Consider the following 112458-nt stretch of genomic DNA (forward strand, 5'->3'; position numbering starts at 1 on the left):
GTCGTCGTGCGTACCGCCGAACCCCTCGCGCTCGACGCGTACGCCGACTCCCGCCGCACCGGGTCCTTCCTCCTGATCGACCCCGCCGACGGCACTACCCTCGCGGCAGGCATGGCAGGCGAATCCTTCGCGTCGAAGGCCGAGACCACCATCCAGGCGGACGAGGAAGGGTGGGACTTCTAGCCCATGCTTCCCGACATCTACTCCACCTTCGCGAAGGAGGGCGGCCGCGTAGGCAGCGGCGTCCTCGGCAGCGGCCAGGGAGGGGTGGCGCGATGTGCGCGATGACGTACGCGCACCGCATGCGCGCCCCCCGTGAGCTGTACCTGCCCCTGCTCCACAGACGAAGACGTGCGTCATGAGATGACCACGTCACGAGAGGAAGTCCTCCCGTGCCTGCCATCCGCACCACCCGGACCACCCTGCGCCGCAGCGTCGTTGCCGCGGCCGCCCTGCCGCTGCTGATCGGCGCGCTCGCCGCCTGCGGCTACGGCTCGCAGGCACAGAAGACAGAGGGCACGAAGGCCAACGCCGCGGCCGACGGCAAGAAGTTGTCCGCCTCCGAGGTCCGTGTCGGGTACTTCCCGAATCTGACGCACGCCACCGCTCTGGTCGGCCTCCAGGAAGGCCTGATCGAGAAGGAACTGGGCGCCACCAAGATCAAGCCGCAGTCCTTCAACGCCGGCCCGTCCGAGATCGAGGCCCTCAACGGCGGCTCTCTCGACATCGGTTTCATCGGCCCCTCCCCGTCGATCAACGCCTACGTCAAGTCCAAGGGCTCCAACCTGCGGATCATCTCCGGTTCCGCCTCCGGCGGCGTGAAGCTGGTCGTCAACCCGGACAAGATCAAGACCCTGGACGACCTCAAGGGCAAGAAGATCGCCACCCCGCAGAAGGGGAACACGCAGGACGTCGCGTTCCTCAACTGGATCTCCCAGAAGGGCTGGTCGGTCGACGCGGAGTCCGGCAAGGGCGACGTCTCCGTCGTCCGTACGGACAACAAGGTCACCCCCGACGCCTTCAAGCAGGGCTCGATCGACGGCGCCTGGGTGCCCGAGCCCACGGCCTCCAAACTCGTCTCCGACGGCGGCTCCGTCCTCCTCGACGAGACCACCCTGTGGCCCGACAAGAAGTTCGTGATCACGAACGTCATCGTGTCGCAGAAGTTCCTCAAGGATCACCCGGACGTCGTCGAGGCCGTCCTCACCGGCACGGTGAAGACCAACGAGTGGATCAACGCCAACCCGGAGAAGGCGAAGGCCTCCGCCAACGCCAAACTGGCGGCCGACAGCGGCAAGCCCCTCGACGCGAAGATCATCGACCCTGCGTGGCCCAGCATCGCGGTCACCGACGACCCGCTGGCCTCGACACTGAAGACCCAGTCCGAGTGGGCGGTCAAGGCCAAGCTCATCGAACAGCCCGACCTGGCCGGGATCTACGACCTGACGCTGCTGAACAAGGTCCTGAAGGCCGCCGGCAAGCCCGAGGTCTCCGACGCCGGTCTCGGCGCCAAGTAACCACGAAATCCAGCATCCCCAGGAGGTGACGACCATGGCCACCACGCTCGCCAAGGCTGCCGAAGGCATCGCAGCGCAGCAGACACACGCCGCGCGCATCGAGCACGTCTCGAAGTCCTTCTCCGGCCCGGCCGGATCACAGCTCGTCCTGGACGACATCAGCCTCGATGTCGCTCCCGGAGAGTTCGTCACCATCCTGGGGGCCTCGGGATGCGGCAAGTCCACCCTGCTGAACCTGGTCGCGGGCCTGGACAAGCCCTCCACGGGATCCATCCAGACCCCCGGCGGCCGTCCGGCGCTCATGTTCCAGGAACACGCCCTCTTCCCGTGGCTGACCGCGGGCAAGAACATCGAACTCGCCCTGCGCCTGCGCGGGGTGGCCAAGACCGACCGCAAGCCCGAGGCCGAACGGCTGCTCGAGCTGGTCCGGCTCACCGGCGCCTACGGCAAGCGCGTGCACGAACTGTCGGGCGGTATGCGCCAGCGCGTGGCCCTGGCCCGGGCACTCGCCCAGGACAGCCAACTACTGCTGATGGACGAGCCGTTCGCCGCCCTCGACGCCATCACCCGAGACGTCCTGCACGGCGAACTCACCCGCGTCTGGGAGGCCTCGAACAACAGCGGTTCCACCGCGGGCTCGCTGTCCGTCCTGTTCGTCACGCACAACGTGCGCGAGGCCGTGCGCCTGGCCCAGCGCGTGGTCCTGCTCTCCTCCCGGCCCGGCCGGGTCGCGAAGCAATGGACCGTGGACATCCCCCAGCCGCGCCGCATCGAGGACGCGGACGTCGCGGAGCTGTCCCTTGAGATCACTGAACACCTGCGTGGGGAGATCCGCCGCCATGGCCAGCACTGACACCGCCCCCAAGACCACGGCCACCGGCAAGCAGGACGACCTGGCGGGCCTGGAAGCCGGCCTGGACGCCCTGGACGCGGTCCAGACCCACCGCACCCCGGTCCGCGAGATCCTCCTCAAGAAGGTCCTCCCGCCGTTCCTGGCCATCGGCCTCGTGCTCCTGGTCTGGCAGATCCTCGTCTCGGCGAAGGTCACCGAGGAGACCAAGCTCCCCGCCCCCTCCGCGGTGTGGGACAGCCTGGCCGGCATGTGGCTGGGGGGCACGCTCCTGGACGTCGTCTGGACCAGCGTCTCGCGCGGACTGCTCGGCTTCCTGCTGGCCCTGGCCATCGGCACCCCGCTCGGCCTGCTCGTCGCCCGGGTGAAGTTCGTCCGCGCCGCGATCGGCCCGATCCTCCAGGGCCTGCAGTCCCTGCCCTCGGTCGCCTGGGTCCCCCCGGCAGTCCTCTGGTTCGGCCTCAACGACGCCATGATGTACACGGTCATCCTGCTGGGCGCGGTCCCCTCCATCGCCAACGGCCTCGTCTCCGGCATCGACCAGATCCCGCCCCTCTACCTGCGGGCCGGCCGCACCCTGGGCGCCACCGGCCTCAGCGGGGCCCGCCACGTCGTCATGCCGGCCGCACTGCCCGGCTACCTCGCCGGCCTCAAGCAGGGCTGGGCCTTCTCCTGGCGCTCCCTGATGGCCGCCGAGATCATCGCCAGCTCCCCCGACCTCGGCCTGGGCCTGGGCCAGCTCCTGGAGAACGGCCGCAACAACATCGACCTCCCCGGCGTGTTCCTCGCGATCATCCTGATCCTCGTCGTCGGCATCGCCATCGACCTGCTCATCTTCAGCCCGGTCGAACGCTGGGTACTGCGCAGCCGCGGCCTGCTGGTCAGGTGATTCCCGTGTCCCCCGCACCGGCACTTGTGGTCATCGCCCACGGCAGCCGCGACCCGCGGCACGCGGCGACCGTGCACGCCCTCACCCGGCGGGCCCGGACGCTGCGGCCGGGGCTGCGGGTGGAGACGGCGTTCCTGGACTTCAACACCCCGTCCGTGGGACAGGTCCTGTCCTCGCTGTACCTCTCGGGCGTACGGGACGTCGTGGCCCTCCCGCTCCTGCTGACGCGGGCGTTCCACGCGAAGTCCGACATCCCGGCGGCGCTGGCCGAGTCGACGGCCCGGCTGCCGGGGCTGTCGGTCCGGGTGGCCGATGTCCTCGGCCCGTCCCCGCTCCTCGTCTCGGCCCTCGAACGCCGGCTGGCCGAGGCCGGACTCACCCCGGCGGACCGCGCCACCACCGCGGTGGTGCTCGCGTCCGCCGGATCCACAGACCCGGAGGCGATCGCAGCGATCGCTGAAACCGCGCGGGAGTGGCGGCACACCGGTTGGTGCGCCGTGCGGCCTGCGTTCGCCTCCGCTGCTCTTCCCCGTACGGAGGATGCCGTACGGGCCCTGCGCGCCGAGGGCTTCGCCCGGGTGGCGGTGGCGCCCTACGTCATCGCCCCGGGGCGCCTTCCGGACCGCATCGCGGCGGGCGCCGAAGCCGCGGGCGCGGACGTGATCGCCCCGGTCCTGGGCGCCGCCCCGGAACTCGCCCGCCTGCTGCTGCGCCGCTACGAGGCCGCCGCCGCTGCTCCCGCGAGGCTTCCGGCCCTGACGGCCTGACCCGCCAGGGCCAGATGCGGCTCCGTGTCCCGGGGCTCCGCCCCGGACCCTCCCCCAGACTCCGTCCGGGGGGACCCCCACGCCTCAAACGCCGGCGAGGCTGAAATTGCCCTGCGGGCAACCCAGCCCCAGCCAGGCGGACGGCATCAGCCGAATCCAGCCCCGCCGGCGATGGCACGGGGCGCGGGGCGGAGCCCGGATGGGGAGCCCCGCCGGCGATTGAGGCGCAGGTCCGGGCAGCGCCCAAGTAGCCCCGCGCAGCGGCTGCGCCGGGCTACACGCGGGCCGCGGCCTCGTCCGCCAGGACCGTCAGGTCCGTGATGGACATCGCGCCCGGAGGAAGGGCCTCGCGGGCGAAGATGTTCGCCGCGTGCCGCAGGACGTCGTTCACCGGCGTCGGAACTCCGTGCAGGCGGCCCAGCAGAGAGATCTCCCCGTTGAGATAGTCGGCCTCCACAGAGCCCGTCCCCCGCGCCAGGCTCTGCCACGACGACCCGCCCCGAACCTCCGGCGGCTGGTTCACCTTGCCGTCGCGCGCCTCCGCCTGCTCGGCCTCCGAGGCGTACGCGATTCCCGCCGCCGCGAAGGCGGCCTTCGCCTCGGCGACGGCCCGCCCCAGCAGCGCCGCCTTCGCGGCGTCCGGCTCGGGCCCCGTCGTGGCCTGGATCGCGTTGCCCAGGTTCCCCAGCAGCTTCGCGTACTTCCACCGCATCACGTCCTCGACCACCGGCGCCTCGAAGCCGGCCTTCCCGAGGTCCGCCGCGACCGCGCGGGACACGGCGTCCGTGCCGCCCGCCGCAAGGCCCACGTGCAGGATGCCGGTCAGCGGCGCGCACAGCGCGGAGACCACGCCCGGCTCCAGGAAGGTGGAGGGCAGCCATACGCACACCCCGTACACCCGCGCGAAGCGCCGTAGCGCCAGCCGTTCGCTCTCCACACCGTTCTGCGCGCACAGCACCGGCAGCCGCTGCGCCGCCGTCCCGCCGCCCGCGACCTCCGCGTCGCCCCACGCATCCAGCGCGGCGATCGCGTCCTGCGTCTTCACGGCCAGCAACAGCACGTCGTCCGGCCGCAGTTCGCCCAGTTCGGCCGGCCCGGTGACCACGGAGGGCCGGTGCACCCGGGTCCCGTCGGCCGTCGTGAGCCGCAGTCCGTCCGCCCGAAGGGCCTCCGCATGCGCGCCGCGCGCGACGAGGACGACCTCGCCGCCCGCCTCCGCGAGCCGTCCGCCGATGGTGGCGCCTACCGCGCCCGCGCCGATGATGATGTAACGCATGCCCCGAGCGTGGCACATCCGGTGTCCCGCGTTACGGTCGGGGCATGGTGAACGAGGTATTCGCTCTCGGTGGGGACCTGCCCGTGCGGCGGCTCGGTTTCGGTACGGGCGGCCTGGTCGGCCCCGGTTACTGGGGCCCGCGCGGCGGGCGCGCCGAGGCCCGTGAGCTGCTGCGCACGGCGGTGGAACGCGGGATCACCCTCATCGACACCGCCGACAACTACGGCCCCGACCTGGCCGAGGAGCTGATCGCCGACGCCCTGCACCCGTACGGGGAGCTGCTCGTCGTCGCCACCAAGGGCGGGGTCGTGCGCACCGGCCCGGACCAGTGGCACGTGGCGGGTCGCCCCGAGCAGTTGCGGGCGATGTGCGAGGCGAGTCTGCGGCGGCTGCGCGTGGAGCGCATCGACCTGTACCAGCTGCACCGCTTCGATCCGGCGGTGCCGATGGCGGAACAGCTGGGCGCGCTGGCCCAGTTGCGCGAGGAGGGCAAGATCCGGCACATCGGGCTGGACACGGTCACCGCCGAGCAGCTGCGCGCGGCCCTGGAGTCGGTCCCGGTCGCCTCGGTCCAGAACGCGTACAACCTGCTGGACCGAGGCGCGGCCGAGGTGCTCGCGCTGTGCGAGGCGCGCGGGATCGCCTTCCTGCCGTACTACCCCCTGGGCAGCGGCTCCCTGACCAGGGAGAGCGCGGCCGCCGTCAGCGCGGTGGCGTCGGCGCACGGCGCGAGCCCGGGTCAGGTGGCGCTGGCGTGGCTGCTGCACCGCTCGCCCGTACTGTGCCCCACTCCGGGCACGGGTTCGCCCGTCCACCTGGCGGAGAACCTGGACGCGGTGACGGTCCGGCTCACCGCGCGGGAGCTGGAGTTGCTGGACGCGCTGGCCGTCTGACGGCTAAGGCGTCGGGCACACCTGCCAGGCGAGGTGGTAGAGGGTACTGACGCTGGCGTCCGTGGAGTCCATGGCCATGAAGCTGGTGGACGTCTGCGGGTTGGAGGTGCCCGCATTCACGCGCAGTTCGGTATTGATGTTGAAATTGCGTTTTTCTCCGCACGGCGCCCAGACCAGATCGGCGTATTCCGTCTTGTCCGTCGATTGCCAGTTGTCGTTGAACGGCCCGTTGAACTGATGGGTCCGCTGGGAAGTCTGGGGCATTCCCTGGAAGTAGTAGTTCGCCCGTTCCTGACCCCAGGCGCCGGGCTGCAGGAATGCGAATCCGCGGTAGTCCGCCTGGACGATGGCGTAGGTGAAACCCGAAGGTACGTGAACGCGGAGATTGAGCTGGCAGTTCTTGCGGAATGCCGTGGGCGGGGCGCCGGGGCCGACCTGCGCGAGGTATTCACTGTAGGTGACCGTGAAGGCGGTGTTGTCCGGTGCGACGGCCACTTCGGCGGTGCCTTCCGGACAACCGGATCCGTTGACCGTGGCGAGCTCGATCACGATCTTGTCCGGCGGCGCCGTGATCAGCGGGCCGTGACCGGCGGCACCGGCCGGCGTCGCCGTGGCGATCAGCGCGGCGGCCGCGCCGATGGTGAGCAGGGTACGAGACAGGGAATGAGACATCGTTGTCACTCCTGGCCATGAGTCGGGTTCCTGCACTCACTCGGTGTCGGGCTGCCGGTGTCAGACCGCGGCGCATTCCTTCCAAGCGAAGTGGTAGACCGTGCTGACGCTGCCGTCCGTCGAGTCCATGCTCATGAAGCTCAAGGCCTGCGGGTTCGACGTCCCCGCGTAGACCCGCAGTTCGGTGTTGACGTTGAGGTTGCGCTCCTCGCCGCACGGTGCCCAGACCAGGTCGGCGTACTCCGTCTGATCGCTCGCCTGCCAGTTGTCCGTGTACGGGCCGTTGAACTGGTGGGTCGTGCGGCCCGTCTGCGCGGAGCCCTGGAAGTAGTAGTTCGCGCGCTCCTGGCCGTAGGCCCCGCGCTGGAGGTGTGCGAAGCCGCGGTAGTCGGCGCGGGCGATGGCGTAGGTGAAGCCCTGGGGCACGTGGATCCGGAGGGCGAGCTGGCAGTTCTTGCGGAACTCGGTACCGCCCGTGTCGGCTCCCGCCTGGGCGAGGTAGTTGCTGTACGTGACGGTGAAGGCGGTGTTGTCGGAGGCTGCGGCCACGTCCGCGGTCCCCTGCGGACACCCCGAGCCGTTGACTCCGACCACGTCGACCGTGATTCTCCCGGGCGGGTACGTGGCATCGGATACGGCATCGGCCTGCGCGGGTGCGGCCACGGCCGATAACACCGCCACCGCCGCACCGACGGTGAGTCTGCGGAGCAGCATCTTCTTTTCTCCATTCGTGCGGACCGGCCCTGAATTGGGCACGCACATGTCACCACGAACAGATGGGACGGGGAAGGGCGCGATACGGCCAACGGCCCCTGGCCGCATTCTCTGGCCGGTTCCGCGCAGGGCCCCGCTCCCCTCCCCGCTCCCCTCCCGCCCCCCTCATCAGCCCGGTCCTCCGCCACGGGCGGCCACCGCCGGTCCGCCCGCAGCGCGGGTGAATGACCAGAACCACCCGCGCGCGCCCGCTCAATCCCGGGTCAGCTCCACGAGCTTGGCGACGGTGTTCCAATTGCGGCTGGTGGCGTCGATGCCCTTGAGGACGGAGGGCTTGAGCAGGGCCGGGGCCAGTTCGGAGCGGCCCAGGCCCTTCGGGGCGTAGAGGTAGATGACGCGGTCGCCGATGCGGTACTCCTCCGGGAGGTACGCCGCCCCGTCGATCGCGGCGAACCGTTCCGGGCCGGGCTGCGCGGAGAGGAAGGTGGCGTGCAGCTGCTTGCCCTCCAGCTCGGCGGCCGGGAAGGGGCAGGCCCCGGCCACTGCGCGCAGGTACGCGCCGTCCATCACCAGGCACGCGACCGGGAAGCCGAAGTGGGCCTCGATGGCCGCCGCCAGCTCCCGGGCGAGCGCCGTCGGGTCCTTCTTCGTGCTGCTGAAGACGGCGTTTCCGCTCTGAAGGTACGTCTGCACGTCTCCGTGACCGAGCCCCTCCAGCACGGAGCGCAGCTCCGCCATCGGAACCTTCTTGCTCCCGCCGACATTGATGCCGCGCAGCAGCGCCGCGTATTTCTTCGCCATGGGCCAACCCTAGAGGCTGTCCCGTATTCCCCGGCGGGCGCACGTGGTCCTTCCGCCGGGACCGAGCCGGAACCGGGTGCACCGCGCCGGCGTCTCTGCCGCCGCAAGTGGAGAGCACCGTCGGCACCGACCACCTGGGGGAGCATCCGCGATGACCTGGAGAGCCTGGAGAACCTGGAGAGCACTGATCGCGAGTCTGGCCGTACTCGTCGGCGTGACCGCCGCCGGAGCGTCGCCCGCCCATGCCGGCCTGGACGGGCCGGTGGCGGCCTACGTGGACCAGCACTGCGGTACGGACACCATCGGGAGCGGTACGGCGGCCATCGCCGTACCCGTGGACCGGATCACCCTGAACCTGGAGGCCGTCGGACACGACCCCGCCAACTCCGAGATCACCGCTGTCTACACCATCCCCGGCACCAGCAAGTACGGCACTCTCTTCGGCCGGTTCGACCCGGTCAGGGGAAACGTCGCCTTCAACTACACGGTGGACCGCCCGCCCGCGGACTCGACGCTGAGCCTCAGCTACGAGGTCGTCTGGACCGACGGCACCTCCTACAGCAACACGCTGACGCACACCCTGCTCCACTGCACGCGGGACAATACGAGCGGGGCCGAGCAGTGGTACCCCCACGCCTACGCCACTGTCTTCCAGCAGTGCACCAGCATCAATCTCCGCATCGGCGGACGGCCAGTCTGGGTGCGCGCGGAGGACGTGACCGTGCACCTCTCGCACTACCCCTTCGACGCGCCCCGCTTCGCGGGGCAGCCGGTCTGGGCCGACTACTGGATCCCCGGCCGGAAGGGCTACACCTCGGGAGCGTCCGGCGCCGCCGACTCCAGCGGTGATGCCTGGCTGACGTTCCGGCTGATCGCCCCGCCCACCGGCGCCGAACTCGACATCCTGTCGAGCGTCAGGGACACCTCCACCCGCACCTTCCCCGTGCACAAGTGGGTCACGATCGCCTGCTGACCGGAGGTGACCGGGCGAAGTCACCGGGTCGGGCCTTCCGTGGTGCAGGCAAGGCGCCCCCTACGGCAGTTCGGCCTCGATGAGGTCGGCGGCCTGGCGCGTGCCGCCCTCGCCGGCCATCTGCGCGCGGACGGCTTCGGCCCGCGCGGCGACCTCGGGGTCCTTCACGAGGGCGAGCACCGCCTCCCGCAGGGTCGCGGCGTCCGCCTGGTCCATCGGGACGTGCCGGGCCACGCCGAGCGCGGCCAGCATGTCGGCGTTGCCGAACTGGTCGACGGCCTGCGGGACGGCGACCATCGGGGTGGCGGTGGCGAGACCCTCCTGGCTGCCGCCGGCGCCCGCGTGGGTGATGAAGGCGTCGGCCTGGCGCAGGATGTCGAGCTGGGGAACCCAGCGGTGGACCTCGACGTTGGCGGGGATCGGACCGAGCTCGGCCTCGTCGGTGAACTTGCCGATCTGCAGGACCACGTGCCAGTCGGGCAGGTCCCCGAAGGCGTCCATGCAGGCGCGGTAGAAGGCGGGCTGCTTGGTGAAGGCGGAGCCGAGCGAGACCAGCAGCACCTTCTTGTCCCCGGCCGACTCCGGGCGCTGCCAGCGCCCCTGGGTCGCCGCGCGGTCGCCGTGGCAGGCGCCGACGAAGGTGTACACGGACTCGTCGACGCGGTCGGCGTTCGGCTGGAGCGCCCGGGGGATCAGGACGAGGCTGCGGCGCGGGCGGCCCTGGAAGCGGTCGACATCACCGCCGAGGCCGTTCTCGGTCAGCCAGGCGGCGAACCTGGCGTAGTACGCCTGTCCGCGCTCCGACGCCTTCAGCTCGGCGATCATCGGCCCGGCGACCTCCTCCTCGTACCCCTCCCAGGCGACCAGGTTCGGCGAGAGGGAGACGGCGGGGACTCCCCAGCGGTGGGCGAGTACGGGTGCCGGGTAAGCGGTGATGTCGTGGATGACGAGGTCCGGTTCGTCGCCCTCGAAGGCGGCCGCGAGCTGTGGGAGCGCCTGTACGGCGTCGTTCAGGAAGGGCTCCAGGTTGTCGATGAGCTCGGTGCCCCACGCCTCGGGGTCGTCGTCGGTGGGGAGGGTGGAGGTCCAGATGACCGGCGTGGCACCGGCCTCCGCGATCTTCTCGGCGAAGGCGGCGGGGATGGCGTAGCTGACGCGGTGGCCCCGGGCGACGAGTTCCCGGATCACTTCGATGCTCGGGTTCACGTGCCCGTGGGCGGCGATGGAGAACATGGCGATGTGTGCGGGCTTGGCTGAGGTCATGCCTCAACACTAACGAGACGATACGTCTCGTGCAATGTGAATTCATCTCTGGTACCTCGCGAGCACCCGGTTCCCGTCCTCCACCAGGCGTTTCTCCAGCTCCGCCAGATCGATGGCCCCGCTGTAGAACTCCTGGAGCGCCGACGTCGCGACCTTGTCCTTCCACTCGGGATAGCCGCGCACCGACTGGGCGGGCGCGGGACGCAGCCCGCCCGCCAGAGCCGCGCCGACGGCCCAGCCGAGCTCCGGGGTGCACAGGGCGGGGTCGGCCAGTGCCTGCGTGCCGGTCGGCAGCATCCAGTCGCCACGGGCGAGGCGGACCATGTTGGCCGGGCTCAGCAGGAAGTCGACGAAGGCCGCCGCCTCCTTCTTGTGCGGGCTGTCCCGCGCGATGGACAGGGTCTGCGGGCTCACCCCCTGCATCGGCCCGCCGAGGCCGTCCGCCCCCGCCGGCGGCGGCAGCACCTGCCAGGCGAAGCCTGGCGGCGCCTGCCGCGCGATCTGCTGGCGGTACGAGAACCCCAGCGGCACCATCGCGTACCGGCCGCCGAAGAAACCGGGCAGGGTGTCGGACCCGCCCATGCCGAGGGTGGCCCGGGAGGCGCTGTGGTCGGTCCCGGTCTGGGCCCGGATGGTGGCGGGAACCACGGCGTCGCCCTCGGACCAGCGGAGGACTGCCTTCCCCGCGTCGTCGCGGTGGAAGAGCCGGCCCCCCGCGGACAGGCCGAGGTTGAGGGTGGCGGAGACCGGGTCCTTGAGCGGCCAGGCCACGCCGTACCGTCCCTCGCCGGTGAGCTGCCGGGCGGTCGTACGGAACTCCTCCCAGCTCCAGGGGGCTTCGGGGGTGGGGATGCGGACCCCCGAGGCGCGCAGCAGCTCCGTGTTGGCCATCAGGACCCTGGGTTCCTGGAGGAAGGGGACTCCGTACACGCCGCCCTCGCCACCGAACGTCACGGACTCCCAGGAGGCGGCCGGGACATCGGTCTTGAGCCGGTCGGAGAGCAGGGGACGCAGGTCTGCGAGGTAGCCGCCGTAGGCGAAATCGGCGAGGTCGTCGGAGGCGTCGTGGATGACGTCGGGAGCCTCGCCGCCCTCGAAGGAGGTCAGCAGCTGGTCGTGGACGCTGCTCCAGCTGCCCTGGACGTACTGGACCTGGACCTCGGGGTGGGCGGCGTTCCACTCCGCGACCAGGGCCTTGTTGGCGTCGACGGACTCCTTCTGCCAGGCGAGCGACTGGAAGCGCAGCCGCACCACCCCGTCGGCCACTTCCCCTGGCGCGGCGCATCCGCCGAGAAGCCCGGCCACCAGGGCGAGCACCCCGGCCACGGCCCGCCACCTGCGGATCCTCATCAGCTCTTCACCGCCCCGGCCAGCATGCCGCCGGTGATCCGCTTCTGGATGACCGAGAAGACCACCAGGGAGGGCAGGGTCGCGAGGAAGGCCGCGGCGGCGAGCGGGCCGAGGTCGGCGGCGCCCTCGGCGCCCAGGAAGTGGGTCAGGACGACCGGCAAGGTCTGCTTCTCCGGGGTCTTGAGGAGGACGAGGGCGAAGAAGAACTCGTTCCAGGCGGTGATGAAGGCAAAGAGCGCGGTGGCCACGATCCCCGGCGCCAGCAGGGGCGCGACCACCGACACGAGGGTGCGCAGCCGCCCGGCCCCGTCCATCGCCGCCGCCTCCTCCAGTTCCGGCGGGACGGCCCGGACGTACCCGACCAGCATCCACAGCGCGAACGGCAGCGACCAGACGACGTAGACGAGGATCAGGCCCGGCACGGAGTTGACCAGGTGCAGGTTCTTCAGCACCAGGAACAGCGGAATGATCACCAGTACGAAGGGGAACGCCTGGCTGACCACGACCCAGCCGGTGGCGGCGGTGGCCAGCCGCCCGCGCCGGCGGGCGAGGACGAAGGCCGTGGGAGTGGCGAGAACGACCGCGATCACGGCGGCGCACACCGCTGCGGTCAGGCTGTTCAGCGCCGCGTGCAGCAGGGGCTGCTCGGCGAAGGCCTGGCGGAAGTTGCCGAGGGTCGGGTCCGCGGGGATCCAGGTGGGGTGCAGACTGCCGAGCTCGCGCGCGGGCTTGAAGGCGGTGGAGACCAGCCAAAGGAACGGGAGGGCGAGGAAGACCAGGTAGGCGGCGAGCGCCGCGTACTGGGCGGCGCGTGAGGCCCGGGAGGCCCCGGAGGCCCCGGAGGCCCCGGAGGCCCCGGAGGCCGGGACGACCCGTGCGGCCCGTACCCCGCGGCGCGGCGCCATCAGGAGTCCTCTCCCCTGAGCCGCCCGGCCAGGTACACGGCGAGCAGGAGCGAGATCACCGCGACCATCACACAGCCCATGGCCGCGGCGTACCCGAACTGGCCGTAGCGGAAGGCCTCTTCGTACGCGAAGAGCATGGGCAGCCGGGTGCGGCCGCCGGGCCCGCCGTTGGTCAGTACGTAGACCAGGGCGAAGGAGTTGAAGTTCCATATGAAGTTCAGCGCGGAGACGGACAGCGCCACCGGCCGGATCGCCGGCCAGGTCACCGTCAGGAAGCGGCGCCATGCCCCGGCGCCGTCGAGCGCCGCGGCCTCGTGGAGTTCGTGCGGGGTGTTCTGGAGCCCTGCCAGCAACGCGACCGTGGTCTGCGGCATGCCCGCCCAGATGCCGACGACGACCACGGCGGGCAGGGCGGTGGCGAGGCCGCTGAGCCAGTCGGTGTCCCCGGCGAGGCCGAGGCCGGAGAGGGTCTCGTTGAGCACCCCCGCGTCGGGGTGGTAGACGAGCCGCCACATGATGCCGACCACCACCTCGGGCATGGCCCACGGAATGATCGCGAGCGAGCGCGCCAGCCAGCGGAACCGGAGGTTCTGGTTGAGCAGCAGGGCGAGACCGAGGGCCAGCAGGAACTGCGGGACGGTGACCCCGACCGCCCACACCAGGCCGATCCGGAACGACTCCCAGAACAGCCGGTCGTGGAGCAGGTCCTGGAAGCCCCGGAGCCCCACCCACTGGGTGGGTGCGGTCCGGCCGGACTGGGAGTCGGTGAAGGCGAGGGCGATGCCGTAGAGCAGCGGGCCGACGCTGAGCACCAAGATGGGTATGAGGGCGGGCAGGACCAGGAACCAGGCTCCGTGGTCGGCCCGGCGGCCCGTGTGCACGGGGGCGGCGGCGCTCACCTTCACCCCCTTCTCGGCGGGTCGTCCGGGTCGTTCCCCGCAGACGGCCGGGTTGCGGTCATCGTGCGCAGGGCCCGGTGCCACGTCAATGCATCACACACCCGGATGGGAGACTTGGCGCATTCACGACGATCCGGATCCGGAGAACGACATGGACGAGGCGCGGGCCAGGGACCTCCTGGCGGCCGCCGGCCTGGGCGGTGGCGCCGCGCTGCTGGCCCTGGGCGAGAACGCGGTCTTCGCGGTCGGGGACCTGGTGGTGAAGGTGGGGCGCGCGGACCCGGCGCTGCTCGGCCGCGCCGGGCGTGAACTGGCCGTCGCGCACTGGCTGGCCGGGGCCGGCATCCCGGCGGTCCGCGCGGCCGAGCCGGAGCCCCGACTGGTGGCCGGGCACCCGGTGACGCTGTGGCACCGGCTCCCGGACGCGGTGCGCCCCGCGGGCCCCGAGGACCTCGCCGTACTGCTGCGGCAGGTCCACACCCTGCCCCAGCCGCCTTTCCCGCTGGCCGCGCGGGACCTGCTGGGCGGCGTCGAACGCTGGCTCCGGCTGGCCGCGGACGCCATCGACCCGGCGGACGCGGCGTACCTGCGGGCCCGCCGCGACGCCTACGCCCACGAGGTGGCCGCACTCGTGCCGCACCTGCCCCCGGGTCCGATCCACGGCGACGCGCTGCCCCGCAACGTGCACGTCGGCCCGGACGGTCCGGTCCTGGTCGACCTGGAGACCGTATCGGCCGACCTGCGCGAACACGATCTGGTGGTGATGGCCCTCTCCCGCGACCGGTACAGCCTGCCCACCGAGTCCTACGAGGCGTTCGTGCGGGCGTACGGCTGGGACGTCCGCGACTGGGAGGGCTGTGCGGTGCTGCGCGGGGCCCGTGAGACGGCCAGTTGCGCCTGGGTCTCCCAGCACGCCCCGGCCAACGCCAAGGCGCTGGCCGAATTCCGCCGCCGCGTGACCTCCTTGCGCGAGGGGGACCGGGAAGCGCGCTGGAGCTCGTTCTGATGAAGCTGCCCCTGACCATCCACCAGGCCCGCCTCGGCGCGGCCGAGTTCAAGGTGATCCGCCCCGCCCGGCCGCCGGAGCGGGCGGTTCTCTTCGACGACGCCTGGTACCTGAACGCCTACGTCGACCAGGAGTCCGCCCGGCTCATGGCCGGGCTGTGGACCCTGGCCGCCTCCTCACCGCGCTCGCTGATCCATCTGCCGCTGCGGGGTTCCCGCCCGGGCACGGAGTCACGCGGGCTCGACCTCGTCCTGCTCCACCACTCGCTCCAGTTCGCTCCTTCGCGCTGGAAGGAGGTACGAGGACGGCTCGGCCCGGGCCGGCCTCACAGCGTCGCCCTGCCCGTCGCGGACCCGGACATCGACCACGCGGCCCTCCACCACGCGGAGAACCTCGACGTGTTCCGCCAGCACCTCCACGCCGAGACCCTGTTCGTGACGGGCAGCGCGAAGGTGTTCCGCGCGACCGCCGGCGTCTTCCGGCAGGTGGCCGAGGAGGGCCCCGGGCACGTCCGCGACGGATCGCGCCACGGGCACTACTGCGTGCAGGTGCGCTGCGGCGACGCCCGCGCCCGGGACATCCACGTCGAGTACACCGACGAGTGGGCGGCGTAGGCCCGCCGGATCCGATCAGCCCGGTCGGCCCGCCCGGTCGGCCCCGTCAGCCCGGTCGCCCCGGTCAGCCGTCGGCCCGGTCAACCCGCGGCCCTTTCGCCGGCGCGCGCCTGCCACTCGCGCCCGATCCCCCGGATCAGCGCGGGATACACCCCCAGGTACCGGAAGGGCTTGATGCCCCACATGTACAGGGCGCCGAACCGTCCGTTGGGCTTCACGAGGACGGCCATCTGGCCTCGGTAGCCACCCGCCCCGTCCGGGACCCAGCCGATGTGCATCACCCCGTGCACGGTCCGGTTGCCCATCTCCGCCACCCACTCGTCGTGCGTCTGGTAGACGGAGGTGAACGGAACCGCCGTCAGGTCCGGCCCGCTGGGACCCTCGCGGAGGTCCGCCGGGAGCCGGTCCCGCAGCGTGGACAGCCGCCCGCCGACGCCGTCCTCGGCCTTGTCCCAGCCGAGCAGTGCCCCGAGCTTCCAGCGGATCGCGAAGAGCGCGCGCCCCACCGGGGAGGGGACCGGATCCCCCTTGCCGTGCGCGAACTGGTCCACGAGCAGAGCGAGGTCGTCGGGACCGCCTGGAGTCGGCAGGGCCCACACGTCCTCGACCTGGAAGTCGCCGGCGATCTCGTGGATCCGCCAGGGACGGGAGGTGTGTGCGGTTCTGGGCAGTCTCATGAGCGGGCCCCTATCTATACGATGCCGTATAGAAGAAGACTAGCCCCCGTCTATACGGCACCGTATAGACGGGTGAGACGTGAGCGGAGACACATCATGGGCACGACCCGTACGCCTCGCGGCACATGGATCGAGGAGGGACTGCGGGCGCTCGCCGCCGGGGGCCCCGAGGCCGTCCGGATCGAGTCGCTCGCGCAGGCGCTCGGCGTCAGCAAGGGCGGCTTCTACGGGTACTTCGCCAACCGGGGCGCGCTGCTCACCGAGATGCTCGACACGTGGGAGCGCGAGGTCACCGACGCGGTGATCGAGCGGGTCGAGAGCGGCGGCGGGGACGCCAGGGCCAAGCTGGACCGGCTGTTCACGATCGTCGCCTCGTACGGGGACAAGCCGATGACAGGCGTGGCGGTCGACCTCGCGATCCGCGACTGGGCCCGGCGCGATGACGCCGTAGCGCAACGGCTCCGGCGCGCCGACAACCGGCGGATGGACTACCTGCGTTCGCTGTTCGGCGAGTTCTGCCACGACGAGGACGACGTCGAGGTCCGCTGCATGCTCACCTTCTCGGTGCGGATCGGCAGCTACGTCGTCGCCGCCGACCACGGCGGTCGCAGCCGCGCGGAGGTCATGGAGCTGACGCGGAACTGGCTCCTGCGCTAGGTAGGGGGGTCTTCACCTCGCCGCGCGCTCAGGCGCCCGCCGGGACCAGACCCCGCAGCGGCCAGGCCGTGTCGATCACCGCGTCCGGGGTGCCCTGCCTGCGCAGGTAGGACTGGAAGTCCCGGGCCCAGCGGGCGTGCCAGGTGCCCTGGCGGGCGTGCAGGTCGGCCGGGGTGAGCGCGGCCACCTCGGGGTGGCGCGCGGCTATCGCCCGGGCCACCTCCACCGCGGCCAGCGCGTCCGCCCCGGCGTCGTGCGCGTCGTCGAGCGTGACCCCGTACACCCCGCAGACCGCCTCCAGCGTCCGCTTGCCGCGCCGGTAGCGGTCGACGGCCCGGTCGATGGTCAGCGGGTCCACCACCGGCCCGGTCTCCGCACCGCCCAGCCGGTCGGCCAGCGACGGCAGCCCGTGCCGCGCCAGTTCCGCGGAGAGCAGAGTGAGGTCGAACGCCGCGTTGTACGCGACGACCACCGCGCCGCTCCGCCAGTGCCCGACCAGCGCCCGCGCGACCTCGTCCGCGACCTCCCGCACCGGGCGGCCGTCGGCGACCGCCCGCTCGGTGCTGATCCCGTGGATCGCCGCGGCCTCCTCCGGGATCGGTATCCCCGGATCCGCGAGCCAGCCGCGCCGTCCGCGCACCTCACCGCCCCGCACCTCGACCACCGCCGCCGTCACGATCCGCGACTCCCCCGGCTCCGTGCCGGTCGTCTCCAGGTCGAACCCGATCAGCACACCGCCGTACCAGTCCCCCATCACGCGCCCTTCCCCCCGTACACCCTCGGTCAACGGCTTTCAGCCTGCCACGGGCCACTGACAAGCCGTCCGCCGGGGCCGCGGCCGGGGCGCGGACACCGCTGTCACGACACCGGCCGGGAGTCCTCCCACACCGATTCGAATTCCTCGCGGTACGTCGTGAACAGTCCGTGGTCGGCGTCCTTCGGGACGCCACGGCCGCCGCCGCGCAGCACCAGGACCGGGGACTCCATGCCGCGCGCCCGGCGAAGGTAGGACTGGACGACCGCGATGCCCGAGGACTGGCCCTCCACCAGATAGGCGGTGAAGCGCGGGGTCTCGTCGAACACGTGGATCTCGAAGCGCGAGGGATCGCGCAGGCCCGCCCGCACCCGGCGGACGTGCAGGATGTTCATCTCCACCGAGCGGCTCAGCTCGCCCTTGCGCAGCCCGAGCTCCCGCTCGCGCCGCTTGACGGCGCTGCTCGCCGGGTTCAGGAACAGCAGCCGCACCCGGCAGCCGGCCTCCGTGAGTCGAACGAGTCTTCGCCCCGAGAAGTTCTGGACCAGCAGGTTGAGCCCTATGCCGATGGCGTCGAGCCGTCGCGCGCCCCCGAACAGGTCCTCGGCCGGGAGCTGGCGCTGGAGCCGCACCCGGTCCGGGTGGACCGAGATGACGTCCGCGTACCGGTCGCCCACCAGGTCCTCGACGGCGTCGATCGGCAGCCGGTCCGCCGACGGGCTTCCCGCTCCCCCGCCCAGCACCTCCAGCAGCCGCGCCGAGGCCCGCTCCGCCTGCTCCAGCACCGCCCGGGAAAGGGCCCGGTTGCGGGAGACGACGTTGCGGGTGACCTCCAGCTCGTCCAGTGCCAGCTCGATCTCGCGCCGGTCGTCGAAGTACGGTTCGAAGCAGGGCCAGTGCTGGACCATCAGCTCCCGTAGCTGCGGCAGCGTCAGGAAGCTGAGCACGTTGTCGTCGGCCGAGTCGAGCAGGTAGCCCTTGCGCCGGCTGACCTCGCGCACCGCCACGGCCCGCTGCACCCACTCCTGCCCGGCGGGCCCGGCGGCGGCGACGACCCAGTCGTCCCCGCCGTGCACCGGCTCGTAGACCGGCCGCAGCACCGCGCCGACCACCGAGCGCAGCCGCTGTTCGATGAGATTCAGCCAGATGTACGCACGGCCCGCCCGCTGCGCCCGCGTACGGACCTCGCTCCAGGCCTCCGCGCTCCAGTCCAGCTCGGCGCCGGCCCGCGCGACGCTCCCGGTCGCCTGCGGGGCCAGCGACACCGCCCCGGCCGGCACCCCACCGGGTGTCGCGCCTGCGGCGTCCGCCGGGCCGCCCTCGTGACCGTTGTCACCAGGGGGCAGCTCCAGACCTCCCGAGCTCACCCGTGCACCGCCTTCTGCGTCTGGACGCCCGTCTCCAGTGATCACGGAAGGGTACTCCGCGCGCGCGGCCCGGTGCAGCCCGATGGCCCGTACAACGGCTGTCCGTTGACCCATTATCCGATGCCCACACAGTCCGCCGAGCCGGATATCAGCTCTCCGGGTCACCCGGAGGGACCAACCCAAGTCCACGCGTGAGGAGCCTCTTTCGGGGAAGATCTGGCAGTGACGTGGTCCAGCCGGATCAGCCGGAGCAGGATGGGAAGAGTCGTTATCTATGCAGGTCTGGCCGGGACAGGCGTATCCGCTCGGCGCCACTTACGACGGCGCCGGCACCAACTTCGCGGTCTACTCCGAGGCCGCCCGACGCATCGAGCTGTGCCTCCTCCACGACGACGGCTCGGAGACCGCCGTCGAGCTGCGCGAGACGGACGCCTTCGTCCGGCACGCGTACCTGCCCGGCGTCATGCCGGGCCAGCGCTACGGGTTCCGCGTCCACGGCCCGTACGCGCCGGAGCGCGGCCAGCGCTGCAACGCGGCGAAGCTGCTGCTGGACCCGTACGCGCGGGCCATCAGCGGCAGCGTGGCCTGGGGCGAGGCGGTGTACGGCTACCACTTCGGGCGGCCCGACTCCCGCAACGACCTGGACTCGGCGCCGCACACCATGAGCTCGGTCGTGGTGAACCCGTACTTCGACTGGGCCAACGACCGGCCGCCGCGCCACGAGTACCACCACACCGTGCTGTACGAGGCTCACGTCAAGGGTCTGACGATGAGCCATCCGGACCTTCCGGAGGAGCTGCGCGGCACGTACGGGGCGCTCGCGCACCCGGCGGTCATCGGGCACCTGACCAAGCTCGGGGTGACGGCGCTGGAGCTGATGCCGGTGCACCAGTTCGTCAACGACCACCGACTGGTCAACGACGGGCTGAGCAACTACTGGGGCTACAACACCATCGGTTTCTTCGCCCCCCACAACGGCTACGCGTCGGGTGACCGCGGTCAGCAGGTGCTGGAGTTCAAGTCGGCGGTCCGGGCCCTGCACGAGGCGGGTATCGAGGTGATCCTGGACGTGGTCTACAACCACACCGCCGAGGGGAACCACCTGGGTCCGACGCTGTCCTTCCGCGGGCTGGACAACGCCTCGTACTACCGGCTGGCGGACGATCCCCGGCACTACATGGACACCACCGGGACCGGGAACTCGCTCCTGATGCGCTCCCCGCACGTGCTCCAGCTGATCATGGACTCGCTGCGCTACTGGGTCACCGAGATGCATGTGGACGGCTTCCGCTTCGACCTGGCGGCGACGCTGGCCCGGCAGTTCCACGAGGTGGACCGGCTGTCCTCGTTCTTCGACCTGGTCCAGCAGGACCCGGTGGTCAGCCAGGTGAAGCTGATCGCCGAGCCCTGGGACCTGGGCGAGGGCGGATACCAGGTGGGCAACTTCCCGCCGCTGTGGACCGAGTGGAACGGCAAGTACCGGGACACCGTTCGGGATCTGTGGCGCGGGCAGCCGCGCACGCTGGCGGAGTTCGCGGGGCGGCTGACCGGCTCCTCGGACCTCTACCAGGACGACGGGCGGCGCCCGCTGGCCTCCATCAACTTCACCACCTGCCACGACGGTTTCACCCTGAACGACCTGGTCTCGTACAACGAGAAGCACAACGAGGCCAACCGGGAGGGCAATCGGGACGGCGAGACCCACAACCGCTCCTGGAACTGCGGGGTGGAGGGGCCGACCGAGGACCCGGAGGTCCTGGAGCTGCGCGAGCGCCAGATGCGCAACTTCACGGCCACCCTCATGCTGTCGCAGGGCGTGCCGATGCTCAGCCACGGCGACGAGTTCGCGCGTTCGCAGGGCGGCAACAACAACGCGTACTGCCAGGACAACGCGTTGTCCTGGGTGAGTTGGCCGGAGCCCGGCAAACCGGCGCCCGCGCTGCTGGAGTTCACCCGGCGGATGGTGTGGCTGCGGCGTGACCACCCGGTCTTCCGGCGGCGCCGCTTCTTCCACGGGCGGCCGGTGGAGGGGACGCACGACGAGCTCTCCGACATCGCCTGGTTCACGCCGCACGGCGAGGAGATGCGGGCCCGCGACTGGCAGGCGCAGCACGCGCGGGCACTGACGGTGTTCCTGAACGGGGAGGCGATCTCCGAGCCGGGCACCCGCGGGGAGCGGATCACCGACGACTCGTTCCTGCTGATGTTCAACGCGGGCGCCGACCCACAGGACTTCACCATTCCGGCGGGGCACGGGGCGCAGTGGCGGCTGGTGGTGGACACGGCCCGGCCGGACGTACTGCCACCCGGCACCGGGCCGCAGTATGCGGCCGGGGACCGGGTGGCGCTGGCGGGCCGGTGCCTGGTGGTGCTTCAGCGCCCGGCGTAGGCACCGTTCCCGTCGGCGGCGGGGGCCTTCCCGGCCTCCTCGCCGTCTCCGGGCTCCCCCGTCCCGGCCGCGGGGGCCGGGGAGGCGGTCCGCTGTGCGGGGAGGAAGGCCTCGGCGCGGGTGCGGGCGGACGGCACGCGGGTGACCAGGGCGAGGGTCAGGGCCAGCCCGGCCGCCCCCACGGCCACGGAGAAGGCTCCGGCGGGCCCGTACCACTCGGCGAGCCGCCCGGAGACGGCGAGCGCGAGTGCCTGCCCGGCGACCAGCGAGCTGGCGGCGAGGGCCATCGACTCGGCGAGCCGGGCCGGTTCCACGACGCGCTCGGTGAGCGCGAAGGCGGTGATCAGGTGCGGTGCGTAGGCCGCGCCGAGCACGGTGACGACCGCGTACAGCGGCCACAGGGCGCCGGTGAACAGCAGCGGCACGGACAGGACCAGCGCGGCGCAGGTGGCGGCCCGCCAGCGCAGCCGCAGCCCGACGCGGGCGGGCAGCGCGCCGAGTGCGAGGCCCACGGCCGCGCTGACGACGCCCATGGCCGCGTAGACGATCCCGGCCTGGCCGGGGACGCCCAACTGGGCGGTGAGCGCGGCGATTCCGGCCTGACAGGCGCCGAACATGGCGCCCTGGAGGGCGAGCGAGCCCCGGACGGCGTGGACCACGCGCGGCCGGCCGGCCCGGTCCCCCTTCGTACGTGCCCGCGCGCCCCGGTCCCCCACAGTCCGTCCGGGGGTGCCCCCGGTGACGGTGGCGGTCGGGTGCAGCGCGTAGGCGGTACCGAAGACGGCGACGAGTCCGGCGGCGCCGCCGAGGGCGACGGCCGGGTGTGCGACGAGCGCGGCGAGGCCGACGAGGGCGGGTCCGAAGACGAACGAGACCTCGTCCAGGGTGCCTTCGAGCGAGTGGACGGCGCCCAACACGCTCTCGTCGGCCCCGGCCCGGTGGGCCAGGGCCACGGAGCGGGTCCGGGCGAGCGGTCCGATCAGCGGTACGGAGGCGCCGGTGACGGCGCCGATCGCGGCGAGCGGGACCGTGCCGAGGCCCCCCAGGGCGCCGGCGACGAGGGCGGCGGTCGCGACGGCGTTGACGGCCGCGGCGCCGAGTACGACGGGCCGCTGCCCGTGGCGGTCGGCGAGCCGGCCGAGGACGGGGCCGAAGACCACCTGGCCGGCGGAGAGGGTACCTCCGACGATGCCGGCGGTGGCGAGGGATCCACTGGTCTGGGCGACCAGCAGGACGCTTCCGAACTGGGACATCGCGACGGGCAGTCGGGCGAGGAACGAGACGAGCGGGAGTAGGGGGCCGGTCAGGGCGATGACTCTTCGATAGGTGTTGACGGTTCCAACCACTTGAGCAACGCTAACCCGGCGCAGTCACTCGGATGCATTGGGTAATGGCACGGAATCCGGCAGGCTGGGTACGTACGTTCTCATGAGCCAGCCGCAGACAAGCATCCAAGCGGAATTCGATGTTCCGACACCTGTCACTCCGGCGTCGACCTACCGTCTCCAGCTGCGTCCGGAGTTCCCTTTCGCGGCGGCCGAGGCAGCCGTACCGTACCTCGCCTCGCTCGGCGCGTCACACCTGCACCTGTCCCCCGTGCTGGAGGCGGTGCCCGGCTCGGCGCACGGGTACGACGTCACCGACCACTCCCGGGTCCGCGAGGAACTGGGCGGCGAGCCCGGGCTGCGCTCGCTCGGCGCGGCCGCCCGGGCGCACGGGCTGGGCCTGGTGCTCGACATCGTGCCGAACCACATGGCGGTGCCCGCCCCCCTGCGGCTGAACCGGCCGCTGTGGGAGGTCCTGCGGGACGGACCGGACTCGCCGTTCGCGCGCTGGTTCGACATCGACTGGGAGGCGGGCGGCGGCCAGGTGCTGCTGCCGGTGCTCGCCGGGCCGGTGGAGTCCTGCGCCCTGGAGGCCGACGGGGAGGTCCTGCGCTACGGGGAGCAGGAGTTCCCGCTGCGGGAGGGCACCGCCGGGCTGGCGCTGCCCGAGCTGCTGGCCGCGCAGTGGTACCGGCCGGCCTGGTGGCGGGAGGCCCGTACCGCCCTCAACTACCGACGGTTCTTCACCATTTCCGACCTGATCGGAGTCCGTGTGGAGGACCCGGAGGTCTTCACGGCCACCCACGCGAAGGTGCTGGAGCTGGTCCGGGACGGGGTGGCCGAGGGTCTGCGGATCGACCACGTGGACGGACTGGCCGACCCCGAGGGGTACTTGCGGCGGTTGCGGGCGGCGGCGGGACCGCACTGCTGGGTGGTGGTGGAGAAGATCCTGGCCCGCCACGAGCGGCTGCCCTCCGGCTGGCCGGTGGCGGGGACCACCGGGTACGACGCGCTGCACCGGGTGGACGGGGTGTTCACCGATCCGGACGGCGCCGCCGAACTGGCACGCCGGTACGCGGAGTCGACGGGCTCTCCGGACTGGGAGCGGACGACGGAGACGTGCGCGCGCGAGGTGCTGACCGGAGACCTGGCCGCCGAGCTGAGCGCGCTGGAGCGGCAGGCAGGTCAGGAACTGATCGTGGCGGTCCGGGAGTTGCTCATCGCCTATCCGGTCTACCGGCCGTACCCCGGCGATCCCGAGCCGGATCCGCAGGCCGTGGAGCGGGCGGCCTCGGCGGCCGGTCCGGCCGCGGTGGCCGGCGTACGGGAACTGCTGCTGACCGATCCCGCCTTCGCCGCCCGCTTCGCCCAGACCTCGGCCGCGCTGCGCGCCAAGTCCCTGGAGGACCGGGCCTTCTACCGGTACGCGCCCCTGCTGTCGGCCACCGAGGTCGGCGGCGAACCGGGACAGCCGGCGGTGTCGGCCGGGGAGTTCCACGCGTACTGCGGCCACCTGGACCGGGAGTGGCCCGGGTCCGGGACGGTGCTGTCCACGCACGACACCAAGCGCAGCGCGGACGTGCGGGCCCGGATCTCGGTGCTGTCGCAGGCGCCGGAGCCGATGGACGGGGTCACCGGACCGGACCCCCAGCTCGCGTGGACGGCCCGGCAGACCGCGCTGGGCCTCGGAAAGGTCCCGCAGGCCGCGCCCCGGCTGGCCGAGGCCCTGCTCAAGGGGGTCCGCGAGGCCGCGCTGCGCACCAGCTGGACGGACGGGGACGAGGCCTACGAGGCGACCGTGGCCGCATACGCCCCCGGCCCGCTCGACCTGCCGCCGGAGCTCGCGGAGGCGGCCCGCGCCAATCTCCTCGGCATGACGCTGCTGCACCTGGCGATGCCCGGGGTCCCGGAGGTCTACCAGGGCGCCGAAACCGAGTACCGGGCTCTGGTGGACCCCGACAACCGGCGCCCGGTCCGCTTCCCCCGCGAGGCACTGGCCCGGCTGGACGGGGGGGCCGCGCCGCTCGGCCCGGCCGAGGAGAAGCTGGCGCTGACGGCCGCCCTGCTGCGGCTGCGCCGGGACCGTCCCGGGCTGTTCACCGGCTACGCCCCGCTGGCGGCCCGGGGCGCGGCGGCGGAGCACTGCCTGGCGTTCGCCCGCTCGCCCGGCCTGGTGGCCGTGGCCACCCGCCTCTCGCACCGGCTGGCGGGGGCGGGCGGCTGGCGCGGGACCGCCCTGCCGCTGCCGCCGGGCCGGTGGACGCAGCTGCCGGGCCTGCGCGGCGCGCGGGAGGACGCGTACGGGAAGGGGGACGGGACCACGGCCGGGCCCGCGTACGAGGGCGAGGTGGACCTGGGCGGCCTACTGGACCTCTCGCCCGTGGCGGTCCTGCTCCGCGACGACTAGATCGGCGAAGGCCGCCGCCGCACCGGTCAGCGGGACCCGGGAGAAGACCGCGAGGGGCCGGTGCCACGGCGGGTCGAGGGAGAGCAGTACGCAGTCCTCGCCGACCGCGCCGCGGACCATGTGGGCCGGGGCCATGACGATGCCCACCCCGGCGGCCGCCATCCGTACGGCCGTCGAGGTGTGTTCCGTACGCAGCACCGTGCGCGGGGTGAAACCCACCCGGCCGCACGCCAGGTCGAGCACGAGGCGGCCCTCCACGACCGGTTCCATCGCGCAGCGGATCCAGTCGCGGTCGGCCAGCTCGCCGAGGCGGACGGTGCCCCGCCCGGCGAGGGGGTCGTCGAAGGGGACGACGATGATCAGTTCCTCCCGGCCGACCGGCAGCAGCGGTCCGGTCCACTCCTTGGGCTCGGGGCCCACGGCGACGTCGGCGACACCCCGTTCGAGCTGCTCCTCCAGCGCCTCGGTGGAGCCGTACTCCCGCAGCACCAGCGACACCCCCGGGTGCGTGGCACGCCAGCGCACGGCGATGCCGGGGAGCAGGCCGACGGCCACCGCGTGGACGGTCGCGACGTGCAGTTCGCCGCCGGCCACGCCCGCGGCGGCGCGGGCGGCCCGCTCGGCCTGGCGGGCGCTGTGCACGGCGAGCTGTGCGTGCGGGAGGAAGGCACGGCCCATGGAGGTGAGCCGGACCCCGCGCGGCATGCGCTCCAGCAGTGCGCCGCCCACGGTCCGCTCCAGGGCCTTGACCTGGTGGGACAGAGCGGGCTGGGTGACGTGGAGGGAGTCGGCGGCCCGGGTGAAGGAGGACTCCTCCACGACGGCGAGGAAGTACTCCATCTGGCGCAGGCTCATGACCGGGAAGCATAGAGAACGTGCATGGAGTCCAGAAGATCATTTCCTTGGACTGCGGGGAACGGGCCGGTCAGGCTGGGCACATGACCCATGACGACAGCACTGTGGACGTGATCGTGATCGGCGGCGGTACGGGCGGCTACAGCACCGCACTGCGCGCCTCCGCCCTCGGCCTGAGCGTTCTGCTCGCCGAGCGGGACAAGGTCGGCGGGACCTGCCTGCACCGCGGCTGCATCCCGAGCAAGGCGATGCTGCACGCGGCCGAACTCGTCGACGGCATAGCCGAGGCGCGCGAGCGCTGGGGGGTGCGGGCGAGCGTGGAGTCGGTGGACTGGGCGGCGCTGACCGCCACCCGCGACGACATCGTCTCCCGCAACCACAAGGGCGTGGAGGGGCACTTGGACCACGCGGGGGTGCGGGTGGTGCGCAGCGGCGCGCGGTTGACCGGGCCGCGGTCCGTCCGGACGGAGGACGGACGGGAGTTCACGGCCGCCCGGGGGATCGTGCTGGCCACCGGGTCCCGGCCGCGCGTCCTGCCCGGTCTGGAGCCGGACGGGCGCACGGTGGTGACCAGTGACGACGCACTGTTCGCACCGGGCATGCCGGCCTCCGTGCTGGTGCTGGGCGGCGGGGCGATCGGGGTGGAGTACGCCTCCTTCCACCGTTCCATGGGCGCGGAGGTGACCCTCGTCGAGGCCGCGGACCGGCTGGTCCCGCTGGAAGACGTGGACGTGTCCCGGCATCTGGCGCGGGGTCTGAGGAAGCGCGGCATCGACGTGCAGACGGGCGCCCGGCTGGAAGGCGCCGTGGTGGAAGGCGCCGTGGTGGAGGGCGGGGTCGTACGGGCCGCCGTGCGCACCGCGCGCGGGGAGCTGCGTGAGCTGAAGGCCGAGCGGCTGCTCGTGGCGGTCGGCAGGGTCCCGGTCACCGACGGGCTGGACCTCGCGGCGGCCGGACTGGCCACCGACGGGCGGGGATTCGTGGAACCGGCCGACTGGTCCCGGCTGGAGACGGCCGTTGCGGGGATCCACGTGGTGGGCGACCTGCTGCCGCCGCCGTCGCTGGGACTGGCGCACGCCTCGTTCGCGGAGGGGCTGCTGGTGGCGGAGACCTTGGCGGGGGTTTCCACCGTACCGGTGGATTACGCGGCGGTGCCGCGGGTGACGTACTCGGCGCCGCAGACCGCGGCCGTCGGCCTGACGGAGGAGCAGGCCCGGGCCGCGGCGTACGACGTGGTGGTGAACTCGATGCCGCTGACCGCGGTGGCCAAGGGGATGGTGCACGGGCAGGGCGGCACGGTGAAGGTGGTCGCGGAGCGGGGCGGACGGGTCCTCGGCGTGCACCTGGTCGGGCCACACGTCTCGGAGATGATCGCGGAGAGCCAGCTGATCGTGGGCTGGGACGCGGAGCCGGGCGATGTGGCCCGGCACGTCCACGCCCACCCGACGCTGTCGGAAGCGGTAGGCGAAGCCTTCCTGACCCTGTCGGGCCGCGGCCTGCACCAGCAGTGATTCCGCCGCCGAGCGGGGCGCTGCGCGGGCGACCGGGCTGTCTGCGGGCGCCGCCGGGCGGGACGCCGGGCCGTCTGCGGGCCGGGTGCCGGGCCAGGCGCCGGGCCGGGCACCCGGCGGGGGCGACCGAACCGTCCGCGGCCGCCGCCGCGCCGGCGCCCCCCGGCTCCGCCCGGCCTTCTGGGGCTCCGCCCCACCCTGCGGCTCACACGCCGGCGGGGCTGGATTCGGCCGATGCCGTCCGCCCGGGGGCCGGGTCGTGCCCGGCTGAGCTCAAAGACCGGGGGCTCCGCCCCGCACCCCGCGCCTCACACGCCGGCGGGGCTGAGATTGCCCTGCGGGCTATCCGGCCCCGCCTGGCGCACGGTTGCGCTGCGCACACTTCTGGGATGCCTCGCGACAGCCGGCCTCACCGCCTTTGAAACAGGGGGTGTGGGGGTGCGCCCCCGATGCCTCGGCCTCGCCCGCGATTGAGGCGCGAGGAGGGGAGGCCGGACCCTGACCTCTCAGCCCCGCCGGCGATTGAGGCGCGGGGAGTGGGGGCCGGGCCCCGACCCCTCAGCCCCGCCGGCGGAGGCGCGAGGAGGGAAGGCCGGGAAGCGGTCTTGGGTCTCGCCGGTGGTGGAGGCGGCTCGGGCTCGGGGAAGTGCGGGGGCCGTGGAGCAGTAGGCGGGGGGTGCGGCGGGCATGGCATCCCTTGTGACCCTCCTCCGTGACATGTGCTATCCCACACCGCGCGAACTCACCCTGGCTGCCCGCGCACTCGTGGACGAACACCCCCGCGAGGTACGGCTCCGACAGGCCGGCACCTCGCGGGCCGGGCAGCCCCTCTGGCTGCTCACCATCGATCCCGTCAGCCCGGCAGGGGCAGGGGCCGGGGCCGGGGCCGGGGCCGGACGGAACGTGCTCGTCGTCGCCGGGGCCCACGCCAACGAGCCCGTCGGCGGCGCCACCGTCCTCGCCCTCACCCGTCGCCTGCTGCACGAGCCGGCCCCCCGCGCGGGCTGCGGCTGGCACTTCCTGCTCTGCGCCGACCCGGACGGCGCGGACCTGCACCGCACGCCCCGCCCGTACTCGCTCCTCGACTACCACCGGCACTTCTTCCGGCCCCCCGGGCCCGAACAGCCCGAGTGGGCGCCGTCCTTACTGACCCCGGACCGGCTGCCGCCCGAGACCCTGGCCCTGACCGCCCTCATCGACGAACTCCGGCCCGTCCTCCAGGTCTCCCTGCACGCCACCGACCTCGGCGGCTCCTGGGTCCAGCTCACCCGCGACGTACCCGGCCTCGCCGAGCCCTTCGGCAAATCGGCCGCAGAGCTGCGCATCCCGGTGGAGAACGGGGCCTCGGACGCCGCCGGCTGGCCCTCCCCCGGGCCCGGGATCTTCGTGATCCCGCAGCCGGGGAGCGAGGCCGCCGGGGCCTTCCACCCCGAGGACACCCGGCTCAGCACCTGGTACCACGCCCACCGGTACGCCGGCACCACCGCGATCGTCGAAGTCCCCATGTGGGCCTCCGACCTGGTGGACGATCCGGCCCCGCACCCCGACCCGCGCCGCGCCCTGCAGATGCTGGCCGCGCGGCTCGACGCCGACACCGTGCTCGTCGCCGCCGTCCGCGCCGGGATCCCGCCCGGGCCTCCCCCGTACGCGGACCCGGCCGCGGCGGCCCTGCTGCGCGCGGTCGACTGGACGCTCGCGCTGATCCCCCGGATCACCGCCGCGTGGACCGGCGACACGGCTCCCACCGAGGCCACGGCGGCGTACATCGCCGGCATCGACGCCTTCGGGCGGCGCATGTCGCTGCGCGCCGCCGCGATGCTGCTGCGGGTGCTGCGCGCACAGGGCCACCCGGCGGCGCCCGGGCTGGACCGGCTGGTCACGGGATGGTGCGAGGACTTCGCGGCCCGCTTCCAGGCCCGCTGGGTCCCGGTGGCCACCCAGGTGGAACACCAGTCCCGTACCGTCCTGGCCACGTACGAGCGCCTCACGGCGGCCCAGCGGGCGACCTAAGTGTGTTGTCCGGGCAGGACCTGGTCCACGGGCAGGCCGTACCGGCGCTTGGGCAGACCGGTGGCGCCGAGCCGGTCGTAGAACCGGATCGCGCCCTCGTTCCAGTCGGGTGTCTGCCACTGCACCTGGTCGAGGCCGAGCTCGCGGGCCAGGCCCTGTACGCCGTCCATCAGGGCGGCGCCGAGGCCATGGCCGCGGGCGTCCTCGGCCAGGTAGAGGCAGTCCATGTGGAGGTGGTGCCGGGCGTCCCAGAAGGCGAACTCGGCCGAGCATGCGGCGTATCCGGCGACCGAGCCGTCCGGCGCCTCGGCGAGCAGCACCCACAGCCGGGAGTCCTCGGCGAACAGCTGCGGACCGAGCCGCCCGGCGAGGTCCGGTGGCCGAGGGGCCGACTTCTCGTACGCGACGTGCTCGTGGATGAGTTCGACCAGGCGGGGCAGGTCCCCGACGCGTGCGCGGCGCACGACAGGTGTGTGTTCCGCACGGTTTTCCGCACGGTCTCCCGTACTGCGTTCCAGGCTGTGTTCCATGCCCGCCATCCTGGCCCACGGCCCGGCACCCCGGCCGGCCGGCCTCGGGCCTCAGCTCGACGAGAGCCGGAAGGCCATCTTCCCGAAGCTCACCTGGTCGCCGTCCCGGACCACCGCGGAGCCCGTCACGCGACGCCCGTTGACCGTGGTGCCGTTGGTGGAGCCGAGGTCCTTCAGCACCCACATCCCGCCCTGCATGCTGAGTTCCGCGTGCGCGCGCGAGACGGTCTCGTGGCTGAGCCGCAGCCCGTTGCCGGGGTCGCGGCCGATCCGCAGGGCCGCCGCGCTCGGGTGCGGCAGCAGCAGCTTGGGCAGCTTCTCCGCGGCCCAGGCGCGCCGGACGCCGACCGAGACGGCGGAGACCCGCCCCACCCAGCCGAACAGCCGACGGGTCCACGGGCTTTCGGCGCCCTCGCGTGCCTGGAGGTCGGCGGTGAGGACGGCCAGGTCCTCTGAGCGGCGGGCGACCAGGGCGAGTTCCATACGGCGCAGGAACGTGTCATGGGACAGCTTTCCGAGGGCAGCGCCCTCTCTGAGCTGGCCCAGCGCCCGGTCGCGCTCGGCGTCGGACAGCCGCGGCGCGGGGAAGGGCGGGAACTCAAAACTCGACGTCACAGGGTGATTGTCGGCCCGTCGGGGCCGGAGTGTCCAGAACTCCCCCGCCACGCCCGGAATGATGGGCAGGATACGCATGCTGGACACCGCCGGAGACGAGGGGAACGTCCGTGCAGTTCGAGGTGTGGGCACCGCTGACAGGTCATGTCGCCATGCGACTCGACGACGCGACGTACGAGATGGCGCGCGATCCGGAGCGGGACGGCTGGTGGACCGCGCAGGCCCCGGCCGCCGACGGCAGCCGGTACGGGTTCCTGCTGGACGGCGACGCCGCTCCACGCCCGGACCCGCGCGGCCGGCGCCTCCCGGACGGACCCGACGGCCTGTCGGCGGTGGTCGACTTCGCGGCCTTCCCCGAGCCGGGGGCCGGTGCGCCGCGCACCCCGCTCCAGGACGCCGTCCTGTACGAGCTGCACATCGGCACGTTCACCCCCGAGGGCACCTTCGACGCCGCCGCCGACCGCCTCGGGCACCTGACCGCCCTCGGCGTCACGCACGTGGAGCTGATGCCCGTCTGTCCCTTCCCCGGCCGGCACGGCTGGGGGTACGACGGGGTCGCCCCCTGGGCGGTGCACGAGCCGTACGGCGGCCCGGCCGGGCTGGCCCGCTTCACGGCGGCCGCGCACGCCGCCGGACTGGGGGTGGTGCTGGACGTGGTCCACAACCACCTCGGCCCCTCCGGCAACCACCTGCCCGCCTACGGCCCGTACTTCACCGACACGCACCACACCCCGTGGGGCGCGGCGGTGAACCTGGACGCGCCCGGCTCCGACGAGGTGCGCGCCTACCTCCTGGGCAGCGCGCTGGCCTGGCTGCGCGACTACGGCATCGACGGGCTGCGGCTGGACGCCGTGCACGCGCTGGCGGACGGGCGGGCCCTGACCTTCCTGGAGGAACTTTCCGCGGCCGTGGACGAGCTGGCGGCCGAGACGGGCCGGCCGCTGTTCCTGATCGCCGAGTCCGACCGGTGCGACCCGCGCACCACGGCCCCGCGCGCGGACGGGGGCCTGGGCCTGCACGCCCAGTGGAACGACGACTTCCACCACGCCCTGCACTGCGCCCTGACCGGCGAGTCCCAGGCGTACTACGCGGATTTCGCCGAGGCCCCGCTGTCCGCCCTCGCCAAGACCCTGACCCGGGTCTTCTTCCACGACGGGACCTGGTCCTCCTTCCGCGGCCGCACCCACGGCCGGCCGGTGGAGCGGCGCCTGACCCCGGCCCACCGCTTCCTCGGCTACACCCAGACCCACGACCAGATCGGCAACCGGGCGCTCGGCGACCGGCTCGCCGCCTCCCTCTCCCCCGGGCTGCTGGCGTGCGCCGCGACGGTGGCGCTGACCGGTCCGTTCGTGCCGATGCTGTTCATGGGCGAGGAGTGGGGCGCGGGCACCCCGTGGCAGTACTTCACCGACCACCCCGATCCGGAGCTGGCCGAGGCGGTACGGACCGGCCGGCGCCGGGAGTTCGCGGCGCACGGCTGGAAGGCCGAAGAGATCCCCGACCCGCAGGACCCGGCCACCCGGGACCGCTCCTGCCTGGACTGGGCCGAGCCCGAGCAGGCCGGGCACGCCCGCCTGCTGGCGTGGTACCGCACCCTCGTCATACTGCGCCGCACCCATCCGGACCTGCGCGACCCGGACCTGGCGGCGGTCCGGGTCGCCCACGACGAGGAGCGCCGCTGGCTCACCTTCCGGCGCGGCGACGTACGGGTGGCCGTGAACCTCTCCCCGGAGCCGGCCACGATCGCGCTCGGGCGCAACGGGGTGCGGGTGCTGGCCGCCTGGGAGCCGCTCGAACACCCGGGCCCGGACGGGCGGATCCACCTGCCGGGCGAGTCGGCGGTCGTGCTCGGCCCCTAGCCCTCCGCCGCTACTCGACGACCGCCAGCTCGCGCGGCGCGTTGTTGAAGCGCCGTGCGCCGTCCTCGGTGACGGTCACGATGTCCTCGATGCGGACGCCGAACCGGCCGGGCAGGTAGATGCCCGGCTCCACGGAGAAGCACATGCCGGGGACGAGGGGCTGTTCCTCGCCCTCGACCATGTAGGGCGGCTCGTGGGTGGTGACGCCGATGCCGTGGCCGGTGCGGTGGATGAAGCGGTCGCCGTAGCCGAACTCGGTGATCACGGCACGGGCCGCGCGGTCGACCTCCTGACAGGTGACCCCGGGCCGTACCGCCGCCACCCCCGCCTGCTGGGCCTCGCGGACGATGTCGTGGACGCGCTGCTCCTCGGCGCTCGGTTCGCCCACGTGCACGGTGCGGGAGATGTCGGAGCCGTAGCCGTAGCGCAGCCCGCCGAAGTCGAGGACCACCATGTCGCCGTGCTGGATGACCCGTTCGCCCGCCTCGTGGTGCGGGTTGGCCCCGTTGGGGCCGGAGCCGACGACGGTGAAGTCGACCTGGGAATGGCCGTGCACGCGCAGCAGGGCGGCCAGTTCGGCGGCGATCTCGGTCTCCCGCCGCCCGGCGAACGGGAGATGGAGGATCTGCGCGTAGGCGGCGTCCGCGGCCGCGCCCGCCGCCGCGAGGCATTCCAGTTCCCGTTCGTCCTTCACGGCGCGCAGCATGGGCAGGGTGTCGGTGAGTGGGACGTAGGAGGTGGTGGGCAACTCCCGTTGCAGTCCCAGGAGATGCAGCGCCCAGGTGTTGTCGCTCACCCCGAAGCGCCCGACCGCGTCCAGCAGCGGTGCGGTCACGGTGTACGGGTTCTTCCCGTCGGCCCAGTCCCGAAGGGTCAGGGCGGCGGCGCCGGGGGCCTTGGCCGCGTCGGGGGCCTCCAGGGCGGGTACGACGAGCACCGGTTCCTGTCCGGCGGCCAGCACGAGCAGGGTGAGCCGCTCGGTCTCGGCGGTGGGACGGTAGCCGGTGAGGTGCGTGAGGTCGGGACCGGGGGCGATCAGCAGTCCGGCGAGGCCCGCGTCGGCGGCGGTCTCGGCGGCCGCGGCCATCCGGGCGGCGTAGTCGTCGGCGGTGAAGGGGGCGGGGCCGGCAGCGGTGGAGGGGGCGGGGCCAACGGGGTGGCCCGTGTCATCGGTCATACGGGTGATCCTGCCGTGAGCCGCGCGGCGAGCGCAGCGGCCGCGCCGGTGGGGGCGCCGGGCGAGAGCAGTTCCGTACGGTGCACCAGGCGGGGTGCGGACAGCGGTACGGCGACCCCCTCCGCGGCGGCTTCGGCCACCCGGCGCGGCAGCAGCACCAGGCCGTGCCCGGCGGCGGAGAGGGCGCACAGGGCGAGCACGTCAGTGCCCTCGTAGCGGGCGCCGGCGCGGGCGGCGGTCAGCGGCAGGCCGACCCCGGGGGCGTCGAGCCAGCGCGCGTCGGCCAGGTCGTCCAGGCGGACGCCGACCCGCCCCGTGAAGGGGTGCCCGGCGGGCAGCAGGACGGCCAGTTCCTCCTCGCCGACGCCCGTCACGGTGAGCGGGGCCACGTCGGGCAGCCGCAGCGGATCGCTGGGCGCAGCCGGGCCGTCGACGAGCCCGAGGTCACAGCCCCCGGTGGCGATGGCGGCGGGCACCTCGGCCGGGGGCAGCACCCGCAGGGTGACCCCGGTGGCGGGCAGGGCCGCGAGCAGCCGGGGGCCGACGGCGAGCGGGGACACCGCGAGGGTGATCCGCTCGGGCGGCGCGGCGGCCAGCCGCAGGACGTCGGCCCTGGCGGCGTCGAGCCTCAACAGCAGTGGTCCGGCGTGTTCCAGCAGCCGCGCCCCGGCCGGGGTGGGTGCCACGGGCCGGCGGGTGAGCAGCTCGGTGCGCAGGTCTCCCTCCAGCGCGGCGATGTGCTGGGACACGGCCGACTGGGTGTAGCCGAGCTCGCGGGCGGCGGCGGAGAAGGAGGCGAGGCGGGCCACGGCGACGAAGGTGCGGAGCAGGTGCGGGTCCATAAGGCCAGGGTCCCATCAGGATTGCTTATCGATCCAGCAGGAACAATCGTTGGCGCTGAAGGGGGTCCGGGGATCAGGATGACGGCATGACCACCGCACCGATCGCGCGGATCGCCCTCATCGGCGACCGCTCCGCGCATGTGAAGTCCCACACGCGCATCCCGCTCCTCCTCGACGCCCTCGCCTCCCGGGACGGGCTCGTCCTCGACGCCTGCTGGATCCCCACCGGCGACGCCGGGGCCGAGGCCGCCGCCGGGACCCTGGCCCGTTTCGACGCGGTATGGGTGCTGCCCGGCAGCCCCTACGTCAGCGAGGCCGGGGTGCTGGCCGCGATCCGGGTGGCCCGGGAGGAGGGCGTCCCCTTCCTCGGCACCTGCGGCGGCTTCCAGCACGCCCTGCTGGAATACGCCCGTACGGTCTGCGGGCTCGACGGGGCCGCGCACGCCGAGAACGACCCCGGGGCCGCGGACCCGGTGATCACACCGCTGGCCTGCTCGCTCGTCGGGCACGAGGGCCTCGTGCGGGCCGAGCCGGACTCGCTCGCCGAGGCCGCGCTGGGCGCGGAGCGGTCGATGGAGCGCTACCACTGCAATTACGGACCCTCGCCCCGCCACCTGCCGGCGCTCGCCGCGCACGGGCTGCGGCTCTCGGGCCACGACGAGGACGGGCAGGTGCGCATCGCCGAGCTGCCCGGCCACCCCTTCTTCCTCGCCACCCTCTTCCAGCCGGAGCTGCACGGGGACGGGACGAGGCCGCACCCGATCGTCCGGGCCTTCGCCGCGGCCGCCGTCGCGCACGCCACCCGCCGCACGGGCGGCATCACCGGCCGGCTCGCCGCCACCCTGGCCGGCAGCCGGTCCGCCGGATAACGCGTCGCGGGACCACCCCTCTGATCGGCTATGCTGTGCTTGCACATCGAACGGGCGGTCCGCCGCCCTTCGTGGTGGGTGTAGCTCAGTTGGTAGAGCACCTGGTTGTGGTCCAGGTGGCCGCGGGTTCAAGTCCCGTCACTCACCCTGTTGATCCCGTGGGGGGTACGAGGTTTTCCTCGTACTCCCCACGGGCTTTTCGTGTGCCCGCCCGGCCTACGATCACCCCGTGGAACCGACATCGCGCACAGGGCCGCTGATCATGGGTGGTTCGTTCTCGCGGGCCGACGGCGCCGTGCACCCGCACCATCCCCGGTCGTACGAGATCGGCGACCCGGCGGAGGCCGCCGAGGTCCGGGCCCTGCAGCCGCCCCACCGCGATGACGGCGCCGACGAGTTCGCGTGCATGTGCCGGGAGGACTCGGGGCGGATGCTCATCACCCCCGAGTGGATCCGGCTGCTCGACCCGCTTTCCCCCGACGGGATCCCGGCCCGGCACCGGGCCCGGTGGGCGGCCGCGGCGCCCGAGGGGCTGCGGGCGTACGCCGAAGCCCTCGCCGCGGGCCAGGAGGAGCCGCGCCTGCCGCGCGAGGTGCCGCTCGGCGTGGTGTTCAGCTGGCTGGGCGCCGTACGGAAGGAACCCCGGGACGCGGCGTGGCTGCTCGCCGAAAGGGGTCCGTGGCGGCTGCTGGCCGGGACGCCCACCGGGGAACTGGCGTGGGCCGTGCGGGAGACGGACCGGGCCGGGCTGGAGGGCGCAGTGCGGTTCTTCGCGAGCGAGGAGTTCACCACCCGCCACCCGAAGCGGCGCCGGGTCGCGGACACCGCCCGCGACCTGCTGCTCCGGCACGCCCGCAGTCACCGCCCCAAGGACCTCCCGGTCCTGGAACGGCGGCTGCTGCGCGCACCGGAGGACCAGGTCAGACGGTCCTGATCGCCGGGTCCGATATGCCCGGGGCGCCCGTCTCCACGTGGCCGGCGAACCGGCGCAGGAAAGTGGCGTCCGCGTCGGAGACGACCTTGACGTCGTACCAGCGGCCCGTCGTGCGCAGATCCACCGTGTGGGGGACCGTGGCGCCGGGGTTGACCCTGAAGGTCTGGGCCGCGCCGCCGTAGGCGTTGGTCACCGTCAGGTTGACCGCGGCCGCGCCGGGGTTGGTCAGGGTGAGGGCCAGGTTGCCGGTGGCGTCCACGTGCCGGGCCGTGACCTCGGGGCCGGCCTTCTTCGCCGGGCCCTTCCAGGTGCGCAGGAAGCCGTTCGGGCCCCACACGGTGAGGTTGATCTGGTTGCCGGTGGAGCTGCTGGTGCTCCAGGTGTCCGAGAGGGTCTTGCCCGCCTCGACCGTGTAGGGCCAGGGGCCGTCCGTACGGTTGCCCGAGGTGCTGTGGAAGTGGGCGCCGAGGGCGGGACCGCCGGCGAAGGTCAGGGTGAACTTGCCCGTGGAGAAGGTGGCCTTGCCGTCCACGTACGGGCTGTAGCCCAGGGCGCGGGCCGGCTTGGAGCCGGCCTCCTGCTTGGGCAGGGTGCCCGTGGCCGGCGGCACCGGGTGGTAGGACGGGTGGGCGTTGTGGTCCGGCGGGATGTAGCCCGCGGTGGAGGGCAGGGCCGCGGGGGTCGCGTCCGCCTGGCTGAAGTCGAAGGCCGAGGTCAGGTCTCCGCAGACCGCGCGGCGCCACGGTGAGATGTTGGGCTCCTGCACGCCGAAGCGCTTCTCCATGAAGCGGATCACCGAGGTGTGGTCGAAGGTCTCGGAGCAGACGTAGCCGCCCTTGCTCCACGGGGAGACCACGATCATCGGAACGCGCGGGCCGAGACCGTAGGGCCCGGCCGCGTAGCCGCCGCCCCCGGCGTACAGGTCCTTGGAGACGTCCGCCGTGGACAGGCCCCAGGCCGAGGAGGCCGGCGGGTACGGCGGGACCACGTGGTCGAAGAAACCGTCGTTCTCGTCGTAGGTGATGAACAGCGCGGTCTTCGCCCATACCGCCGGGTTCGCGGTCAGCGCGTCCAGGACCTGCGAGATGTACCAGGCACCGAAGTTCACCGGCCAGTTCGGGTGCTCGCTGAAGGCCTCGGGGGCGGCGATCCAGGAGACCTGGGGCAGGGTGCCGTTCGCCACGTCGGCGCGCAGCCGGTCGAAGTAGCCGTCGCCCGCCTTGACGTTGGTGCCCGTACGGGCCTTCTCGTACAGGGCGCTGCCGGGCTGGGCGCCCCGGTAGCTGTTGAAGTACAGCAGCGAGTTGTCGCCGTAGTTGCCGCGGAAGGCGTCGCTGATCCAGCCCCACGAGCCGGCCGCGTTCAGGCCGTCGCCGATGTCCTGGTAGACCTTCCACGAGACGCCGGCCGACTCCAGGCGCTCGGGGTAGGTCTTCCAGCCGTACCCGGCCTCCTGGTTGCCGAGGACCGGTCCGCCGCCCACGCCGTCGTTGCCCGTGTAGCCGGACCACATGTAGTAGCGGTTCGGGTCGGTGGCCCCGATGAACGAGCAGTGGTAGGCGTCGCACACGGTGAAGGCGTCGGCGAGGGCGTAGTGGAACGGGATGTCGTTCCGGGTCATGTACGACATGGTGGTGGTCGTCTTGGCCGGCACCCATTTGTCGTACTTGCCGTTGTTGTACGCCTGGTGGCCGCCGGCCCAGTCGTGGTTGAGGCCCTCGACGAACTGCATCCCCAGGTCGTCGACCTGCGGGTGGAAGGGGAGGATGTCCTTCGTCCCGTTGGACTGGTGGAAGACGGACTTGCCGTTGTCCTGGAGGACCGGCCGCGGGTCGCCGAAGCCCCGTACGCCCTTCATCGTGCCGAAGTACTGGTCGAAGGACCGGTTCTCCTGCATGAGGACGACGATGTGCTCGATGTCCTGGATCGTGCCGGTGCTTCCCTGGGCGGGGATGGCCGCGGCCCGCGCGATGCTCTCGTTCAGCATCGCGGCGGCGGCGGTGCCGCCGGCGATCTGCAGGAACCTGCGGCGATTGAGTTCTGCCATGGCGTGACGACCTCTGGGGGTGAGGGGTGAGTCGAGGGGCGCCCCAAGGACAGCGGCCCAGGGGTACCGGACGGAGATCCTTGTCTGACACCTGGCCGTACAGCCGGAGAACGGAAGGGTCGCTCCCGGACGGGCCGCGCGGCTGGCGAAGACGGTAGGGGAACCGTGCGTCCGGCAACAGCCCCTGGAGTCACTCCACTTCGGGGCCGGACCGCTGACCGGGGTACTCATCCGGCCTGTGCACCGATCTGAGCATCCGTACTCAGGTCCGGGAGATGGCGGCTTGTCATCGTGTGGGCATGTCCTTTCAGCCAAGTGACCAAGGGCCGCGCGCCGGGATAACCGCCGTCGGCAGCCTGCTGCCCGAGGAGGTCCTGTCCTCGGACTCCCTCCAGCGGGAGGTGGCCCGCCGCAGCGGCCTCACCCTGCCGCCGACGCTGCTGACGCAGGCCACCGGGATCGTCTCCCGCCGCGTCGCGGGCGAGGGCGTGTACGCCTCCACGCTCGCCGTGGGCGCCGCGCGCCGGGCCCTGGACGCGGCCGGCCTGTGCCCGCTCGACATCGACCTGCTGGTCTTCGCCTCCGCCTCGCGCGACATGGTGGAGCCCGCCACCGCGCACATCGTGCAGGCGGAGCTGGGATCGCGGGCGCACGCGGTCGACGTCACCAACGCCTGCAACAGCTTCGTGAACGGGGTCGACCTCGCCCGGTCGATGGTGCTGGCCGGGCGGGCCCGGCGCGCCCTGGTGGTCACCGGTGAGACCCCGAGCCGGGCGGTGCGCAAGGATCCCGCCGACTTCGCCGAGTTCCGCAGCGGCTTCGCCGGCTACACCTTCGGCGACGCGGGGGCGGCGGTGGTCGTGGAGGCCGTGGAGCGGGGCGGGATCCTCGACGTGGACACCGAGACCCACTCCGAGCACTGGGAGGTCGGGGGCATCCCGGGCGGCGGTTCACGGCACCCGCGCGGGGACGCGTACACCTACTTCCGCGGCGACGGGCACGAACTGCGCGGTGTCTTCGAGAAGGTGGGCACCGCCGTCATCGACCGGACGCTGCACCGGACGGGGATGGACTGGGACGGCTTCGCCAGGGTGCTGGTGCACCAGGTGACGGTTCCCTACCTGGAGCGGTTCGCGGAGCTGACCGGGGTGCCCGCCGGGAAGCTGGTGGTGACCGTGCCCGAGCTCGGCAACATCGCGAGCGCGAGCATCGGGGTGCAGCTGGACCGGGTGTTCGGCGAACTGGAGCCGGGAGAAAGGGTGCTGTTCGTCGGCCTCGGCGGCGGGATCAGCATCATGACGATGGTCTGGGAGAAGTCGTGAACCGCGCGATGTGGGTGGTCGTGCCCGCGCACGAGGAGGAGGCCCGCCTCGCGCAGACGCTGCGGGCCCTTGCCGCGCAGCGGGACCGGGACTTCACCCTGCTGGTCGTCGACAATGCCTCGGCGGACCGGACGGGTGCCATCGCCCGGGAGTTCGCGGCGGGCGCGCCGTTCCCGGTCGAGGTGATCGAGGAGCCCGAGAAGGGCGTCGGCTCCGCCGTGGACACCGGTTTCCGGTACGCGATCGGGCGGGGCGCGGCCCTGCTCGCCCGCACGGACGCCGACTGCCTGCCCCGTCCGGGCTGGACGCGCGCCGCGCGGGCCGCCCTCACACAGAGCCCCGGGCTGGTGTGCGGGCGGATCACCGCCCGGCGCGACGAGCACGGCCCGCTGGGCCGGGCCGGTTTCGGCCTGCTGGTGGCGCTCGCCGCGCTCTTCGGGCGGCTGCGACCCCAGCACTCCCGCAGGAACGGCTTCAGGGCCCCGTACCGCATGCACGCCGGGAACAACATGGCGATCACCGCCGAGCTGTACCTGGCGGTCGGCGGCATGCCCAGGCGTCCCTCACCGACCGACCGGCTCTTCCTCAACGCCGTACGCCGCCACACCGACCGGATCGTCCACTGCCGGCGGATGGTCGTGGAGAACTCCACGCGACGCCTCCGGGCCTACGGGATCGCGGGCACCGCCCGCTGGTACCTCGACCAGGGCAGCGGCAGCCTCGGATCGGACCCCCGCTGATGCTCGACCGTCTCGACCACGCGCTGCGCAGCCGCCCCGAGCGGCCCGCCGTCCTCACCTCCTCCCGTACCGGCACGCCCCGGGTCCGGGCCACCCGCGGTGAACTCGCCGAGCTGTCCGACGCGTTCGCCGCAGCCCTGCACGCCCGCGGACTGCGCGCCGGGGACACCGTGGGCGTCGCCGTACGGCCCGGCCCGCGGGCCCTTGCCGTACTGCTCGCCCTGTGGCGGCTCGGGCTGCGCGGGGCCGTGCTCGACCCGGGAGCGGGGCCCGACGTGCTGCGTGCGCGGCTCGCCCTGGCCCGGCCCTCGCTGGTGCTGGCCGACGCTGCCGCGCAGGCGGTGGCGGGCTGGGCCCGGCCGCTGGCCCGCCGGGCGCATCTCGCGCTGCCGGACCTGGCCGAGCTGGGCCCGGTGGCCACCGTCGGGCGCCGGCTGCCGGGCTGCGCGCCCGCGCTGGACCTGGCGGCGCCCCGGGCCGGCGTGCCCCCGTACGGGGACCACGACGGCGACGCGGTGATCGTGTTCACTTCGGGGACCACCTCCCGGCCGCGCGCCGTGGTCCACACCCGGTCGAGCCTGGCCGCCGGGATGGACACGGTCTGCGCCCTGTTCGACGCGGCCCCGGACCGGCCCGTGCTCGGCGGCACCTTCTTCGTCCTCGTCCCCTCCCTCACCCGCGGCGCCCCCGTAGCCCTGCCGGCCCGCGACCCCCGGGTACTGGCCCGCCAGCTGCACCGGCTGGGCCCCCGGGACACCTACCTGACCCCGCCCGCGCTGCGGGACGCGCTGGGCGCGGGCGCCCGCTTCCAGGGCCGGGTCTGGACGGGCTCGGCCCCGGCCGGGGCCGGGTTGCTGGAACGGGTGCGGGCGGCGGGCGCGGCGCAGGCGTGGGGGGTGTACGCGCTCACCGAGCTGTTCCCGGCCGCCGCGGTCGAAGCGCGGGAGAAGTCCGCCTTCGACGGGCCGGGCGACCTGGTCGGCGCCCCGCTGCCCGGCGTCACGGCGAAGCCCGACGCGGACGGGCAGCTGCTGCTGTCCGGGGCCGCGGCACGCCACCGCTACCTGGGCGAGGAGCCCGACCCGTGGGTCCGTACGGGCGACCGGGCACGGCTGGACGGTGCGGGCCGGATCGTCCTCGAAGGCAGGGCCAAGGACATGGTGCTGCGCCGGGCGGAGAACATCTACCCGGGGCTGTACGAACCCGCCCTGCACGTACCGGGGGTGGAGCTGGCCCTCCTCGTCGGCATCCCGGCGGGCGAGGGCGACGAACGGCTCGTCGCCGTCGTACAACCGGGGCGGGGCGTACGTGAACCCGCCCTGCGCGCCGCGCTGTCGGGCCCGCTGCGGCGGATGGGCACCTCCCGTCCCGACGCGCTGCTGTTCGCCCGGATCCCGCTGTCGGGGCGCTCGCGCAAACCGGACCGGGCGGCGACGGCCGCGCTGGCGGCCCGCCGCCTGGGGGGATCGGCATGAGGGGCCAGGCGCGGGCCCGCAGGCGCGACCGGCGGGTCTATCTCGGTGCGCATCCGCTGCTGTTCGCCCTGCTCGCCGCCACGCGCGGGCGGCCCGTGCGCCGGCTCGGCCGGGCCTTGCTGGTGCACGACGCGGACGCCTACCGCCAGGCGCTGACCCGGCTCCCGCTCGACCGTACGGCGGCGGGGACGACGGGCGGTGCGGCGCGCTCGGCGCTGCGGGGCGGCACGGGCGTGCTGTTCGACCAGGAGGGCGCAGGGCACCGGACGGGGCGGCGCGGGCTCGCGGGCGGACTCGGGGCGGACGGGGTGGAGGAACTGCGGTCGGTGTGGCGGCCGTTGCTCGCACGCCGTCTCGCGCCGCTCGCTCACGGCGCCGAGGTGGACCTCGTCGGGTTGGCGCAGGAGCTGGCCGGGTCGGTGGTGTGCGCCCTGCTGGGTTCCGGCGCCGATCCGCGGGTGCTGGCGGAGGCGGCCGGCGAGGCCGCGGCCGCCTCCGTGCGCAGTCACCTGCCGGGTCCGCGCCGGCCGGGCGCCGAGGCCCGGGCGGCGCGCTGCGCGGAGCGGCTGCGAGAGCTGCTCGGCCCGGATGACGACGCCCTGTCGGCGATGGTGGCGGTCGCGGCCGTCAACACCACCGTCGCCGCGCTCCCCCGGGCCGTGGCCTGGTGTGCCGACGCGGACCTGTGGGTCCAGGCCGCCGACGAGGCGCTGCGCCCGGTACTGGCCGACGAGTTGCTGCGGGTGACCGCGGCCTCGCCGCTGCTGCCCCGGGTGGCCGCGGCGGACGGGACGGTCGGGGGCTGCCCGGTGCGCGGCGGCGACCGGCTCCTGCTGGTGGCCCGGCACGCCGCCCAGGCGCACCGGCGTGATCCGGACGCCCTGCGGCCGACCGGTCCGGGTACCGCCCGGCTGGTGTTCGGTGCCGGACCGCACGCCTGTCCCGGAGCCCGGCTGGCCCGCGTACAGCTGGCCGATGTGCTCGGGGCGCTGGCCCCGTACCGGCCGGTGGTGACCCGGGCCCGGGTGGACCGGCGGGCGGCGCTGCCGGGCTGGCGTTCGCTGACCGTACGGGCGGGATCGTGATCGCGGTCACGGGTGCCAGTGGCTTCTGCGGCGGGCACGTCGCGCGCGCGGCCGCGGCGGACGGGGCGCAGGTGGTGTGCCTGGGCCGCAGACCGGGCCCGGTGGGCGAACACCGCTTCTGGGACGCCGCGTCGGGCGCACCCGACCTCTCGGGTGTGGACGTCGTGGTGCACTGCGCGGCGGCGGTGGGTGATCCGGCGCCCGGCTCGCGGGCCGAGGCGGCGATGCGCGCGGTCAACGTGGACGGTACGGAGCGGCTGCTCCGGGCGGCGGGCGGGCGTCCGGTGGTCTGGGTGAGCAGTGCCAGCGTCTACGACCCGCGCCTCGGCCGGAGCCTGGTGGCCGAGGACCATCCGCGCGGCGGGCAGCTCAACGCGTACGGGCGGACCAAGGCGGCGGGCGAGGCCCTGGCGCTGGCCGCGGGCGCGGTGGTGCTGCGGCCGCGGGCCGTCTACGGGCCCGGGGACACGCAGTTGCTGCCCCGGCTGCTGTCGCGGGTCCGGGCCGGGACCCTGCTGCTGCCGGGGCCGGACGTCCGGCTGAGCCTGACGGCGGTGGAGAACCTCGCCGACGCCTGTCTGGCGGCGGCGCTCTGGCCCCCGGGCGCCTACAACGTGGCGGACGCCGAGCCGTACGGCCGCGACGAGGCCGTACGGGAGGTCCTGCGGGCCCACGGCGTGCGTGCACGGATCCGGCACCTGCCGCTGGGGGTGGCCCGTACGGCGGCCCGGGTCGCGGAGGCCCTGGCGAGCGCGGGCGCCGGCGCTGAACCGGCGCTGAGCCGCTACGCGGTGGACCAGCTCGCCCACTCGGTGGTCCTGGACACGAGCAGGGCCCGGTCCCGGGGCTGGAGCCCGGGCAGGACCCTGGAGGACCACCTCCGGTCGGTGCGGAGGTGAGCCCGCGCGCCGGGCCGGTGGCCCGGACGTGGGGGCCGGTCAGGAATTTCGGACGGTCCGGGCATGAGGGCCCTCGCGAGGTGAACAATCTGTCGAACCGGCCCCGGTCCGCTTCGGCCGGCCGATCCGAAGGACAAGGAGACGCACCACGTGATCAACCGGACAACTCCCGGCGTTCCGGAGCTCGAGGAAGCGGCACGCGACCGGCTGGATTCCGCCGCCTACGACTTCTATGCGGCGGGTTCCGGCGAGGAGATCAGCCGCGACGAGGCCCATCGGGCCTGGCAGGAATACCGGCTGAAGCCGCGCGTACTGCGCGACGTCTCCGAGCTGGACACGTCGGTCGGGATACTCGGCACGGAGCTGGCCTCGCCGGTGCTGGCCGCCCCCACCGCCTTCCACTCCATGGCGGACCCGGAGGGGGAGGTGGCGACCGCCCGGGGCGTGGCCGGGGCCGGTTCGCTCCTGGTCCTGTCGTCCCGCGCCACGCGCGAGGTGGAGGACGTGGCGGCCGCGGCCGGACCGTGGTGGTTCCAGGTGTACGCATTGCGCGACGGAGAGCTGACCCGCAAGCAGGTCGGACGGGCAGCTGCGGCGGGCGCCCGGGCCCTGGTGCTGACCGTCGACGCACCCTACGTGGCCGCCAAACCCCGCGTCCGGCGGCCGCTCCCGCTGTCCGCGCAGGACCGGCTCAGCCGGGACGTGGGCGTCGACACCCGCAGCAGCGCCTGGGAACAGGACCCCTCGATCGGCCCGGAGACCATCGCCCTGCTCGCCCGGGAGTCCGGTCTCCCCGTGCTGGTCAAGGGCGTTCTGCGGCCGGACGACGCCATCGCGTGCGTCGACGCCGGAGCGGCGGGCGTGATCGTCTCCAACCACGGCGGTCGCCAGCTGGACCGCTCCGTGTCCACGGCCGCCGCCCTGCCCGAGGTGGTCGGTGCGGTGGGCGCCCGCGTCCCGGTCCTGGTCGACGGCGGGATCCACACCGGCACGGACGTACTGACCGCGCTCGCTCTCGGCGCGCGGGCCGTGCTGGTGGGGCGGCCGGTGCTGTGGGCCCTGGCCGCCGGCGGCTCGGAAGGAGTCCGTTCGCTCTTCGAGTCCTACCGGGCGGGCCTCGCCGAATCCATGGCCCTGGCGGGCGCCGGGTCGGTGCGTGCCATCACGCCCGACCTGGTGGTTGCCCCGTCCCGGGCCGGGTGACCGCGGTGCCGGCCCGGCGGTCCCGCGGTGGCGGGCGGCCTCTCTGGGCCGCCCGCCGGGGCCCGGAGGGTCTCAGCCCTCCGTGGGGGTGAGCCGCAGGGAGATGGAGTTGATGCAGTACCGCTGGTCCGTGGGCGTCGGGTAGCCCTCGCCCTCGAAGACATGGCCCAGGTGGGAGCCGCACTTCGCGCAGCGGACCTCGGTGCGGACCATGCCGTGCGAGGTGTCGGCGATCAGCTCGACCGCGTCGGTGTCCTTCGGATCGAAGAAGGACGGCCAGCCGCAGTGCGACTCGAACTTCTCCGAGGAGCGGAACAGCTCCGCGCCGCAGCCGCGGCAGGAGTAGACGCCTTCCGTCTTGGTGTCGGTGTACTCACCGCGGAAGGCCGGCTCGGTGCCCGCGAGGCGCAGCACCTGGTACTCGGACGGGGTCAGCTCCGCCTGCCACTGCTCGTCCGTCTTCTCGACCTCGTACGCCATGACGTTCCCGCTCCCTCAGTTCGACAGACGGGCGAGGATCTGAGGCCCCAGATCCGTGACGTCGCCCGCGCCCATGGTGAGAACGAGATCGCCGGGCTTGGCCATTCCCGCGATGACGTCGGCGACGGCCTCCTTGGAGTGCTCGGCGGTGACGTCGGCGCCCGCGGCGCGGGCGGCGGCGATGATCAGCTCGCTGGTGACGCCGGGGATCGGGTCCTCGCGGGCCGGGTAGATGTCGAGGACCACGGAGGCGTCGGCCAGGGCCAGGGCCTGGCCCATCTCCTTGCCCAGCTCCTGGGTGCGGGAGAAGAGGTGGGGCTGGAAGACGACCAGGATCCGGGAGTCCCCGGCGGCGCCGCGGATGGCCTCCAGGTCGGCGGTCATCTCCGTGGGGTGGTGCGCGTAGGAGTCGATGACCTGGACGCCGGCGGTCTCGCCCTTGAGCTGGAGGCGGCGCTTGACCCCGGTGTACTTGCCGAGGGCGGAGGCCAGGTTGTGCGCCGGGATGCCGAGGGCGACACCGGCGGCGAGCGCCGCGACGGCGTTGTGCGCGTAGTGGCGGCCGGGCACGGAGACGGTGAAGGTGAGCATCCGGCCGTCCAGGACGACGGTGACCTCGCTGGTCAGCCCGCGCGGGGTGATCTTCGTGATCCGGACGTCCGCCTCGGGGTCCTCGCCGTACGTGACGACGTTCAGGCCCTCGCGGCCGGCAACGCGGCGGGCGATCTCGGCCGCGCCCTCCTGGCCGTGGGCGACGACGAGCGTGCCGCCGGGCACGACCTTGGAGACGAAGGTCTCGAAGGACTCGTAGATCTCCTCGATCGACGCGTAGTTCGCGTGGTGGTCGAGCTCCGCGTTGAGGATGATCGCGACCTGCGGGGTGTACTTGTGGAAGGTGCGGTCGCTCTCGTCCGCCTCGGCCACGAAGATGTCGCCCTCGCCGTGGTGGGCGTTGGAGCCGGGGGCGTCCAGGTCGCCGCCGATGGCGTACGAGGGGTCCAGGCCCAGGGCCGACAGGGACACCGCCAGCATCGAGGTGGTGGTGGTCTTGCCGTGGGTGCCTGCGACGGCGATCGGGCGCAGCCCGTCCATCAGCGCGGCGAGGGCGTCGGAGCGGTGCACCACGGGGATGCCGAGCTCGGCGGCGCGCGCCAGCTCCGGGTTGTCGGCGCGGATGGCGCTGGAGACGACCACGCAGGTGGAGTCGGCGGCGAGGTTTCCGGCGGCGTGACCCCCGTGGACCGTGGCGCCGTGGGCGCGCAGGGCCTCGGCGGTCTCGGAGTCCCCACGGGAGTCGCTGCCGGCCACCTGCGCGCCGCGCTGGGCCAGGATCTTCGCGATGCCGGACATGCCGGCGCCGCCGATGCCGATGAAGTGGGGCCGTTCCATGGCGGTCGGCAGGCCGGGCTTCATTCAGGTCGCTCCAGGATCGAGTGCGGTGCGTTGGGCTCTGGTGCGCCCAAGCCTATTCGTTGTGGGCGAAGAGCTTGAGCACCGGAACGCCGACCTTGTGACGGGCCCGGGAGGCCCAGTCCCGGTGGAAGAACTCCTCCACGAAATGGGGGGCGGTCAGGACGATCACCTCGTCGGCCCCGTTTTCCTCCACCACGGCCTTCAGTTTGTCGAGCGGGTGCTCCTCGATGATCTGCCCGGTGGCGCTGGCGCCCTTCTGGCGCAGGGCGTTCAGGGAGTGCGCGAGGGCCTGCGCCGCGGGGCCGAGGGCGGCCTCCCCCTCGGGCACGTCACCCTCACGGATGGCCTCGGGGAGCTCACCGAGCGCTACGTCGTCGATGGCGCGCAGCAGTCGGTCCTGGTCGCCCCGGGGTTGCATGAGGACGACGAAGGAGACCTGGTCGTCGCCGTGCAGGGTGGTGACGAAGTCCACGTCCACCGTGGTCAGCGGCTGCTCGATCATCAATACGCTCGTGAACACGGACGCCCTCTCCTTCATGGGCCGAGGCCGGCTGGCCGGCCCCTGCGGAAACCATCCTGCCCCGCTGTCGCACGGGGCCTGCGCAGGTATATGTGCCCAGCGAAAGCTAAGCGGAACGACAAATTCCGCCCCTTGTCAGATCCGACGGTAGCTCGTGAAGAGGAACCCGGCCTCTTCCAGTACGCTCGCGGGCGCGAGCCGGTGCGGAACCGTGACGGTGGGGCCGCCGGCGATCCGCTGGGCAGCCCCCGCCGTGAGCATCGGGGAGATCGTCAGGCACAGCTCGTCCAGCGCGTCGGCGGCCACGAACTGGCCCAGCAGCCGGGGCCCGCCCTCGGTGAGCTGGCGGCGCAGCCCCCGCCCGGAGAGCTCCCGTACCGCGCGGCCCGGGTCCACGGCCGCCCCGTCGCCCGCCACCACGACCTCGGCGCCCGCCGCGCGGGCCGCGGCCACCCGGTCCGCGGGCGCGGCGGCCCCGGTGACCACGAGGGTCGGCACGAGCGGGGAGGCGAACAGGGGCAGGGTGAAGTCCAGGTCCAGGCTCGCGGTGACCACCGCGATGGCGGGTGCGGGGCCCTGTCCGGCGGCCGCGCGGCGGGCGGCGAAGGCGTCCCGCGCCCGGGCCGGGCGGTAGCCCTCCTGGCGAACCGTTTCCGCGCCGACGACCACCACATCGGCCAGCCCCCGCAGGGTGCCGAAGATCCGCATGTCGGTCTCGCCGGAAATGGGCTGTGAGCGGCCGTCGTGCTGGGCCGCGCCGTCCAGGGTGGAGACCATGTTCGCCCGCAGCCAGTGCGCGCCCTCGCCGAGAGCGGGGTACGCGTACGCCTCCGCGAGCTCGTCCAGCGACCACTCCCGGTCGGCCGGAGCCTGGGACGAGGCTGGTGTCTGATCGGTCACAGGGAACAGGCGTCGCATCGGTGCAGTGTGCCACGCCCCGTAGAGTTGAGTGCTGTGTCAACATCACTCTCCACCTCCGGTGCCCCGTACGGTCGGCCCCCGATAGCCGACGCGGGACCCCAGGCGCTGTGCGCCCGCGAGCCGCGTGTGCCCGCCGAACGGCTGGTGGCCGAGATGGTGCCGCCGCCGCGGTTCGACTCGGTGCGCTTCGACACGTACAACCCGGACCCGGCCCAGCCGAGCCAGGCCGAGGCCGTCACCGTGCTCAGCGGCTTCGCGGCAGGTCTGGGCGGCGCGCACGCGACCGGCGCGGGCAAGCGGCGCTGGTTCGCCAGGGACCGCAAGAAAACAGCCCCCACCGCCCCGCGCGGGGTCTACCTCGACGGCGGCTACGGCGTCGGCAAGACCCACCTGCTCGCCTCCCTGTGGCACGCCACCCCGGCCGAGCCCGCGCTCAAGGCCTTCGGCACCTTCGTGGAGCTGACCAACCTGGTCGGCGCGCTGGGCTTCCAGCAGACCGTGCAGACCCTGGGCGGGCACCGGCTGCTGTGCATCGACGAGTTCGAGCTGGACGACCCGGGCGACACCGTCCTGGTGTCCTCGCTGCTCAGCCGTCTCGTCGAGCAGGGTGTGGCGCTGGCCGCCACCTCCAACACGCTGCCCGGCAAGCTCGGCGAGGGCCGCTTCGCCGCCGCCGACTTCCTGCGGGAGATCCAGGGGCTGTCGGCGCACTTCCGGCCGCTGCGGATCGACGGCCAGGACTACCGCCACCGCGGCCTGCCGGAGGCTCCGGCGCCGTTCTCCGACGAGCAGGTCACCAAGGCCGCGTACGCGACCGAGGGCGCGAGCCTGGACGACTTCCCCGGCCTGCTGGAACACCTGGCCCGGGTCCACCCGAGCCGCTACGGCGCGCTGACCGACGGGATATCCGCGGTGTGCCTGACCGACGTCGGCCCGGTGCCGGACCAGTCGACGGCCCTGCGGCTGGTGGTACTGGCCGACCGCCTGTACGACCGCGAGGTGCCCGTGCTGGCCTCCGGAGTCCCCTTCGACCGGCTCTTCAGTGACGAGATGCTGAACGGCGGCTACCGCAAGAAGTACTTCCGCGCCATCTCGCGGCTCACCGCGCTGGCACGCGACGCGAAGCCCCTGGTCTCCCAGTAGGTTTGGGCACGCCGGGCCGTTCCGGGGGCCCGGCTGTTTCCGCTTCTGCGAAGGGATCCACCATGGCCGCCACACGCACCGCACACGCCGTCTGGGAAGGCGACCTGCTCAAGGGCAAGGGCGTCGTCACCCTCGACTCGTCCGGCCTCGGCAGCTACCCCGTCTCCTGGCCCGCCCGCACCGACGAGGCGGCGAACGGGCGGACCAGCCCGGAAGAGCTGATCGCCGCCGCCCACTCCAGCTGCTTCAACATGGCCTTCTCGAACGTACTGGCGAAAGCCGGCAACCCGCCGGCCAAGCTGACCACCTCGGCCGCGGTCACCTTCGTACCCGGCCAGGGCATCACCGGCATCCACCTGACCACCGAGGGCGAGGTTCCGGGCCTGGACAGCGACGCCTTCACCGCCGCCGCCGAGGACGCGAAGAAGAACTGCCCGGTCAGCCAGGCCCTGACGGGCACGACGATCACCCTGAGCGCCAAGCTCGTCTGAACCCCGCGGCTCCGGCGGGGCGTGCCCCCGCCGGAGCCCGCCGCGTGGTACCACGGGCCGGGGGGGCACCCCCGGCGGCAGCTGGGGGAACATGTCCAGTTCCGCCACGGGGAGTTGCCCATGTCCGTGACCCGACGCAGCCTGCTCGCCGCCGGCACGATCGCCTTCAGCGGGGCGCTCGGCGCCCTCTTCACCGGGCGCGCCGGCGCCGCCCGGCCGACCCGGGGGTACGGGCCGCTCCTGCCCGATCCCCGCGGGCTGCTCGATCTGCCCGCGGGATTCACGTACCGGGTGCTCTCCCGCGCGGGCGACCCGCTGCGCTCCGGCGAGGGCGCCGTCCCGGCCAACTGCGACGGCATGGCCGCCTTCGGCGCCGGCGGCGGCCGCGTGCGGCTGGTCCGCAACCACGAGAACCGCACCACGGCCGCCTTGCGCGTCCCCGCCGTCGACGGCCTCACCTACGACCCCCAGGCCCTCGGCGGCTGCACGGCCCTGGAGCTCGATCCGGCGGGTGCGGTCACCGGAGAGCGGGTCGCCCTCGCCGGTACGGCCGTCAACTGCGCGGGCGGCCGGACCCCTTGGAACACCTGGCTGAGCTGCGAGGAGACCGAGGACCGCGCGGGCACCTCCGGCTACACCAAGGACCACGGCTACGTCTTCGAGGTGGACCCTGCGGACCCGCGCCGCTGCGGCCCTGTCCCGCTCACCGCGATGGGCCGCTTCGCGCACGAGGCCGTGGCCGTGGACCCCCGCCGCGGGGTGGTGTACGAGACCGAGGACGCCTTCGTCGAGCCCTTCGGGCTGTTCTACCGCTTCCTGCCCGCCCGCCCCCTCGGCGGACCCGGCTCCCTGCGGGCCGGCGGCGCCCTGGAGGCCCTGCGCGTACCGGGGCTGGCGGACCTCGCGGTCGTGGACCGGCCCGGGGCCGCGTTCCCGGTGGAGTGGGTCCCCGTACCCGACCCCTCGGCGGCCGGGACCGCGATCCGGTTCCAGGACTTCGGGCCGGGCGGGATCACCCACGCGCAGAAGCTGGAAGGCTGCTACTGGGGCGACGGCGGGGTCCACTTCGTGTCCAGCTTCGCCCGCCGCGGCGATGGCGCGGCCGCCGACCACCACGGGCAGGTGTGGTTCTACGACCCGGTGCGCGCCCGGCTCCGGCTGGACGTGCTCTTCGGGCCGGCCAGCGACGTCCAGCTGCCCGGGGACTCCCCCGACAACATCTGCCTGGCCCCGGACGGCGGCCTGATGGTGTGCGAGGACGGCGACGGGGAGCAGTACGTCTTCGGCGTGACGGTGGGCGGGGAGGTCTATCCGATGGCCCGCAACGCCCAGGACATCGGGCAGCCGGGCGCGCCGGAGTTCGGGGAGTTCGCCGGGGTCACCTTCTCCCCCGACGGGCGGACCATGTACGTCAACGCATACGCCCCGGGGACCACGTTCGCGGTGACGGGCCGCTGGCACTGACCTCGCGTTCCCGTTCGACTTGCCGGAGGATCGAACGAGTCGACGGGATCGGGGTGGTCAGCGGTGGCCGGGAAGCAGCGGGAGAAGGACGGGCCCGCCCGGGAGGGCGAGGCGGCCGGGAGCAGCGGCGGGACGGGCGGGCCCGGGGCGGTGCCGGGGACCACCGCGCTGCGGGAGGTGTTGCGGCTTCCGGCCGGGGAGCGGCCGGACCTCGGCCGGTTCGATCCCGCGGCGGTTCCCGCGGGCCCCGCGGACAAGGTGGCCGCGCTCGCGGCCGTCGCCGCGATGTCGGGGCGGCTCGCCTCCCTCCAGGAGCGGCTCTACGCGGCGAGCACCGCCGGGGACCGGCGCCGGCTCCTGCTCGTCCTGCAGGGCATGGACACCAGCGGCAAGGGGGGCACCGTCAAGCACGTGATCGGGCTGTTCAACCCCTCCGGCTGCCGTGTCAGGGCCTTCAAGGCACCCACGCCCGAGGAGCTGGGGCACTCGTTCCTCTGGCGGATCGAGAAGGCCCTCCCCCAGCCGGGTGAGATCGGCATCTTCGACCGTTCGCACTACGAGGACGTCCTCATCGCCCGCGTCCGCGAGCTGGTGCCGCGCAGCCGGATCCGCCGCCGGTACACCCAGATCAACCAGTTCGAGGAGTCCCTCGCGGACGACGGGGTGACGGTGGTGAAGGTGTTCCTCCACATCAGCTACGAGGAGCAGCGCGAGCGGCTCCTGAAACGGCTGGACAACCCCGAGAAGCACTGGAAGTTCAACCCGGGCGACATCGAGGAGCGGAGCGCGTGGCCCGCGTACCAGGAGGCGTACGAGCTGGCGCTGGAGCGCTGCTCCAGCGAAGCCGCGCCCTGGTTCGTCGTCCCCGCGGACCGCAAGTGGTACCGCAACTGGGCGGTCAGCAGGCTGCTGCTGGAGCACCTGGAGGCCATCGGTCCGCGGTACCCGGAAGCCGACTTCGATGTCGAGGAGTGCCGTAGCCGACTACTTGCCACATAGTCATATATTTTGCCTGTGTGACCATTTCTGTGCGCAAAGCGGCGGCGGTAGCCGCTCTCAGTGCCGCCCTCGCGGGATGCGGGGGCGGCGCCGGCACCTCGGACGCCGCCCGTGAGGCCCGCATGGGCAGCCCGGCGGCGTCGGCCCCCGCGTCCGCCGCCACCCCGTCCGCGTCCGCCGCCGCCTCCCCCCAGGCCGGCGCCCCCGCCAAGGCCCCGACCCTCGCGCCCGGCCCGAACGGCCTGACGCCGGTCTTCGAGCGGGCGAAGCAGCAGAGCGACAAGACCGTCGCGCTGACCTTCGACGCCGACATGACCTCCGACCAGGGGCCGCGCGCCGCGGACGGGGAGCACTTCGACAACCCGCAGCTGATCTCCACCCTGCGGAAGCTCCGGGTGCCCTCGACGGTCTTCATGACGGGCCGCTGGGCGGAGGAGTACCCGGACCAGGCGAAGTCCATCGGCACCGACCCGAACTTCGAGATCGCCAACCACTCGTACAGCCACCACGCCTTCAAGTCCCCCTGCTACGGACTGCCGGCCCTCGACGGCGCCGCCGCCCGCGCCGACGTGGACCGGGCCTTCGCCGCCTTCCGCACGGCGGGCGCGGTCAACACCGTCCCGTACTTCCGCTTCCCCGGCGGCTGCTACGACGACGACGCCCTGCGGGCCCTGTCCACGGCCAAGGTCACGGCGGTCCAGTGGGACGTGGTCAGCGGGGACGCCTTCGCGAAGGACCCCGGCGCCGTGGCCGAACAGGTGCTCGCCGGAGTGAAGCCCGGCTCGGTGGTGGTCATGCACTGCACGCGCAGCGCCGCCCCCGTCACCGAGGAGGCCGTCCAGCGGATCGTCCCGGAGCTGCGCAAGCGCGGCTACCGGTTCGTCAAGGTCTCCGAGCTCATCGGGAAGTAGCCGGGGGCCCTCGGCCGGGCGAGGGGGCGGGCCGGCCCCCTCATACGTCGGCAACGGTGCGGGTGACGGTGACCTGGACCGAGACGGGTGGCGCTGAGCCGTGCAGGCTCAGGTGGGTGGTGACCGCGGCCCGCACGTGTTCGCGTACCTGTCGGGCGACGTCGGCCACCCGGCGGCCGTCGTGCACGATGCACCGCACTTCCACACGCCAGCCGATGTGGGGGACGTGTTCGACCCGGATTCCGGTTGCGGCGGGATGGGGGGCAGTGCCCGCGCCGTGCCGTACGCGGGAGGCCGCGGCGGCGAGGCGGTCGGCAAGGGCGGGCTGGAGGGCTGCCACACCGGGAACGTCGAGGGCGGCACGGGCCGCGGCTCGGCGGACGTCCCTGCTGCGGGTGGAGGTCATCCTCTGCTCGCTGCGGGCAGGTCGTCCCCGGGTACGTGGAGCAGGTCCAGCAGGGAGTTGATTTCCAGGTCGACGCCGGTGACGGCCAGGCCGAGGTCGTGGTGCGCGGCGTGGAGGACGGCTCGGCGTACTTGTGCGGCCCGCTCCCGCAGTGGCCGGTCGAGAGTGGTGGCCAGCGTCATGACGACATGAACGGCGGTGTCGTCGCGGGTGGGGGTCAGGCGGCAGCTGGCGGCGCGGGCGCCGGGCACGGTGTCGGCAGCGCGTCGTAGGACTTTCGCGGCGGCGCTTTCGGCGATGCGCAGGTCGTGGTCGGGGTCGTCCAGCGGCAGCGACGCTCCGAGTCGTACCTCGGTCCGGACCGCGTTGATGACTCGGTTGGCGAGGCTGTGGACGTCGGGTTGCTCCTCGGCGCGCAGGGACCGGGTGGCTTGGTCGAGGGCGCGCAGCCCTTCGACGGCCTGCCGGCAGTAGGGGCAGCCGCTGGTGTGTGCGTCGAATGCCGCGGCGCCGGGGCTGCGGGCCTGTTGCCAGGCATCGAGGAGGGGGCGGCCGCAGGGCAGCAGTTCGGTGCCGGCGAGCAGCTCCGCTTCGGGGAGCAGCGTGGTGTCCGCGCTCCGGGTGCTTGCGGTCGTCGGGTCGTCGTCCGGGGTGGGGTGCGGGTCGTCTAGCGCCATGGGCGCATCGCCTCCGTCAAAGCGCGTCGTGCACGAAAGAGTCTGCCGCGCACCGTCGGTTCGCTGCTGCCTGTCACATCGGCGATCTCGTCGTAGTGCAGGCCGTGCAGTTCGCGCAGGACCCAGCAGGCCCGCAGCTCGGGGGTGAGTTCCCCCAGTGCCTGTGTCAGGGCGGCCGTCGTGGCGTCTGTTTCGGCTATGCGTGGTGGTGCGCTGCCCGCGTCGGAGGCGACCGGCTCCGGGACGGTGTCCAGGGGGAGAGCGGGGGGCCGGCGGCGCAGTGTGTTGAGGCAGCGGTTGGTGACAATGCGGTACATCCAGGTGCCGAACCCAGCGCTGTGGCGGAATTCGGGCAGCTGGCGCCAAGCGCTGAGGAAGGCGTCCTGAACGGCGTCCTCGGCGTCCGGCCGGTTGCCCAGGAGGTGGTACGCGAGGGCTGTCAGCCGCCCGCTGTGACGGCGGACGAGGACGGCGAACGCGTCGTCGTCCCCTTCCGCAGCCCGTACGGCCAGCAGCTTGTCCGACAGAGCGGTACGGGACCCGTCCGAGCCGGCCGGGACATCGTCGACGGACCGTGGGGCGGCCTGGGGCGGGTGTGCCGCGCCTGGTGGGGTGGAGGTACCGGTCCGCTCGCGCATCCGCCGCTCGCTTCCTGTCGGAAACCGTCGTCTCGGCCTTCGCACGTACTCCTCGATGCTATGCGCGTGCGTGCGCGGCGTGAGGAATGTGCCGGGGGTGTGTCTGATCCTTCGAGGGCACCGCACCGGCGCCCGCATGGACATCCTTGGGAGGTCCTCATGTCGGAGAGCATCAGCCCCCCTTCAGGCCAGAGCCAGCCGGGCAGCGCGAGCAAGTCGCTGCAGGGCCACAGCGGCGCCGGGGCCGCGCCCGAGACGCGGGGGCGGACCACCATCGCCGACAGCGTCGTCGAGAAGATCGCGGGGATGGCCACCCGGGAGGTACCCGGCATCCACAGCCTCGGCGCCGGGATGAGCCGCACCCTGGGGGCCGTGAGGGACAAGGTTCCGGGAGGACGCCCCAGTGTGAGCCGGGGCGTGAAGGTCGAGGTGGGCGAACGGCAGACGGCCGTGGACCTGGACGTGGTCGTGGAGTACGGCGTGTCCATCGTCGACATCGCCGGCGACGTCCGCACCAACGTGATCACGGCCGTGGAGCGCATGACCGGCCTGGAAGTGGTCGAGGTGAACATCGCCGTCGATGACGTCCACCTGCCCGACGAGGAGGAGGAGGAAGGCGAGGAGAGCGAGAGCCGCGTCCAGTGACGTGGCGCAGCCTGTCCCCCCGCGTCCCGCGGCCGGCCAGGAGAAACCGATCGACGTGAAATTCAGGTGAGTGAGATGAGCGCAGCAACGGTAGGCCTGCTGGCCGGAATGGCCTTGGGTTTCGCTGCCTTCTTCGGCGGATTCTGGGCCTTCCTGCTCGTGGCGTTCCTGGGCGCCGTGGGCCTGGTGGTCGGCCTCATGCTGCAGGGCGACCTTGAGATGTCCGACTTCAACCGGTCTCGGGACCGGCAGTGACCTCGCAGCCCGCCCCTGCCGTGCCCGGGGGCGCCGCGGGCGCCACACGGGAGCTGCTACCGGCGGCCGAGCGTGGCGCGACGGTCATCCCGGACAAGGTGGTGGCCCGCATCGCGGCCCGCGCCGCCCGCGAGGCCCTGCACGGGCAAGCCGGTACGGCAGACATGAAACTGGCCGCTCCGCACGCCTCGGTGGCCGTCGCCGGCGGATCCGCACGACTGGGCCTGACTCTGGACCTGCCCTATCCGGCAGACCTCGCCGGTACCGCCCGCGAGGTGCAGCACTACGTCGGCGAGCGCGTGGCCCAGCTGACCGGCATGAAGGTCACCGAGGTCACGCTGACCATCGAACACCTGGTCCCCTCCGCCGGACCCGAACACAGACGTGTGCAGTGAGCCGGGCCGGGCAACCCCACCGGGAAGGAGAGCCGGCATGAAACGGGACCAAGACCCTACGGCCGACAGGGAGCAGCCCCCCGCCACCGACGAGGCCACCTCCCGCACGGTGGACCTGCTGGTCAAGCAGCCTCCCGATAGCCGCGAGCACGGCGACGACGCGCGTGGCGGCCTGCGCCCTTCGCGCCGCCCGTGGTCCGCACGCCGGATACCTGCCGCGCTGACGGCTCTGGTCATCGGAGCGGCGGCCGGGATCCTGCTGTTCGACGTCGTCAGGGTTCGCGCGGGCCAGTCCGCCGCCGCCTGGCGCACACGCCTGGCCGACGAACTGGCCACCCGCCCCCTGGATGACGTCTGGATCCGCGTGGGAGCGGCCGTCCTCACACTCGTGGGCCTCTGGCTGATCATCCTGGCACTGACCCCCGGCCTGCGTCGTCTGCTGCCCCTCAGGACGCCCGACGAGCGGGTACAGGCCGTGCTGGACCGCGACGCCGCCGCCCTCGTGCTGCGCGATGCCGCCATGCGCGTCGCCGGCGTCAGTGCCGCCAGGGTCCGGGTCGGACGAAGCCGCATCGCGGCGCGCGCGGAGGTCCGCTTCCGTGCCCAAGCCGACGTCAAGGCCGATCTGCTGGCCACGCTGCTCGAGCAACGCGATCGGCTCGCCCTCGCCCGTCCGCCACGGCTCACCGTCCGGGTACGCCCGCGCCGCAAGTGACGCACCGGGGAGAACAGGAGACGGATCCCATGAAGAGGAAATCCGCAGTCAACCGGGTTCTGCTGGCTGTGACAGGCATCGTCCTGTTCGGCACGGGTCTGCTGATGCTGGCGGGTGGCTTCGACCTCTACCGGCGCTGGAACCTGAGCCCTCCTGAGGACTGGCCGCGTAGTACCCCGAACGCCGTGCTGCTCGGCGACGCCGACCGCACCCGCTGGACGGACGAGGGCTGGTGGTGGCCCGTGGTGATCGCCGCCTTGGCGATCGTCCTTCTGCTCGCGCTGTGGTGGCTGCTGACGCAACTGCGCCGCACGCACCCCGGCTCCATACCCGTCGGTGGAACACCTGCGACGGACGGGGTGGAACTGCGCGAGCACGCCCTCAGCGACGCCCTCGCCGCCGATGTCCTCCACCAGCCGGGCGTGGAACACGCGCGGGTGCAGATGACCGGCCGCGCCGACCACCCGGAGGCACGCATCGACCTCACCCTCACCCCCGGCAGCGAGCCCGGTCCCGTGGTGCAGGAACTGTGCGACGGGCCCGTCGAACGCGCACGCCGGTCCACCGGCCGGGCCCGCCTCTCCGCGCACGCACGCCTGGGGGTCTCCCCGCACAAACCGCACCGCGCCCAGTAGCGGCATCCAGGGGCCCGCTCGGCCGGACGGGTTCTAGCCGGAGCAGGCCGTCCGCTCCGCGTCCTGCCACTCGCACACCGGACAGAGGACCACGCCCGGGGTGGCGACCCCGTACTCGGTGGGCTTGCCGCACGCCAGGCAGTCCGCGTAGGGCGGCCCCGCCACCGGGTCGCCCGGGGCCGCGGGGGCGGGGCAGTACGACGGGGTCTCGTCCGGCTTGTCCATGCCTACGAGCGTACTCAGCCCCGCCGCGCGGCGACCATACAGGCCGCCGTGCCCGCCGCGCCGGCCAGCAGCAGCGCACCGGCCAGCGCTGTCAGCGGCAGCGGCGCGGAGCCCGAGCGCGCCGCCGTGACCAGGGCGGACACCGCGGCGCGGGCCGGAGAGGGCGCGAGGACCCAGGCCAGCAGGGAGCCGAGGGTCCCGGCCAGGACCGCGTAGCCCCGGCGCCGCACCACCGGCCTGCTGCACAGCGCCCCCACGGCCGCACCGGTCAGGGCGCACACCGCCACCGACAGGGCGCCTGCCAGGACGGTCGCGGCGGGGTCGAGTCCGGCCCGGGCACCGAGCAGCAGCGCCACGGCGGCTCCCCCCGTTCCGGTGACCAGGGCCCCGGCGAGGCCGGTGAGGAGGGCCGCCGCGTGCACCCGTACGGGACCGGCCGCGGCGGCCGCGCAGTCGCGGGCCGCGTCCGGTTCGTTGATGACGCAGATCCGGACCAGCCAGGCGGCCTGCGGAACCAGGCCGGCGGCCGCGTAGCCGAGGGCATCGAGCACCGGGTCCCCCGGCCGGATCCCGACGGCCACGAAGGCGGCGTACACGACGAAGGGGGCGAGCCACCGCTGGGAGCGCAGCAGCAGGGCGCCCTGGTAGCGGAGCAGGGCGGTCACGGCAGTTCCTCCACGGTGCGGACGTGCCAGGGCGGCCGGGCGGTGAGCAGGGTGCGCAGCGCCTCGTCGGAGCGGTCCGCGTCCACGGTCAGCAGGATGCCGCCGTCGGGGTCGGGCGCACCGGCGAGGCCGGCCGGCAGCGGGCTGCCGGGCGGTCCGGCGGCGCGGATCCGCACGCGGGGCCCTGTCGTCCCGACCGTGCGCACGGGCACCAGCGCGGTGCCTTCGACGCGGTAGTGCGCGTCGGGCGCGCCCGCGAGCCGCCGGGGGTCGTGGTCGACGAAGACCACGGTGGCTCCGGCGGCGGTGCGTTCGGCCACGGCGAGGTCCAACTCGGTCCGGGCGGAGGTGTCCAGCCCGGTCCAGGCCTCGTCGAGGACGAGCAGCCCCGGTTCGGCGAGCAGGGCCTGGGCGACGGCCACCTTCTGGCTCGTCCCCTTGGACAGTTCGGCCATCGGGGTGCGGGCGTGACCGGCGGCCCCGAACCGCTCCAGCCAGTGCGCCGCCCGCCGGGCCGCCTCGGCCCGCGGGAGCCCGTGTACGCGGCCCAGGTGGGTCAGGTAGGAAACGACGTCGAGCGGCAGCGCCGCCGGGAAGCGCTCGGGTACGTAGGCCGTGCGGCGCGGGCGGCCGCTGATGCGCCCCTCGGTCGGGGCGTCGATCCCGGCGAGGAGCCGCAACAGGGTGGACTTGCCGCCGCCGTTGCCGCCCTCGACCCGGACCAGGGTGCCGCGCGGCAGGTCCAGCGAGATCCCGCGCAGCACCCAGGGCCGGCGCAGTCCGTAACGGCGGCCCACGCCGGTCAGGTTCAGTCCGGTCTGCGGGTTCAGTGCGCGGCCGCCGTCTCGGTGACCTCGCTCGGGCGGACGATGACGAAGCCCTCGCCGCTCAGCTTCAGCTGGACGGCCTCGCCGGAGCCGCCGCGGATCATCGAGCCGACCGACTGGGAGCGGTGCAGGCCGGTCTCCAGCTGCGCGCTCCAGCCGACCACCGCGTCCGTGTCCACGTAGACCGGGGCCTGGGCGGTGACCGGGATGATGATCGGGTTGCCGTCGCAGACCACGGCGAGCTTGCCGGTGCCGGTGAAGACGCTGTTGAAGAGGCCGCCCCCGGTCATTCCGGCGCCCTTCAGCATCTTGATCTCGTAGGACAGGGTCGGGTCGAAGCACAGCACGTTGCGGCCGTTGATGGTCAGCGCGTCGCCCGGCTCGAAGTCGATGATGAAGCAGTTGCCGGCCTGGTGGGCGAACCAGGCCTCGCCCTGACCGCGTACCGACATCAGCGACAGGCCCTCGCCCGTGACGGCGCGCTTGAGCATGCCGCCTATGCCCTGTCCCTTGCGCTCGAACTGGAGGTTGCCGCGGAAGGCCACCATCGAGCCCTGACGGGCCAGCATCTCGCCGTTGACGGCGTACTTCACGGACTTGGCGTTCTGCAGGGTCATCCCGGGGGCGACGGCCGCCTGGACGAGGTTCTCGGACGCGAAAAGATCACTCTTCATGGCCCCGATCCTCGCCCGGAGCGCCCACCCGGGGCATCATCCTGAAGGCGGAGGCTGGCATCCTTGGCGGGATGAGCAGCCAGCACACGAACGACACCACCGGCGTACCCGCGGTCGGGGCGGACAGCCCCTTCCGGCAGGAGCACGTCCTGCGCGACGAGGCCCCGCAGTTCGTGCTGCCGCTGGTGGTGCGGATCGAGAAGACCGAGCCGCCCGCCCGGACGGACGCGCTGGAGACGGCGGCCCGCGCGGTACTGGTCCTGCTCACCGACGAGCGGTCGCAGGGCGACGGCGAGTGGGCCGAGGCGGTCCGTGACTGGCAGGACGCACGGATCCGCAAGGTGGTCCGGCGGGCGCGCGGGGCGGAGTGGCGCAAGGCGCAGACCCTGCCGGGCGTCACGGTGCACGGTGGCGCCTCGGAGGTACGGGTCTTCCCGCCGGTGCCCCTGGACGGCTGGCCCAAGGAGCTCGCCAAGCTCCAGGTGTCGGGCACGGACCTGGACGACCCGGAGCCGGTCGCAGCGCCCACCGAGCCGGACCTGCCCGTGCTGTGGCTCAACCCCGATGTCGGCATGTCGGCGGGCAAGGCGATGGCCCAGGCCGGTCACGCGGCGCAGCTGGCGTGGTGGGAGCTGACGGACGCGGAACGGGCCGCCTGGCAGGAATCCGGTTTCGCACTGGCCGTACGGACGGCCCCGCGCGAGCGGTGGGCGCAGCTGAGCGCCAGTGGCCTCCCGGTCGTCCGCGACGCCGGTTTCACGGAGATCGCCCCCGGCAGCGCGACGGTGATCTCCGACCACCCGGCCCTGCGGGCCCGTCTCTGACGGCCTCCCCCAGGCCGGCCCTGTCGTCACCGTCCCGCCCGGGCCAGCTTCGACGACGGGGCCTCGTCCGGCGGAACCTCAAATGTTGCTCTGAACGTCCCTCTTCGCGATTGGCTCGACTCCGCCGGGGCCATCACTTCGGCACACGGCGCGACGAGATGCGCCGAAAGGGGGCGAGGGACATGAAGCCCATGGCACACCTGGGGGTGGGCATCGGCTGGCGGCCGGAGATCGCGGATGCCGTCGAGCGGCTGCCCGGCCTGGACTGGGTCGAGGTGGTGGCCGAGAACATCTGCCCGGGCCACCTGCCCGAGGCTCTGCTGAGGCTGCGCGAGCGGGGCACCCGCGTCGTGCCGCACGGGGTCTCGCTGGGCATCGGGGGCGCCGACCGCCCCGACCCGGCGAAGCTGGCGGCGCTCGGGGAGCGGGCGGTGGCGCTGGGGGCGCCGCTGGTCACCGAGCACATCGCCTTCGTCCGTACCTCCTCGCCCGTGCTGGAGGCCGGTCACCTGCTGCCGGTGCCGCGCACGCGTGACGCGCTGGACGTGCTGTGCGAGAACGTGCGCATCGCGCAGGACGCGCTGCCCGTGCCGCTCGCGCTGGAGAACATCGCCGCGCTGATCTCCTGGCCGGGCGAGGAGCTGACGGAGGCGCAGTTCCTGACGGAGCTGGTCGAGCGGACCGGTGTCCGCCTGCTCATCGACGTGGCCAACCTGCACACCAACCGGGTCAACCGGGGCGAGGACCCGGCGGCCGTGCTGGACGCGATCCCGCTGGAGGCGCTGGCGTACGTACATGTGGCGGGCGGGGTCGAACGGGGCGGGGTCTGGCACGACACGCATGCCCACCCGGTGCCACCGGTGGTCCTCGACGTGCTCGCCGCACTCCGCTCCCGGGTGGACCCGCCGGGCGTCCTCCTGGAGCGGGACGACGACTTCCCGCCGGAGCCGGAGCTGGCGGGCGAGCTGGCCGCGATCCGCGCGGTGCTGACGGCCGGCCCGGCCTCGGCCCCCGCCGCACCCGCCGCACCCGGCCCCGGCCGGCCCGTCGCCTCGCCGGATCCCCACCGTGACGGGGCCGACGAGGCCACGCGGACCCGCGTAGGGCTCGAGCAGGCCGCGCTGCTGTCGGCCCTGGTGGCCGGCACCCCCGTACCGGAGGGGTTCGACAGGCAGCGGATCCGGGTGCAGGCCCGGGCGCTGGCGGCCAAGCGGGCCGGCGTGGTGGCCAGGCTGGCTCCGGAGCTGCCCGCGATCCTGGGCGGTGAGGAGGCGTACCGCACGGCCTTCCTCGCCTACGCCACCGGCCGTCCCATGACGGCCGGATACCGCCGGGACGCGCTGGACTTCGCCGAGCACCTGCTGATCCAGGACCTGCCGGCCGACCCGGCCGCCCGGCGCCGGCTCACCGCGTGGTGGCGGGACCGGGCCGGGGCGCGCCCGCCTCGCCGGGTCGCGCGCTGGGCCCGGGCGCTCGTGGGGAGGGCGGCATGAACCTCCTCGCCCTCGTCATCTGGATCGCCGTCGCCGCCTCCAGCGGCCTGCTGGTCCGCGGCCTGCGCCGGGCCCGGCCCCGGTCGGGCGGACCGGCGCCGGTCCTCCACGACCTGTCCGAGGCCGCCTTCGTGGCGGGCGGCCCCGGCAACGTCGTGGACACGGCCCTCGTCTCGATGCTCTCGGACGGCCGCCTGATGGCGGGCGGTCCGGGCATCGTCCACGTACGCCCCGGGGCGCGGGCCGACGACCCCGCCGAGCGTGCCGTCCTGCAGGCCCACCGCGGTGCACCGTCGGGATGGCTCTACCAGGTGCGCTACGCCGCCATGATCGACCCGGCCGTACAGGAGACGGGGGACGCCCTGGCCGCCCGCGGGCTGCTCTCGCCGCCCGGGTGGGGGCGGACCTGGCGGCGCTGGGGCATGGTCCAGGCCACGGTGTGCGGACTCCTCGTGCCGGTGTCCCTGCCGCTCACCTTCGTCGCGTTCGTCATGGACGACAGCCCGCAGGTGCCGTTCATCGTCAAGGTGCTGCCCGCTCTGCTGGGCGGGATCCTCGTGGGCGGGATCTGCGCCGCGCGGGCCAGGCAACGGATCACCCCGGCCGCGCAGCGGGCGCTGCGCGACATCCGTGCCCACTACGTGAACGACCGGACCCCGCACGTGCAGACCGCGCTGTTCGGCCTGCGGGGCATGCGCGACCCGTACCTGCGCGGGCAGCTGGTGCCCGCCGCGCGCGGCACCCGGCTGGCCGCGGCCCAGTCGGGATCCCGTCCGCACGGCCCGGGCTCCTCGTACGCGTCCTCCGCCGAGATCCTGCCGGTGGTCTGGTGCGCCGGGAGCGACGGCGGCGGAGGCGGTTCCAGCTGTGGTTCGGGATCGGGATCGGGCTGCGGGTCCTCCGGCAGCAGCTGCGGGAGCGGCTCCAGCTGCTCCGGCGGTGGCGGCTCCAGCTGCGGTGGTGGCGGCTCCAGCTGCGGCGGCAGCAGTTCGAGTTGCAGCAGTTCGTCCGGCTCCAGTTGTTCGAGCAGCTCCTGATACGGCAACCCACGGAGCCCGGCTGCCCCGCACACCGATCGTCGCGGCGGAGCGGAACGGGGCGACCCCGTACCCGGGCGCGCTGGAAGTCCAGCGGCGGCTCGGCGTCGAGGCCGCGCTGGTCACGGAAAGGGGGCCGGCACCCACGGAGTGGCCGGCGGACGCGATGACTGCGTGGACCGTCACGTGGAGCGGATCTGCTGACAGGTGACACCGCGGGGTGGCGTGTCACGCGTGCGCCGCATCCGGAGCCCGCACCGGTGTCGCTGGACGACCGGGCAGCGAGCACCCACAGGGCGCTGCTGCCGCCAGTCGTCTGAACTTCCGGGCGGGGTCTCCGGCTGCGTCGTTTCGGGGGCAGGGCCTCCCGATCCGCCGGAGGGAGTAGTCAGTCCCTCCGGCCCTTCCCCCCAGGGGAGGTATCAGGCGAGCCCGGCCACCAGATCGGCGACGGACTTGCGGCGTCCGGTGTAGAAGGGCACCTCTTCACGGACGTGCATACGGGCCTCGGAGGCGCGCAGGTGACGCATGAGGTCGACGATGCGGTACAGCTCGTCGGCCTCGAAGGCCAGCAGCCACTCGTAGTCGCCCAGCGAGAACGAGGCAACGGTGTTGGCGCGCACGTCCGGGAAGCCACGGGCCATCTTGCCGTGGTCGGCGAGCATGCGGCGACGGTCCTCGTCGGGCAGCAGGTACCAGTCGTAACTGCGCACGAAGGGGTACACGCTGACGTAGTCGCGGGCGGTCTCGTCGGCCAGGAAGGCCGGGATGTGCGACTTGTTGAACTCGGCCGGGCGGTGCAGGGCCATGTTCGACCAGACCGGCTCCAGCGCGCGGCCCAGCTTGGTGCGGCGGAACAGGTTGTACGCGGTCTGCAGCTCGTCCGCGGTCTCCGCGTGCCACCAGATCATGATGTCCGCGTCGGCGCGCAGGCCGGAGACGTCATAGGTGCCGCGGACGGTGATGTCCTTGGCGGCCAGCTGGTCGAACAGCTCCTGGACCTCGTCGGCGAAACCGGCGCGGTCCTCGGGGAGGACGTCCTTCAGCTTGAAGACGGACCACAGGGTGTAGCGGATGACCTCGTTGAGGTCCTTCGCCTTCTTCCCCGCGTTGGGAATCTTCTCTGGTGCAGTCATGTGCCTATTGTCCCGTGCGCTGATCAGTGGTCTGTGCCAGGGGTACCGAACGCGTGCCCAACGTGGCCATCACCACGTCGGCGGCCTTGCCGGCACTGGCGATGCACGCCGGGATGCCCACCCCGTCGTAGACCGCGCCGCACACCGCGAGGCCGGGCAGGGCCGCGACGGCGGTGCGGATCCTGGCCACCCGGGCGAGGTGGCCGACCGGGTACTGCGGCAGCCCTCCGTCCCAGCGGGTGACGGTGGAGGCCACCGGCCGGGCCGCGAGTCCGACGGCCTCGCCGAGGTCGGTGAGCGAGACCTCGACGAGCTCGCCGTCCTCGCGTTCCAGATCGTGCTCGTCGGCGAACCGGCCCACGGAGGTGCGCAGCAGGAAGAGCTCGGGATCGGCCCCGGCCCAGGCCCACTTGTTGCTGGAGAAAGTGGAGGCCTTGATGGTCCGGCCGTCCACGGGCGGTACGAGGAACCCGCTCGCGCCGCCCCCGGTGAGGGAGGCCGGCAGGTCGGAGCGCCGGAAGGCCATCGTGACCAGGGCCATGGAGGCGTACTCGACCCCGCGCAGCTCGGCCGCGGCAGCCGGGGCGAGCCCGTCCAGCAGCCTGGCGGCGGGGCCGGCGGGGGTGGCCACGATCACCCCGTCGGCCTCGATGACCTCGGCGTCGGCGACGACCCGCCAGCCTTCAGCCGTACGGACGACCTCGCGCACGGGGGTCCCGGTGGCGATCCGGGCTCCGGCCGACCGGCAGGCCTCCGCCACGGCGAGCGGGAGCCGTCCGATGCCGCCGTCGATACCGGCGAAGACCGGCCCGGCCGAGCGGGGCTGTGCCTCCGCCCGGCGCTGCAGTTCCCGTACGCCGTCGCCCAGCAGCGCGTGCGTCCGGGCGGCCTCGAAGAGCTGGGGCACGGCGGCCCGCATCGAGATGCGGTAGGCGTTGCCGGCGTAGACCCCGCCGAGCAGCGGCTCCACCAGCCGGTCGACGACCTCGCGGCCCAGGCGGGCGGCGACGTACTCGCCGACGGCGACGTCCTCGCCGATCTCGGTGGGCCGCAGTGTGCGTTCGGCCTCGATGCGGGCCAGGCCCTCGGCGGAGAGCACCCCGGAGGCGGCGAGCGGCGCCAGGTCGCCGGGGACTCCCATGACGTGCCCGCGCGGCATGGGCCGCAGCGCGCCGCGGGTCCACAGGTGGGCGGTGGCGGTGGCGGGCGACTGCAGGGCGTCGCCGAGGCCCACGGCCTGGGCGAGGGCCACGGCTTCGGGCCGGCGGGCGAGCACGGACTCGGCGCCGAGGTCGACGGGGGCGCCGGCGAGCTCACCGGCGTACAGCTTGCCGCCGAGCCGCGGTCCGGCCTCCAGCAGCGTGACGCGCACGCCCTCGGAGAGCAGTCGGTGGGCCGCCGCGAGGCCCGCGATGCCGCCGCCGATGACGACGACGTGCCGGGTCCGGCCGGGGCGATCCGTACGCATGTCCGCTTCGTGCATGGACACATCGTCTCAGACCCGATCACCGAGGCCGGACCGTGACCGCATCGGGACCGGCCTGGGACCGGGGAGGTGAAACCCGCGACGGGAGTCCGGACGTCGAACCGGCAACACCAGCCGAACTTCGGGGGTTTGACACGATGCGCACTCCGCACAGACAGCGGTCCGCGGCGGCCCTGGCCGCCCTGTCCCTGGCCGGGGCCCTCGCGCTCACGGGCTGCGGCGCCGGCGAGAGCCGGGACGGCGCGAGCGACAAGGCGGCGGTCGCGCCCGCCCAGGGGGCCAAGGCCCCGGAGGGCGCGCAGGGAGCGGCGGCTCCCCCCGCGTCGGCGGCCGGGACGGCTCCCGGCGCGGCCGGCAAGAACGGGCAGCAGCCGGCCGTCGTCCGCCCCAACGTCATCCGTACGGCGACCCTCGGCATCGAGACGGCGGACGCCCAGAAGACCCTCGCGGCGGCCCGCTCGGCGGCCGACGGTGCGGGCGGATACGTCGGCAACGAGTCGTCCAAACGCGGCGGGGACGGCCGGATGACCTCCACGCTGACCCTCCGGGTGCCGGGCGAACGCTACGACGCGGTGCTCAGCGCCATGGAAGGCAGCGGCAAGCTCCTGCACCGCAAGGTCGACGCGCAGGACGTCACGGAGAAGGTCGCCGACATCGGCAGCCGGGTCGCGTCCCAGCAGGCCAGCGTGGCGCGGGTGCGGGAGATGATGGGCAAGGCCTCGGCGCTGAGCGAGGTGGTGATGCTGGAGAGCGAGCTGAGCCGGCGGCAGTCCGACCTGGAGTCGCTGCTCGCGCAGCAGGCGGCGCTGAAGGACCAGACCTCGATGGGGACGATCACGCTGGAGGTCTCGGAGCCCGCCCCGCCACGTGCGGAGAAGGAGAAGAAGGAGGAGACCGGCTTCGGCGACGCGCTGAGCGGCGGCTGGAAGGTGTTCTCCACGCTCGTGCGGTACCTGGTGCTCGCCGCAGCGGCCGTGTTGCCGTTCGCACTGACGGCGGGCCTGGTGGCGTTCGGATTCCGGGCGTACCGGAAGCTGCGCCCGGCGAAGGCGAAGGCGAAGCCGAGGGCGAGGACGGGGCTCGCCCCGGCGTGGGTCCCCCGCCAGGCCCCGGCGGCCGCACCAGCAGCACCGGCCGCACCAGCAACACCTGCAACACCGGCCGCGTCGGCCCGGGGCGAGGCCGAAGCAGAGGACTGAGCGCGCCCGCGCCCGTAGCGTGTCCCCGTAGGCGGGACGACGGCGGAGGACGGTGCGGGCGATGGCGACGGAACGACTCGTGGTGGTCGGCGGTGACGCGGCGGGCATGTCCGCCGCGTCACAGGCCAGGCGGCTCAAGGGCCCGGCGGAGCTGGAGATCGTCGCCTTCGAGCGCGGGCACTTCACCTCGTACTCGGCGTGCGGGATCCCGTACTGGATCGGCGGGCTGGTCTCCGAACGGGACGACCTGATCGCCCGCACCCCGGAGGAGCACCGGGCCCGGGACATCGACCTGCGCACCCGCACCGAGGTGGTGGAGCTGGATCTCGCGGGCGGCCGGGTCCGCGCCCGCGATCTGGACAACGGTTCGGAATCCTGGACGGCCTACGACAAGCTCGTCCTGGCGACGGGCGCCCGCCCGGTCCGCCCCCGACTCCCCGGCATCGGCGCGCACGGGGTCCACGGCATCCAGACCCTGGACGACGGCCAGCGCCTGATGACCACTCTGGATCGCGCGGAGGGGCCGGAGCGCGGGGAGGGCCGGCGGGCGGTCGTGGTCGGCGCGGGCTACATCGGCGTCGAGATGGCGGAGGCCCTGGTCGGACGGGGGTACGAGGTCACCGTCCTGCACCGCGGCGAGCAGCCGATGGCCACGCTGGACCCGGACATGGGCGGCCTGGTGCACAGTGCGATGAACGGCATGGGGATCCGTACGGTCTCCCGCGCCGAGGTCACGAAGATCCTCACCGACGAGGAGGGCCGGGCGCGCGCGGTGGCCACGGCGACGGGGGACGAGTACCCGGCGGACGTGGTCGTGCTCGGCATCGGCGTGGAGCCGCGCACGGCCCTCGCGCGCGCCGCCGGTCTCCCCCTCGGCCCGTCGGGCGGCATCCTCACGGACCTGTCCATGCGGGTCCGCGGACACGAGAACATCTGGTCGGGCGGCGACTGCGTGGAAGTCCTGGACCTGGTCGCCGGCCGCACCCGGCACATCCCGCTGGGCACGCACGCCAACAAGCACGGCCAGGTCATCGGCTCGGGCGTGGGCGGCGGCTACGCGACCTTCCCCGGGGTGGTCGGCACGGCGGTCAGCAAGGTCTGCGACCTGGAGATCGCCCGTACGGGGCTGCGCGAGCGGGACGCGCTGGAGGCGGGCCTGCGCTTCGTGACGGCCACCATCACCTCCACCAACACGGCGGGCTACTACCCCGGCGCAGCGGAGATGACGGTGAAGGTGCTGGCGGAACGCCGCACGGGCCGCCTCCTCGGTGTCCAGATCGTCGGCGGCGCGGGCTCCGCGAAGCGGGTGGACATCGCGGCGGTCGCCCTCACGGCGGGCATGACGGTGGACCAGATGGTCTCGCTGGACCTGGGCTACGCCCCGCCGTTCTCTCCGGTCTGGGACCCGGTGCTGGTGGCGGCCCGCAAGGCGGTGTCGGCGGTCCGCTCGGCCGGGGTCTGAGCCCGGGCGCTGCCGCTTCGCGGGGCTTCTCCCACCACGCCGCCCCTGGGGCGGAGCCCCAGCGGCGGCGGCGCTGGATCTATCGGGCCGTCTGGGTGTGGACGTAGTCCACCAGGCGGGTCAGGGCGTCCGGGTCCGTGGTCGGGAGGACACCGTGGCCCAGGTTGAAGACGTGGCCCTCCAAGCCGGCCGCGGCCGCGAGGACCTCGTCCGTCTTGGCCTCGACGGCCTCCGGGGTGGAGAAGAGCACCGCCGGGTCCAGGTTGCCCTGGAGCGCCTTGCCCGGGCCCACCCGGCGGACGGCCTCGTCCAGCGGGATCCGCCAGTCGACGCCCACGACGTCCGCGCCGGCCTCGCCCATCAGGCCGAGCAGCTCGCCGGTGCCCACGCCGAAGTGGATCCGCGGGACCCCGTAGGAGGAGACCGACTCGAAGACCTTCGCCGAGGCGGGCATCACCGAGCGGCGGTAGTCCGCCGGGGCGAGCGCGCCGACCCAGGAGTCGAAGAGCTGGACGGCGGAGACGCCGGCCTCGATCTGGACCTTCAGGAAGGCTGAGGTGATTTCCGCGAGGCGGTCCAGCAGGTCCGCCCACAGCTTCGGGTCCCCGTACATCAGGGCCTTGGTGTGCTCGTGGTTCTTCGAGGGGCCTCCCTCGACGAGGTAGCTCGCGAGGGTGAAGGGCGCGCCCGCGAAACCGATCAACGGCGTGGAGCCCAGTTCACCCGTGAGCATGCCGATCGCCTCGGTGACGTACCAGACGTCCTCAGGAGTGAGGTCGCGCAGCTGTGCGAGGTCCTCGCGGCGGCGGATCGGCTGGGCCACGACCGGGCCGATGCCCGGCTTGATGTCCAGGTCGACGCCGATCGCCTTCAGCGGCACCACGATGTCGGAGAAGAAGATCGCCGCGTCCACCTTGTGGCGGCGCACCGGCTGGAGCGTGATCTCGGTGACCAGGTCGGGCCGCATGCACGACTCCAGCATCTGGGTCCCCTCGCGCACCTTGCGGTACTCGGGGAGCGAGCGCCCGGCCTGCCGCATGAACCACACCGGGGTGTGCGGCACCGGCTCCCGCCGGCACGCCTTCAGGAAGGCGGAATCGTACGTCTGACTCGGCTGGCCCGTGGGGCGGTCGTTGGCGCTCACGACCCAAATCTTCGCACGTATGAAGAAGTGCCCGGCCCGGCGCGGGTGTCCCTGCGCCGCAGGGGCGCTCGTTCCGCCTAGTCTTCCCCGCATGGCTGCGGCTCAGGGACGATTTTCAGATGGCGCTGACGGTATGGACAGCGCGAAGGAGAGCTCCGTCCCGCTCCCGTTCCGGCGGGCGGTCGACGGCTTGAAGAAGGCGCGACTGCGCCCCGGGATCGAGATCGACCCGACGAAGCCGCCGCAGAGACTGGCCCCGTACGCCTACGCGCTGGAGGCGGCGGTGGTGGACGGCGAGGACGATCTGGCCGACGGCCGCCTCATCCTGCTGCACGATCCGGCCGGGCACGAGGCCTGGCACGGGACCTTCCGGCTCGTGACGCTCGTACGGGCGGAACTGGAGCCGGAGATGGCCGCGGACCCCCTCCTCCCGGAGGTGTGCTGGTCCTGGCTGACGGGAGCGCTGGACGCACGCAGCCTGACGTACGGGGAGGCGAGCGGGACCGTGACCATGGCGAGCTCGCACTACTTCGGCGGGCTCGCGGAGCGGCGGCCCGCGACGCAGATCGAGATCAGAGCCTCGTGGACGCCGCGCGAGGGGGTGGGCGGCGTGCCGGAAACCTCCGCGCACCTGTCGGCCTGGTGCGAGCTGCTGTGCCAGATCGCGGGGCTGCCGCCGGTGGGGCCGACGGACAGCGTCACGGGAGTGGTCTCGCTGCCACAGCGCCGCGGTCCGCACCACCCCTAGGCAGGGGACCGTACGGCCGCACCAACCGTAGGCGGGGGACCGTACGGCCGCGCGAGCCGACCCGAAAGAGCGCACCCGGCGGGGAACGCCCGAGCGAAGCCCGTAACGGAGTGTCGAAACCGGGCATCCGTTGTGGGCTTCTGATCACCCTATGATCGATCGTGCGTCCGAATTGCCCGAATTGTTACTCACCAAATCGTGATCATTCCCTAAAGCCGGGCGGGTGACGTGCCGAAGGAGTCAGTGACCATCCGTACGGTTCGCACCGGCTTCCTTCCCCGAGCCGGCCGTCCCGCCACTCCCCCAGGAGGCCTAGGTGTCCGTTCTTCTCGAGCAGCCCGCAAGCCTGGTCGCCTACCGCCCGAACAAGCCGACGGCCATGGTCGTCGTGGCCGACCCGCGCGTGCGTTCCACCGTGACCCGCCATCTGTGGGCCCTCGGAGTACGTGACGTGATCGAGGCTTCGTCCATCGCGGAGGCCCGCCCCCGAGTCGGCAGCCCGCGCGACATCTGCGTGGCCGACGTACACCTGCCCGACGGTTCCGGTCTCACCCTGCTCTCCGAGACCCGTGCCGCGGGCTGGCCGAACGGCCTGGCCCTGTCCGCCGCCGACGACATCGGCGCCGTACGCAACGCCCTCGCGGGCGGAGTGAAGGGCTACGTCGTCACCGGCACCCGGACCAACATCGGGCTCCCCAGCCGGCCCGGCGCCGCCCCCATCGGCGCTGCCGCCGCCCGTATGCACCGCCGCCCCCCGGGTGCCCCGAGCCACCCGGGCGGCTACCGAGAGCTCTCCGGCCGCGAGGTCGAGGTCCTGCGCCTCGTCGCGGAGGGCCAGTCCAACAAGGCCATCGGAGTCTCGATGGGCCTGTCCGCCCTGACCGTCAAGTCCCACCTGGCCCGGATCGCCCGCAAGCTGGGCACCGGCGACCGGGCCGGGATGGTCGCCGTCGCCCTGCGGACCGGGATCATCCACTAGCCCCTGCCGTCAGCGTGGCGCCGGTCGGGCCCGCGGCGTCCGGTGCCGTGCACCGCAAGGCGGAGGGGCGCCCGAGTACCCGGACGTACTCGGACGTCCCGACATCGCGGCGAGGCGCGGCACCGGACGCCGCGGGCCGGGCGGGACGCTGACGACAGGGTCCAGGACGGGTCCGCACCCCGCCCCGAGGCTCACGGGCGAATCCCCGGGAAACCCCGGGCAACGTCCGCCCTTCCCCCTCGCGCCCGTCGACGGAACGTTCCGGCGACGGGCGCGGCGCATCCACGGATACCCTTGACCGGTGACCGACGCCCAAGAGACCGCAGCAGACCTGCGCACCACCACCGGGGGCGGCCCCCCGGACGAAGTCGTCAGTTCGTCCGATGGGCCGCCGATTCCGTTGCTGGAACCCCGTGAGGGGATCCCTCCGGTGGTCGCCGACGCCGACGCCCTCGCCGCAGTGGTCGCGGCCTTCGCCGCCGGCACCGGACCCGTGGCCGTCGATGCCGAGCGCGCCTCCGGATACCGCTACGGCCAGCGCGCCTACCTGGTGCAGCTGCGCCGCGAGGGCGCGGGGTCCGCGCTCATCGACCCGGTGGGCTGCCCCGACCTCTCCGCACTCGGCGAGGCCCTGTCCGGCACCGAGTGGATCCTGCACGCCGCCACCCAGGACCTGCCGTGCCTGCGCGAAATAGGCATGGTGCCCACCTCCCTGTTCGACACCGAGCTGGCCGGCCGACTCGCCGGCTTCCCCCGGGTGGGACTGGGCGCGATGGTCGAGAACGTGCTCGGCTACGCGCTGGAGAAGGGCCACTCCGCCGTCGACTGGTCGACCCGCCCGCTCCCGGAGCCGTGGCTGCGCTACGCCGCCCTGGACGTGGAACTGCTGGTCGACCTGCGCGACGCGCTGGAGGAGGAGCTGGACCGGCAGGGCAAGCTGGCCTGGGCCCACCAGGAGTTCGACGCCATCGCCGCCGCACCGCCCGCGCCGCCGCGCAAGGACCCGTGGCGCCGGACGTCCGGCATGCACAAGGTGCGCCGCCGCCGGCAGATGGCGGTCGTACGGGAGCTGTGGGAGTCGCGGGACCGGATCGCGCAGCGGCGTGACGTGTCGCCCGGAAAGGTGCTGGGCGACGCCGCGATCGTCGAGGCCGCCCTCGCCCTCCCGGCGAACGTGCAGACGCTGTCCGCCCTGCCCGGCTACGGGCAGCGGATGGGCCGGCGCCAGCTGGAGCAGTGGATGGCCGCTGTGGACCGGGCGAGGGCCCTGCCCGAGAGCGAGCTGCCGCAGCCCGGGGCGACCCCGGCCGGTCCGCCGCCGCCGCGCTCCTGGGTCGACAAGGACCCGGCCGCCGCCGCCCGGCTGTCGGCGGCCCGCGCGGCCGTGTCGGCGCTCGCGGAGGGTCTGAACCTGCCCCAGGAGAACCTGATCACCCCGGACACGGTCCGCAGGCTGTGCTGGGAGCCGCCGCAGCGGCTGGAGGCCGACGCGGTGGCGGAGGCCCTCGCGAGCCACGGCGCCCGCCCCTGGCAGATCGAGCAGGTGACCGCGGCGCTGGTCACGGCCCTCGCCGCGACCGCCTGACCGTCCGCGCCACCGAAGCCCCCGGCCACCGGCCGGGGGCTTCGCGCGTGTGTCACGCGGCTGCGGCCCGGTCCCGGCGGTGTGACCTTCGCCGCTCCTCGGGGAGGGGGTGTGCACATTGGTTACCCGCAAGTAGCATGGGTCGAGTGAGCGGGCGCTCAGCCATACCGGCCGAGCACGCCCCCGCGCAGCAGTGCACCCCCGCACCTGGAGGAGAGCCAACGTGCCTCGTACCGTCAGGGACGTCGTCTTCGTCGACGGCGTCCGCACCCCGTTCGGCAAGGCGGGCCCGAAGGGCATCTACCACGAGACCCGCGCCGACGACCTCGTCGTGAAGGCGATCCGGGAGCTGCTGCGCCGCAACCCGGACCTGGACCCCGCGAAGATCGACGAGGTCGCCATCGCCGCGACCACGCAGATCGGCGACCAGGGCCTGACGCTGGGCCGCACGGCCGGCATCCTCGCGGGCCTCCCGCAGTCCGTCCCGGGCTACTCCATCGACCGCATGTGCGCCGGCGCGCTGACCGCCGTCACCGCCGTCGCGGGCGGCGTGGCCTTCGGTGCGTACGACGTCGCCCTCGCCGGCGGTGTCGAGCACATGGGCCGCCACCCCATGGGCGAGGGCGTGGACCCGAACCCGCGCTTCGTCTCCGAGAAGCTGGTCGACGAGTCCGCCCTCTTCATGGGCATGACCGCCGAGAACCTGCACGACCGGTACCCGACGATCACCAAGCTCCGCGCCGACGAGTACGCCGTGCGCTCGCAGGAGAAGGCCGCCAAGGCGTACGCCGACGGCAAGATCCAGCAGGACCTGGTCCCGATCTCGGTGCGCAACACCAACGAGGCGGCCGGTGAGACGGGCTGGGGCCTGGTCACCACCGACGAGCCGATGCGCCCGGGCACCACCCTGGAGAACCTGGCCGGCCTGAAGACCCCGTTCCGTACGCACGGCCGGGTCACCGCGGGCAACGCCGCCGGTCTCAACGACGGTGCCACCGCCGCGATCATCGCGTCCGAGGACTTCGCCCGGGAGAACAACCTCCCGGTCAAGATGCGCCTGGTGTCGTACTCCTTCGCGGGTGTCGAGCCGGAGGTCATGGGCTACGGCCCGATCCCGGCCACCGAGAAGGCCCTCGCGCAGGCCGGTCTGTCCATCGAGGACATAGGCCTGTTCGAGATCAACGAGGCCTTCGCGGTCCAGGTGCTCGCCTTCCTGGAGCACTACGGCATCGCCGACGACGACGCCCGCGTGAACCAGTACGGCGGCGCCATCGCGTTCGGCCACCCGCTCGCCTCCTCCGGCGTCCGTCTGATGACGCAGCTGGCCCGCCAGTTCGAGGAGCAGCCGCACGTCCGCTACGGCCTGACCACCATGTGCGTCGGCTTCGGCATGGGCGCCACGGTCATCTGGGAGAACCCGCACTTCACCTCCGAGGGAGACGCCAAGTGAGCACCACCACTGAGCTCCTGAAGGGTGCGGCCGAGCTGTTCCCGGACGAGGTCGTCACGTCCGCGCACGTCCGCCACCTGGACCTGCCGTTCGGCGCCGGGCGCTTCGCGCTCATCACGCTGGACAACGGCTTCGACCACACCAAGCCGACCACCTTCGGCCCGCAGTCCCTCGCCAACCTGAACGCGGCGATCGACCAGGTCGAGCAGGAGGCCCTCGCGGGCTCCATCGTCGGTGCGGGCATCACCGGCAAGCCGTTCATCTTCGCGGTCGGCGCCGACCTCAAGGGCGTCGAGCTGCTGAAGAACCACGACGAGGCGCTCGCCATCGGCAAGGGCGGCCACGACGTCTTCAAGCGTCTGTCGGCCCTCGCGGTCCCGACCTTCGCGTACTACAACGGCGCGGCCATGGGCGGCGGCGTCGAGGTCGGTCTGCACTGCAGCTACCGCACCGTCTCGAAGGCCATTCCGGCCTTCTCGCTGCCCGAGGTCTTCCTCGGCCTGGTTCCCGGCTGGGGCGGCTGCGCCATCCTGCCGAACCTGATCGGCGCCGAGCGCGCGGTCTCGGTGATCATCGAGAACTCGCTCAACCAGAACAAGCAGCTGCGCGGCAAGCAGGTCTTCGACCTGGGCATCGCGGACGCCCTGTTCGAGGGCGCGGACTTCCTGGAGCAGTCGCTCCTGTGGACCGCGAACGTCCTGAACGGCGCCACCGAGGTCGTACGCGCCGAGGTCGACCGCGGCGAGGCCTGGGACGCGGCCGTGGCCAAGGGCCGCTTCATCGCCGACTCCAAGGTGCACGGCGCCGCTCCGGCCGCCTACCGCGCGCTGGACATCATCGCCGCGGCCAAGGACGGCGACCTCCAGGCCGGCTTCGACGCCGAGGACACGGCCCTGGCCGACCTCATCATGGGCGGCGAACTGCGCTCGGGCATCTACGCCTTCAACCTGGTGCAGAAGCGCGCCAAGCGCCCGGCCGGTGCCCCGGACAAGTCGCTGGCCCGTCCGGTCACCAAGGTCGGCGTCGTCGGTGCGGGCCTGATGGCCTCGCAGCTGGCGCTGCTCTTCCTGCGCCGCCTGGAGGTGCCGGTGGTCCTCACCGACATCGACCAGGAGCGCGTGGACAAGGGTGTGGGCTACGTCCACGCCGAGATCCAGAAGCTGCTCGGCAAGGGCCGCATCAACCAGGACAAGGCCAACCGCCTGACCGCCCTGGTGACCGGTGTGCTCGACAAGGCCGAGGGCTTCGCGGACGCGGACTTCATCATCGAGGCCGTGTTCGAGGAGATGTCCGTCAAGCAGAAGGTGTTCGCGGAGGTCGAGGCGGTCGCCCCGGCGCACGCGATCCTCGCCACCAACACCTCCTCGCTGTCGGTGTCGGAGATGGCCTCCAAGCTCCAGCACCCGGAGCGCGTGGTCGGCTTCCACTTCTTCAACCCGGTCGCGATCCTCCCGCTGCTGGAGATCGTCCGCGGTGAGCAGACCGACGACGCCTCGCTGGCCACGGCCTTCGGCGTCGCCAAGAAGCTGAAGAAGACCGCGGTCCTCACCAAGGACGCCCCGGCGTTCGTCGTGAACCGCATCCTGACCCGCTTCATGGGCGAGATCCAGAACGTCATCGACGAGGGCACCCCGGTCGTGACGGCGGAGAAGGCCATCGAGCCGCTCGGCCTGCCGATGTCCCCGCTGGTGCTGCTGGAGCTCGTGGGCCCGGCGATCGGTCTGCACGTCTCCGAGACCCTGAACCGCGCCTTCCCGGAGCGCTTCACCGTCTCCCCGAACCTGGCTGCCGTCGTCAAGGCGGGCAAGCGCGGCTTCTACGTCTACGATTCCGGCAAGCCGGAGCTGGACCCCGAGGTCGCCGCCCTCCTGGTGCAGGGCGACTCCGTCCTGACGGAGGAGCAGGTCCGCGACCGCGTCCTGGACGCGGTGGCGCAGGAGATCGGCCTGATGCTGGAGGAGGGTGTCGTGGCCGAGGCCCAGGACATCGACCTCTGCCTCATCACGGGCGCCGGCTGGCCCTTCCACCTGGGCGGCATCACGCCGTACCTGGACCGTGAAGGCGTCTCGGAGCGCGTGAACGGCAAGAAGTTCCTGGCTCCCGGCCTGGCGAGCGTCCCGGCCTAGTCCGGGTCGCAGACGGGCGTCTGACGGCCTGGCCCGCCCCTTCCGGGGGGCGGGCCTCGGCCGTTCGAATATCTGTCTAAGATTCACCCCCATGACGGACACGCACGCGCGGCCCAGGCGCCGCCGACGCCGCATTCTGCGGATCACCCTGTTGCTGGTCGCCGTGCTGGTCCTGGGCGCTGCCGGGGCCGGCTGGTGGGCCTACAGCCACCTCAACGGCAACATCGACAGCGTCGACCTGGACCAGGCCATCGGCGTCGACAACCGGCCGCCGAAGGTGGCCGCAAACGCGCAGAACATCCTGGTGCTCGGCTCCGATTCGCGGGCCGGGGCCAACGCCGACCTCGACCACGGCGACGTCAGCGGCGCCCGCTCGGACACGGCGATGCTGGTGCACATACCCGAGGGCCGGGCCAAGGCCACCGCGGTGAGCATTCCCCGCGACACCCTGATCACCCGGCCCGAGTGCAAGGACAGGGCCGGCAAGACCGTGCCGTCCGCGAAGCGGGTCATGTTCAACTCGGTCTACTCGCTGGCCGGTCCGGCCTGCGTGGTCAACACCGTGGAGCAGCTGTCCGGCGTCCGCGTGGACCACTTCGTCGAGGTGGACTTCGCCGGCTTCAAGGGCCTGGTGGACGCGCTCGGCGGGGTCACCGTCACCCTGGACAAGCCGATGAGCGGAGCCAAGGGCGGCCTGAAGCTGGACGCGGGCACGCACCGGCTGAACGGCACCGACTCGCTCAAGTTCGTGCGTACCCGCTACGGCTACGGCGACGGCAGCGACCTGGGCCGCATAGGCCTGCAGCAGCAGTTCATGATGGCGATGCTGACCGAGATCAAGAAGCAGGACGCCCTCGGCAACCCGGCGCGGCTCTACAAGCTCGCCGACGCCGGGACCAAGTCGCTGACCACCGACTCCGATCTCGCCTCCCTGACCGCGCTCTCCGATTTCGCGAAGAGCATGAAGGGCGTGGACCCGGACACGATGGAAACGATCATGCTGCCGGTCGCCTACGACAAGGTGGACCCGAACCGGGTGGTCGTGGCCGAGCCGCAGGCCGGTCAGTTGTGGGAAGCCCTCCGCAAGGACCAGAAGGTCCCGGCCTCCGCGAAGGACTCCCCCGCCAAGGGCTGAGGCTCCGGCCGCCGCACCACGCAGCGGGCCCGTACGGGAATCCCTCCTGTACGGGCCCGCTGCGTTCGTGTACGGTCCGTCGGCCGGCGCTCAGAACTTCGCGTTCCGCCCGACCTTGTGCAGGCGGCTGTTGCGGTAGCCGTAGACGAAGTAGACGACCAAGCCGATGGCCATCCAGATGCCGAACCGGATCCAGGTCTCGGCCGGCAGGTTGAGCATCAGCCAGAACGAGGCCGCGATCGACAGGATCGGGATGAACGGCACCCACGGGGTACGGAAGGACCGGTGCAGGTCGGGGCGGGTCCTGCGTAGGACGATCACGCCGAGGGCGACCACCACGAAGGCGAACAGGGTGCCGATGTTGACCAGTTCCGCGAGCTTCTCCAGGCTGGTGAAACCGGCGACGACGGCGATGATCCCGCCGAGCAGGAGGGTCGCCCGGTAAGGGGTGCGGTACTTCGGGTGGGTGACGGAGAAGACGCGCGGCAGCAGTCCGTCACGGCTCATCGCGAAGAACACGCGGGTCTGACCCAGCAGCAGGATCATGCACACGGTGATCAGACCGATGGACGCCCCGAGACTGATGGCTCCGGCGAAGAAGGGCTGGTTCACGGATTTGAAGGCTTCGGCGAGCGGGGCGCTCGGCGACATCTCCGTGTACTTCTGCATGCCGGTGACCACCAGCGTCACGGCCACGTAGAGCACCGTGCAGATGAGCAGCGAGCCGAGGATGCCGCGCGGCATGTCCCGCTGGGGGTTCCTGGTCTCCTCGGCCGCCGTGGCCACGACGTCGAAGCCGATGAAGGCGAAGAAGACGAGAGAGGCCGCGGTGAAGATGCCCATGACGCCGAAGTTGGTGGGCTCGTAGCCGAAGAGCACCTGGACCAGCGGCGCGTGCAGGCCGCTGCCCGCGGGCTGTGGCTGGGCCGGGGGGACGAACGGGCTGTAGTTGTCGGCCTTGATGAAGAACAGTCCCGCGATGATCACCAGCAGTACCACGGTGACCTTGATGGCGACGACGACCGCGGTGATCCGGGCCGAGAGCTTCGTCCCCACGACCAGGATCGCGGTCAGCACCAGGACCAGCAGGAAGGCCAGCAGGTCGAAGGTGCCTCCGGCATCGGGCCCGGACAGCGCGACGGGCAAGTCCCAGCCCAGGTTGGTGTGCATGAGATGGCGCACGTAGCCGGACCAGCCGACCGCCACGACGGCCGTACCGAGTGCGAACTCCAGCACGAGGTCCCAGCCGATGATCCAGGCCGGCAGCTCGCCGATCGAGGCATACGAGAAGGTGTACGCCGAACCGGCCACCGGCACGGTGGACGCGAACTCGGCGTAGCAGAGCGCGGCGAGGGCGCAGACGATGCCCGATGCCACGAAGGCCAGGGCGGTGGCGGGGCCGGCGTTGTTCCGGGCGGCGATGCCCGTGAGGACGAAGATGCCGGTGCCGATGATGACGCCCACACCGAAGACCGTGAGGTCCCAGGCCGAGAGCGACTTGCGGAGCGCGTGTTCCGGCTCCTCCGTGTCGCGGATGGACTGCTCCACCGTCTTGGTGCGGAACGGGCTGTTCAGATCCTTGCTCACCGACGCCTCCGACAGGTGACGACGCACGAACGGGCCGGGAGGCCCACCCTTCAAGAGTGATCTCCCGGCCCGTGACGTGCAACCGCGCGTCGATCTACGAACGGCGCGCGCGGCGAGTTCCGGACTAGTCGACGGCGGCGGCCGGCTCGCTGTCGTAGCGCCCGTCCAGCTTGGCCACCAGGCCGGTGACCTGCCGCGCGATGTCCGGAGCGGTCAGCCCGATCTCGGCCATGACCTCCTTGCGGGAGGCGTGATCCAGGAAGCGCTGCGGGATGCCGAAGTCGCGCAGCGGTACGTCGACCCCCGCGTCCCGCAGGGCCTGCGCGACGGCGGAGCCGACACCGCCGGCCCTGCTGTTGTCCTCGACGGTGACGACGACCCGGTGCTGGTCCGCGAGCGGGGCCAGGGCCTCGTCCACCGGCTTGACCCAGCGGGGGTCGACCACGGTGCAGGAGATGCCCTGCTTGTCGAGCAGGGCGGCGATCTCCAGGCACATCGGGGCCAGTGCGCCGACCGATACGAGGAGTACGTCCGGCCGGGTGACTTCGGGGGCCGGGGTGCGCAGCACGTCCATGCCGCCGATGCGGCCGACCGCCGGGACGGCCGGGCCGACGACGCCCTTGGAGAAGCGCACCACGGTCGGCGCGTCCTTGACGAGGACGGCCTCGTTCAGCTGGGCGCGCAGCTGCTCCGCGTCGCGCGGGGCGGCGAGGCGCAGGCCGGGCACGACCTGGAGGATGGACATGTCCCACATGCCGTTGTGGGAGGCGCCGTCGGTGCCGGTGACACCGGCACGGTCCAGGACGAACGTGACACCGCACTTGTGCAGGGCGACGTCCATCAGGACCTGGTCGAAAGCGCGGTTGAGGAACGTGGCGTACACCGCGAAGACCGGGTGGGCGCCGCCGGTCGCCAGGCCCGCCGCCGAAGTGGCGCCGTGCTGCTCGGCGATGCCGACGTCGAAGATGCGGTCCGGGAACGCGTCCGCGAACTTCTTCAGGCCGACCGGCTGGAGCATGGCCGCGGTGATCGCGACGATGTCCTTGCGCTCCTTGCCGAGCTTGACCATCTCGTCGGCGAAGACGGAGGTCCAGCTGGCGGCGTCGGTGCTGACCGGCAGGCCGGTGTCCGGGTGGATCACGCCGACGGCGTGGAAGCGGTCCGCCTCGTCCTGGACGGCCGGCTCGTAGCCGCGGCCCTTCTGGGTGAGGCAGTGCACGATGACGGGACCGCTGAAGCGCTTGGCGCGCTGCAGGGCGGACTCCAGGGCCTCGATGTCGTGGCCGTCGATGGGCCCGATGTACTTCAGGCCCAGGTCCTCGAACATGCCCTGCGGGGCGATGAAGTCCTTGAGGCCCTTCTTGGCGCCGTGCAGGGTCTCGTAGAGCGGCTTCCCGACGACCGGGGTGCGCTCCAGGATGTCCTTGCCGCGGGCCAGGAAGCGCTCGTAGCCGTCCGTGGTGCGCAGGGTGGCCAGGTGGTTGGCGAGGCCGCCGATGGTGGGGCCGTACGAGCGCTCGTTGTCGTTGACGACGATGACCAGCGGGCGGTCCTTGGCGGCGGCGATGTTGTTCAGCGCCTCCCAGGCCATGCCGCCGGTCAGCGCGCCGTCGCCGATGACGGCGGCGACGTAGTGGTCCTCGCGGCCGAGCACCTCGTTGGCCTTGGCGATGCCGTCGGCCCAGCCGAGCACGGTGGAGGCGTGCGAGTTCTCGATCACGTCGTGGTCCGACTCGGCGCGCGAGGGGTAGCCGGAGAGGCCGCCCTTGGAGCGCAGGTTGCCGAAGTCCTGACGACCGGTGAGCAGCTTGTGGACGTAGGCCTGGTGGCCGGTGTCGAAGAGGACCTTGTCCTTGGGCGAGTCGAAGACCCGGTGCAGGGCGATCGTCAGTTCGACCACCCCGAGGTTGGGGCCGAGGTGCCCGCCGGTCTTGGAGACGGCGTCGACGAGGAAGGACCTGATCTCGGCGGCGAGCTGGTTGAGCTCCTCCTGGCTGAGCCGGTCCAGATCGCGCGGTCCCTTGATGCGGGTCAGCAGCACCCGTGCCTCCTTGCAGTTGCTTGCTGGTCTGACGAGTCTAATGTTCCGCTCGCGGGTGCGGTCATCGGGCCGTCCCCGGTGAGTCACACCTTTGTCATACATGAACGCACCTTCGCGAGATCACACAGCACAAACAGGCGCATACCCGCACAGGCGTACGTACATATGTACGCACGGATGCCCGGCGCCACACGAAGTGGCACCGGGCATTGTGACGGGTTCTACCGCTTAGGCACGTCCGGCCGTCTTCTGGGTCTTGCGCGTGACCGAGTCGATCACCACGGTGGCCAGCAGTACGGCACCCGTGATCATGTACTGGATCGGAGTCGCGATTCCCTCCAGGGCCAGACCGTACTGGATCGAGATGATGACCATGACGCCGAGGAGGGCGTTCCAGGTCCGGCCGCGGCCGCCGAAGAGACTGGTGCCGCCGATGACGGCCGCCGCGATCACGTTCATCAGCAGGTCGCCGGCGCCGGCGCTCTGGTTGGCCGCCGCGATCTTCGAGGCCCAGAACAGACCGCCGATGGCGGCGAAGGTGCCGGAGATCGCGAAGACCGTGATCCGGATCCGGGTGACGTTGATGCCCGCGCGGCGGGAGGCCTCGACGCTGCCACCCAGTGCGAAAACGTTTCGCCCGAAGGTCGTGCGGCGCAGCACGAAGTCCGTGACGACCAGGGCCAGCAGGAAGAGCACGACCGCGAGCGGCAGGCCCTTGTACTGGTTGAACACCACGGCGGGGCCGAGGGTGAACAGCGCGAGCAGGCCGGTGCGCAGCAGGATCTCGGCGAGCGGCCGGGAGGGCATCCCGGCGGCCTCACGGCGCCTCGCGTCGAGGAAGGCCGCGAGGAAGTAGCCGGCCACCGCGAGCACGGCCAGCCCGTAGGCGACGGCCACGTCCGAGAAGAAGTACGTGGTCAGCTGGCCGACCACGCCGTCGGAGTCGATGTTGATCGTGCCGTTGCTGCCGAGGATCTGCAGCATCGCGCCGAGCCAGAAGAGCAGGCCCGACAGGGTGACGGCGAAGGCCGGAGCGCCGATCTTGGCGAAGAAGAAGCCGTGGATGCAGCCGATCAGGGCGCCGCCGGCCACGGCCGCCAGGATCGCCAGCCATTCGTTCACGCCGTGGGTGACGGCGAGCACGGCGACGATCGCGCCCGAAACGCCGCTGACCGAGCCGACCGAGAGGTCGATCTCGCCGAGCAGCAGCACGAAGATGATGCCGATGGCGATCATGCCGGTGGCGGTCATCGTGATCGCGATGTTGGTGAGGTTCTCCGGGGAGAGGAAGTTCGAGTTCAGCCCCTGGAAGATGGACCAGATGATGATCAGACCGATCACGACCGGGATGGAACCCAGGTCGCCGGCCTTCATCTTGCGCTTGAACTCGCCCACGTACCCCGCGAGGCCCTGCTCCCTGACGAGCAGCCGGGGGTCCACGGCCGGGATCGCGTCGTGCGCGGCCGCCGGGTTGACCGGGTCGATGTGCTCCTGCTGGTCGACGGGGCCCTTGCCCAGTGGACCGGTGGCAGGGTTCTGGGTGCTCACTTGCCGGCCTCCGAGGTGCGGGCCGCCCGGCGGGTCACGGCGTTGTCCGTGGCACCGGTGATGGCGGAGATGATCTCTTCCTGCGAGGTGTCGGCGACATTGAAGACACCGTTGTTGCGGCCCAGCCGCAGGACCGCCACCTTGTCGGCGACGGCCTTCACATCGGCCATGTTGTGGCTGATGAGGATGACGGCGTGGCCACGCTCCCGCAGCCGCTCCACCAGGTCGAGGACCTGTGCGGTCTGCTCGACACCGAGGGCGGCGGTGGGCTCGTCGAGGATGACGAGCTGGGGCTCGCCCAGCATGGAGCGGGCGATCGCCACGGTCTGGCGCTGACCGCCGGAGAGCGAGGCGATGGGGATCCGGACACTGGGGATCCGGATGGACAGGGTGGTCAGGAGCTCGCGGGCGCGCCGCTCCATCTCCACCTCGTCGAGGACGCCGTAGCGCTTGAGCTCGCGGCCGAGGAAGAGGTTGCCGACGACATCGATGTTGTCGCACAGAGCCAGGTCCTGGTAGACCGTCGCGATACCCAGGTTCTGGGCGTCGTGGGGCTTGCCGATGGAGACCGGACGGCCTTCCCACTCGATGACGCCGTCATCGATGGGGTGCACGCCGGCGATCGTCTTGACCAGCGTGGACTTACCGGCGCCGTTGTCGCCGACCAGGGCGACCACCTCACCGGAGTGGATCTCGAGTTCTACGTCGGTCAGGGCCTGAACGGCGCCGAACCGCTTCGAGACCCCTCGCAACGCCAGCACGGGCGCAGCGGACACATGAACCATCTCCTTCGCCGCCTGACCGGCGGGGATGTCGTGCAAAAGAGCAGGAGCGGGGCGAATGGGGGAACGTTTCTGCCCGGCGCCCCGCCAGTGGCGGGGAATGAGGGGCGGGGCGCCGGTCAGGCACGGGGGCCGCCTCGCGAGGAGGCGACGGGGGCCGCTACTTCAGGCCGATGGCGGCGCAGGCCGCCGCGTACTTGTCGGTGCAGATCTCGTCGACCGTGTAGACGCCGTCCTTGACGACGGTGTCCTTGATGTTGCCCTTGGTGAGCGAGACGACCGGGATCAGCACGGACGCGATGCCCTTGGCGGACGGGCTGTCCACCGTGGAGGTGGTGACGCCGTCGAGCTTCTCCTTCTTGGCGAGGGCGACGGCCATCTTCGCGGCGGCCTCGGCCTCGGGAGCGTACGGCTTGTAGACGCTCATGAACTGCTCGCCCGCGACGATCCGCTGCACACCGGCGAGTTCGGCGTCCTGGCCGGTGACCGGGGGCAGCGGGGTCACGCCGGCGGACTTGAGGGCGGTGATGATGCCGCCGGCCATGCCGTCGTTGGCGGAGTAGACGCCGATGACCTTGTCCTTGCCGAGCGCGGAGAGCGCGGCCGCCATGTTGGTGTTGGCGTTCTCCGGCTTCCACTCGACCGTGTCGTACTCCTTGCCGACGTTCACCTTGCCGTCGAGGACGGAGTGCGCACCGGACTTGAAGAGCTTGGCGTTCGGGTCGGTGACCGAACCGTTCATCATGACGATCTGGCCGTCCTTGGCCTTGTCGCCCAGCGCCTCCAGCAGCGCCTTGCCCTGGACCTTGCCGACCTCTTCATTGTCGAAGGAGGTGTAGGCGTCGATCGGGCCCTCAGCGAGACGGTCGTAGGCCACGACCGGGATGCCGGCCTCCTTGGCCTTCTTGACCGAGCCGGCAATGGCCTTGGAGTCCACCGCGTCGACGATCAGGACGTCCACCTTGTTGGTGACCATCGTGTCGACCTGCGAGTTCTGCGTGGTGGCGTCCTGCTTGGCGTTCGCGTAGACGACCTCGCCCTTGCCGCCGGTGAGCTCGGCGACCTTCTTCTCGATGAGCGGCTTGTCGAACTTCTCGTAGCGCGCGGTCTGGTTCTCCGGCAGGAGCAGGCCGACCTTGATCGCGTCGCCCTTGGCGGCGCCGGATTCCTTCGTCTTGTCGCCGGCTTCCTTGGCGCTGCCACAGGCGGCGAGGGAAACGGCCATGGCACCGGCGGCAACGGCTACAGCGGTTCTGCGCATACGCGTGTTCATTACTTGAACCTCCCTGACGAGGCCGCAACCCTGCGGCCGAGGTGGATGTGAGTCAACCCCGGCCGCAAGTTTGCCGTCAAGGAGTGAATCCTTAACGAGATGACAACGGTGCCATCCGTTATCTAACTGAAGACATGGCGGCTGAAGCACGCACTCCACTTCCATGATCTGACAAAAGTGTCGAATCGCCCATTTCGCTGAGCACAAGGGCTAGTGCTCCGAGCACCTCGGCCCGCCCGCCCAGGGACCCGGTGAGCACTGACAACTGGCGGGCCGCGCTCGGGATCGCGTACCTCCCGACCGATTCACGGATGGGCGCCAGGACGAGTTCACCCGCCTCCGCGAGCGAGCCGCCGAGGACCACCCGGCTGGGGTTCAGGAGGTTGCACAGACTGGCCACGCCGCTGCCGATGTGGCGGCCCACGTCCGTGATGACGCGGCGGCAGCCCGGGTCTCCCTCGCGGGCCAGCTCGACCACCCGCTCCATCGTCAACTCCGGTCCGTGACTGCCCTGGAGCAGCGGAAGTACGTACCGGGCCGCGGCGAAGGTCTCCAGGCAACCGCGGTTCCCGCAGCGGCAGACCGGACCCGATTCGTCGAGGGTGATGTGCCCGATCTCGCCGGCCGTACCGCCCGGGCCGCGGTAGATCTGACCGTTGATCACCAGTCCCGCGCCGACGCCGCTCGCGACCTTGATGTAGGCGAGGTCTTTCACTCCCCGCCCGCTCCCCCAAACGAGTTCACCGAGGGCCCCGAGGTTCGCGTCGTTGTCCACGTACACGGGTACACCGAGGCGCTGCGAGAGTTCCTGGCGGGGATTGATGCCGGCCCAGCCCGGGAGGATCGCGGTCGAGCCCAGGGTCCCGGACTCCACGTCGATCGGGCCGGGGACGCCGAGGCCGACGCCGATGGCCTTGTCCAGGCTCACCCCGATGCCCGCGATCAACCGCCCGACCAGCGCTTCCGCCCGGTCGAAGCCCTCCACCCAGGAGGCGTCCACGTCGAGCGGCTCGGCCTCCTCGGCCAGCACCTGGTGGGCCAGGTTCCCGACCGCCACCCGCAGGTGGGTGTGACCGAAGTCCACGCCGATCACGATGCCGGCGTCGCCGCTGAGCGACACGCTGCGGGCCCGCCGGCCGCCCGCCGAGGTGTCGGTGACCTCGACGGTTCCGCCGTCCTTGAGCTCACGGACGATGTTGGAGACCGTGGCCGCCGACAGTCCGGTGGCGCGGGCGATCTCCGCCTGGGTCAGCGAACCCGCGAGCCGCACCGCCCGCACGACCCGTTCGAGATTCGCGCGGTGCAGCGAAGACTGCGATCCGGGAGTCTGCACGACTCATCCACTCCTGCCCATAAGCGACGGCCAGCCGTCGCCCCCCGGCCGGGGAACGTCGCGACTGCGCTCGCTCCGAGACCCGGCGTCTCCAACTTGTGAACCTTAAGTCGAGCCTTTGTCCCTCGAGACGTCAAGAGGCTGACACGGCACGAACCGGCAACTACCGGCCATAAGAGGGAGAGAACGGTCGCCCGGATCGTGTTGCGGTCGCTGAGGCGCCGGTCCTCTGCGGCCTTCCGGCCGGCCCGCGCCCCTGCAATGACAGCGCTGCGCGAGGAGGTGTACGGGATGAGTCCCGATCGAAGTCCTCGCCGCGCTCTCGCTCTCGCCGGCTGACCTGCGGCCTGCTACCGCTGTTGCTTCCTGCCTGATCAGTCGACCTTTCCCTGGGTGCGCACGGCTGCGGTCACCCGCTGCCTCCGTGCCCTTCCGCGTTTCCTTTTCCTTCCGCGTGTCCTGACCCTTCTGTCAGACATACGTCATCCATGCCCCCGGCGCATCCCGTGTCCCGACCGCGACACGCTGCGTCATCCCATGACCACTCCACGTGACCGCTCGGCTTTCGCGCTGCCCGGACGCCGTGGAGGGAGGATTCGTCATGACCATGCTCACCCCCTCCCGGCGAGCTACTTCCCGTGGCTGAACGGCGTGCTCCTCGCGTACTGCGCGCTCACGCAGGCCCTGAAGACCTGGTACATCCGCACGTTCAACACCTGGCTATAGGAGGACCGGAAGGGCCTCTGCGGCAGCGCGGAGGACCGGAAGGGCCTCTGCGGCAGCGCGGAGGACCGGAAGGGCCTCTGCGGCAGCGCGGAGGACCGGAAGGGCCTCTGCGGCAGCGCGGGCGTGGTGGGAGCCGACCTCCTGCTGCGCCCGCTGGGCCGGCGCCCGGACCGGGAACCGCTCGGCGGCGCCGGGGCCGGGGCCGAACGAAGGTGTCCGGCCGGCTGACCGCCACGGTCTCGGCGGTGGCGGTCAGCCGGCCGGGCGTGCCGGATCCCCCTACTTGAGGGTGGCGGAGGTCAGGCCGGCCTGGATCTGGCGCTGGAAGGACAGGTAGACCACCAGCATCGGGATCATCGCGATGGTCACACCGGCGAAGAGCACCGGGAGGTCCGTCTCGTACCCCTGCTGCTGCTGGAGCTGGATCAGGCCCTGGGTGAGCAGGTAGCGCTCGGGGTCCGATCCTGTCTGGGGCTGCATCAGCACGGAGGGCAGGATGTACTGGTTCCACTGGCCCAGGATGTTGAAGATCCCGACGCTGATCAGGCCGGGCTTGGCCATCGGCACCATCACCTGGAAGAAGATCCGGGTGTCGGATGCCCCGTCGATCACCGCCGCCTCGTGCACCGCCGTAGGCAGCGTGCGGAAGAAGGAGTGCATGAAGAAGACGGTGAACGGCATCGAGTAGGCGACGTACACGAGGATCAGGCCCTGGTACGTGTTCAGCATGTCGAACCGCTTGACCATGAAGAACAGCGGGACGAGCGCGAGGAAGACGGGGAACATCGCCCCGCTGACGAAGAAGTAGTAGATGAACCGGTTTCCCGGGAAGGGGTAGCGGGCCAGGACGTACGCCGCCATCGACCCGAACAGCATCGTCAGCGGGACCGAGAACACCATCACGATCAGCGTGTTGGCGAAGTAGTCGCCGATGCCCTTGTCCCAGGCCCGGCCGAAGGCGTCGACGTTCCAGTTGGAGGGCCAGCTCAGGGCCGAGCCGCCGATCTGCGCGTCGGTCTTGAAGGAGCCGAGCGCCAGCCAGATCAGGGGCAGGACGATCAGTACGGCCCAGACGACGAGGAAGCCGTGGGAGACGACGTTGAGGACCACGCCCTCGGAGCGGCGGCCGCCCTGCTCCCCGGTCCGGGCGGGTCCGCCGGACCGCTCGGAGGCGTCTTCGCCCTGAGTCTTGATCACTGTGGGCTGTGCAGTCATCGTGGAACTCCGCTCAGAACTCGATGCGCTCGCGGCGGGTGGCACGCAGCGTGATGACGGAGAGGATCATGGTGAGGACGAGCATGACCACGCCCATGGCGCAGGCGTAGCCGCTCTTGCCGAAGTAGAGGAAGTTCCTCATCAGCACGGTCGCCATGACCTCGCTGTGGTGGTCGGGTCCGCCGCCGAACTGGCCGGAGGTCATGGTCGACACCAGGACGAACATGTCCATGGCGGCGATGCCCAGATAGACCGCGGACGTCTGCACAGAGTCCCACAGCAGGGGCAGGGTGACCTTGATGAAGGTCTGGGCGCGCCCCGCGCCGTCGAGCAGCGCGGCCTCGTAGATGTCCTTGGGGACGGACTGCATGGCCGCCGAGAACAGCACGAGGTAGAAACCGACGCCGTGCCAGACGACGACGAGGAGCAGGCACCAGAGCACGAACCTGGGCTCGTTCAGCCATTCGACCGGGTGCGTCGCGTCGACCAGGCCGAGCTTGATGAGGACGCCGTTGAGCAGGCCGCCCTCGTCGGTGCGGTACACGGCCCCGAAGAGCACCGCGAGGATGGCGAGGGACAGTACCTGCGGGAAGAAGTAGACGATCTTGTAGAACCCCGACCCCCGCACGCCCTGGACCCCGCCGGCCCCGCCCCGCCCGCCCGCGTTCACCATGAAGGCGAAGAAGAGGGCCAGCAGGATGGTGACCGTCGGGACGAACACCAGGAGCAGCAGGTTGTGCCACAGGGCGCCGCGGAAGACCTCGTCCTTCATGAGGGCCGCGTAGTTGTCCACTCCGACGAAATCGAAGGTCGGCGACTGGCCCGTCCAGTTGGTGAAGGAGTAGCCGAACGTCTGCACGTACGGCCAGATGACGAAGGTCAGATACAGCGCGATCGGTGCGAGGAGGAAGCCGGCGATGAAGCCGGCCCGTCCTCTGCCCTGGGCTACTCGACTCATGGTGTCCGTCCCTGCGGAGGTCAGCTGCGCTTGTTGTTCTTTGCGTTCGGGTCCTGCGCCGCCTTGTTTACCGCAGCCTGGGCGCGCTTGATCCACTCCTTCGGCTGAATCCGCTTGGCCATCAGCTCATTGGACGCGTCCTGGATCGCCGTGTCCATTTCGCTGTACCAGTCGGGGTACAGGTAGTTGAACGTGTTCGTACCCGCCGCCTTGAGGGCCGTCACCGCCGACTGGGTGCCCGGCCGCAGCTTCACGTTCGGGTCCACGCCGTCCTTGACCACGGTGAGCGAGTTGGCCTGCTGGGCGAAGAGGGTCGACCATTCGCGGGAGAGCATCGAGCGGACGAACTCCAGACCTCCGGCCTTGTTGGCGGCCTTCTCCGGGACGATGAAGGGCTCGCCGGCGCCGGCCCGGATGGCCTCGAAGGGCAGCTTGCTGTCGGCCAGCAGCGGCATCGGCAGGAACTGCATGTCGAAGTCGTCCGGGGTCTGCTTGAGCTGCTCGTTCTCCAGCCAGGAGCCGGAGGGGATGAAGGCCGCCTTGTACTGGTTCCAGGCGGTCTGGGACTCCGTGTGGGTGAGGCCGTTGGTGCCCGGCAGCATCAGGGACTTCTCGACCACCTCGTAGACCGCCTCGACGGCGGCGAGGGCCGCGGCGTTCCCCTCGAAGGCGTTGGGCTCCAGGTTGTCGATCGCCTTCATGGCCTCCAGACCGCCCTTCTTGGCGATCAGGTCCATGATCACGACATTGATGTAGTACGGGAACTTGCCCTGGTGGGCGAGGCCGCCGATGCCCGCCTCCTTGGCCTTCGCGCAGACCGCGAGGAACTCGTCCCAGGTCTTCGGCGGCGTCCAGCCCTTCTCCTTGAAGAGCTTGCCGGAGTACCAGAGGCCGAAGACCGTGTACACGTAGTTCAGGGAGACGAACTTGCCCCCCTGCATGCCCTGTTCGACGGTGCCGGCGATCAGCGTGTCCCGGACCTTCTTGGTCGGGTCGTCGAGCGAGGGCGCGTCGAGCACGGGGGTGAGGTCGGCCAGCTGGTTGCTCTTGAAGAGCACGTCCAGCTTGATCTTCTGGGCACCCGAGTCGTCGACGACATCCGGCGGGTTTCCGCCGTTGAAGCGCGTCTGGAGCTTTCCGGTGATCTCCTGGGTGCCGAGGTGGGAGCTGGTGGTGCCCCACTTCTTGTCGAAGGCGGCCTCCCAGGCCTTCGCGTAGTCGTCGCCGAAACCCCCCTTGAAGACGACGACGTCCAGCTTGCCGCCCTTGGCGACGCCGAACGGGTTCTCCTTGGTGACCGGCGCCTTGTCCGGACCCTTCGTGGAGTTCTCGTCGCCGCCGGAGGCGCAGGCGGACAGGAAGCTCATCGTCGGCACCGTGATCAGTCCGAGTGCTGCGGAGCGCTTGATCAGATCACGGCGCCCGAGGCCCTCACCAGTGGATCCCATGCTCATGTCCTCGCCTTCGTCAGAAGTGTGAAGGAGGACGGAGAATCACGGCGTCGCCGTGCATGCGGACATCACCGCAGGTCCCCGCCCATCCCCCCGGTCCGGAGCCGTTCGTCTCCCGGTGATCCGGACGGGCACAGGTATAGTCCACTTCCGCTCGTGTGAGCAAGATCATGCACACGTATGGCCGCCAGCTTTTCCGAGTTGAGACCTGTCCGTCATCTGGGATGGCGCCGGACAAGCGGAAGGGCCGTACCCCCTTAACGGGGATACGGCCCTTTGGTACCGCTGTGCCGTGCTCAGCCGCGGATGAGGTTGCGGAGCACGTACTGCATGATGCCGCCGTTGCGGTAGTAGTCCGCCTCACCCGGCGTGTCGATGCGGACGACCGCGTCGAACTCCACACCGGTGTCGGTGGTGACCTTCACGGTGCGCGGGGTGGTGCCGTTGTTCAGCTCCTCCACACCGGTGAAGGCGAAGGTCTCCTCGCCGGTGAGGCCCAGGGAGGCCGCGGTGGCGCCCTCGGGGAACTGCAGGGGCAGGACACCCATGCCGATCAGGTTGGAGCGGTGGATGCGCTCGTAGGACTCGGCGATGACGGCCTTGACGCCGAGCAGCGCGGTGCCCTTGGCCGCCCAGTCGCGGGACGAGCCGGAGCCGTACTCCTTGCCCGCCAGGATCACCAGCGGGATGCCGGCGGCCTGGTAGTTCTGCGAGGCGTCGTAGATGAAGGAGACCGGCGCGCCCTCGACGGTGAAGTCGCGGGTGAAGCCGCCCTCGGTGCCCGGCGCGATCTGGTTGCGCAGGCGGATGTTGGCGAAGGTACCGCGGATCATGACCTCGTGGTTGCCGCGGCGGGAACCGTACGAGTTGAAGTCGCGGCGCTCGACGCCGTGCTCCGTGAGGTACTTGCCGGCCGGCGTGTCGGCCTTGATCGCACCGGCCGGGGAGATGTGGTCGGTGGTGACCGAGTCGCCCAGCTTCGCCAGCACGCGGGCGCCGGCGATGTCGGAGACCGGGGTGGTCTCCATCGTCATGCCCTCGAAGTAGGGGGGCTTGCGCACGTAGGTGGACTGCGGGTCCCACTCGAAGGTGTTGCCGGTCGGGATCGACAGCGCCTGCCACTGGGCGTCGCCCGCGAAGACGTCCTGGTAGGACTTGTTGAACATGTCCTCGCCGATGGCGTTCGCCACGACGTCATTGACCTCGGCCTCGGAGGGCCAGATGTCCTGGAGGAAGACCGGCTTGCCCTCGGTGTCGATGCCGATGGCGTCCTTGGTGATGTCCACCTTCATGGAGCCCGCGATGGCGTACGCGACGACCAGCGGCGGGGAGGCCAGGTAGTTCATCTTGACGTCGGGGTTGATCCGGCCCTCGAAGTTGCGGTTGCCGGAGAGCACCGAGGTGACCGCGAGGTCGTGCTCGTTGATCGCCTTGGAGATCTCCTCGTCCAGCGGACCGGAGTTGCCGATGCAGGTGGTGCAGCCGTACCCGACGAGGTTGAAGCCCATCTTGTCGAGGTACGGGGTCAGGCCGGCCTTGTCGAAGTAGTCGGTGACGACCTTCGAACCCGGGGCCAGGGTGGTCTTGACCCACGGCTTGCGGGTCAGGCCCTTCTCGACCGCCTTCTTCGCCACGAGGGCCGCGGCCACCATGACGTAGGGGTTCGAGGTGTTGGTGCAGGAGGTGATCGCGGCGACGGTGACGGCGCCGTGGTCGATCTCGAAGGAGGAGCCGTCGGCCAGGGCGACCAGGGTCGGGCGGGTCGGCACGCCGTTGACGGCAGCCGGGGCGTCGGAGGCCGGGAAGGACTCCTTGCCCGCCTCGTCGTCGTCCTCGACGTAGTTGCGCACGTCCTGGGCGAACTGCTCGGCGGCGTTCGCGAGGACGATGCGGTCCTGCGGGCGCTTCGGGCCGGCGATGGAGGGGACGACCGTGGAGAGGTCGAGCTCCAGCTTCTCGGAGAAGTCCGGCTCGGCGGCCGGGTCCAGCCACAGGCCCTGCTCCTTGGCGTACGCCTCGACGAGCGCGACCTGCTGGGCGTCGCGGCCGGTCAGGCGCAGGTACTTCAGCGTCTCGTCGTCGATCGGGAAGATCGCGGCTGTGGAGCCGAACTCCGGCGACATGTTGCCGATGGTGGCGCGGTTCGCGAGGGAGGTAGCGGAGACGCCCTCACCGTAGAACTCGACGAACTTGCCGACGACGCCGTGCTTGCGCAGCATCTCGGTGATGGTGAGCACCAGGTCGGTGGCGGTGGTGCCGGTCGGCAGCTCGCCGGTCAGCTTGAAGCCGACGACGCGCGGGATCAGCATGGAGACCGGCTGGCCGAGCATCGCGGCCTCGGCCTCGATGCCGCCGACGCCCCAGCCCAGCACGCCCAGGCCGTTGACCATGGTGGTGTGCGAGTCGGTGCCGACGAGGGTGTCGGGGTACGCCTGGCCACCCCGGACCATGACGGTGCGGGCCAGGTGCTCGATGTTGACCTGGTGGACGATGCCGGTGCCCGGGGGGACGACCTTGAACTCGTCGAAGGCGGTCTGGCCCCAGCGCAGGAACTGGTAGCGCTCCTTGTTGCGGCCGTACTCCAGCTCCACGTTCTGGGCGAACGCGTCGTTGGTGCCGAACTTGTCGGCGATGACCGAGTGGTCGATGACCAGCTCGGCCGGGGCCAGCGGGTTGATCTTGGACGGGTCGCCGCCGAGGGCCTTCACGGCCTCACGCATGGTGGCGAGGTCCACGACGCAGGGGACGCCGGTGAAGTCCTGCATGATCACGCGAGCCGGCGTGAACTGGATCTCCTCGCTGGGCTGGGCCTGCGAGTCCCAGTTGCCGAGCGACCGGATGTGGTCGGCGGTGATGTTCGCGCCGTCCTCGGTACGGAGCAGGTTCTCCAGCAGCACCTTCAGGCTGTAGGGAAGGCGGGCGGAGCCCTCAACCTTGTCCAGCCGGAAGATCTCGTACGACTCGTCGCCCACCTGCAGCGTGCTGCGGGCGTCGAAGCTGTTCGCCGACACGACAGTCTCCTTCATGCATGAATTTCGCGCGTATGACCGCATCCTGCCGCCACGCCCCTTGGCCAATCCGCTAAGGTAAGACTAAGTTAGGTAACCCTTACCAGCGGGGGCGGCTGCGGTACGCCTTCGGCAGATATCTCGATGTCGAGATAACTCTAATACATGTCCGGGCGCGGGGACGAGGCGCACGCCTCCGGCGCGGCCCGCGCCCGCCCCCCGCTCAGCCCGCGAGGGAGCGCCGGGCCGCCCAGGCGTTGACGGCGGCGGCGATTTCCCCGGGGCGGTCCTCGGGGCAGAGGAGGGCGGCCGGACCGCAGTACTCGGTCTCCAGCGCCGCAATGTTCTTCGCGCCCCCGGGCGGCCTGTTCGGCCCCGACCATGAGGGCGGGCGAGCCGTCGAAGGTGAGCAGCAGCTTGGGCACCTCGCTGTCCTCGATGAAGAGGTTCCGGTCCAGGAGCATTCCCTCCCTCACTCCGGGGGTACGTATCGCCTCGAACCGGGCGCGGGCCGCGGGCGGGTACTCCTCCCAGGACATCGGCCGCAGGATCGTCTTCATGAAGGCGACGCCGCGGACCCGGCCCGGATGCCGGGCGGCCCGGTCGAAGGCGAGCACGCCGCCCCAGTCCTGGCCGACCAGCGCCACCTCGTCGAGCCCGAGGGCGCGTCGAACCACCCGTCCAGGTAGCGGGCGTGGTCCGCGAGCCGGTACTCCCCGCCGGGCTTGCCGGAGCGGCCCATGCCGATGAAGTCGCGAGCGCGGACCGGTCGAGCGGAGCCCCCACCCCCGAGGAGCGCAGGCGCAATGTCGTCACCCTCACGCCTGCCGACCGGCGGCGGCTGCGCACACCGGAACAACTGCTCGACGCGGCGCAGGAGGAACTCCCGCCCCCCGTCCGGACAGGAGCGGGACCAGCTCGTCCGGCCCCTCGGACGGCTTGTCGAGCACCACACCACCAGCGGGCCCACTATGGGACCTGACGGTCGATAACACCCAAATGGCCTACACCGCGCGATCAACATCTCATATCTGAGATACGGTGCAGCCATGGCAGACGACTACCTCGTACGCATCGGCAAGCTCATCCGTGACGCCCGGCAGCACCGGGGCTGGACACAGAGTCAGCTCGCGGACGCACTCGGCACCAGCCAGAGCGCCGTGAACCGGATCGAGCGCGGCAACCAGAACATCAGCCTTGAGATGATCGCCCGCATCGGGGAAGCCCTCGACAGCGAAATCGTCTCCCTCGGCTACGCCGGCCCGATGCACCTGCGCGTCGTCGGCGGCCGGCGGCTGTCCGGTGCCATCGACGTCAAGACGAGCAAGAACGCCTGCGTCGCCCTGCTGTGCGCCTCCCTGCTCAACAAGGGCCGTACGGTACTGAGGCGGGTGGCCCGCATCGAGGAGGTCTACCGCCTCCTGGAGGTCCTGAACTCCATCGGCGTCCGCACCCGCTGGATCAACGACGGCGTGGACCTGGAGCTGATCCCGCCGGCCCGCCTCGACATGGAGGCCATGGACGCGGACGCGGCCCGCCGGACCCGGAGCATCATCATGTTCCTGGGCCCCCTGCTGCACCGCATGGACACCTTCCGCCTCCCGTACGCCGGCGGCTGCGACCTCGGTACCCGCACCATCGAGCCGCACATGATCGCCCTGCGCCGCTTCGGCCTGGACATCACCGCGACCGAGGGCATCTACCACGCGCAGGTCGCGGCCGGGGTCTCCCCGGACCGTCCGATCGTGCTGACCGAGCGCGGGGACACGGTCACCGAGAACGCCCTGCTGGCCGCCGCCCGGCACGACGGCGTCACGGTCATCCGCAACGCCTCCTCCAACTACATGGTCCAGGACCTGTGCTTCTTCCTGGAGGCGCTGGGCGTCAAGGTCGAGGGCGTCGGCACCACCACCCTCACCGTCCACGGCATCCCGAACATCGACGTGGACGTGGACTACTCCCCCTCCGAGGACCCGGTCGAGGCGATGAGCCTGCTCGCCGCCGCGGTCGTCACGGAGTCGGAACTGACGATCCGCCGTGTCCCGATCGAGTTCATGGAGATCGAGCTCGCGGTCCTGGAGGAGATGGGCCTCGACCACGACCGCTCGCCGGAGTACCCGGCCGACAACGGCCGCACCCGCCTGGTCGACCTCACGGTCCGCCCCTCCAAGCTCGAAGCCCCGATCGACAAGATCCACCCGATGCCGTTCCCCGGGCTGAACATCGACAACGTCCCGTTCTTCGCGGCCATCGCGGCCGTCGCCCAGGGCCAGACCCTGATCCACGACTGGGTCTACGACAACCGGGCCATCTACCTGACCGACCTCAACCGCCTCGGCGGCCGCCTCCAACTCCTGGACCCCCACCGCGTCCTGGTCGAGGGCCCCACCCGCTGGCGCGCGGCGGAGATGATGTGCCCGCCGGCCCTGCGCCCGGCGGTGGTGGTCCTGCTCGCGATGATGGCGGCCGAGGGCACCTCGGTGCTGCGCAACGTCTACGTCATCAACCGCGGCTACGAGGAACTGGCCGAGCGCCTCAACTCGGTGGGTGCCCAGATCGAGATCTTCCGCGACATCTAGGGAGAAGGCAGAAGGCTTGAGGCCCCATCACTCTTCGCCGGCCGGTTTCTAGGGGTCGTCGCAACACGTGGTCGGTTGTTCAGGCCGCGATGAGTTTATGCAGGCGCTCGGCTGGGGTTTCCCAGCCGAGCGTTTTGCGTGGGCGGCCGTTGAGCTGGGCGGCGACGGCGTCGAGGTGTTCGCGGCTGTGGGCGGCCAGGTCGGTGCCCTTGGGGAAGTACTGCCGCAGCAGCCCGTTTGGTGTTTTCGTTCGAGCCGCGCTGCCAGGGGCTGGCCGGGTCGCAGAAGTAGACCGGGATGTCGGTGGCGATCGTGAAGCTCTTGTGGGCGGCCATTTCGCTGCCCTGGTCCCAGGTCAGGGACCGTTAGAGGTGGGCGGGAAGCCGCTGCACGGTCTGTTGGAGCGCGTCGCGGACGGCTTCCGCGGTGCGGCCGTTGGGCAGGTGGACGAGCATGACGTAGCGGGTGGCCCGTTCGACGAGGGTTCCGATGGCGGAGCCGTTGTCCTTGCCGATGATCAGGTCGCCTTCCCAGTGGCCTCCGGCGGCTCGTCTTCGTCCGGTGGGACGTCATCCGGCGGCGGCAGCACCTACTACAAGAACTGCACGGCCGTCCGCGCGGCTGGAGCCGCCCCGATCCGACGCGGTGATCCCGGCTACGGCAGCCACTTGGACCGCGACGGCGACGGCGTCGCCTGCGAGTGAAAGGGCGGCGTGCCGGCCACCGTCGGTATTCGGCCCTGTTGGCCGGGGGTGCTCGCCACGGGCCGCCGGGGAGCGGCAGAATCGGCCGTCGGTACGGAACGAGGGGGCGGCCATGGCAGTTGGGACGAATGAGGGTGTCGGGGCGGAGGTTCCCGCGCTGGCGGGGGTGCCGGTGCTGGGGTCGCTCTTCGAGCTGAAGTCCGACTCCCTCGGTACCTATCTGCGGGCCCAGCACAGACACGGGGACGTCGTACGGATCACGGCCGGCCCGCCCGGGCTGCGGGCCGAGCTGTACTGCGTCTTCTCCGCGGAGGGCGCCCAGCAGGTGCTCGCCTCGGAATCGGCCAACTTCCGCAAGGACAACCCCTTCTACCAGGAGGTACGGGAATCCTTCGGCAACGGCCTGCTGACCAGCCAGGACGAGGACTACCTGCGCCAGCGCCGACTGGTCCAGCCGCTTTTCACCCGGCGCCGGGTGGACGGCTACGCGGGGGCCGTCGCCGCCGAGACCGAGGCGGTCGTAGCCGCCTGGCAGGAGGCCCCCGACGGCATCGTCGACGTCTCCGACCAGATGATGCACCTGGCCCTGCGGGCGGTCGCCCGGATCCTGTTCGGCACCGACGTGGAAGCAACCGTCGACGTCGTCGACCGGTGTTTCCCGGTCATCACCGACTACGTGCTGCGCCGCGGCTACTCCCCCGCGAACATCCCGCGCAGCTGGCCGACTCCGGCCAACAAGCGGGCGGCCGCCGCGATGAACGAGCTCTACGCGGTCTGCGACAAGATCATCGGCGAGCGGCGCAGCGATCCGGCGGAGAGCCCCGGCGAGGACCTGCTCACGCTGCTCGCCGCCGCCAAGAGCTCGGACGACGGGGAGTTCGACGCCTCCGAACTCCGTGACCAGGTGCTGATCTTCCTGCTCGCCGGACACGAGACGACCGCCACCTCCCTCGCCTTCGCCCTGCACCTGCTGGGCCGCCACCCCGAGGAGCAGAAGCGGGCGCGCGAGGAGATCACCCGGGTGCTGGGCGGCCGTACGCCCGAGGCAGCCGACCTGGACCGGCTTCCGTACCTCACGCAGGTCCTCAAGGAGGCGATGCGGCTCTACCCGGCCGCCCCGGTCATCGGCCGCAAGGCCGTCGTCGCCACCGAGGTGGACGGGCACGCCGTTCCCGCCGGCGCGGACGTGATACTGGCTCCGTGGGTGACGCACCGTCATCCGCTCCACTGGCCGGAACCCGACCGCTTCGACCCCGAGCGCTTCACCCCGGAGGCGGAGGCCGGCCGGCCGCGCTACGCCTGGTTCCCGTTCGGCGGCGGACCGCGCGCCTGCATCGGGCAGCACTTCTCGATGCTGGAGTCGGTGATCGCGCTGGCGATGATCCTGCGTGCGTACGAGGTCGAGGCCGTGGACACCGACGTCCCGGTCAGTGCCGGAATCACGCTGCGGACGGACGGTCCGGCGCGCTGCCGGGTCCGTCGCCTAGACGCCTAGACGGCTGGCCTGCTGGCCGGAGCAGGCCGTCGTCCAGCAGCCGGACGGACGAGGCGATCCGCGGGGCGGACGCGGCCGGAGCGCCCGCCGTACTCGCCCGACGACGGGAACGGGGCCAAGACACCCCTAGACCTTCGTCGGTGTGTGGTTTCCCTGGAGCCGTTCGAGGTCCGACGCCCGGACCTGGATGACGAGCAGCGCGATCACCGCGCCGATCAGGGTGAACACGGCCGCCACGACGAAGGCCGCGCTGATGCCCGAGGTGAGCACCTGGTCGCTCCACGGCTTGGGGAGCTGACCGGTGCGCAGCAAGAAGGCCTTCTGTTCGGCGGTGGCCGTGCGCAGGAAGCCCGGCACCACGTCCTTGGCCTCGTTGCGGCTGACCGTGCCGAAGACGGTCACCAGGATCGACAGGCCGAGCGAACCGCCGACCTGCTGCGTCGTGTTGAGCAGCCCGGACGCCGCGCCCGACTCCCGGTCGGGGACGTTGGACAGGGCCATCAGGGTCAGCGAGACGAACTGCAGGCCCATGCCGGTGGCGAACACCAGCATGGGACCGAGGATGCTGCCCAGGTACGTCGAGTGGATGTCTGTCAGCGTCAGCCAGCCCAGTCCGGCCGCGCAGCACAGCGCACCGGTGACCATGAAGGGCTTGGGCCCGAACCTGGGCAGCAGTTGCGAGGCGGTACCGGCTGCCACCGCGATCATGACACTGACGGGCAGGAAGGCGAGGCCGGCCTGCAGGGGGCTGAAGCCGAGCACGTTCTGCACGAAGAGCGTCAGGAAGAAGAACATGCCGAAGATCGCGCAGGCGAGCATGAGCATGATCCCGTAGGTGCCGGCCCGGTTGCGGTCGGCGAACATGTGCAGCGGGGTGATCGGCTGGGGCGAGCGCCGCTCGTTGAGGACGAAGAGGGTCAGCAGGACGACCGCGGCGCCGAAGGAGCCGAGCGTCAGCGGGTCGCGCCAGCCGTCCTGGGCGGCGCGGATGAATCCGTAGACGAGCGAGACCATGCCCAGGGTGGACAGCAGCGCGCCCGCGAGGTCGAAGTGTCCGGGGTGACGTGCGGACTCGCGGATGACCTTCGAGGCCATGACGGCGATGAGCACGGCGATGGGGACGTTGACGAAGAGCACCCAGCGCCAGTTGAGCCATTCGACGAGGATGCCGCCGGCGAGGAGCCCGATCGCGCCGCCGCCGGCCGAGACCGCGGCGAACACGCCGAACGCCCGGTTGCGGGCTGGCCCTTCGCGGAAGGTCGTGGTGATCAGTGCGAGGGAGGTCGGGGAGGCGATGGCGCCGCCGACGCCCTGGAGGGCCCGGGCGGCCATCAGCTGGCCGGCGTTCTGCGCGAATCCGCCCAGCAGCGAGGCCAGGCCGAACAGCAGGACGCCGAAGATGAAGACGCGCTTCCTGCCGAGGATGTCGCCCGTGCGGCCACCGAGCAGGAGCAGACCGCCGAAGGTGAGGGTGTAGGCGTTGACGACCCAGGAGAGGCTCTCCGTGGAGAAGCCGAGCGCGGTCTGGATGTGGGGCAGCGCGATGTTCACGATGGTGATGTCGAGGACCACCATGAGCTGGCAGGAGGCGATGACGAACAGGGCGAGCCCGTTCCCGCTCCCTCGGACCTTGCCGTCGGTCCCGGTGCTGGTCGGCGTTGCATTCGGGTCCACCCTGTCGACGCTAAGCCCGCACACGTGGGGTCACCACTCGAACGGCCTAGTCGATGTGATATTTCACATGTCACACTACGATCATGGATGACTTCCTCAGGCTCTCCGCGAGCACGGCCCGGTTCACCTACGGCGCCCCGCGCGCCTTCGCCTTCGGGGACGAAGGACGCCTCCTCTGGTTCCTCCGCTCCGCCGGCCCCACCGACCCCTTCGACGGCCTCTGGGTCCTCGACACGGCCACCGGCACCGAGTCCCGCCTTGCCGATCCCCGCGACCTGTGCCCCGAGCCGGGCGAGCTCCCGGCCGCGGAACGCCGGCTGCGCGAGCGCATCCGCCTCGTCGCCGCCGGGATCGGTTCGTACGCGCTCTCCGGCGACGGCCGGCGCGCCGTCTTCCCGCTCTACGGGCGGCTCTACGGGGTCACCGCGGACGGGACGGGCGGGCCCGAGGAGATACCGGCCGCCGGCCCCGCCCTGGACCCCCGCCTCAACTCCGACGGCTCCCGGACCGCCTACGTCAGCGACGACGCCCTGTACGTCGCCCCCGGTGGCCGGGTCAGCCCGGCCGACGGGGCCCGCTGGGGCGTCGCCGAGTTCGCCGCCGCCGAGGAGCTCGGCCGGGCGCGGGGCCACTGGTGGTCCCCGGACGGAGTGACCCTGCTCGCCGCCCGCGTCGACGAATCCGTACTCCAGCGCCGGTACTTCGCCGATCCCGCGCACCCCGAGCTCCCGGCCGAAGACTTCGCCTACCCCGAGGCGGGCGGGCCCAACGCCGAGGTCCAGCTGTGGGTGCTCGGCCCGGACGGTGCGAGGACACGGCTCGACTGGGACGCGGAGACTTACCCGTACGTCTCCGACGCGGGCTGGGAATCGGCAGCGGAGATCCTGCTGACCGTCCAGGACCGGCTCCAGCAGAACGTGCTGCTGCTCTCCGCCGACCCGGCCACCGGCCGCACCCGGGGGCTGTCCCGCACCACGCACCCGCAGTGGGTGGACCCGTTGGTCCCCGGCACCCCCGCCCGCCTGCCCGACGGACGGATGCTGACCGCCGCCGACATCCCCGGGGACGCCCGCGGCCTCGCGGTGGACGGCGAACCGCTCACCGGCGACGGGATCCAGGTCCGCCGGGTGGCCGGGATCCACGAGGGCCGGCTGCTGATCGAGGCCGGGCTGCGCGACCCCGCCGAGCAGCAGGTGCTGCTGCTGGACCCCGCGACCGGGGAGCTGACCCCGGTCGCCGACGGGCCCGGGGTGCACAGCGTGTCCGTCTCGGCCGGGACCCTGCTGCTGACCTCCGCCGCCGCCGACGGGATCCGCCGCACCCTGCGCACTCCGGACGGGCGTGAGTTCACGCCGGCCGACCTGTCCCAGCCGCTGCCGTACCGGGTGGTCCCGGTCCTGGAGCGGGTCACCGAGCACGGCGTCCCGACCGCCCTCGTCCTGCCCCGCGACCACGTCCCCGGCCGGCGGCTGCCGGTGCTCGTCGACGCGTACGGCGGCCCCGGCTACCAGGACATCAGTGCCGAGCCCCGTCGCTGGCAGGCCAAGCAGTGGTGGGCCGACCAGGGCTTCGCGGTGGTCACCGTCGACAACCGCGGCACCCCGTACGTCTCGCCCGCCTTCACGCACGCCATGTACCGCGGTTTCTCCGAGGTCACCCTGGAGGACCAGGTCGCGGCGCTCCGGGCGCTCGGCGCCCGCCACCGCGACCTGGACCTCGGCCGGGTCGGCGTACGCGGCTGGTCGTACGGCGGCTACCTGTCGGCGCTGGCGGTGCTGCGCCGCCCGGACGTCTTCCACGCGGCGGCCGCCGGGGCCGCGCCCACCGACTTCCGGTACTACGACACGGCGTACACCGAACGCTATCTGGGCCTCCCGCAGGAACACCCGGAGGTGTACGAGCGGGACTCCCTGATCCCCGACGCCCCGAAGCTGACCCGGCCGCTGCTGCTGACCACCGGCCTCGCCGACGACAACGTCCACCCCTCCCACACCCTGCGCCTGTCCCAGGCCCTGACGGACGCGGGCCGCCCGCACCAGCTGCTGGCCCTCCCCGGCGTCACGCACATGAGCCCGGGCGGCACGAGGGAGAAGATCATGGCGCTGGAGCTGGAGTTCTTCCGCAGGGAACTCGGCTGATCCCGCACGAGCAGGGCCCCGCGGACGCCATTGGCCGCGGGGCCCTGCCTTCTTCCCGTGATCCCCGTCAGTCACCCGGGAAGTGACACGCCACCTCACGGGAGGCGGCAAGCTGGAGCAACGGGCGCTCGGTGCGGCAGACCTCCTGCGCCTTGGGGCAGCGCGGGTGGAAGGTGCAGCCCGGCGGTGGGGCGGCCGGGCTCGGCGGGTCACCGAGCAGCACGATCCGCTCCCGCCGCCGCTCCGCCGCCGGGTCGGGCAGCGGCACGGCGGACAACAGCGCCCGTGTGTAGGGGTGTTGTGGATTCTCGTAGAGGGACTTCTTGTCCCCGATCTCGACGATCCGGCCGAGGTACATGACGGCGACGCGGTCACTGACGCGCTTGACCACCGACAGGTCGTGCGCGATGAACACGTAGGCGAGTCCCAGCTCCGCGCGCAGCCGCTCCATCAGGTTGACGATCTGGGCCTGCACGGAGACGTCGAGGGCGGAGACCGGCTCGTCGGCGATGATCAGCCGGGGGCTGGTGGACAGGGACCGGGCGATGCCGATGCGCTGGGCCTGGCCGCCGGAGAACTCGTGCGGGTAGCGGTCGATGTGCTCGGGGATCAGGCCGACCAGTTCCATCAGCTCGGCGGCACGCCGGCGGGCGTCGCGGGCGCTCCAGCCCTGCACCAGCAGCGGGTCGGAGATGATCCGCGCCACGGTCTGGCGGGGGTTGAGGGAGGAGTGCGGGTCCTGGAAGACCATCTGGATGCTCTTGCGCAGCGGCCGCATCGCGCTCTGCGACAGCCGGCTGATGTCCTTGCCCTCGAAGGCGACCTGGCCCGCGGTGGGCTCCAGCAGCCTGACCAGCATCCGGCCGGTGGTGGACTTCCCGCAGCCCGACTCCCCGACCAGGCCGAGGGTCCGACCTGCCGCCAGGTCGAAGGAGACCCCGTCCACGGCGCGCACGGGCGCCCCCCGGCGCCCGGTCGCGGACCGCTTCCCGGGGAAGGTCATGGTGAGGTCCCGTACGGACAGCAGCGGTTCGGCGGTGGTCTTCATCGCGTCGCCTCCTCGGCGGTGCGGGCCCCGGCGAAGTGGCAGGCCACCGTCCGCCCCGGCGCGTCGGCGTACGTCTCCGGTTCCGGGCGTACGTCGGTGCAGCGCGCGGCGGCGCGCGGACAGCGCGGGGCGAAGGCGCAGCCCGGGGCCGGTGCGAGCAGGGACGGCGGGGAGCCGGGGATGAAGGGCAGCGGTTCGTCGTCAGCAGTGTCGAGGCGGGGCAGCGAGTCGAGCAGGCCCCGGGTGTAGGGGTGGGCCGGATCGGCGAACAGCTCGTCGACCGGGGCCTGTTCGACGGCCCGGCCGCCGTACATGACCAGCACCTCGTGGGCGACGCGGGCGACCACCCCCAGGTCATGGGTGATCATGACGACGCCGAGTCCGCGCTCCTGCTGGATCCGCGCGATCAGCTCCAGGATCTGCGCCTGCACGGTGACGTCCAGGGCGGTGGTGGGTTCGTCGGCGATCAGCAGGTCGGGCTCGCAGGCCAGGGCCATGGCGATCATTGCGCGCTGGCGCATGCCGCCGGAGAACTGGTGCGGGTACTCCCCCGCGCGGCGGGCCGGTTCCGGGATGCCGACCTCGCCGAGCATGTCGACCGCCCGTTTGCGCGCGGCGGCCCGCCCGGCCTTGAAGTGCACCCGGAAGTGCTCGGCGATCTGCTCGCCGACCGTGTAGTACGGGTGGAGGCTGGAGAGCGGGTCTTGGAAGATCATGGCCATCCTGCGGCCGCGGACCTTGGCGAGCTCCCGCTCGGAGAGGCCGGTCAGCTCCCGTCCGGCGAGGGCCACGGAGCCGCCGACCTCGGCCGCGCCCCGGTGCAGGCCCATGACGGCCAGCGAGGTGACCGATTTGCCGGAGCCGGACTCGCCGACGATGCCCAGCGTGCGGCCGGCCTCGACGGTGAAGCCGAGGGAGTCCACGGCCCGTACGGTGCCGTGCGGGGTGGTGAAGGTGACGCGCAGATCGCGTACCTCAAGAAGTGCGGCCATCAGTACCTCACCCTCGGGTCGATGACGGCGTACAGGAGGTCGACGACCAGGTTGGCGACGACGATGAAGAAGGCGGCCAGCAGGGTGACCCCGAGGACCACCGGCTGGTCCGAGCTGACCAGCGCCCCGTAGAACAGCCGCCCGATGCCGGGGAGTCCGAAGATGGATTCGGTGATCACGGCTCCGGCGAGCAGCCCGCCGAGGTCCATGCCGAAGATGGTGAGGATGGGGGTCATCCCGGAGCGCAGGCCGTGTTTGACGACGACGGTGCGCTCGGGCATGCCCTTGGCACGGGCGGTACGGATGTACGGCTCGGCCATCGCCTCGATCATCGAACCGCGGCTCTGGCGCGCGTACATGGCGGCGTACAGCAGGGCGAGCGCGGTCCAGGGCAGGAGCAGGTTCGAGGCCCAGGCGAGCGGGTTATCGGAGAAGTCCTGGTAGGTGGGGTAGGGCAGGAGGCCGGCGACGCGGATGACCCCGTAGATCAGCATTACCGAGGTGAAGTAGACGGGCAGGGAGGCGGCGGCGACGGCCCCGACCATGAGGGCCTTGTCGGTGGCGGTGTCCTTGCGCAGGGCTGCGGTGACCCCGGCGCCGAGGCCGAGGACCAGCCACAGCGCGGCGGCGCCGACGGCGAGGGAGGCCGATACCGGCAGCCGGTCCATGAGCAGGTCCCACACCGGGAGGGAGTTCTCGTAGCTGTAGCCCAGGCAGGGGAAGTCGCACTGGACGGCGTACTGACCGGTGCCCAGGGTGCGGCCGGTGAAGATGCCGGTGAGGAAGTCGGTGAACTGGCGCCACAGGGGCTGGTCGAGGCCCAGGTACGCCCGTACGTCGGCCAGCCGCTCGGCGCTGCAGGTCTTGCCGCAGGCGGCCGCGGCCGGGTCGGAGGGCAGGACGTAGAAGATGAGGAAGGTGACGGCGGCGATGGCGAGGAGCACGCCGGCGAGCGCGAGCAGTCGGCGGGCGAGGTAGAGGATCAACTGCGGCCGCCCCTCGGGTCGAGGATGTCGCGCAGGGCGTCGCCGAGCAGGGTGAAGGCGAGCACGGCGAGGAAGAGGAAGACGCTGGGGATGACGAAGTACATGGGGTCGGTCTCGTAGAAGGCGACGGACTCGGCGATCATCTGGCCCCAGGACGGGGTGGGCGGGCGGACGCCCACGCCGAGGTAGCTGAGCGCCGCCTCGGTGCTGATCATGCCGGGGATGAGCAGGGTGGTGTAGGCGATGACCGGGCCCGAGACCCCGGGGAGGATGTCGCGGGTCAGGATCCGCCAGGAGCTCGCGCCGCCGACACGGGCGGCGTCCACGTACTCGCGGTGTTTGAGGGAGAGGGTCTGGCCGCGGACGACGCGGGCCACACCGGGCCAGCCGAAGAGTCCGATGACGGCGGTCATGAGCACGATCCGGTTGACGTCCTTGGCCACGGACAGCATCGCGATCATGAAGATCAGCGAGGGGAAGGACATGGTCAGGTCCATCAGCCGGGACAGGACCGCGTCGGTTCGGCCGCCGAAGTAGCCGGCGGCGATCCCGGCGGCGGTGCCGGCGACGACCACGATGGCGGTGGCCGCGAAGGCGATGAGGAGGGAGACCTGGGCGCCGTGGACCACGCGGGCGAACAGGTCGCGGCCGGTGACGGGTTCGACGCCGAGCCAGTGCTCGGGACTGATCCCGCCGAGGGAGCCGAGCGGCTGGCCGCCGAGGTAGGGGTCGATGGCGGTCTTGTCGAACTCCTCGGGGGACCAGCCGCCGAGCGCGCCCAGCCAGGGGGCGGTGGCGGCCATGAGGACGAAGAGGAGGACGACGCAGAGGCTGACGCGGACGGCGGGGCGGCGGCGGAGTTCCCGCCGGGCGAGCTGCCAGGGGCTGCTGCCGGGCGGGACCTCCTTCACCTCCGGATCGCCGACGGCGGGTGCGGTGGTGGTCATGGCGTTGTCGTGTCCGGTCCTCAGCCCTGGCTCTTCGACGGGTCCTTGAGGCCGACCGTGCCGTAGTCGATGGTGCCGGTCCACACGGGGTGGCCGAAGGCACCCGCGATGTTCGGGCCGACGAGGAGCGGCTTGCGCTCCAGCAGGACCGGGATCGACGGGGACTTCTTCATGATCTCCGCGTCCAGGTCGATCCAGGCCTGGTTGGCCTGCTTCGCGTCGGCCATGGCGTTGATCTCGTCGATCCGCTTGGTGGTCGCCTCGTCGCGGAACTGGCTGTAGTTGCCCTGGTTTCCCTTGTCCTTGATGGTGCGTCCGTCGAAGACGAAGGGGATCCAGGTGGAGCCGGAGGGGTAGTCGGGGCACCAGCCGGTGAGCGTCATGTCGGGGGTGGTGGAGAGGTCGCCGATGACGTCGTAGTAGGCGCCCGGGTCGACGGTGTCGATGACGACCTCGACGCCCGCGCGGGACAGGCCCTGCTGGATGGCCTCGCCCTTGGCCTTGTCGCCGGTGGAGACGGTGAGGGAGACCTTCAGGGTCTCCTTGCCCGCGGCCTTGAGGAGTTCCTTGGCCTTGGCCGGGTCGCCCGACGGGGCGATCCCCAGGGTGTCGGCCTGCTTGCCCCCGGAGAGGGCCGGGGGCAGGTAGGCGGTGGCGACCTCGTTGAGGGCCGGGCCGCCGCCCGCGGTGACCACGGCCTCCTTGTCGATCGCGTACTGCATGGCCTCGCGGACCTTGGGGTCGTCGAAAGGGGCCCGGGAGTTGTTCAGGTGGAGCATCTCCGTACAGCCCTGGGACTCGGCGAGCAGGCGCGCCTTGACGTCGGCCTTGGGCAGTACCTTGGGCGCGCTCTCGGGGCGCATGTCGAAGTACTGGACGCTGGAGGCGTCCGCGCCCTCGCCCGCGATGATGCGGTCGTCGACCTGGCCGCCCTTGAGGCCCATGACCATGACGAACTTGTCCGGGTAGGCCTTGCGGACGGTGTCGGTCTTCGGGTCCCAGTGCTCGTTGCGGACGAGCACGAGCTTCTTGTCGCGGTCGTACGACTCGATCTTGTACGGGCCGGAGGAGAACGGGCGGGCGTCGTACTGGGTGCCCTTCTCCTGGGACTGGGGCACGGGCGCGAAGGTCGGCAGGGTGGCGGTCGCGGAGAACTCGGCGACGGGCCGCTTGAGTTCGAAGACGATGGTGCGGTCGTCGGGAGTCTTGACCGAGTCCAGGTGCTGGCCCTGCAGCGGGCCCTTGTAGCCCTCGGCGCCGGCCAGGTACTGGGCCGCGTAGTCGGGGCCGCCGGTGAGGTCCGGGGCGAACGAGCGCTCGACGTTGTACTTGATGTCCTGGGCCTTGATGGGCGAGCCGTCCTCGTACTTCACGCCCTCCTTGAGGGTGAAGGTCCAGGTACGGCCACCGTTGGACGGGGTTCCCAGGTCGGTGGCGAGGTCGGGGACGAGCTCGCTGCCGCCCTTGCCCGGCTCGGACTTGAAGGTCACGAGGGTGCGGTAGAGCAGCCGGGTGCCGAAGTCCATGGTCGGCATGACCCAGTTGCGGGCGGGGTCGAGGTGGGAGAAGTCCTGGTTGGACAGGATGGTCAGGGTTCCGCCCTTGACCGGGGTGCCGCCGAGGATCTTGCCTTCGTTCGCCGCGGCGGGGTTCTCGGCGGAGGCGCCGCCCTTGCCCTTCTTGGTGGTGTCGGAGCAGCCCGAGGCGCCGAGTGCGAGAGCAGCCACCAGGGCTGTGGCGAGGGCGAGTTGGGTGCGCTTGGTCATGGGTCACTCCAGTGAAGGGCCGCGCTCTATGATGTGACCGGTAACATAGTAATGTGAAATTGTACTGACAAGGGGTTGGGCCCGCCGTTATCCAGCCGTGTCCAAATGGCTCCGGGGGTACGCCGGTTGGGGCCCGGACCTGATGGTCCGGGCCCCAACCGGCGTGACGGGTCAGCCCTTGACGGGGCCGCCCAGGCGGCCCGGGGGGCGACCGACGGGTTCGTCGCGCCCCTGGGCCCAGAGCGAGCGCACATGGCCGAGGTGGCGGACCATGCAGGCCTCGGCGGCCTCGGCGTCCCCGCTGATCATCAGGTCGAGCAGCTCGATGTGCTCCTCGGCCGAGGACACCAGCTTGCCGGCCTCGTCCAGGCCGGTCAGTCCGTACAGCCGGGACCGCTTGCGCAGGTCGCCGACCGTCTCGACGAGGCGGTCGTTGCCGGCGAGCCCGAGCAGGGTGAGGTGGAAGCGGCGGTCCGCCTCCAGGTACCCGATGAGGTTGTGCTCGCGCGCGCTGGTGACGATCTCCTGCGCGACGGGCCGCAGGGCCTCCAGCTGCTCGGTCGTGGCGATCTTGGTGATCCGGCCGACGGTGGGCACCTCGATCATCGTGCGCAGTTCGGTGTACTGGTCCAGGTCGCGCTCGCTGACCTCGGTGATCCGGAAGCCCTTGTTGCGGACCGGTTCCACGAGGCCTTCACGGGCCAGGTCGAGCATGGCCTCGCGCACCGGCGTGGCCGAGACGCCGAGTTCGGCTGCGAGACCGGGGGCCGAGTACACGCTCCCGGGGCGCAGTTCACCCGCTATCAGGGCTGCTCGGAGGGCATGGCCGACCTGGTCGCGGAGCCGTTCCTGGGCCTTGATGAGACTGTGCTGCTTCAGGTCACCCATTGCATTTCCTCCGAGCCATCGCAGAGGAACAGCGTACAATGTCACGTTGCGCTGCTCACACCTCGGCGGCCTCGAAGAACGCGACCGCCACGGCGAGATCTTCCCAGGCCATGCCCACACTCTTGAAGAGCTGTGGACAACTCTGCGGCCCGCCCGCCGGCATCCGTCCCCCGACCAGGTCGGCGAGCGTGCCGGTGATGTGGCCGGGCCCGATGGCCCCCTCGGCCTCCGGGACCAGCAGGTCACCGGCCTCCCGCAGGGCCGCCGCGCGCGACTCCACGTACACGGCGGCGCGCCGTACGAGGGCGGTGTCGGTCTCCCGGGCCGTCGGCTCGTGCGAGCCGACGGCGACGACGGTGGCGCCCGGGCCGACGAGGCGCCCGTCGAAGAGCGGTTCGCGGGCCGTGGTGCAGCAGACGACGAGATCGGCGTCGGCCACGTCCTTCGAGGTGCCGGTCCGGGCGGACAGGCTCAGGGTACTGGCGTGCGCGGCGAGCCGCTCCGCGCCCTCGGGGTTGCGGCCGACCACCACGAGCTCGGCCAACTCCCTTACGGCCAGGATCGCTTCCAGGTGCCCGTACGCCTGCGGTCCGGAGCCGAAGAGCACCAGCCGCAGCGGGCGCCCGGCCGGGGCCAGGTGGCGCAGCGCGAGCGCGGAGACCGCCGGGGTGCGCAGGGCGGTCAGCGCCGCTCCGTCGAGCAGGGCCAGCGGGCGCAGGGTGGAGCCGTCGAGGAGCAGGTAGCTTCCGGTGATCCGGGGCAGTCCGCGGGCCGGGTTCCCGGGCGCGACGCCGGCGATCTTCACGCCGGCGTACGTACCGTACGCGGCCGGCATCAGCAGAAGTTCGCCGTCCGGGACGGGGAGGCTGGTGCGCTGTGGGCAGCTCTCCGGGTCGAGGCCGCCGAGCAGGGCGGCGGCCAGGGCGTCGGTGGCAGCGGCGGGGGTCAGCAGCCCCGCCATCGCGTCGGCGCTGAGCCGCCTCACAGCAGGAAGCCCGTCCCGAGCGCGTCGTGCGGGTCCACCGTGAAGGTGTGCTCGCCGGTGCGGTACGCGGTGCCGGTGATCTCGGTGACTCCTCCCCCGGACCCCGTCCGGGGGGACCCCGTCGGGAGGATCCGGCCGGTGAACACCGTGCCGGTGACCGATTCGTTCAGCAGGTCCTCCCCCGCCGCGAGCCGCCCGTCCTCCGCGAGCAGCGCGAGCCGCGTCGAGGTGCCGGAGCCGCAGGGCGAGCGGTCGGTCTGCCCGTCGGCGAAGACGGTGACGTTGCGCTGGTGGGGCCCGAAGGGGGTATCGGGCAGTTCCTCGTAGAGGATCACCCCGTAGACGCCGGAGAGCAGCGGGCCGCCGGGGTGCCAGGTGGCCGGGTGGGTGGCCAGCGCGGCGCGGATCTCCCGGCCGGCCCGCACCAGGTCGGGCAGCGAGCTCCGCGACACGTCCAGGCCGAGGTCGCGGGCGGCGACGGAGGCGTAGCAGGCCCCGGCGTGCGCGATGTCCACCTCGGCGAGCCCCAGCGTGGTGGCGACCGGCACCTTGCGGGCGCTCACCCGGGCCGGGACGTTGCGGAAGGTGACCCCGGTGGTGCGGCCGCCGGCCCGGTGCACGGTGGCGGTGACCCGTCCGGACGGCACGTCGACGCGCACGGGCACGTCCCCGTCGTCGGGGGCGGCGACCCGGCCGGTGTCCACGGCCCAGACCCCGAGGGCCATGGTGCCGTGGCCGCAGGCGGTGGAGTAGCCGTCCTTGTGCCAGAACAGCACGCCGAAGTGGGCCCCGTCGTCGTCGGGCGGGACGACGAACCCCCCGTACATTCCGGCGTGCCCGCGCGGCTCCTGCACCAGCAGGCGGCGCACGTCGTCCAGCGCGCCCCGCCGCGGGGCCGTGCCGGATCCCCCCGGGCCGATGGCGGTGGCGCAGCGCTCGGCGACGGTGTCCCCGGGGACGGGCGGCATGCCGCCGGAGAGCGCGTCGACGATGCGGAAGGGCTCGCCGGCGGTGTGGTAGTCCACCGTTCGGACGGTGATCACAGCAGGAAGCCTCCGGGGAAGGGGTCGGTCGGGTCGAGGAAGTACTGGGCGGTGCCGGTGATCCAGGCGCGGCCGGTGACGGTGGGGACGACGGCGGGGTGTCCGCCGACGGTGGTCCCGCCGACCAGTCGGCCCGTGAACTCGGTTCCGATGAACGATTCGTTCACGAAGTCCGCGCCGAGCTCCAGGAGTCCGCGGGCGTGCAGCTGGGCCATGCGCGCGCTGGTGCCCGTACCGCAGGGCGAGCGGTCGAACCAGCCGGGGTGGATGGCCATGGCGTGCCGGGACCGGCGGCCGTCGGAGCCGGGAGCGGCGAGGTGGACGTGCTTGACCCCGGCGATGGACGGGTTCTCGGGGTGGACGGGCCGGTCGCCGGAGCCGTTGACCGCGTCCATGATCGCGAGCCCGGCGGCGATCAGGTCGTCCTTGCGGGCACGGTCGAAGGGGAGGCCGAGCGCGTCGAGTTCGACGAAGGCGTAGAAGTTGCCGCCGTAGGCGAGGTCGTAGGTGACCGTACCGAAGCCGGGTACCTCCGCCTTCAGGTCGAGACCGACGCAGAACGAGGCGACGTTGGTCAGGGTGACCGCGGTGGCCGCCCCGTCCTCGACCCGGACGTCCACGCTCACCAGCCCGGCCGGGGTGTCCAGCCGGACGGTGGTGACCGGCTCGACGACGGGCACCATGCCGGTCTCGACCAGGACGGTGGCGACCCCGATGGTGCCGTGCCCGCACATGGGCAGCAGGCCGGACACCTCGATGTAGAGGACGCCGAAGTCGGCGTCGGGACGGGTGGGGGGCTGCAGGATGGCGCCGCTCATCGCGGAATGGCCGCGCGGCTCGTACATGAGCAGGGTCCGGACGTGGTCCATGTGCTCGATGAAGTGGAGCCGCTTGTCGGCCATGGTGGCGCCGGGAATGACCCCGACTCCCCCGGTGATCACCCGGGTCGGCATGCCCTCGGTGTGCGAGTCCACCGCGTGGTAGATGTTGCGCGTGCGCATCATGCGCCCCCTCTGGCTGGTCGGTCCAGGCCTGTTTGTTAGTTGAGGCCCTCGGCTAGGGCCTTCTCGGTGGCGGCGCGGACCGCCGCCTCGATCTCGCCGGTGAGCGGGAAGCGCGGCGGGCGGGTGGCGCCGCCCGGGCGGCCGGCCAGGTCCATGGAGAGTTTGATGGCTTGGACGAACTCCGTCTTGGAGTCCCAGCGCAGCAAGGAGTGCAGCGACTTGTAGAGCGGCAGGGCGGTGGCGAGGTCGCCCGCGACGGCGGCCCGGTAGAGGGTGGCGCAGGACTGCGGGAGCGCGTTGGGGTAGCCGGCGATCCAGCCGACGGCGCCGGCGAGGGCCAGTTCGAGGAGGACGTCGTCGGCGCCGATGAGCAGGTCGAGGCCCGGGGCGAGTTCGGCGATCTCGTAGGCGCGGCGCACGTCCCCGCTGAACTCCTTCACGGCGAC

General features: G+C 72.2%; 101 protein-coding genes, 1 tRNA gene and 4 pseudogenes (1 of these 106 only partly in view). 51 read left to right on the forward strand and 55 right to left on the reverse strand.

Annotated elements, in window-relative coordinates:
* The 5 genes and pseudogenes from AB0D48_RS03985 to AB0D48_RS04005 form a co-directional block, all read left to right on the forward strand.
* A pseudogene (locus tag AB0D48_RS03985) lies at positions 1-183 on the forward strand (hypothetical protein); the annotation flags it as partial.
* 218 nt (positions 184-401) lie between these two features.
* Complete coding sequence (locus AB0D48_RS03990; protein ID WP_362391093.1) at positions 402-1517, forward strand: aliphatic sulfonate ABC transporter substrate-binding protein; 1116 nt, start codon at positions 402-404, stop codon at positions 1515-1517.
* A gap of 34 nt (positions 1518-1551) precedes the next feature.
* Positions 1552-2370, forward strand: a complete 819-nt coding sequence (locus tag AB0D48_RS03995) for an ABC transporter ATP-binding protein (RefSeq protein WP_362390510.1) — start codon at positions 1552-1554, stop codon at positions 2368-2370.
* Entirely contained in the window at positions 2357-3256 is a 900-nt protein-coding gene (locus AB0D48_RS04000; protein ID WP_362390512.1) for an ABC transporter permease, read from the forward strand. Before AB0D48_RS03995 ends, AB0D48_RS04000 begins: the two co-directional genes overlap by 14 nt.
* A 5-nt stretch (positions 3257-3261) precedes the next feature.
* Positions 3262-4023 carry a CbiX/SirB N-terminal domain-containing protein gene (locus AB0D48_RS04005; protein WP_362390514.1) on the forward strand — a complete coding sequence of 254 codons (762 nt, stop codon included), beginning with the start codon at positions 3262-3264 and terminating at the stop codon, positions 4021-4023.
* A gap of 274 nt (positions 4024-4297) precedes the next feature.
* Here AB0D48_RS04005 and AB0D48_RS04010 read toward each other — a convergent pair whose 3' ends face one another.
* The gene (locus AB0D48_RS04010) at positions 4298-5299 is read right to left on the reverse strand and encodes a 2-dehydropantoate 2-reductase N-terminal domain-containing protein (RefSeq protein WP_362390516.1); all 1002 of its coding nucleotides are present in this window, start codon (positions 5297-5299) and stop codon (positions 4298-4300) included.
* 44 nt (positions 5300-5343) lie between these two features.
* On the opposite strand from AB0D48_RS04010, the gene AB0D48_RS04015 reads away from it, so the two are divergent.
* Positions 5344-6192, forward strand: a complete 849-nt coding sequence (locus tag AB0D48_RS04015) for an aldo/keto reductase (RefSeq protein WP_362390518.1) — start codon at positions 5344-5346, stop codon at positions 6190-6192.
* Between the two features lie 3 nt (positions 6193-6195).
* On the opposite strand, the gene AB0D48_RS04020 is transcribed toward AB0D48_RS04015, so the two are convergent.
* From AB0D48_RS04020 to AB0D48_RS04030, 3 genes are all read right to left on the reverse strand, one after another.
* Entirely contained in the window at positions 6196-6852 is a 657-nt protein-coding gene (locus AB0D48_RS04020; protein ID WP_362391095.1) for a DUF4360 domain-containing protein, read from the reverse strand.
* Positions 6853-6924: 72 nt separating this feature from the next.
* Positions 6925-7578: a DUF4360 domain-containing protein gene (locus AB0D48_RS04025; RefSeq protein WP_362390520.1), complete on the reverse strand. Its 654-nt coding sequence runs from the start codon at positions 7576-7578 to the stop codon at positions 6925-6927.
* Between the two features lie 252 nt (positions 7579-7830).
* Positions 7831-8379, reverse strand: coding sequence for a DUF1697 domain-containing protein (locus AB0D48_RS04030; RefSeq protein WP_362390522.1), 549 nt, complete (start codon positions 8377-8379; stop codon positions 7831-7833).
* A 151-nt stretch (positions 8380-8530) separates the two neighbouring features.
* Between AB0D48_RS04030 and AB0D48_RS04035 the strand changes: the two genes are divergently transcribed.
* On the forward strand, positions 8531-9352 hold the full coding sequence (locus AB0D48_RS04035; protein ID WP_362390524.1) for a hypothetical protein: 822 nt from the start codon (positions 8531-8533) through the stop codon (positions 9350-9352).
* A gap of 60 nt (positions 9353-9412) precedes the next feature.
* Here AB0D48_RS04035 and mgt read toward each other — a convergent pair whose 3' ends face one another.
* Genes mgt through AB0D48_RS04055 form a run of 4 tightly spaced genes read right to left on the reverse strand, consistent with a single transcriptional unit; the run spans position 9413 to position 13769 of the window.
* Positions 9413-10615: a macrolide-inactivating glycosyltransferase gene (gene mgt / locus AB0D48_RS04040; protein ID WP_362390526.1), complete on the reverse strand. Its 1203-nt coding sequence runs from the start codon at positions 10613-10615 to the stop codon at positions 9413-9415.
* 42 nt (positions 10616-10657) lie between these two features.
* The gene (locus tag AB0D48_RS04045) at positions 10658-11965 is read right to left on the reverse strand and encodes a sugar ABC transporter substrate-binding protein (protein WP_362390528.1); all 1308 of its coding nucleotides are present in this window, start codon (positions 11963-11965) and stop codon (positions 10658-10660) included.
* Entirely contained in the window at positions 11965-12870 is a 906-nt protein-coding gene (locus tag AB0D48_RS04050) for a carbohydrate ABC transporter permease (RefSeq protein ID WP_362390530.1), read from the reverse strand. Before AB0D48_RS04050 ends, AB0D48_RS04045 begins: the two co-directional genes overlap by 1 nt.
* Positions 12870-13769 (reverse strand): sugar ABC transporter permease, encoded by a 900-nt coding sequence (locus AB0D48_RS04055; RefSeq protein WP_362390532.1) that lies wholly within the window; start codon positions 13767-13769, stop codon positions 12870-12872. The genes AB0D48_RS04050 and AB0D48_RS04055 overlap by 1 nt, the downstream gene beginning before the upstream one ends.
* A gap of 151 nt (positions 13770-13920) precedes the next feature.
* Here AB0D48_RS04055 and AB0D48_RS04060 point away from each other — a divergent pair, with 151 nt between their 5' ends.
* Together AB0D48_RS04060 and AB0D48_RS04065 are read left to right on the forward strand one after the other, a co-directional pair.
* Entirely contained in the window at positions 13921-14775 is an 855-nt protein-coding gene (locus tag AB0D48_RS04060; RefSeq protein ID WP_362390534.1) for an aminoglycoside phosphotransferase family protein, read from the forward strand.
* Entirely contained in the window at positions 14775-15389 is a 615-nt protein-coding gene (locus AB0D48_RS04065) for a hypothetical protein (protein WP_362390536.1), read from the forward strand. The genes AB0D48_RS04060 and AB0D48_RS04065 overlap by 1 nt, the downstream gene beginning before the upstream one ends.
* An 80-nt stretch (positions 15390-15469) precedes the next feature.
* On the opposite strand, the gene AB0D48_RS04070 is transcribed toward AB0D48_RS04065, so the two are convergent.
* Positions 15470-16066, reverse strand: a complete 597-nt coding sequence (locus AB0D48_RS04070; protein ID WP_362390538.1) for a DUF2867 domain-containing protein — start codon at positions 16064-16066, stop codon at positions 15470-15472.
* Positions 16067-16162: 96 nt separating this feature from the next.
* Between AB0D48_RS04070 and AB0D48_RS04075 the strand changes: the two genes are divergently transcribed.
* Positions 16163-16723, forward strand: a complete 561-nt coding sequence (locus AB0D48_RS04075; protein ID WP_362390540.1) for a TetR/AcrR family transcriptional regulator — start codon at positions 16163-16165, stop codon at positions 16721-16723.
* Positions 16724-16751: 28 nt separating this feature from the next.
* Here AB0D48_RS04075 and AB0D48_RS04080 read toward each other — a convergent pair whose 3' ends face one another.
* A complete protein-coding gene (locus AB0D48_RS04080) occupies positions 16752-17477 on the reverse strand; it encodes an exonuclease domain-containing protein (RefSeq protein WP_362390542.1) in 726 nt (241 codons plus the stop codon).
* 104 nt (positions 17478-17581) lie between these two features.
* Positions 17582-18844, reverse strand: coding sequence for an SAV2148 family HEPN domain-containing protein (locus AB0D48_RS04085; protein ID WP_362390544.1), 1263 nt, complete (start codon positions 18842-18844; stop codon positions 17582-17584).
* A gap of 274 nt (positions 18845-19118) precedes the next feature.
* On the opposite strand from AB0D48_RS04085, the gene glgX reads away from it, so the two are divergent.
* Complete coding sequence (glgX, locus tag AB0D48_RS04090) at positions 19119-21233, forward strand: glycogen debranching protein GlgX (protein ID WP_362390546.1); 2115 nt, start codon at positions 19119-19121, stop codon at positions 21231-21233.
* Here glgX and AB0D48_RS04095 read toward each other — a convergent pair.
* Positions 21218-22579: an MFS transporter gene (locus tag AB0D48_RS04095; protein WP_362390548.1), complete on the reverse strand. Its 1362-nt coding sequence runs from the start codon at positions 22577-22579 to the stop codon at positions 21218-21220. The two genes, glgX and AB0D48_RS04095, sit on opposite strands and share 16 nt — an antisense overlap.
* Before the next feature lie 82 nt (positions 22580-22661).
* Here AB0D48_RS04095 and treY point away from each other — a divergent pair, with 82 nt between their 5' ends.
* Positions 22662-24965, forward strand: a complete 2304-nt coding sequence (gene treY, locus AB0D48_RS04100; RefSeq protein ID WP_362390550.1) for a malto-oligosyltrehalose synthase — start codon at positions 22662-22664, stop codon at positions 24963-24965.
* Here treY and AB0D48_RS04105 read toward each other — a convergent pair.
* On the reverse strand, positions 24921-25820 hold the full coding sequence (locus AB0D48_RS04105; protein ID WP_362390552.1) for a LysR family transcriptional regulator: 900 nt from the start codon (positions 25818-25820) through the stop codon (positions 24921-24923). The two genes, treY and AB0D48_RS04105, sit on opposite strands and share 45 nt — an antisense overlap.
* An 83-nt stretch (positions 25821-25903) precedes the next feature.
* On the opposite strand from AB0D48_RS04105, the gene lpdA reads away from it, so the two are divergent.
* The gene (gene lpdA, locus AB0D48_RS04110) at positions 25904-27331 is read left to right on the forward strand and encodes a dihydrolipoyl dehydrogenase (protein WP_362390554.1); all 1428 of its coding nucleotides are present in this window, start codon (positions 25904-25906) and stop codon (positions 27329-27331) included.
* Between the two features lie 687 nt (positions 27332-28018).
* Entirely contained in the window at positions 28019-29341 is a 1323-nt protein-coding gene (locus tag AB0D48_RS04115) for a M14 family zinc carboxypeptidase (RefSeq protein WP_362390556.1), read from the forward strand.
* Here AB0D48_RS04115 and AB0D48_RS04120 read toward each other — a convergent pair.
* Both AB0D48_RS04120 and AB0D48_RS04125 read right to left on the reverse strand, forming a co-directional pair.
* Positions 29338-29805 (reverse strand): GNAT family N-acetyltransferase, encoded by a 468-nt coding sequence (locus AB0D48_RS04120; RefSeq protein WP_362390558.1) that lies wholly within the window; start codon positions 29803-29805, stop codon positions 29338-29340. The genes AB0D48_RS04115 and AB0D48_RS04120 overlap by 4 nt on opposite strands.
* 117 nt (positions 29806-29922) lie before the next feature.
* Positions 29923-30486: a DUF1707 and FHA domain-containing protein gene (locus tag AB0D48_RS04125; RefSeq protein WP_362390560.1), complete on the reverse strand. Its 564-nt coding sequence runs from the start codon at positions 30484-30486 to the stop codon at positions 29923-29925.
* Between the two features lie 152 nt (positions 30487-30638).
* Between AB0D48_RS04125 and treZ the strand changes: the two genes are divergently transcribed.
* Complete coding sequence (gene treZ / locus AB0D48_RS04130; protein ID WP_362390562.1) at positions 30639-32345, forward strand: malto-oligosyltrehalose trehalohydrolase; 1707 nt, start codon at positions 30639-30641, stop codon at positions 32343-32345.
* Positions 32346-32355: 10 nt separating this feature from the next.
* On the opposite strand, the gene AB0D48_RS04135 is transcribed toward treZ, so the two are convergent.
* Together AB0D48_RS04135 and AB0D48_RS04140 are read right to left on the reverse strand one after the other, a co-directional pair.
* Complete coding sequence (locus AB0D48_RS04135; RefSeq protein ID WP_362390564.1) at positions 32356-33522, reverse strand: aminopeptidase P family protein; 1167 nt, start codon at positions 33520-33522, stop codon at positions 32356-32358.
* Positions 33519-34364, reverse strand: a complete 846-nt coding sequence (locus tag AB0D48_RS04140; protein ID WP_362390566.1) for a LysR family transcriptional regulator — start codon at positions 34362-34364, stop codon at positions 33519-33521. The genes AB0D48_RS04135 and AB0D48_RS04140 overlap by 4 nt, the downstream gene beginning before the upstream one ends.
* An 86-nt stretch (positions 34365-34450) precedes the next feature.
* Here AB0D48_RS04140 and AB0D48_RS04145 point away from each other — a divergent pair, with 86 nt between their 5' ends.
* The 3 genes from AB0D48_RS04145 to AB0D48_RS04155 all read left to right on the forward strand — a co-directional run bounded on the left by AB0D48_RS04145 (position 34451) and on the right by AB0D48_RS04155 (position 36167).
* Positions 34451-35233, forward strand: a complete 783-nt coding sequence (locus tag AB0D48_RS04145) for a hypothetical protein (RefSeq protein WP_362390568.1) — start codon at positions 34451-34453, stop codon at positions 35231-35233.
* Between the two features lie 74 nt (positions 35234-35307).
* Positions 35308-35380, forward strand: a tRNA-His gene (locus AB0D48_RS04150).
* An 82-nt stretch (positions 35381-35462) separates the two neighbouring features.
* Positions 35463-36167, forward strand: a complete 705-nt coding sequence (locus AB0D48_RS04155; protein ID WP_362390570.1) for a hypothetical protein — start codon at positions 35463-35465, stop codon at positions 36165-36167.
* Here the strand turns inward: AB0D48_RS04155 and AB0D48_RS04160 are convergent.
* Entirely contained in the window at positions 36154-38214 is a 2061-nt protein-coding gene (locus tag AB0D48_RS04160) for a phosphocholine-specific phospholipase C (protein WP_362390572.1), read from the reverse strand. The genes AB0D48_RS04155 and AB0D48_RS04160 overlap by 14 nt on opposite strands.
* 299 nt (positions 38215-38513) lie before the next feature.
* Between AB0D48_RS04160 and AB0D48_RS04165 the strand changes: the two genes are divergently transcribed.
* The 6 genes from AB0D48_RS04165 to AB0D48_RS04190 all read left to right on the forward strand — a co-directional run bounded on the left by AB0D48_RS04165 (position 38514) and on the right by AB0D48_RS04190 (position 44938).
* Positions 38514-39536, forward strand: coding sequence for a ketoacyl-ACP synthase III (locus AB0D48_RS04165; RefSeq protein ID WP_362390574.1), 1023 nt, complete (start codon positions 38514-38516; stop codon positions 39534-39536).
* The gene (locus tag AB0D48_RS04170; RefSeq protein ID WP_362390576.1) at positions 39533-40276 is read left to right on the forward strand and encodes a glycosyltransferase family 2 protein; all 744 of its coding nucleotides are present in this window, start codon (positions 39533-39535) and stop codon (positions 40274-40276) included. Before AB0D48_RS04165 ends, AB0D48_RS04170 begins: the two co-directional genes overlap by 4 nt.
* On the forward strand, positions 40276-41751 hold the full coding sequence (locus AB0D48_RS04175; RefSeq protein WP_362390578.1) for a class I adenylate-forming enzyme family protein: 1476 nt from the start codon (positions 40276-40278) through the stop codon (positions 41749-41751). The genes AB0D48_RS04170 and AB0D48_RS04175 overlap by 1 nt, the downstream gene beginning before the upstream one ends.
* Entirely contained in the window at positions 41748-42836 is a 1089-nt protein-coding gene (locus AB0D48_RS04180; RefSeq protein ID WP_362390580.1) for a cytochrome P450, read from the forward strand. The genes AB0D48_RS04175 and AB0D48_RS04180 overlap by 4 nt, the downstream gene beginning before the upstream one ends.
* Positions 42833-43735 carry an NAD-dependent epimerase/dehydratase family protein gene (locus AB0D48_RS04185; RefSeq protein WP_362390582.1) on the forward strand — a complete coding sequence of 301 codons (903 nt, stop codon included), beginning with the start codon at positions 42833-42835 and terminating at the stop codon, positions 43733-43735. Before AB0D48_RS04180 ends, AB0D48_RS04185 begins: the two co-directional genes overlap by 4 nt.
* A gap of 150 nt (positions 43736-43885) precedes the next feature.
* Positions 43886-44938, forward strand: coding sequence for an alpha-hydroxy acid oxidase (locus AB0D48_RS04190; RefSeq protein ID WP_362390584.1), 1053 nt, complete (start codon positions 43886-43888; stop codon positions 44936-44938).
* A 72-nt stretch (positions 44939-45010) separates the two neighbouring features.
* On the opposite strand, the gene msrB is transcribed toward AB0D48_RS04190, so the two are convergent.
* From msrB to AB0D48_RS04210, 4 genes are all read right to left on the reverse strand, one after another.
* On the reverse strand, positions 45011-45418 hold the full coding sequence (gene msrB, locus AB0D48_RS04195; RefSeq protein ID WP_362390586.1) for a peptide-methionine (R)-S-oxide reductase MsrB: 408 nt from the start codon (positions 45416-45418) through the stop codon (positions 45011-45013).
* 15 nt (positions 45419-45433) lie between these two features.
* Complete coding sequence (gene murC / locus AB0D48_RS04200) at positions 45434-46831, reverse strand: UDP-N-acetylmuramate--L-alanine ligase (protein ID WP_362390588.1); 1398 nt, start codon at positions 46829-46831, stop codon at positions 45434-45436.
* 52 nt (positions 46832-46883) lie between these two features.
* Positions 46884-47351: an indole-3-glycerol phosphate synthase gene (locus AB0D48_RS04205; protein ID WP_362390590.1), complete on the reverse strand. Its 468-nt coding sequence runs from the start codon at positions 47349-47351 to the stop codon at positions 46884-46886.
* Between the two features lie 135 nt (positions 47352-47486).
* Positions 47487-48269: a pyrimidine reductase family protein gene (locus AB0D48_RS04210; protein WP_362390592.1), complete on the reverse strand. Its 783-nt coding sequence runs from the start codon at positions 48267-48269 to the stop codon at positions 47487-47489.
* Between the two features lie 36 nt (positions 48270-48305).
* Here AB0D48_RS04210 and zapE point away from each other — a divergent pair, with 36 nt between their 5' ends.
* The 5 genes from zapE to AB0D48_RS04235 all read left to right on the forward strand — a co-directional run bounded on the left by zapE (position 48306) and on the right by AB0D48_RS04235 (position 53280).
* Complete coding sequence (gene zapE, locus AB0D48_RS04215) at positions 48306-49415, forward strand: cell division protein ZapE (protein ID WP_362390594.1); 1110 nt, start codon at positions 48306-48308, stop codon at positions 49413-49415.
* Between the two features lie 62 nt (positions 49416-49477).
* Positions 49478-49906 (forward strand): OsmC family protein, encoded by a 429-nt coding sequence (locus tag AB0D48_RS04220; protein ID WP_362390596.1) that lies wholly within the window; start codon positions 49478-49480, stop codon positions 49904-49906.
* Between the two features lie 120 nt (positions 49907-50026).
* Positions 50027-51370 carry an alkaline phosphatase PhoX gene (locus tag AB0D48_RS04225; protein WP_362390598.1) on the forward strand — a complete coding sequence of 448 codons (1344 nt, stop codon included), beginning with the start codon at positions 50027-50029 and terminating at the stop codon, positions 51368-51370.
* Positions 51371-51520: 150 nt separating this feature from the next.
* Positions 51521-52369 carry a PPK2 family polyphosphate kinase gene (locus AB0D48_RS04230; RefSeq protein WP_362391097.1) on the forward strand — a complete coding sequence of 283 codons (849 nt, stop codon included), beginning with the start codon at positions 51521-51523 and terminating at the stop codon, positions 52367-52369.
* A 17-nt stretch (positions 52370-52386) separates the two neighbouring features.
* Complete coding sequence (locus AB0D48_RS04235) at positions 52387-53280, forward strand: polysaccharide deacetylase family protein (protein WP_362390601.1); 894 nt, start codon at positions 52387-52389, stop codon at positions 53278-53280.
* A 40-nt stretch (positions 53281-53320) separates the two neighbouring features.
* Here the strand turns inward: AB0D48_RS04235 and AB0D48_RS04240 are convergent, their stop codons facing one another.
* From AB0D48_RS04240 to AB0D48_RS04250, 3 genes are read right to left on the reverse strand one after another with little or no spacing between them, the layout of a single operon-like run.
* Positions 53321-53686, reverse strand: a complete 366-nt coding sequence (locus tag AB0D48_RS04240) for an Asp23/Gls24 family envelope stress response protein (RefSeq protein WP_362390603.1) — start codon at positions 53684-53686, stop codon at positions 53321-53323.
* Entirely contained in the window at positions 53683-54363 is a 681-nt protein-coding gene (locus AB0D48_RS04245) for a hypothetical protein (RefSeq protein WP_362390605.1), read from the reverse strand. The genes AB0D48_RS04240 and AB0D48_RS04245 overlap by 4 nt, the downstream gene beginning before the upstream one ends.
* Positions 54354-55001, reverse strand: a complete 648-nt coding sequence (locus AB0D48_RS04250; RefSeq protein WP_362390607.1) for a sigma-70 family RNA polymerase sigma factor — start codon at positions 54999-55001, stop codon at positions 54354-54356. Before AB0D48_RS04250 ends, AB0D48_RS04245 begins: the two co-directional genes overlap by 10 nt.
* 159 nt (positions 55002-55160) lie before the next feature.
* On the opposite strand from AB0D48_RS04250, the gene AB0D48_RS04255 reads away from it, so the two are divergent.
* The 5 genes from AB0D48_RS04255 to AB0D48_RS04275 all read left to right on the forward strand — a co-directional run bounded on the left by AB0D48_RS04255 (position 55161) and on the right by AB0D48_RS04275 (position 57646).
* Complete coding sequence (locus tag AB0D48_RS04255; protein ID WP_362390609.1) at positions 55161-55646, forward strand: Asp23/Gls24 family envelope stress response protein; 486 nt, start codon at positions 55161-55163, stop codon at positions 55644-55646.
* 75 nt (positions 55647-55721) lie between these two features.
* On the forward strand, positions 55722-55901 hold the full coding sequence (locus AB0D48_RS04260; protein ID WP_362390611.1) for a hypothetical protein: 180 nt from the start codon (positions 55722-55724) through the stop codon (positions 55899-55901).
* Positions 55898-56296: an Asp23/Gls24 family envelope stress response protein gene (locus AB0D48_RS04265; RefSeq protein WP_362390613.1), complete on the forward strand. Its 399-nt coding sequence runs from the start codon at positions 55898-55900 to the stop codon at positions 56294-56296. The genes AB0D48_RS04260 and AB0D48_RS04265 overlap by 4 nt, the downstream gene beginning before the upstream one ends.
* Positions 56297-56333: 37 nt before the next feature.
* Complete coding sequence (locus tag AB0D48_RS04270; protein ID WP_362390615.1) at positions 56334-57011, forward strand: DUF6286 domain-containing protein; 678 nt, start codon at positions 56334-56336, stop codon at positions 57009-57011.
* Between the two features lie 29 nt (positions 57012-57040).
* Entirely contained in the window at positions 57041-57646 is a 606-nt protein-coding gene (locus AB0D48_RS04275; protein WP_362390617.1) for an alkaline shock response membrane anchor protein AmaP, read from the forward strand.
* Between the two features lie 33 nt (positions 57647-57679).
* Here the strand turns inward: AB0D48_RS04275 and AB0D48_RS04280 are convergent, their stop codons facing one another.
* Genes AB0D48_RS04280 through AB0D48_RS04295 form a run of 4 tightly spaced genes read right to left on the reverse strand, consistent with a single transcriptional unit; the run spans position 57680 to position 60037 of the window.
* A complete protein-coding gene (locus tag AB0D48_RS04280) occupies positions 57680-57871 on the reverse strand; it encodes a hypothetical protein (protein WP_362390619.1) in 192 nt (63 codons plus the stop codon).
* 14 nt (positions 57872-57885) lie between these two features.
* The gene (locus AB0D48_RS04285) at positions 57886-58536 is read right to left on the reverse strand and encodes an ABC transporter (protein WP_362390621.1); all 651 of its coding nucleotides are present in this window, start codon (positions 58534-58536) and stop codon (positions 57886-57888) included.
* Positions 58533-59348, reverse strand: a complete 816-nt coding sequence (locus AB0D48_RS04290) for an ATP-binding cassette domain-containing protein (RefSeq protein ID WP_362391099.1) — start codon at positions 59346-59348, stop codon at positions 58533-58535. Before AB0D48_RS04290 ends, AB0D48_RS04285 begins: the two co-directional genes overlap by 4 nt.
* Before the next feature lie 14 nt (positions 59349-59362).
* Positions 59363-60037: an AIM24 family protein gene (locus tag AB0D48_RS04295; protein WP_362390623.1), complete on the reverse strand. Its 675-nt coding sequence runs from the start codon at positions 60035-60037 to the stop codon at positions 59363-59365.
* A gap of 71 nt (positions 60038-60108) precedes the next feature.
* On the opposite strand from AB0D48_RS04295, the gene AB0D48_RS04300 reads away from it, so the two are divergent.
* The 4 genes and pseudogenes from AB0D48_RS04300 to AB0D48_RS04315 all read left to right on the forward strand — a co-directional run.
* Positions 60109-60861 (forward strand): aminoacyl-tRNA hydrolase, encoded by a 753-nt coding sequence (locus AB0D48_RS04300; protein WP_362390625.1) that lies wholly within the window; start codon positions 60109-60111, stop codon positions 60859-60861.
* Between the two features lie 191 nt (positions 60862-61052).
* Positions 61053-62354 carry a DUF692 domain-containing protein gene (locus tag AB0D48_RS04305; RefSeq protein ID WP_362391101.1) on the forward strand — a complete coding sequence of 434 codons (1302 nt, stop codon included), beginning with the start codon at positions 61053-61055 and terminating at the stop codon, positions 62352-62354.
* Entirely contained in the window at positions 62351-63391 is a 1041-nt protein-coding gene (locus AB0D48_RS04310; protein ID WP_362390627.1) for a TIGR04222 domain-containing membrane protein, read from the forward strand. Before AB0D48_RS04305 ends, AB0D48_RS04310 begins: the two co-directional genes overlap by 4 nt.
* A gap of 22 nt (positions 63392-63413) precedes the next feature.
* Positions 63414-63711: pseudogene (locus AB0D48_RS04315) on the forward strand (alpha/beta hydrolase); the annotation flags it as partial.
* A 102-nt stretch (positions 63712-63813) separates the two neighbouring features.
* Here AB0D48_RS04315 and hemQ read toward each other — a convergent pair.
* Positions 63814-64527, reverse strand: a complete 714-nt coding sequence (hemQ, locus tag AB0D48_RS04320) for a hydrogen peroxide-dependent heme synthase (protein ID WP_362390629.1) — start codon at positions 64525-64527, stop codon at positions 63814-63816.
* A 4-nt stretch (positions 64528-64531) separates the two neighbouring features.
* Positions 64532-66010, reverse strand: coding sequence for a protoporphyrinogen oxidase (hemG, locus tag AB0D48_RS04325; protein ID WP_362390631.1), 1479 nt, complete (start codon positions 66008-66010; stop codon positions 64532-64534).
* A gap of 140 nt (positions 66011-66150) precedes the next feature.
* On the opposite strand from hemG, the gene AB0D48_RS04330 reads away from it, so the two are divergent.
* Entirely contained in the window at positions 66151-67212 is a 1062-nt protein-coding gene (locus tag AB0D48_RS04330) for a DUF4349 domain-containing protein (protein ID WP_362390633.1), read from the forward strand.
* A gap of 61 nt (positions 67213-67273) precedes the next feature.
* Positions 67274-68674: an FAD-dependent oxidoreductase gene (locus tag AB0D48_RS04335; RefSeq protein WP_362390635.1), complete on the forward strand. Its 1401-nt coding sequence runs from the start codon at positions 67274-67276 to the stop codon at positions 68672-68674.
* A gap of 79 nt (positions 68675-68753) precedes the next feature.
* On the opposite strand, the gene hemE is transcribed toward AB0D48_RS04335, so the two are convergent.
* Positions 68754-69818, reverse strand: coding sequence for a uroporphyrinogen decarboxylase (hemE, locus tag AB0D48_RS04340; protein ID WP_362390637.1), 1065 nt, complete (start codon positions 69816-69818; stop codon positions 68754-68756).
* A 91-nt stretch (positions 69819-69909) separates the two neighbouring features.
* On the opposite strand from hemE, the gene AB0D48_RS04345 reads away from it, so the two are divergent.
* From AB0D48_RS04345 to AB0D48_RS04370, 6 genes are all read left to right on the forward strand, one after another.
* Positions 69910-70566 (forward strand): DUF3000 domain-containing protein, encoded by a 657-nt coding sequence (locus AB0D48_RS04345; RefSeq protein WP_362390639.1) that lies wholly within the window; start codon positions 69910-69912, stop codon positions 70564-70566.
* 316 nt (positions 70567-70882) lie between these two features.
* The gene (locus AB0D48_RS04350) at positions 70883-71545 is read left to right on the forward strand and encodes a response regulator transcription factor (protein WP_069922445.1); all 663 of its coding nucleotides are present in this window, start codon (positions 70883-70885) and stop codon (positions 71543-71545) included.
* Between the two features lie 301 nt (positions 71546-71846).
* Positions 71847-73130 carry a ribonuclease D gene (locus AB0D48_RS04355; protein ID WP_362390641.1) on the forward strand — a complete coding sequence of 428 codons (1284 nt, stop codon included), beginning with the start codon at positions 71847-71849 and terminating at the stop codon, positions 73128-73130.
* A 223-nt stretch (positions 73131-73353) separates the two neighbouring features.
* Entirely contained in the window at positions 73354-74580 is a 1227-nt protein-coding gene (locus AB0D48_RS04360; protein WP_362390643.1) for an acetyl-CoA C-acyltransferase, read from the forward strand.
* On the forward strand, positions 74577-76706 hold the full coding sequence (locus AB0D48_RS04365) for a 3-hydroxyacyl-CoA dehydrogenase NAD-binding domain-containing protein (RefSeq protein ID WP_362390645.1): 2130 nt from the start codon (positions 74577-74579) through the stop codon (positions 76704-76706). Before AB0D48_RS04360 ends, AB0D48_RS04365 begins: the two co-directional genes overlap by 4 nt.
* 91 nt (positions 76707-76797) lie before the next feature.
* The gene (locus AB0D48_RS04370; protein ID WP_362390647.1) at positions 76798-77841 is read left to right on the forward strand and encodes an LCP family protein; all 1044 of its coding nucleotides are present in this window, start codon (positions 76798-76800) and stop codon (positions 77839-77841) included.
* A 90-nt stretch (positions 77842-77931) separates the two neighbouring features.
* Here the strand turns inward: AB0D48_RS04370 and AB0D48_RS04375 are convergent, their stop codons facing one another.
* From AB0D48_RS04375 to AB0D48_RS04400, 6 genes are all read right to left on the reverse strand, one after another.
* The gene (locus tag AB0D48_RS04375) at positions 77932-79428 is read right to left on the reverse strand and encodes an amino acid permease (RefSeq protein ID WP_362390649.1); all 1497 of its coding nucleotides are present in this window, start codon (positions 79426-79428) and stop codon (positions 77932-77934) included.
* 124 nt (positions 79429-79552) lie between these two features.
* Positions 79553-81469, reverse strand: coding sequence for a 1-deoxy-D-xylulose-5-phosphate synthase (dxs, locus tag AB0D48_RS04380; protein ID WP_362390651.1), 1917 nt, complete (start codon positions 81467-81469; stop codon positions 79553-79555).
* Between the two features lie 228 nt (positions 81470-81697).
* Entirely contained in the window at positions 81698-82954 is a 1257-nt protein-coding gene (locus AB0D48_RS04385) for a sugar ABC transporter permease (protein ID WP_362391103.1), read from the reverse strand.
* Between the two features lie 59 nt (positions 82955-83013).
* On the reverse strand, positions 83014-83802 hold the full coding sequence (locus AB0D48_RS04390) for an ATP-binding cassette domain-containing protein (protein ID WP_362390652.1): 789 nt from the start codon (positions 83800-83802) through the stop codon (positions 83014-83016).
* Positions 83803-83959: 157 nt separating this feature from the next.
* Entirely contained in the window at positions 83960-85072 is a 1113-nt protein-coding gene (locus AB0D48_RS04395) for a substrate-binding domain-containing protein (protein WP_362390653.1), read from the reverse strand.
* Between the two features lie 118 nt (positions 85073-85190).
* Positions 85191-86405, reverse strand: coding sequence for an ROK family transcriptional regulator (locus AB0D48_RS04400; protein WP_362390654.1), 1215 nt, complete (start codon positions 86403-86405; stop codon positions 85191-85193).
* A 537-nt stretch (positions 86406-86942) separates the two neighbouring features.
* Here AB0D48_RS04400 and AB0D48_RS04405 point away from each other — a divergent pair.
* Positions 86943-87131, forward strand: coding sequence for a hypothetical protein (locus tag AB0D48_RS04405; RefSeq protein WP_362390655.1), 189 nt, complete (start codon positions 86943-86945; stop codon positions 87129-87131).
* A 279-nt stretch (positions 87132-87410) separates the two neighbouring features.
* Here AB0D48_RS04405 and AB0D48_RS04410 read toward each other — a convergent pair whose 3' ends face one another.
* From AB0D48_RS04410 to AB0D48_RS04430, 5 genes are all read right to left on the reverse strand, one after another.
* Positions 87411-88346: a carbohydrate ABC transporter permease gene (locus AB0D48_RS04410; RefSeq protein WP_362390657.1), complete on the reverse strand. Its 936-nt coding sequence runs from the start codon at positions 88344-88346 to the stop codon at positions 87411-87413.
* A gap of 13 nt (positions 88347-88359) precedes the next feature.
* Complete coding sequence (locus tag AB0D48_RS04415; RefSeq protein ID WP_362390659.1) at positions 88360-89304, reverse strand: sugar ABC transporter permease; 945 nt, start codon at positions 89302-89304, stop codon at positions 88360-88362.
* 20 nt (positions 89305-89324) lie between these two features.
* Complete coding sequence (ngcE, locus tag AB0D48_RS04420; protein WP_362390661.1) at positions 89325-90758, reverse strand: N-acetylglucosamine/diacetylchitobiose ABC transporter substrate-binding protein; 1434 nt, start codon at positions 90756-90758, stop codon at positions 89325-89327.
* A 293-nt stretch (positions 90759-91051) separates the two neighbouring features.
* Positions 91052-93781, reverse strand: coding sequence for an aconitate hydratase AcnA (gene acnA, locus AB0D48_RS04425; RefSeq protein WP_362390663.1), 2730 nt, complete (start codon positions 93779-93781; stop codon positions 91052-91054).
* Between the two features lie 140 nt (positions 93782-93921).
* Complete coding sequence (locus AB0D48_RS04430; RefSeq protein WP_362390666.1) at positions 93922-94440, reverse strand: alpha/beta fold hydrolase; 519 nt, start codon at positions 94438-94440, stop codon at positions 93922-93924.
* A gap of 372 nt (positions 94441-94812) precedes the next feature.
* Between AB0D48_RS04430 and AB0D48_RS04435 the strand changes: the two genes are divergently transcribed.
* Positions 94813-96342: a UDP-N-acetylglucosamine 1-carboxyvinyltransferase gene (locus AB0D48_RS04435; RefSeq protein ID WP_362390668.1), complete on the forward strand. Its 1530-nt coding sequence runs from the start codon at positions 94813-94815 to the stop codon at positions 96340-96342.
* Between the two features lie 79 nt (positions 96343-96421).
* On the opposite strand, the pseudogene AB0D48_RS04440 reads toward AB0D48_RS04435, so the two are convergent.
* Positions 96422-96893, reverse strand: a pseudogene (locus tag AB0D48_RS04440) (IS30 family transposase); the annotation flags it as partial.
* On the opposite strand from AB0D48_RS04440, the pseudogene AB0D48_RS04445 reads away from it, so the two are divergent.
* Together AB0D48_RS04445 and AB0D48_RS04450 are read left to right on the forward strand one after the other, a co-directional pair.
* A pseudogene (locus tag AB0D48_RS04445) lies at positions 96879-97046 on the forward strand (excalibur calcium-binding domain-containing protein); the annotation flags it as partial. The pseudogenes AB0D48_RS04440 and AB0D48_RS04445 sit on opposite strands and share 15 nt — an antisense overlap.
* A 112-nt stretch (positions 97047-97158) precedes the next feature.
* On the forward strand, positions 97159-98541 hold the full coding sequence (locus tag AB0D48_RS04450) for a cytochrome P450 (RefSeq protein ID WP_362390670.1): 1383 nt from the start codon (positions 97159-97161) through the stop codon (positions 98539-98541).
* 126 nt (positions 98542-98667) lie between these two features.
* On the opposite strand, the gene AB0D48_RS04455 is transcribed toward AB0D48_RS04450, so the two are convergent.
* Positions 98668-100215 (reverse strand): MFS transporter, encoded by a 1548-nt coding sequence (locus AB0D48_RS04455; protein ID WP_362390672.1) that lies wholly within the window; start codon positions 100213-100215, stop codon positions 98668-98670.
* Between the two features lie 83 nt (positions 100216-100298).
* Between AB0D48_RS04455 and AB0D48_RS04460 the strand changes: the two genes are divergently transcribed.
* Positions 100299-102353, forward strand: a complete 2055-nt coding sequence (locus AB0D48_RS04460; RefSeq protein WP_362390674.1) for a prolyl oligopeptidase family serine peptidase — start codon at positions 100299-100301, stop codon at positions 102351-102353.
* A gap of 67 nt (positions 102354-102420) precedes the next feature.
* On the opposite strand, the gene AB0D48_RS04465 is transcribed toward AB0D48_RS04460, so the two are convergent.
* The 10 genes from AB0D48_RS04465 to AB0D48_RS04510 all read right to left on the reverse strand — a co-directional run.
* Positions 102421-103401: a dipeptide ABC transporter ATP-binding protein gene (locus AB0D48_RS04465; RefSeq protein ID WP_362390676.1), complete on the reverse strand. Its 981-nt coding sequence runs from the start codon at positions 103399-103401 to the stop codon at positions 102421-102423.
* Positions 103398-104393, reverse strand: coding sequence for an ABC transporter ATP-binding protein (locus AB0D48_RS04470; RefSeq protein ID WP_362390678.1), 996 nt, complete (start codon positions 104391-104393; stop codon positions 103398-103400). Before AB0D48_RS04470 ends, AB0D48_RS04465 begins: the two co-directional genes overlap by 4 nt.
* Positions 104393-105379, reverse strand: coding sequence for an ABC transporter permease (locus tag AB0D48_RS04475; protein WP_362390680.1), 987 nt, complete (start codon positions 105377-105379; stop codon positions 104393-104395). Before AB0D48_RS04475 ends, AB0D48_RS04470 begins: the two co-directional genes overlap by 1 nt.
* A complete protein-coding gene (locus AB0D48_RS04480) occupies positions 105376-106326 on the reverse strand; it encodes an ABC transporter permease (RefSeq protein ID WP_362390682.1) in 951 nt (316 codons plus the stop codon). The genes AB0D48_RS04475 and AB0D48_RS04480 overlap by 4 nt, the downstream gene beginning before the upstream one ends.
* Before the next feature lie 20 nt (positions 106327-106346).
* Positions 106347-108092: an ABC transporter substrate-binding protein gene (locus tag AB0D48_RS04485; protein WP_362390684.1), complete on the reverse strand. Its 1746-nt coding sequence runs from the start codon at positions 108090-108092 to the stop codon at positions 106347-106349.
* A gap of 171 nt (positions 108093-108263) precedes the next feature.
* On the reverse strand, positions 108264-108980 hold the full coding sequence (locus AB0D48_RS04490) for a GntR family transcriptional regulator (RefSeq protein WP_362390686.1): 717 nt from the start codon (positions 108978-108980) through the stop codon (positions 108264-108266).
* A 55-nt stretch (positions 108981-109035) separates the two neighbouring features.
* Positions 109036-109965 (reverse strand): ornithine cyclodeaminase family protein, encoded by a 930-nt coding sequence (locus AB0D48_RS04495; RefSeq protein WP_362390688.1) that lies wholly within the window; start codon positions 109963-109965, stop codon positions 109036-109038.
* On the reverse strand, positions 109962-111008 hold the full coding sequence (locus AB0D48_RS04500; RefSeq protein WP_362390690.1) for a proline racemase family protein: 1047 nt from the start codon (positions 111006-111008) through the stop codon (positions 109962-109964). Before AB0D48_RS04500 ends, AB0D48_RS04495 begins: the two co-directional genes overlap by 4 nt.
* Positions 111005-112009, reverse strand: coding sequence for a proline racemase family protein (locus tag AB0D48_RS04505; RefSeq protein WP_362391105.1), 1005 nt, complete (start codon positions 112007-112009; stop codon positions 111005-111007). The genes AB0D48_RS04500 and AB0D48_RS04505 overlap by 4 nt, the downstream gene beginning before the upstream one ends.
* A gap of 38 nt (positions 112010-112047) precedes the next feature.
* Positions 112048-112458, reverse strand: the 3' end of a protein-coding gene (locus AB0D48_RS04510; protein WP_362390692.1) for a dihydrodipicolinate synthase family protein. It continues 528 nt past the right edge of the window; the window shows 411 of its 939 coding nt (coding positions 529-939); its start codon lies beyond the right edge, outside the window; the stop codon is at positions 112048-112050.

It is taken from the genome of Streptomyces sp. NPDC048269 (assembly GCF_040652395.1).
Lineage (GTDB): Bacteria > Actinomycetota > Actinomycetes > Streptomycetales > Streptomycetaceae > Streptomyces.

What these genes read in the sequence shown, in the direction of transcription:
- AB0D48_RS04310 (WP_362390627.1), top strand. Translation starts at nt 62,351, where the DNA reads ATGAACCTCCTCGCCCTCGTCATCTGGATCGCCGTCGCCGCCTCCAGC.
- AB0D48_RS04415 (WP_362390659.1), bottom strand. Translation starts at nt 89,304, where the DNA reads ATGAGTCGAGTAGCCCAGGGCAGAGGACGGGCCGGCTTCATCGCCGGC.
- AB0D48_RS04165 (WP_362390574.1), top strand. Translation starts at nt 38,514, where the DNA reads ATGTCCTTTCAGCCAAGTGACCAAGGGCCGCGCGCCGGGATAACCGCC.
- AB0D48_RS04145 (WP_362390568.1), top strand. Translation starts at nt 34,451, where the DNA reads ATGACCACCGCACCGATCGCGCGGATCGCCCTCATCGGCGACCGCTCC.
- AB0D48_RS04075 (WP_362390540.1), top strand. Translation starts at nt 16,163, where the DNA reads ATGGGCACGACCCGTACGCCTCGCGGCACATGGATCGAGGAGGGACTG.
- AB0D48_RS04410 (WP_362390657.1), bottom strand. Translation starts at nt 88,346, where the DNA reads ATGACTGCACAGCCCACAGTGATCAAGACTCAGGGCGAAGACGCCTCC.
- mgt (WP_362390526.1), bottom strand. Translation starts at nt 10,615, where the DNA reads ATGACCTCAGCCAAGCCCGCACACATCGCCATGTTCTCCATCGCCGCC.
- AB0D48_RS04390 (WP_362390652.1), bottom strand. Translation starts at nt 83,802, where the DNA reads ATGGTTCATGTGTCCGCTGCGCCCGTGCTGGCGTTGCGAGGGGTCTCG.
- AB0D48_RS04030 (WP_362390522.1), bottom strand. Translation starts at nt 8,379, where the DNA reads ATGGCGAAGAAATACGCGGCGCTGCTGCGCGGCATCAATGTCGGCGGG.
- AB0D48_RS04280 (WP_362390619.1), bottom strand. Translation starts at nt 57,871, where the DNA reads ATGGACAAGCCGGACGAGACCCCGTCGTACTGCCCCGCCCCCGCGGCC.
- AB0D48_RS04275 (WP_362390617.1), top strand. Translation starts at nt 57,041, where the DNA reads ATGAAGAGGAAATCCGCAGTCAACCGGGTTCTGCTGGCTGTGACAGGC.
- AB0D48_RS04250 (WP_362390607.1), bottom strand. Translation starts at nt 55,001, where the DNA reads ATGCGCGAGCGGACCGGTACCTCCACCCCACCAGGCGCGGCACACCCG.
- AB0D48_RS04505 (WP_362391105.1), bottom strand. Translation starts at nt 112,009, where the DNA reads ATGCGCACGCGCAACATCTACCACGCGGTGGACTCGCACACCGAGGGC.
- AB0D48_RS04460 (WP_362390674.1), top strand. Translation starts at nt 100,299, where the DNA reads ATGGATGACTTCCTCAGGCTCTCCGCGAGCACGGCCCGGTTCACCTAC.
- AB0D48_RS04485 (WP_362390684.1), bottom strand. Translation starts at nt 108,092, where the DNA reads ATGACCAAGCGCACCCAACTCGCCCTCGCCACAGCCCTGGTGGCTGCT.
- AB0D48_RS04065 (WP_362390536.1), top strand. Translation starts at nt 14,775, where the DNA reads ATGAAGCTGCCCCTGACCATCCACCAGGCCCGCCTCGGCGCGGCCGAG.
- AB0D48_RS04050 (WP_362390530.1), bottom strand. Translation starts at nt 12,870, where the DNA reads ATGGCGCCGCGCCGCGGGGTACGGGCCGCACGGGTCGTCCCGGCCTCC.
- AB0D48_RS04395 (WP_362390653.1), bottom strand. Translation starts at nt 85,072, where the DNA reads ATGAACACGCGTATGCGCAGAACCGCTGTAGCCGTTGCCGCCGGTGCC.
- AB0D48_RS04060 (WP_362390534.1), top strand. Translation starts at nt 13,921, where the DNA reads ATGGACGAGGCGCGGGCCAGGGACCTCCTGGCGGCCGCCGGCCTGGGC.
- AB0D48_RS04480 (WP_362390682.1), bottom strand. Translation starts at nt 106,326, where the DNA reads ATGACCACCACCGCACCCGCCGTCGGCGATCCGGAGGTGAAGGAGGTC.
- AB0D48_RS04070 (WP_362390538.1), bottom strand. Translation starts at nt 16,066, where the DNA reads ATGAGACTGCCCAGAACCGCACACACCTCCCGTCCCTGGCGGATCCAC.
- AB0D48_RS04490 (WP_362390686.1), bottom strand. Translation starts at nt 108,980, where the DNA reads ATGGGTGACCTGAAGCAGCACAGTCTCATCAAGGCCCAGGAACGGCTC.
- AB0D48_RS04335 (WP_362390635.1), top strand. Translation starts at nt 67,274, where the DNA reads ATGGCGACGGAACGACTCGTGGTGGTCGGCGGTGACGCGGCGGGCATG.
- treY (WP_362390550.1), top strand. Translation starts at nt 22,662, where the DNA reads ATGAGCCAGCCGCAGACAAGCATCCAAGCGGAATTCGATGTTCCGACA.
- AB0D48_RS04015 (WP_362390518.1), top strand. Translation starts at nt 5,344, where the DNA reads ATGGTGAACGAGGTATTCGCTCTCGGTGGGGACCTGCCCGTGCGGCGG.
- hemQ (WP_362390629.1), bottom strand. Translation starts at nt 64,527, where the DNA reads ATGACTGCACCAGAGAAGATTCCCAACGCGGGGAAGAAGGCGAAGGAC.
- AB0D48_RS04105 (WP_362390552.1), bottom strand. Translation starts at nt 25,820, where the DNA reads ATGAGCCTGCGCCAGATGGAGTACTTCCTCGCCGTCGTGGAGGAGTCC.
- AB0D48_RS04175 (WP_362390578.1), top strand. Translation starts at nt 40,276, where the DNA reads ATGCTCGACCGTCTCGACCACGCGCTGCGCAGCCGCCCCGAGCGGCCC.
- hemG (WP_362390631.1), bottom strand. Translation starts at nt 66,010, where the DNA reads ATGCACGAAGCGGACATGCGTACGGATCGCCCCGGCCGGACCCGGCAC.
- AB0D48_RS04180 (WP_362390580.1), top strand. Translation starts at nt 41,748, where the DNA reads ATGAGGGGCCAGGCGCGGGCCCGCAGGCGCGACCGGCGGGTCTATCTC.
- AB0D48_RS04405 (WP_362390655.1), top strand. Translation starts at nt 86,943, where the DNA reads ATGACCACTCCACGTGACCGCTCGGCTTTCGCGCTGCCCGGACGCCGT.
- AB0D48_RS04045 (WP_362390528.1), bottom strand. Translation starts at nt 11,965, where the DNA reads ATGAGGATCCGCAGGTGGCGGGCCGTGGCCGGGGTGCTCGCCCTGGTG.
- AB0D48_RS04000 (WP_362390512.1), top strand. Translation starts at nt 2,357, where the DNA reads ATGGCCAGCACTGACACCGCCCCCAAGACCACGGCCACCGGCAAGCAG.
- acnA (WP_362390663.1), bottom strand. Translation starts at nt 93,781, where the DNA reads ATGAAGGAGACTGTCGTGTCGGCGAACAGCTTCGACGCCCGCAGCACG.
- AB0D48_RS04025 (WP_362390520.1), bottom strand. Translation starts at nt 7,578, where the DNA reads ATGCTGCTCCGCAGACTCACCGTCGGTGCGGCGGTGGCGGTGTTATCG.
- AB0D48_RS04080 (WP_362390542.1), bottom strand. Translation starts at nt 17,477, where the DNA reads ATGGGGGACTGGTACGGCGGTGTGCTGATCGGGTTCGACCTGGAGACG.
- AB0D48_RS04255 (WP_362390609.1), top strand. Translation starts at nt 55,161, where the DNA reads ATGTCGGAGAGCATCAGCCCCCCTTCAGGCCAGAGCCAGCCGGGCAGC.
- AB0D48_RS04345 (WP_362390639.1), top strand. Translation starts at nt 69,910, where the DNA reads ATGGCTGCGGCTCAGGGACGATTTTCAGATGGCGCTGACGGTATGGAC.
- AB0D48_RS04465 (WP_362390676.1), bottom strand. Translation starts at nt 103,401, where the DNA reads ATGAAGACCACCGCCGAACCGCTGCTGTCCGTACGGGACCTCACCATG.
- AB0D48_RS04240 (WP_362390603.1), bottom strand. Translation starts at nt 53,686, where the DNA reads ATGACCTCCACCCGCAGCAGGGACGTCCGCCGAGCCGCGGCCCGTGCC.
- lpdA (WP_362390554.1), top strand. Translation starts at nt 25,904, where the DNA reads ATGACCCATGACGACAGCACTGTGGACGTGATCGTGATCGGCGGCGGT.
- AB0D48_RS04330 (WP_362390633.1), top strand. Translation starts at nt 66,151, where the DNA reads ATGCGCACTCCGCACAGACAGCGGTCCGCGGCGGCCCTGGCCGCCCTG.
- AB0D48_RS04220 (WP_362390596.1), top strand. Translation starts at nt 49,478, where the DNA reads ATGGCCGCCACACGCACCGCACACGCCGTCTGGGAAGGCGACCTGCTC.
- AB0D48_RS04210 (WP_362390592.1), bottom strand. Translation starts at nt 48,269, where the DNA reads ATGCGACGCCTGTTCCCTGTGACCGATCAGACACCAGCCTCGTCCCAG.
- AB0D48_RS04115 (WP_362390556.1), top strand. Translation starts at nt 28,019, where the DNA reads ATGGCATCCCTTGTGACCCTCCTCCGTGACATGTGCTATCCCACACCG.
- AB0D48_RS04450 (WP_362390670.1), top strand. Translation starts at nt 97,159, where the DNA reads ATGGCAGTTGGGACGAATGAGGGTGTCGGGGCGGAGGTTCCCGCGCTG.
- msrB (WP_362390586.1), bottom strand. Translation starts at nt 45,418, where the DNA reads ATGGCGTACGAGGTCGAGAAGACGGACGAGCAGTGGCAGGCGGAGCTG.
- AB0D48_RS04035 (WP_362390524.1), top strand. Translation starts at nt 8,531, where the DNA reads ATGACCTGGAGAGCCTGGAGAACCTGGAGAGCACTGATCGCGAGTCTG.
- AB0D48_RS04270 (WP_362390615.1), top strand. Translation starts at nt 56,334, where the DNA reads ATGAAACGGGACCAAGACCCTACGGCCGACAGGGAGCAGCCCCCCGCC.
- AB0D48_RS04370 (WP_362390647.1), top strand. Translation starts at nt 76,798, where the DNA reads ATGACGGACACGCACGCGCGGCCCAGGCGCCGCCGACGCCGCATTCTG.
- AB0D48_RS04245 (WP_362390605.1), bottom strand. Translation starts at nt 54,363, where the DNA reads ATGGCGCTAGACGACCCGCACCCCACCCCGGACGACGACCCGACGACC.
- glgX (WP_362390546.1), top strand. Translation starts at nt 19,119, where the DNA reads ATGCAGGTCTGGCCGGGACAGGCGTATCCGCTCGGCGCCACTTACGAC.
- AB0D48_RS04305 (WP_362391101.1), top strand. Translation starts at nt 61,053, where the DNA reads ATGGCACACCTGGGGGTGGGCATCGGCTGGCGGCCGGAGATCGCGGAT.
- AB0D48_RS04295 (WP_362390623.1), bottom strand. Translation starts at nt 60,037, where the DNA reads ATGAAGAGTGATCTTTTCGCGTCCGAGAACCTCGTCCAGGCGGCCGTC.
- treZ (WP_362390562.1), top strand. Translation starts at nt 30,639, where the DNA reads ATGCGACTCGACGACGCGACGTACGAGATGGCGCGCGATCCGGAGCGG.
- AB0D48_RS04225 (WP_362390598.1), top strand. Translation starts at nt 50,027, where the DNA reads ATGTCCGTGACCCGACGCAGCCTGCTCGCCGCCGGCACGATCGCCTTC.
- AB0D48_RS04160 (WP_362390572.1), bottom strand. Translation starts at nt 38,214, where the DNA reads ATGGCAGAACTCAATCGCCGCAGGTTCCTGCAGATCGCCGGCGGCACC.
- AB0D48_RS04140 (WP_362390566.1), bottom strand. Translation starts at nt 34,364, where the DNA reads ATGGACCCGCACCTGCTCCGCACCTTCGTCGCCGTGGCCCGCCTCGCC.
- AB0D48_RS04010 (WP_362390516.1), bottom strand. Translation starts at nt 5,299, where the DNA reads ATGCGTTACATCATCATCGGCGCGGGCGCGGTAGGCGCCACCATCGGC.
- AB0D48_RS04135 (WP_362390564.1), bottom strand. Translation starts at nt 33,522, where the DNA reads ATGACCGATGACACGGGCCACCCCGTTGGCCCCGCCCCCTCCACCGCT.
- AB0D48_RS04470 (WP_362390678.1), bottom strand. Translation starts at nt 104,393, where the DNA reads ATGGCCGCACTTCTTGAGGTACGCGATCTGCGCGTCACCTTCACCACC.
- AB0D48_RS03995 (WP_362390510.1), top strand. Translation starts at nt 1,552, where the DNA reads ATGGCCACCACGCTCGCCAAGGCTGCCGAAGGCATCGCAGCGCAGCAG.
- AB0D48_RS04260 (WP_362390611.1), top strand. Translation starts at nt 55,722, where the DNA reads ATGAGCGCAGCAACGGTAGGCCTGCTGGCCGGAATGGCCTTGGGTTTC.
- AB0D48_RS04435 (WP_362390668.1), top strand. Translation starts at nt 94,813, where the DNA reads ATGGCAGACGACTACCTCGTACGCATCGGCAAGCTCATCCGTGACGCC.
- AB0D48_RS04300 (WP_362390625.1), top strand. Translation starts at nt 60,109, where the DNA reads ATGAGCAGCCAGCACACGAACGACACCACCGGCGTACCCGCGGTCGGG.
- murC (WP_362390588.1), bottom strand. Translation starts at nt 46,831, where the DNA reads ATGAAGCCCGGCCTGCCGACCGCCATGGAACGGCCCCACTTCATCGGC.
- ngcE (WP_362390661.1), bottom strand. Translation starts at nt 90,758, where the DNA reads ATGAGCATGGGATCCACTGGTGAGGGCCTCGGGCGCCGTGATCTGATC.